The organism is Nocardia sp. NPDC047654, from assembly GCF_043205035.1.
Lineage (GTDB): Bacteria > Actinomycetota > Actinomycetes > Mycobacteriales > Mycobacteriaceae > Nocardia.
Genome location: NZ_JBIDDF010000013.1, coordinates 57,178 through 168,441 on the forward strand (window position 1 = coordinate 57,178; position 111,264 = coordinate 168,441).

110 protein-coding genes, 1 tRNA gene and 2 pseudogenes (2 of these 113 cut by a window edge) are annotated in these 111,264 nt (G+C 69.4%); 38 read left to right on the forward strand and 75 right to left on the reverse strand.

All coding sequences use genetic code 11. The features are described 5' to 3' along the window. From ACGF7Y_RS26800 to ACGF7Y_RS26815, 4 genes are all read right to left on the reverse strand, one after another. Nucleotides 1–5, reverse strand: partial view of a DUF742 domain-containing protein gene (locus ACGF7Y_RS26800; RefSeq protein ID WP_393238055.1) — the beginning only. 340 nt of this gene lie to the left of the window's left edge; 5 of the gene's 345 nt are visible here — the first part of the coding sequence; the start codon lies at nucleotides 3–5; the stop codon falls past the left edge of the window. After that, on the reverse strand, nucleotides 2–418 hold the full coding sequence (locus ACGF7Y_RS26805) for a roadblock/LC7 domain-containing protein (RefSeq protein ID WP_393238425.1): 417 nt from the start codon (nucleotides 416–418) through the stop codon (nucleotides 2–4). The genes ACGF7Y_RS26800 and ACGF7Y_RS26805 overlap by 4 nt, the downstream gene beginning before the upstream one ends. Nucleotides 419–426: 8 nt before the next feature. Beyond that, entirely contained in the window at nucleotides 427–2,793 is a 2,367-nt protein-coding gene (locus tag ACGF7Y_RS26810) for a nitrate- and nitrite sensing domain-containing protein (RefSeq protein ID WP_393238058.1), read from the reverse strand. Nucleotides 2,794–3,203: 410 nt separating this feature from the next. Then, entirely contained in the window at nucleotides 3,204–3,740 is a 537-nt protein-coding gene (locus tag ACGF7Y_RS26815; RefSeq protein WP_393238428.1) for an ATP/GTP-binding protein, read from the reverse strand. 320 nt (nucleotides 3,741–4,060) lie between these two features. Here ACGF7Y_RS26815 and ACGF7Y_RS26820 point away from each other — a divergent pair, with 320 nt between their 5' ends. After that, nucleotides 4,061–4,558, forward strand: coding sequence for a DUF3558 domain-containing protein (locus ACGF7Y_RS26820; protein WP_393238061.1), 498 nt, complete (start codon nucleotides 4,061–4,063; stop codon nucleotides 4,556–4,558). A 13-nt stretch (nucleotides 4,559–4,571) separates the two neighbouring features. Here the strand turns inward: ACGF7Y_RS26820 and ACGF7Y_RS26825 are convergent, their stop codons facing one another. The 6 genes from ACGF7Y_RS26825 to ACGF7Y_RS26850 form a co-directional block, all read right to left on the reverse strand. After that, on the reverse strand, nucleotides 4,572–5,591 hold the full coding sequence (locus ACGF7Y_RS26825; RefSeq protein WP_393238064.1) for a hypothetical protein: 1,020 nt from the start codon (nucleotides 5,589–5,591) through the stop codon (nucleotides 4,572–4,574). Between the two features lie 43 nt (nucleotides 5,592–5,634). Next, on the reverse strand, nucleotides 5,635–6,153 hold the full coding sequence (locus ACGF7Y_RS26830; RefSeq protein ID WP_393238067.1) for a hypothetical protein: 519 nt from the start codon (nucleotides 6,151–6,153) through the stop codon (nucleotides 5,635–5,637). A gap of 39 nt (nucleotides 6,154–6,192) precedes the next feature. After that, on the reverse strand, nucleotides 6,193–6,966 hold the full coding sequence (locus ACGF7Y_RS26835; RefSeq protein ID WP_393238070.1) for an alpha/beta hydrolase: 774 nt from the start codon (nucleotides 6,964–6,966) through the stop codon (nucleotides 6,193–6,195). Between the two features lie 212 nt (nucleotides 6,967–7,178). Beyond that, complete coding sequence (gene pheT, locus ACGF7Y_RS26840) at nucleotides 7,179–9,686, reverse strand: phenylalanine--tRNA ligase subunit beta (protein WP_393238073.1); 2,508 nt, start codon at nucleotides 9,684–9,686, stop codon at nucleotides 7,179–7,181. Nucleotides 9,687–9,719: 33 nt separating this feature from the next. Beyond that, nucleotides 9,720–10,781, reverse strand: coding sequence for a phenylalanine--tRNA ligase subunit alpha (pheS, locus tag ACGF7Y_RS26845; RefSeq protein ID WP_393238076.1), 1,062 nt, complete (start codon nucleotides 10,779–10,781; stop codon nucleotides 9,720–9,722). A 356-nt stretch (nucleotides 10,782–11,137) separates the two neighbouring features. Beyond that, nucleotides 11,138–12,565 carry an MFS transporter gene (locus ACGF7Y_RS26850; RefSeq protein ID WP_393238078.1) on the reverse strand — a complete coding sequence of 476 codons (1,428 nt, stop codon included), beginning with the start codon at nucleotides 12,563–12,565 and terminating at the stop codon, nucleotides 11,138–11,140. A 120-nt stretch (nucleotides 12,566–12,685) separates the two neighbouring features. Between ACGF7Y_RS26850 and ACGF7Y_RS26855 the strand changes: the two genes are divergently transcribed. Then, a complete protein-coding gene (locus ACGF7Y_RS26855) occupies nucleotides 12,686–13,240 on the forward strand; it encodes a TetR/AcrR family transcriptional regulator (protein WP_393238081.1) in 555 nt (184 codons plus the stop codon). A 291-nt stretch (nucleotides 13,241–13,531) separates the two neighbouring features. Here the strand turns inward: ACGF7Y_RS26855 and ACGF7Y_RS26860 are convergent, their stop codons facing one another. The 4 genes from ACGF7Y_RS26860 to infC form a co-directional block, all read right to left on the reverse strand. After that, nucleotides 13,532–14,323 carry a TrmH family RNA methyltransferase gene (locus tag ACGF7Y_RS26860; protein WP_393238084.1) on the reverse strand — a complete coding sequence of 264 codons (792 nt, stop codon included), beginning with the start codon at nucleotides 14,321–14,323 and terminating at the stop codon, nucleotides 13,532–13,534. A 46-nt stretch (nucleotides 14,324–14,369) separates the two neighbouring features. Next, on the reverse strand, nucleotides 14,370–14,750 hold the full coding sequence (gene rplT / locus ACGF7Y_RS26865; RefSeq protein WP_039797323.1) for a 50S ribosomal protein L20: 381 nt from the start codon (nucleotides 14,748–14,750) through the stop codon (nucleotides 14,370–14,372). A 110-nt stretch (nucleotides 14,751–14,860) separates the two neighbouring features. After that, a complete protein-coding gene (gene rpmI, locus ACGF7Y_RS26870) occupies nucleotides 14,861–15,055 on the reverse strand; it encodes a 50S ribosomal protein L35 (protein WP_039797322.1) in 195 nt (64 codons plus the stop codon). 58 nt (nucleotides 15,056–15,113) lie between these two features. Next, nucleotides 15,114–15,779 carry a translation initiation factor IF-3 gene (gene infC, locus ACGF7Y_RS26875; protein WP_083863358.1) on the reverse strand — a complete coding sequence of 222 codons (666 nt, stop codon included), beginning with the start codon at nucleotides 15,777–15,779 and terminating at the stop codon, nucleotides 15,114–15,116. 336 nt (nucleotides 15,780–16,115) lie between these two features. Between infC and ACGF7Y_RS26880 the strand changes: the two genes are divergently transcribed. The 3 genes from ACGF7Y_RS26880 (at nucleotide 16,116) to ACGF7Y_RS26890 (ending at nucleotide 17,938) form a co-directional block, all read left to right on the forward strand. Then, the gene (locus ACGF7Y_RS26880) at nucleotides 16,116–16,643 is read left to right on the forward strand and encodes a DinB family protein (RefSeq protein ID WP_393238089.1); all 528 of its coding nucleotides are present in this window, start codon (nucleotides 16,116–16,118) and stop codon (nucleotides 16,641–16,643) included. A gap of 4 nt (nucleotides 16,644–16,647) precedes the next feature. Then, the gene (locus ACGF7Y_RS26885; RefSeq protein WP_040866072.1) at nucleotides 16,648–16,989 is read left to right on the forward strand and encodes a DUF1844 domain-containing protein; all 342 of its coding nucleotides are present in this window, start codon (nucleotides 16,648–16,650) and stop codon (nucleotides 16,987–16,989) included. 238 nt (nucleotides 16,990–17,227) lie between these two features. Continuing rightward, a complete protein-coding gene (locus tag ACGF7Y_RS26890; RefSeq protein WP_393238091.1) occupies nucleotides 17,228–17,938 on the forward strand; it encodes an alpha/beta fold hydrolase in 711 nt (236 codons plus the stop codon). A gap of 55 nt (nucleotides 17,939–17,993) precedes the next feature. Here the strand turns inward: ACGF7Y_RS26890 and uvrA are convergent, their stop codons facing one another. Beyond that, nucleotides 17,994–20,945, reverse strand: coding sequence for an excinuclease ABC subunit UvrA (gene uvrA / locus ACGF7Y_RS26895; RefSeq protein ID WP_393238093.1), 2,952 nt, complete (start codon nucleotides 20,943–20,945; stop codon nucleotides 17,994–17,996). A gap of 482 nt (nucleotides 20,946–21,427) precedes the next feature. Here uvrA and ACGF7Y_RS26900 point away from each other — a divergent pair, with 482 nt between their 5' ends. Further along, nucleotides 21,428–23,017, forward strand: a complete 1,590-nt coding sequence (locus tag ACGF7Y_RS26900; protein ID WP_393238095.1) for a GAF domain-containing protein — start codon at nucleotides 21,428–21,430, stop codon at nucleotides 23,015–23,017. Nucleotides 23,018–23,020: 3 nt separating this feature from the next. On the opposite strand, the gene ACGF7Y_RS26905 is transcribed toward ACGF7Y_RS26900, so the two are convergent. Both ACGF7Y_RS26905 and ACGF7Y_RS26910 read right to left on the reverse strand, forming a co-directional pair. Next, nucleotides 23,021–23,731 (reverse strand): sigma 54 modulation/S30EA ribosomal C-terminal domain-containing protein, encoded by a 711-nt coding sequence (locus ACGF7Y_RS26905; protein WP_393238097.1) that lies wholly within the window; start codon nucleotides 23,729–23,731, stop codon nucleotides 23,021–23,023. Between the two features lie 252 nt (nucleotides 23,732–23,983). Beyond that, nucleotides 23,984–25,126: a beta-ketoacyl synthase N-terminal-like domain-containing protein gene (locus ACGF7Y_RS26910; RefSeq protein ID WP_393238099.1), complete on the reverse strand. Its 1,143-nt coding sequence runs from the start codon at nucleotides 25,124–25,126 to the stop codon at nucleotides 23,984–23,986. A 277-nt stretch (nucleotides 25,127–25,403) separates the two neighbouring features. Between ACGF7Y_RS26910 and ACGF7Y_RS26915 the strand changes: the two genes are divergently transcribed. The 3 genes and pseudogenes from ACGF7Y_RS26915 (at nucleotide 25,404) to ACGF7Y_RS26925 (ending at nucleotide 29,512) form a co-directional block, all read left to right on the forward strand. Beyond that, entirely contained in the window at nucleotides 25,404–26,753 is a 1,350-nt protein-coding gene (locus ACGF7Y_RS26915) for a diguanylate cyclase domain-containing protein (protein WP_393238102.1), read from the forward strand. A 5-nt stretch (nucleotides 26,754–26,758) separates the two neighbouring features. After that, nucleotides 26,759–27,043 (forward strand): annotated as a pseudogene (locus ACGF7Y_RS26920) (antibiotic biosynthesis monooxygenase family protein); the annotation flags it as partial. 171 nt (nucleotides 27,044–27,214) lie between these two features. Continuing rightward, the gene (locus ACGF7Y_RS26925; protein ID WP_393238104.1) at nucleotides 27,215–29,512 is read left to right on the forward strand and encodes a HelD family protein; all 2,298 of its coding nucleotides are present in this window, start codon (nucleotides 27,215–27,217) and stop codon (nucleotides 29,510–29,512) included. A gap of 85 nt (nucleotides 29,513–29,597) precedes the next feature. Here the strand turns inward: ACGF7Y_RS26925 and ACGF7Y_RS26930 are convergent, their stop codons facing one another. From ACGF7Y_RS26930 to ACGF7Y_RS26940, 3 genes are all read right to left on the reverse strand, one after another. Beyond that, nucleotides 29,598–30,050: a universal stress protein gene (locus ACGF7Y_RS26930; RefSeq protein ID WP_391471447.1), complete on the reverse strand. Its 453-nt coding sequence runs from the start codon at nucleotides 30,048–30,050 to the stop codon at nucleotides 29,598–29,600. Nucleotides 30,051–30,539: 489 nt separating this feature from the next. After that, the gene (locus ACGF7Y_RS26935; RefSeq protein WP_393238107.1) at nucleotides 30,540–30,953 is read right to left on the reverse strand and encodes a DoxX family protein; all 414 of its coding nucleotides are present in this window, start codon (nucleotides 30,951–30,953) and stop codon (nucleotides 30,540–30,542) included. A gap of 28 nt (nucleotides 30,954–30,981) precedes the next feature. Then, the gene (locus tag ACGF7Y_RS26940; protein ID WP_393238110.1) at nucleotides 30,982–31,881 is read right to left on the reverse strand and encodes a DUF6597 domain-containing transcriptional factor; all 900 of its coding nucleotides are present in this window, start codon (nucleotides 31,879–31,881) and stop codon (nucleotides 30,982–30,984) included. Nucleotides 31,882–31,933: 52 nt separating this feature from the next. Between ACGF7Y_RS26940 and ACGF7Y_RS26945 the strand changes: the two genes are divergently transcribed. Next, entirely contained in the window at nucleotides 31,934–32,404 is a 471-nt protein-coding gene (locus ACGF7Y_RS26945; RefSeq protein ID WP_040866102.1) for a VOC family protein, read from the forward strand. A gap of 65 nt (nucleotides 32,405–32,469) precedes the next feature. On the opposite strand, the gene uvrB is transcribed toward ACGF7Y_RS26945, so the two are convergent. Beyond that, nucleotides 32,470–34,659: an excinuclease ABC subunit UvrB gene (gene uvrB / locus ACGF7Y_RS26950; protein ID WP_393238112.1), complete on the reverse strand. Its 2,190-nt coding sequence runs from the start codon at nucleotides 34,657–34,659 to the stop codon at nucleotides 32,470–32,472. A gap of 501 nt (nucleotides 34,660–35,160) precedes the next feature. Between uvrB and ACGF7Y_RS26955 the strand changes: the two genes are divergently transcribed. Then, a complete protein-coding gene (locus ACGF7Y_RS26955) occupies nucleotides 35,161–35,811 on the forward strand; it encodes a DUF402 domain-containing protein (RefSeq protein WP_393238114.1) in 651 nt (216 codons plus the stop codon). A gap of 56 nt (nucleotides 35,812–35,867) precedes the next feature. Then, complete coding sequence (locus ACGF7Y_RS26960) at nucleotides 35,868–36,392, forward strand: DUF402 domain-containing protein (protein ID WP_393238116.1); 525 nt, start codon at nucleotides 35,868–35,870, stop codon at nucleotides 36,390–36,392. 44 nt (nucleotides 36,393–36,436) lie between these two features. Here ACGF7Y_RS26960 and coaE read toward each other — a convergent pair whose 3' ends face one another. Continuing rightward, on the reverse strand, nucleotides 36,437–37,648 hold the full coding sequence (gene coaE, locus ACGF7Y_RS26965) for a dephospho-CoA kinase (protein ID WP_393238119.1): 1,212 nt from the start codon (nucleotides 37,646–37,648) through the stop codon (nucleotides 36,437–36,439). 1,033 nt (nucleotides 37,649–38,681) lie between these two features. On the opposite strand from coaE, the gene ACGF7Y_RS26970 reads away from it, so the two are divergent. Next, entirely contained in the window at nucleotides 38,682–38,864 is a 183-nt protein-coding gene (locus ACGF7Y_RS26970; RefSeq protein WP_393238122.1) for a hypothetical protein, read from the forward strand. Beyond that, nucleotides 38,861–39,091: a hypothetical protein gene (locus ACGF7Y_RS26975; RefSeq protein ID WP_393238125.1), complete on the forward strand. Its 231-nt coding sequence runs from the start codon at nucleotides 38,861–38,863 to the stop codon at nucleotides 39,089–39,091. Before ACGF7Y_RS26970 ends, ACGF7Y_RS26975 begins: the two co-directional genes overlap by 4 nt. Before the next feature lie 106 nt (nucleotides 39,092–39,197). Here ACGF7Y_RS26975 and ACGF7Y_RS26980 read toward each other — a convergent pair whose 3' ends face one another. Next, complete coding sequence (locus ACGF7Y_RS26980) at nucleotides 39,198–39,563, reverse strand: hypothetical protein (RefSeq protein WP_393238128.1); 366 nt, start codon at nucleotides 39,561–39,563, stop codon at nucleotides 39,198–39,200. A 59-nt stretch (nucleotides 39,564–39,622) separates the two neighbouring features. On the opposite strand from ACGF7Y_RS26980, the gene ACGF7Y_RS26985 reads away from it, so the two are divergent. After that, entirely contained in the window at nucleotides 39,623–40,219 is a 597-nt protein-coding gene (locus tag ACGF7Y_RS26985; protein WP_393238130.1) for a TetR/AcrR family transcriptional regulator, read from the forward strand. A 65-nt stretch (nucleotides 40,220–40,284) separates the two neighbouring features. Here ACGF7Y_RS26985 and ACGF7Y_RS26990 read toward each other — a convergent pair whose 3' ends face one another. Then, complete coding sequence (locus tag ACGF7Y_RS26990) at nucleotides 40,285–40,986, reverse strand: TetR/AcrR family transcriptional regulator (RefSeq protein ID WP_393238132.1); 702 nt, start codon at nucleotides 40,984–40,986, stop codon at nucleotides 40,285–40,287. 85 nt (nucleotides 40,987–41,071) lie between these two features. On the opposite strand from ACGF7Y_RS26990, the gene ACGF7Y_RS26995 reads away from it, so the two are divergent. Further along, nucleotides 41,072–41,749 (forward strand): NAD(P)-dependent oxidoreductase, encoded by a 678-nt coding sequence (locus tag ACGF7Y_RS26995; RefSeq protein ID WP_393238135.1) that lies wholly within the window; start codon nucleotides 41,072–41,074, stop codon nucleotides 41,747–41,749. 112 nt (nucleotides 41,750–41,861) lie between these two features. Continuing rightward, nucleotides 41,862–42,401, forward strand: a complete 540-nt coding sequence (locus tag ACGF7Y_RS27000; protein WP_393238138.1) for a hypothetical protein — start codon at nucleotides 41,862–41,864, stop codon at nucleotides 42,399–42,401. Between the two features lie 69 nt (nucleotides 42,402–42,470). Here ACGF7Y_RS27000 and rpsA read toward each other — a convergent pair whose 3' ends face one another. Next, a complete protein-coding gene (gene rpsA / locus ACGF7Y_RS27005) occupies nucleotides 42,471–43,937 on the reverse strand; it encodes a 30S ribosomal protein S1 (protein ID WP_393238141.1) in 1,467 nt (488 codons plus the stop codon). Between the two features lie 240 nt (nucleotides 43,938–44,177). On the opposite strand from rpsA, the gene ACGF7Y_RS27010 reads away from it, so the two are divergent. After that, the gene (locus tag ACGF7Y_RS27010) at nucleotides 44,178–45,029 is read left to right on the forward strand and encodes a class I SAM-dependent methyltransferase (protein WP_063050503.1); all 852 of its coding nucleotides are present in this window, start codon (nucleotides 44,178–44,180) and stop codon (nucleotides 45,027–45,029) included. Here the strand turns inward: ACGF7Y_RS27010 and ACGF7Y_RS27015 are convergent. The 4 genes from ACGF7Y_RS27015 to ACGF7Y_RS27030 form a co-directional block, all read right to left on the reverse strand. Next, nucleotides 45,007–45,315 (reverse strand): hypothetical protein, encoded by a 309-nt coding sequence (locus tag ACGF7Y_RS27015; protein WP_393238144.1) that lies wholly within the window; start codon nucleotides 45,313–45,315, stop codon nucleotides 45,007–45,009. The genes ACGF7Y_RS27010 and ACGF7Y_RS27015 overlap by 23 nt on opposite strands. Nucleotides 45,316–45,467: 152 nt before the next feature. Continuing rightward, entirely contained in the window at nucleotides 45,468–45,626 is a 159-nt protein-coding gene (locus tag ACGF7Y_RS27020; RefSeq protein WP_168434213.1) for a toxin-antitoxin system HicB family antitoxin, read from the reverse strand. A gap of 12 nt (nucleotides 45,627–45,638) precedes the next feature. Continuing rightward, on the reverse strand, nucleotides 45,639–46,523 hold the full coding sequence (locus ACGF7Y_RS27025) for an SPFH domain-containing protein (RefSeq protein ID WP_393238148.1): 885 nt from the start codon (nucleotides 46,521–46,523) through the stop codon (nucleotides 45,639–45,641). A gap of 78 nt (nucleotides 46,524–46,601) precedes the next feature. Beyond that, nucleotides 46,602–47,963, reverse strand: a complete 1,362-nt coding sequence (locus ACGF7Y_RS27030) for an FAD-binding oxidoreductase (protein WP_393238150.1) — start codon at nucleotides 47,961–47,963, stop codon at nucleotides 46,602–46,604. A gap of 71 nt (nucleotides 47,964–48,034) precedes the next feature. Here ACGF7Y_RS27030 and ACGF7Y_RS27035 point away from each other — a divergent pair, with 71 nt between their 5' ends. Then, the gene (locus tag ACGF7Y_RS27035) at nucleotides 48,035–48,934 is read left to right on the forward strand and encodes a LysR family transcriptional regulator (protein WP_393238153.1); all 900 of its coding nucleotides are present in this window, start codon (nucleotides 48,035–48,037) and stop codon (nucleotides 48,932–48,934) included. A gap of 6 nt (nucleotides 48,935–48,940) precedes the next feature. Here the strand turns inward: ACGF7Y_RS27035 and ACGF7Y_RS27040 are convergent, their stop codons facing one another. From ACGF7Y_RS27040 to ACGF7Y_RS27055, 4 genes are all read right to left on the reverse strand, one after another. Continuing rightward, a complete protein-coding gene (locus tag ACGF7Y_RS27040) occupies nucleotides 48,941–49,693 on the reverse strand; it encodes an amino acid ABC transporter ATP-binding protein (RefSeq protein ID WP_393238432.1) in 753 nt (250 codons plus the stop codon). Between the two features lie 32 nt (nucleotides 49,694–49,725). Further along, the gene (locus ACGF7Y_RS27045; RefSeq protein WP_393238156.1) at nucleotides 49,726–50,685 is read right to left on the reverse strand and encodes an amino acid ABC transporter permease; all 960 of its coding nucleotides are present in this window, start codon (nucleotides 50,683–50,685) and stop codon (nucleotides 49,726–49,728) included. A gap of 3 nt (nucleotides 50,686–50,688) precedes the next feature. Then, a complete protein-coding gene (locus ACGF7Y_RS27050) occupies nucleotides 50,689–51,552 on the reverse strand; it encodes an ABC transporter substrate-binding protein (protein WP_393238435.1) in 864 nt (287 codons plus the stop codon). Nucleotides 51,553–51,844: 292 nt separating this feature from the next. Next, nucleotides 51,845–52,939 carry an isocitrate/isopropylmalate dehydrogenase family protein gene (locus ACGF7Y_RS27055; protein ID WP_393238159.1) on the reverse strand — a complete coding sequence of 365 codons (1,095 nt, stop codon included), beginning with the start codon at nucleotides 52,937–52,939 and terminating at the stop codon, nucleotides 51,845–51,847. A 78-nt stretch (nucleotides 52,940–53,017) separates the two neighbouring features. Here ACGF7Y_RS27055 and ACGF7Y_RS27060 point away from each other — a divergent pair, with 78 nt between their 5' ends. Together ACGF7Y_RS27060 and trxA are read left to right on the forward strand one after the other, a co-directional pair. Continuing rightward, on the forward strand, nucleotides 53,018–53,548 hold the full coding sequence (locus tag ACGF7Y_RS27060; RefSeq protein ID WP_393238162.1) for a 2'-5' RNA ligase family protein: 531 nt from the start codon (nucleotides 53,018–53,020) through the stop codon (nucleotides 53,546–53,548). A 47-nt stretch (nucleotides 53,549–53,595) separates the two neighbouring features. After that, on the forward strand, nucleotides 53,596–53,967 hold the full coding sequence (gene trxA / locus ACGF7Y_RS27065) for a thioredoxin (RefSeq protein WP_357041719.1): 372 nt from the start codon (nucleotides 53,596–53,598) through the stop codon (nucleotides 53,965–53,967). Between the two features lie 178 nt (nucleotides 53,968–54,145). Here the strand turns inward: trxA and ACGF7Y_RS27070 are convergent, their stop codons facing one another. Continuing rightward, nucleotides 54,146–54,583, reverse strand: a complete 438-nt coding sequence (locus tag ACGF7Y_RS27070) for a 2-keto-3-deoxygluconate kinase (RefSeq protein WP_393238165.1) — start codon at nucleotides 54,581–54,583, stop codon at nucleotides 54,146–54,148. 426 nt (nucleotides 54,584–55,009) lie between these two features. Here ACGF7Y_RS27070 and ACGF7Y_RS27075 point away from each other — a divergent pair, with 426 nt between their 5' ends. Then, nucleotides 55,010–55,324 carry a DUF6191 domain-containing protein gene (locus ACGF7Y_RS27075; RefSeq protein ID WP_393238168.1) on the forward strand — a complete coding sequence of 105 codons (315 nt, stop codon included), beginning with the start codon at nucleotides 55,010–55,012 and terminating at the stop codon, nucleotides 55,322–55,324. Between the two features lie 69 nt (nucleotides 55,325–55,393). On the opposite strand, the gene ACGF7Y_RS27080 is transcribed toward ACGF7Y_RS27075, so the two are convergent. Next, the gene (locus ACGF7Y_RS27080; RefSeq protein ID WP_393238171.1) at nucleotides 55,394–55,891 is read right to left on the reverse strand and encodes a beta-class carbonic anhydrase; all 498 of its coding nucleotides are present in this window, start codon (nucleotides 55,889–55,891) and stop codon (nucleotides 55,394–55,396) included. 196 nt (nucleotides 55,892–56,087) lie between these two features. Then, nucleotides 56,088–58,832 carry a DNA polymerase I gene (gene polA / locus ACGF7Y_RS27085; protein ID WP_393238174.1) on the reverse strand — a complete coding sequence of 915 codons (2,745 nt, stop codon included), beginning with the start codon at nucleotides 58,830–58,832 and terminating at the stop codon, nucleotides 56,088–56,090. A 352-nt stretch (nucleotides 58,833–59,184) separates the two neighbouring features. Here polA and ACGF7Y_RS27090 point away from each other — a divergent pair, with 352 nt between their 5' ends. Further along, nucleotides 59,185–60,420 (forward strand): FxsB family cyclophane-forming radical SAM/SPASM peptide maturase, encoded by a 1,236-nt coding sequence (locus ACGF7Y_RS27090; protein WP_393238177.1) that lies wholly within the window; start codon nucleotides 59,185–59,187, stop codon nucleotides 60,418–60,420. On the opposite strand, the gene ACGF7Y_RS27095 is transcribed toward ACGF7Y_RS27090, so the two are convergent. The 7 genes and pseudogenes from ACGF7Y_RS27095 to ACGF7Y_RS27125 form a co-directional block, all read right to left on the reverse strand. Further along, on the reverse strand, nucleotides 60,417–62,951 hold the full coding sequence (locus ACGF7Y_RS27095) for a tetratricopeptide repeat protein (RefSeq protein ID WP_393238180.1): 2,535 nt from the start codon (nucleotides 62,949–62,951) through the stop codon (nucleotides 60,417–60,419). The genes ACGF7Y_RS27090 and ACGF7Y_RS27095 overlap by 4 nt on opposite strands. 109 nt (nucleotides 62,952–63,060) lie before the next feature. Then, the gene (locus tag ACGF7Y_RS27100; RefSeq protein WP_393238438.1) at nucleotides 63,061–63,756 is read right to left on the reverse strand and encodes an ABC transporter ATP-binding protein; all 696 of its coding nucleotides are present in this window, start codon (nucleotides 63,754–63,756) and stop codon (nucleotides 63,061–63,063) included. A gap of 213 nt (nucleotides 63,757–63,969) precedes the next feature. Beyond that, a pseudogene (locus tag ACGF7Y_RS27105) lies at nucleotides 63,970–64,878 on the reverse strand (ABC transporter ATP-binding protein); the annotation flags it as partial. Further along, nucleotides 64,875–66,293, reverse strand: coding sequence for a branched-chain amino acid ABC transporter permease (locus ACGF7Y_RS27110; protein WP_393238183.1), 1,419 nt, complete (start codon nucleotides 66,291–66,293; stop codon nucleotides 64,875–64,877). The gene ACGF7Y_RS27110 and the pseudogene ACGF7Y_RS27105, both read right to left, overlap by 4 nt. After that, on the reverse strand, nucleotides 66,290–67,327 hold the full coding sequence (locus ACGF7Y_RS27115) for a branched-chain amino acid ABC transporter permease (RefSeq protein WP_393238186.1): 1,038 nt from the start codon (nucleotides 67,325–67,327) through the stop codon (nucleotides 66,290–66,292). Before ACGF7Y_RS27115 ends, ACGF7Y_RS27110 begins: the two co-directional genes overlap by 4 nt. A gap of 94 nt (nucleotides 67,328–67,421) precedes the next feature. Beyond that, entirely contained in the window at nucleotides 67,422–68,663 is a 1,242-nt protein-coding gene (locus tag ACGF7Y_RS27120) for a branched-chain amino acid ABC transporter substrate-binding protein (RefSeq protein WP_393238189.1), read from the reverse strand. Between the two features lie 184 nt (nucleotides 68,664–68,847). Continuing rightward, nucleotides 68,848–69,465, reverse strand: a complete 618-nt coding sequence (locus tag ACGF7Y_RS27125) for an ANTAR domain-containing response regulator (protein WP_040866041.1) — start codon at nucleotides 69,463–69,465, stop codon at nucleotides 68,848–68,850. Nucleotides 69,466–69,689: 224 nt separating this feature from the next. On the opposite strand from ACGF7Y_RS27125, the gene ACGF7Y_RS27130 reads away from it, so the two are divergent. From ACGF7Y_RS27130 to ACGF7Y_RS27145, 4 genes are all read left to right on the forward strand, one after another. Then, a tRNA-Leu gene (locus ACGF7Y_RS27130) sits at nucleotides 69,690–69,776 on the forward strand. Between the two features lie 859 nt (nucleotides 69,777–70,635). Next, a complete protein-coding gene (locus ACGF7Y_RS27135) occupies nucleotides 70,636–71,148 on the forward strand; it encodes a monooxygenase family protein (RefSeq protein ID WP_040866093.1) in 513 nt (170 codons plus the stop codon). 244 nt (nucleotides 71,149–71,392) lie between these two features. After that, complete coding sequence (locus ACGF7Y_RS27140) at nucleotides 71,393–72,013, forward strand: low molecular weight phosphatase family protein (protein WP_393238193.1); 621 nt, start codon at nucleotides 71,393–71,395, stop codon at nucleotides 72,011–72,013. A gap of 156 nt (nucleotides 72,014–72,169) precedes the next feature. Continuing rightward, complete coding sequence (locus tag ACGF7Y_RS27145) at nucleotides 72,170–72,595, forward strand: hypothetical protein (protein ID WP_393238196.1); 426 nt, start codon at nucleotides 72,170–72,172, stop codon at nucleotides 72,593–72,595. On the opposite strand, the gene ACGF7Y_RS27150 is transcribed toward ACGF7Y_RS27145, so the two are convergent. The 12 genes from ACGF7Y_RS27150 to ACGF7Y_RS27205 all read right to left on the reverse strand — a co-directional run bounded on the left by ACGF7Y_RS27150 (nucleotide 72,592) and on the right by ACGF7Y_RS27205 (nucleotide 84,308). Beyond that, a complete protein-coding gene (locus tag ACGF7Y_RS27150; RefSeq protein ID WP_393238441.1) occupies nucleotides 72,592–73,410 on the reverse strand; it encodes an acyl-CoA thioesterase in 819 nt (272 codons plus the stop codon). The two genes, ACGF7Y_RS27145 and ACGF7Y_RS27150, sit on opposite strands and share 4 nt — an antisense overlap. A gap of 95 nt (nucleotides 73,411–73,505) precedes the next feature. After that, nucleotides 73,506–74,924 (reverse strand): pyruvate kinase, encoded by a 1,419-nt coding sequence (gene pyk / locus ACGF7Y_RS27155; protein ID WP_174550072.1) that lies wholly within the window; start codon nucleotides 74,922–74,924, stop codon nucleotides 73,506–73,508. A gap of 103 nt (nucleotides 74,925–75,027) precedes the next feature. Beyond that, a complete protein-coding gene (locus ACGF7Y_RS27160; protein WP_040866037.1) occupies nucleotides 75,028–75,696 on the reverse strand; it encodes an amino acid ABC transporter permease in 669 nt (222 codons plus the stop codon). A 12-nt stretch (nucleotides 75,697–75,708) separates the two neighbouring features. Beyond that, the gene (locus tag ACGF7Y_RS27165) at nucleotides 75,709–76,461 is read right to left on the reverse strand and encodes an amino acid ABC transporter substrate-binding protein (RefSeq protein ID WP_040866036.1); all 753 of its coding nucleotides are present in this window, start codon (nucleotides 76,459–76,461) and stop codon (nucleotides 75,709–75,711) included. 179 nt (nucleotides 76,462–76,640) lie between these two features. Continuing rightward, nucleotides 76,641–77,174 (reverse strand): NINE protein, encoded by a 534-nt coding sequence (locus ACGF7Y_RS27170; protein ID WP_393238201.1) that lies wholly within the window; start codon nucleotides 77,172–77,174, stop codon nucleotides 76,641–76,643. A 251-nt stretch (nucleotides 77,175–77,425) separates the two neighbouring features. Further along, nucleotides 77,426–78,574 carry a prolipoprotein diacylglyceryl transferase gene (lgt, locus tag ACGF7Y_RS27175; RefSeq protein ID WP_393238204.1) on the reverse strand — a complete coding sequence of 383 codons (1,149 nt, stop codon included), beginning with the start codon at nucleotides 78,572–78,574 and terminating at the stop codon, nucleotides 77,426–77,428. Then, nucleotides 78,571–78,753 carry a hypothetical protein gene (locus tag ACGF7Y_RS27180; RefSeq protein WP_393238207.1) on the reverse strand — a complete coding sequence of 61 codons (183 nt, stop codon included), beginning with the start codon at nucleotides 78,751–78,753 and terminating at the stop codon, nucleotides 78,571–78,573. The genes lgt and ACGF7Y_RS27180 overlap by 4 nt, the downstream gene beginning before the upstream one ends. Before the next feature lie 104 nt (nucleotides 78,754–78,857). After that, nucleotides 78,858–79,658 carry a tryptophan synthase subunit alpha gene (gene trpA, locus ACGF7Y_RS27185; protein WP_393238209.1) on the reverse strand — a complete coding sequence of 267 codons (801 nt, stop codon included), beginning with the start codon at nucleotides 79,656–79,658 and terminating at the stop codon, nucleotides 78,858–78,860. Next, complete coding sequence (trpB, locus tag ACGF7Y_RS27190) at nucleotides 79,655–80,914, reverse strand: tryptophan synthase subunit beta (protein WP_393238212.1); 1,260 nt, start codon at nucleotides 80,912–80,914, stop codon at nucleotides 79,655–79,657. The genes trpA and trpB overlap by 4 nt, the downstream gene beginning before the upstream one ends. 5 nt (nucleotides 80,915–80,919) lie before the next feature. Then, nucleotides 80,920–81,738 (reverse strand): indole-3-glycerol phosphate synthase TrpC, encoded by an 819-nt coding sequence (gene trpC / locus ACGF7Y_RS27195; RefSeq protein WP_062970871.1) that lies wholly within the window; start codon nucleotides 81,736–81,738, stop codon nucleotides 80,920–80,922. A gap of 183 nt (nucleotides 81,739–81,921) precedes the next feature. After that, nucleotides 81,922–82,746 carry a TIGR02234 family membrane protein gene (locus ACGF7Y_RS27200; protein WP_393238216.1) on the reverse strand — a complete coding sequence of 275 codons (825 nt, stop codon included), beginning with the start codon at nucleotides 82,744–82,746 and terminating at the stop codon, nucleotides 81,922–81,924. Beyond that, on the reverse strand, nucleotides 82,743–84,308 hold the full coding sequence (locus ACGF7Y_RS27205; protein WP_393238219.1) for an anthranilate synthase component I: 1,566 nt from the start codon (nucleotides 84,306–84,308) through the stop codon (nucleotides 82,743–82,745). Before ACGF7Y_RS27205 ends, ACGF7Y_RS27200 begins: the two co-directional genes overlap by 4 nt. Before the next feature lie 188 nt (nucleotides 84,309–84,496). Here ACGF7Y_RS27205 and ACGF7Y_RS27210 point away from each other — a divergent pair, with 188 nt between their 5' ends. From ACGF7Y_RS27210 to ACGF7Y_RS27225, 4 genes are all read left to right on the forward strand, one after another. Further along, complete coding sequence (locus ACGF7Y_RS27210; RefSeq protein WP_393238222.1) at nucleotides 84,497–84,808, forward strand: hypothetical protein; 312 nt, start codon at nucleotides 84,497–84,499, stop codon at nucleotides 84,806–84,808. A gap of 151 nt (nucleotides 84,809–84,959) precedes the next feature. Beyond that, nucleotides 84,960–85,415, forward strand: coding sequence for a peroxiredoxin (locus ACGF7Y_RS27215; RefSeq protein WP_391471337.1), 456 nt, complete (start codon nucleotides 84,960–84,962; stop codon nucleotides 85,413–85,415). Nucleotides 85,416–85,477: 62 nt separating this feature from the next. Next, nucleotides 85,478–86,032 (forward strand): permease, encoded by a 555-nt coding sequence (locus ACGF7Y_RS27220; RefSeq protein ID WP_393238226.1) that lies wholly within the window; start codon nucleotides 85,478–85,480, stop codon nucleotides 86,030–86,032. Between the two features lie 144 nt (nucleotides 86,033–86,176). Further along, entirely contained in the window at nucleotides 86,177–86,692 is a 516-nt protein-coding gene (locus tag ACGF7Y_RS27225; protein ID WP_393238229.1) for a MarR family winged helix-turn-helix transcriptional regulator, read from the forward strand. Nucleotides 86,693–86,704: 12 nt separating this feature from the next. Here the strand turns inward: ACGF7Y_RS27225 and hisI are convergent, their stop codons facing one another. From hisI to ACGF7Y_RS27255, 6 genes are all read right to left on the reverse strand, one after another. Continuing rightward, on the reverse strand, nucleotides 86,705–87,052 hold the full coding sequence (gene hisI, locus ACGF7Y_RS27230) for a phosphoribosyl-AMP cyclohydrolase (protein WP_393238232.1): 348 nt from the start codon (nucleotides 87,050–87,052) through the stop codon (nucleotides 86,705–86,707). Between the two features lie 41 nt (nucleotides 87,053–87,093). Then, nucleotides 87,094–88,038 (reverse strand): TIGR03564 family F420-dependent LLM class oxidoreductase, encoded by a 945-nt coding sequence (locus ACGF7Y_RS27235; RefSeq protein ID WP_393238235.1) that lies wholly within the window; start codon nucleotides 88,036–88,038, stop codon nucleotides 87,094–87,096. Between the two features lie 59 nt (nucleotides 88,039–88,097). Then, entirely contained in the window at nucleotides 88,098–88,871 is a 774-nt protein-coding gene (hisF, locus tag ACGF7Y_RS27240; RefSeq protein WP_393238238.1) for an imidazole glycerol phosphate synthase subunit HisF, read from the reverse strand. Between the two features lie 4 nt (nucleotides 88,872–88,875). Continuing rightward, complete coding sequence (locus ACGF7Y_RS27245) at nucleotides 88,876–89,691, reverse strand: inositol monophosphatase family protein (RefSeq protein ID WP_393238240.1); 816 nt, start codon at nucleotides 89,689–89,691, stop codon at nucleotides 88,876–88,878. Further along, complete coding sequence (priA, locus tag ACGF7Y_RS27250) at nucleotides 89,688–90,419, reverse strand: bifunctional 1-(5-phosphoribosyl)-5-((5-phosphoribosylamino)methylideneamino)imidazole-4-carboxamide isomerase/phosphoribosylanthranilate isomerase PriA (RefSeq protein ID WP_062970890.1); 732 nt, start codon at nucleotides 90,417–90,419, stop codon at nucleotides 89,688–89,690. The genes ACGF7Y_RS27245 and priA overlap by 4 nt, the downstream gene beginning before the upstream one ends. A gap of 63 nt (nucleotides 90,420–90,482) precedes the next feature. Next, nucleotides 90,483–90,944 carry a MarR family winged helix-turn-helix transcriptional regulator gene (locus ACGF7Y_RS27255; RefSeq protein WP_393238242.1) on the reverse strand — a complete coding sequence of 154 codons (462 nt, stop codon included), beginning with the start codon at nucleotides 90,942–90,944 and terminating at the stop codon, nucleotides 90,483–90,485. A gap of 99 nt (nucleotides 90,945–91,043) precedes the next feature. Between ACGF7Y_RS27255 and ACGF7Y_RS27260 the strand changes: the two genes are divergently transcribed. Together ACGF7Y_RS27260 and ACGF7Y_RS27265 are read left to right on the forward strand one after the other, a co-directional pair. Beyond that, nucleotides 91,044–91,562: a nuclear transport factor 2 family protein gene (locus ACGF7Y_RS27260; RefSeq protein ID WP_393238245.1), complete on the forward strand. Its 519-nt coding sequence runs from the start codon at nucleotides 91,044–91,046 to the stop codon at nucleotides 91,560–91,562. A gap of 203 nt (nucleotides 91,563–91,765) precedes the next feature. Next, a complete protein-coding gene (locus tag ACGF7Y_RS27265) occupies nucleotides 91,766–92,227 on the forward strand; it encodes a hypothetical protein (protein ID WP_391471319.1) in 462 nt (153 codons plus the stop codon). Between the two features lie 42 nt (nucleotides 92,228–92,269). Here the strand turns inward: ACGF7Y_RS27265 and hisH are convergent, their stop codons facing one another. The 9 genes from hisH to ACGF7Y_RS27310 form a co-directional block, all read right to left on the reverse strand. Next, nucleotides 92,270–92,905, reverse strand: a complete 636-nt coding sequence (hisH, locus tag ACGF7Y_RS27270; protein ID WP_393238249.1) for an imidazole glycerol phosphate synthase subunit HisH — start codon at nucleotides 92,903–92,905, stop codon at nucleotides 92,270–92,272. After that, nucleotides 92,902–93,516 carry an imidazoleglycerol-phosphate dehydratase HisB gene (gene hisB, locus ACGF7Y_RS27275; RefSeq protein WP_357041629.1) on the reverse strand — a complete coding sequence of 205 codons (615 nt, stop codon included), beginning with the start codon at nucleotides 93,514–93,516 and terminating at the stop codon, nucleotides 92,902–92,904. The genes hisH and hisB overlap by 4 nt, the downstream gene beginning before the upstream one ends. Nucleotides 93,517–93,561: 45 nt before the next feature. Next, nucleotides 93,562–94,695: a histidinol-phosphate transaminase gene (locus tag ACGF7Y_RS27280; protein ID WP_393238252.1), complete on the reverse strand. Its 1,134-nt coding sequence runs from the start codon at nucleotides 94,693–94,695 to the stop codon at nucleotides 93,562–93,564. Then, a complete protein-coding gene (hisD, locus tag ACGF7Y_RS27285; protein ID WP_393238255.1) occupies nucleotides 94,692–96,029 on the reverse strand; it encodes a histidinol dehydrogenase in 1,338 nt (445 codons plus the stop codon). The genes ACGF7Y_RS27280 and hisD overlap by 4 nt, the downstream gene beginning before the upstream one ends. Nucleotides 96,030–96,281: 252 nt before the next feature. Further along, nucleotides 96,282–97,913, reverse strand: coding sequence for a protein kinase (locus tag ACGF7Y_RS27290; protein ID WP_393238258.1), 1,632 nt, complete (start codon nucleotides 97,911–97,913; stop codon nucleotides 96,282–96,284). A gap of 99 nt (nucleotides 97,914–98,012) precedes the next feature. Then, nucleotides 98,013–99,764: a penicillin-binding transpeptidase domain-containing protein gene (locus ACGF7Y_RS27295; RefSeq protein WP_393238260.1), complete on the reverse strand. Its 1,752-nt coding sequence runs from the start codon at nucleotides 99,762–99,764 to the stop codon at nucleotides 98,013–98,015. Between the two features lie 45 nt (nucleotides 99,765–99,809). Further along, entirely contained in the window at nucleotides 99,810–100,676 is an 867-nt protein-coding gene (locus ACGF7Y_RS27300; RefSeq protein ID WP_393238263.1) for an arylamine N-acetyltransferase, read from the reverse strand. Nucleotides 100,677–100,744: 68 nt separating this feature from the next. Further along, nucleotides 100,745–101,746, reverse strand: a complete 1,002-nt coding sequence (locus ACGF7Y_RS27305; protein WP_393238266.1) for an alpha/beta hydrolase family protein — start codon at nucleotides 101,744–101,746, stop codon at nucleotides 100,745–100,747. A gap of 12 nt (nucleotides 101,747–101,758) precedes the next feature. Further along, nucleotides 101,759–102,982: an MFS transporter gene (locus ACGF7Y_RS27310; RefSeq protein WP_393238269.1), complete on the reverse strand. Its 1,224-nt coding sequence runs from the start codon at nucleotides 102,980–102,982 to the stop codon at nucleotides 101,759–101,761. A gap of 104 nt (nucleotides 102,983–103,086) precedes the next feature. Between ACGF7Y_RS27310 and ACGF7Y_RS27315 the strand changes: the two genes are divergently transcribed. From ACGF7Y_RS27315 to ACGF7Y_RS27325, 3 genes are all read left to right on the forward strand, one after another. Next, nucleotides 103,087–103,425 (forward strand): ArsR/SmtB family transcription factor, encoded by a 339-nt coding sequence (locus tag ACGF7Y_RS27315; protein ID WP_393238272.1) that lies wholly within the window; start codon nucleotides 103,087–103,089, stop codon nucleotides 103,423–103,425. A 114-nt stretch (nucleotides 103,426–103,539) separates the two neighbouring features. Continuing rightward, the gene (locus tag ACGF7Y_RS27320; protein WP_393238275.1) at nucleotides 103,540–104,022 is read left to right on the forward strand and encodes a TerB family tellurite resistance protein; all 483 of its coding nucleotides are present in this window, start codon (nucleotides 103,540–103,542) and stop codon (nucleotides 104,020–104,022) included. Nucleotides 104,023–104,050: 28 nt separating this feature from the next. After that, nucleotides 104,051–105,229, forward strand: a complete 1,179-nt coding sequence (locus ACGF7Y_RS27325) for a winged helix DNA-binding domain-containing protein (RefSeq protein ID WP_393238278.1) — start codon at nucleotides 104,051–104,053, stop codon at nucleotides 105,227–105,229. A 164-nt stretch (nucleotides 105,230–105,393) separates the two neighbouring features. Here the strand turns inward: ACGF7Y_RS27325 and nadC are convergent, their stop codons facing one another. From nadC to nadA, 3 genes are all read right to left on the reverse strand, one after another. After that, entirely contained in the window at nucleotides 105,394–106,254 is an 861-nt protein-coding gene (gene nadC / locus ACGF7Y_RS27330) for a carboxylating nicotinate-nucleotide diphosphorylase (RefSeq protein ID WP_393238280.1), read from the reverse strand. 68 nt (nucleotides 106,255–106,322) lie between these two features. Further along, nucleotides 106,323–107,891 (reverse strand): L-aspartate oxidase, encoded by a 1,569-nt coding sequence (locus ACGF7Y_RS27335; protein WP_393238283.1) that lies wholly within the window; start codon nucleotides 107,889–107,891, stop codon nucleotides 106,323–106,325. A 121-nt stretch (nucleotides 107,892–108,012) separates the two neighbouring features. Beyond that, nucleotides 108,013–109,056, reverse strand: coding sequence for a quinolinate synthase NadA (nadA, locus tag ACGF7Y_RS27340; protein WP_062970919.1), 1,044 nt, complete (start codon nucleotides 109,054–109,056; stop codon nucleotides 108,013–108,015). A gap of 76 nt (nucleotides 109,057–109,132) precedes the next feature. Here nadA and ACGF7Y_RS27345 point away from each other — a divergent pair, with 76 nt between their 5' ends. Further along, entirely contained in the window at nucleotides 109,133–109,897 is a 765-nt protein-coding gene (locus tag ACGF7Y_RS27345; protein WP_393238287.1) for an NUDIX domain-containing protein, read from the forward strand. A 95-nt stretch (nucleotides 109,898–109,992) separates the two neighbouring features. Here the strand turns inward: ACGF7Y_RS27345 and ACGF7Y_RS27350 are convergent, their stop codons facing one another. Beyond that, on the reverse strand, nucleotides 109,993–110,169 hold the full coding sequence (locus ACGF7Y_RS27350) for a hypothetical protein (RefSeq protein WP_393238289.1): 177 nt from the start codon (nucleotides 110,167–110,169) through the stop codon (nucleotides 109,993–109,995). A 415-nt stretch (nucleotides 110,170–110,584) separates the two neighbouring features. On the opposite strand from ACGF7Y_RS27350, the gene ACGF7Y_RS27355 reads away from it, so the two are divergent. Continuing rightward, nucleotides 110,585–110,788: a cold-shock protein gene (locus ACGF7Y_RS27355; protein WP_040741190.1), complete on the forward strand. Its 204-nt coding sequence runs from the start codon at nucleotides 110,585–110,587 to the stop codon at nucleotides 110,786–110,788. Between the two features lie 30 nt (nucleotides 110,789–110,818). On the opposite strand, the gene ACGF7Y_RS27360 is transcribed toward ACGF7Y_RS27355, so the two are convergent. Then, nucleotides 110,819–111,264 carry the final stretch of an alkaline phosphatase D family protein gene (locus tag ACGF7Y_RS27360; RefSeq protein ID WP_393238292.1) on the reverse strand. Its footprint extends 1,174 nt past the window's final position, so the window shows 446 of its 1,620 coding nt (coding positions 1,175–1,620); its start codon lies off the right edge, out of view; its stop codon occupies nucleotides 110,819–110,821.

A 111,264-nucleotide genomic window follows, 5' to 3' on the forward strand; every position in this document is an offset into this window, starting at 1 on the left:
CTCATCGCCGCAGCGACTCACGCAGTTCGGCGATGAGCGCGGGATCCAGCAGCGCACCCGCGCGGTCGGCGAGCACCGCCATCTCGTAGCCGACCAGTCCGACGTCGCAGCCGCTGTCGGCGATCACGCCGAGACAGCTGCCGCCGCCCATGGCGGACACGAGCAGGAATCCGCGTTTCATCTCGATCATGATCAGCTTCAGGCCGTCGAAGGAATAACTGCGCGAAGCGCTTCTGGAGAGCCCGACCAGCCCGGACACCATGGCGGCGAGCCGGTCGGCGGAGGCACGGTCCAAGCCGTCGGACATGGCGATGAGCAGGCCGTCGGAGGAGACCGCGACCGCCTCTCGCACGCCGTCGGTGTCTCGGACGAAGTTGGCCAGCAACCAGTCGAACGTGTGCTGGTCGGCGCTCGATATGTGGGTGGTCACCGGATCTCCTCTGCCATGGTCACTGCGGGTGGGAATTCGTGGGCCGCGCGGGCGCGGTCGCGTTCGGCGGCGTGCCGCGCGGGCGCGCCACGCTGATGCCCTGACCGGAAGGCCGACAGCATGCCGCGGATCTGCTCTGGTGAGCGCTCGACCGCGGGGGTCGGCTCCGGCGGGGGAACCGTGCCCGGACGAACGCCGGTCGTGGCGGCGCGCGCCTTCTTGTTGCGTTTGACCAGACCGTTCGCGGTGTGCCGCACGGAAGGTTCGTCCGCGGCGGAGCGCGCCGCGGCGCGGTGTGATTCGGCAGCGCCTACGCCGGCCGCCGGCTCGGATCGTGCGGAAACGAACTGCGGGCGGGCCGAAGACCCCGCCTGAACCGCTCTGTGAACTTCCGCGGGCGGACGTGACATCGGTGAACTCGAATCGCTCTGCCCGGCAGAGCGGGGCGCGGGCGCACGCGGGTCACCCGGCTGTTGCGGCTCCGTCTCGAGCATCCCGGGCGGCAGCGTCAGGCGCGCGACGATGCCACTCACCGGCGAGGCGCTCAGTTCGACCGCGATGCCGAGCCGCTCGCCGAGCCTGCCGACCACGTAGTGGCCGAGATTGCGGGTCGGCGCGACGACGAAATCCTGCTCGCCGCGCAGTCGCGCGTTGGCCAGAGCCAAGTGGTCCGGGGGCATGCCGACACCGTGGTCGACCACCGCGAGCAGGTATCCGTTCGGTCCGGCACGGCCGTAGATCTCCACCTCGAGATCCGGCGGGGAGAACGCCAGCCCGTTCTCGATCAGCTCGGCGAGCATGTGTGCCAGCTCGCTCGCCGCGGCGCCCGCGACCAGGACATCGTCCATCCGGCGCAGCACCACCCTGCGGTAGTCGTCGACCTCGGACAAGCCGGCGCGGATCACGTCGCTGAGCGGAATCGGCTCTGCCCAGCTGCGCGGACTGGCCTCGCCGACCAGCACGAGCAGGCTCTCGGCGTTGCGACGCATCCTGGTGGCGAGATGGTCGAGGTCGAACAGATTCGACAGCGCCTTGGGATCGAGTTCTTCACGCTCGAATTCGCTGATCAGCCCGAGCTGGCGGCGCACGAGGTTCTGACTGCGCCGCGCCAGGCTGACCATCGACTCGGTGGTGTTGCGGCGCACCAGCGCCTGCTCGGACGCGAGGTCGAACGCGGTGGATTGCACCCGATTCAGCGCTCGGGCCACGGCGGCGATCTCCACGCCCGCGCCCGGCGGCGTCCGCACCGGGGCGGGCGGGTCCGGCGGCCTGGCGTCGTCGCCGGTGCGCCAGGCCGAGATCACATCGGGCAGCCGTCTGCTCGACACGTCGTCGGCGTCCGCGGCCAGCGTGGCCAGCGGCCGGACGATCGCGCGCATCGCGGCGACGACCAGCGCCACCTCCACCGCGATCGCCGCCAGCGCGGCGAGCACGAACGCGCCGAGAACCAGAGCGGCGTTGCGCCGCAGCGCCTCCGCCCGCTGCCGGACATCGTCGCCGACGGCCTGCTGCACACTGCGCTGCTCATCGATGACCGCGGTCATCCGGGCCCACCAGGTGATCGGATCGACCGATCGTGCCAGCGGTCCGGCGCCGGCGGCGATCGCGATGTTCTCCGACTCGGCGGCCGCGATCGCGTCCGCACCGTCCAGCACGGCGTCCAAGCGCGCCTGCTGGGCCGAGGTCGCGTCACGGGCGAACGCGGCCAGACCGGCCAGCTTGGCCGCCCGGATGTCGAGGAACTGCACGTATTCACCCGGCCCGAAGGCGTCCGCGGCGAAGACGCCGTTCAGGAAGCCGCGTTCGCGGGCGGTCTGCTCCTTCGCCTCACCCAGCGCGTGCAGGGCTTGCAGCCCGTGCCGGATCGCCGGATCGGCAGCCTGGTCGAGGCCGAGGGACAAGCGGTTCAGCCCATCGATGGCGTCGGTGTAGAACTGGAACGCCGCCTGCCGGGATGTGCGCCGCTCATCGATCCCCGAGCGGATCACGTCCAGGTCGGTGAGCGGCCGAGCGGCCGCCCGCACCCGCTCCGCGCCCGGCGGGCCGTCCGCCGCAACCTGCCGCAACGTGCGCAGGGCGCGGTCGACCGCGCCGCGCTGGTCGTCGACCGGCTGCCGCAAGCGCTGGTCACCACCGAGCAAGCCATTGGTCAGGCCGCGCTCGCGCTGCGTCTCGTGCACGAGATCCTGCACAGCCAGCGCCAGCGACACCGCGGCCACCGTGTTCCGGCTCTCGCGGTACGCGCCTATCTCGCGCGCGACCATCCCGCCCAGAAGGGCGAGCACCAGAACGAGCGAGACGACGAGAATACGAGCCAGCTGCCCGCGAATGGTCTGCGGGCGCACGATTCGCCCGCCCGGCACTCGGCGTTCACCGTCGGGAGCGCGGAGCGGGACAACCGTTGTCCCCCCGGAATTCTCCGGTCGTCCACGTGACCGCACCCTCTGCTCCTCCGATCAGCCGCCGCGCCTGCTCCACAGCGAGCACACGGAAATCAAGGGCAAACTGTCACAGGGCCACCGCGCCGTCAACGCGAAAATAGGACAAATCGGACAGTGTGCGGACTTCTAAACACACTGGCAACGAAGAGTTACGAGCACGACAAACCGACCTCCCGCGGGCACGCGAGCGGACGCGGGATCCGTTGCTCATACCCGCCTTCGTCCGCCGCGAAACCCTCGGGCTCGACTCCGATACAGCGGACGGACGCGCGGCGCAGTCATCGGCGGCGAGGCCCACGTTCCGGCCGGCGCCGAAGCGCCCGCGCCACGGCTCAACCCGCGCTTCTGGCGACGAGGTGATCGGCCCGGTGCGACAGCACCTGTTCGAGCAGTGCGACCAATACGTCTTTGACCGAATCACGCCGCCTGGCATCGCATTCCAGGACGGGGATCCAGTCCGCGAGTGCGAGCGCCGCACGCACCTCGCCGAGGTCGGCGTCGGCGTGGTTGACCGCGACGACGAAGGGCGTGCCGTGTTGCGCGCAATAGTCCAGCACGGCGTGGCAGTCGTGGACGCGGCCGGTGTCCACCACGATCACCGCGCCGAGCGCACCGTCGGCCAAGTCGTCCCACAACCAGTCGAGGTCATCCGCACCCGGGGCGCCGAACAGGTACAGCAGCAAGGAGCTGTCCAGGGTGATTCGCCCCACGTCGACGGGGACGGTGGTCGGCCTCCAGTCCGCCCCGCGCTCCGGGTCGTCCACAACGAGGATCGGCTCGGTCGTCTCCGCCCGGGTCACCAGCGGGCCGATTTCGGAAACGGCTCCGACGAAGGTCGTCTTCCCGACGCCGAGACCACCGCTCACCACGATCTTCACCGAGGACGGCAGGGTCGGCGTTCGCGTGTCGCAGTGCCAGGACAATGGCGCTGATCCTCTCGATGGCAACGGCGGCGCGCACATCACGTGTCGGGCGGCCCGGTCGCCGACGACGGCGGCCGGCCCCGATCGGGACTTCCAGCGCGGTACCGATTTCGGCGATGGAAGTGCGGCCGCCGGCACAGCCGCACGAGGACCTGGTACCCGTCTTCGCCCGCCGCGAAACCTCGCGGCGCGACTCTGATACAGTCCGGCGCGACACACCCGGAGGGCAAGAGGGCTGGATGGCGCACCGAATTACGTTGGTTCCCTTGGCATTAGCACTTGTGCTCGGAGCGGCTGCCTGCGGCGACGAGTCCGGCGGGGCACCGGCGACCACCACCCCGGCCGCGAGCACCGTCACCACGCTGTTCGACCCCTGCACCGGCATCCCCGACACCGCGCTGACGAGCGCGGGCCTCGATCCGGCGAGCAAGCAGGTCGGCGTCGGCGGGGTGAAGCAGCCCGGCTGGGAGATCTGCGGTTGGAAGGGCGCCGACTTCACCCTCGGGGTGTTCTCCAACGGCATGTCCGTGGCCGAGTTCGAGCGCAAACCGGGCAATGTCGACTTCCAGGACGTCACGATCGGCGGGCGCTCCGGACGCCAGTTCCGCGTCGACGACGCCGCCAAGGATCAGATGTGCGACGTGCTCTTCCCCGCCCGCCAAGGCCTGCTGCAACTGACGCTGGTCAACAAGACCGCGGACCAGAATCCCTGCGACCGCCTCGCGACCGTCGGCGAAGCGATCGTCCCCGCCCTGCCCAGATGAACAGCCTTCGGCCTCACCCCGCGAGGATGTCGAGCACCCGGTCGGAGGCGTAGAAGGGCGCGAGGCGTTCGCGGATCAATCCGGCCAGAACGCCTTCCCGCTTCGCGCTCTCGATGACCGCCGGTCCGTACCGCAGGATCTCCGCGGCGATATCGTCACCGGTGAGACCGAGTTCGGGCAGCATGGCCGCCAGGGTGTAATCGCCGTACTTGGTGAAGAACACCTCCACGCACTCGTCCAGCAGCAGGCCGAAGTACTCCTTCTCGCGCGTGGTGACGGCGATTTCGTAGCACAGCAGCACCAGTTCGTTGAGGTCCTTGCGGCTGAGGTATTCGCGCAGACCGCTGACCGGTTCGTCGGCGTGCAGATCCCAGAACTCCATCGCGGCGGCGTGCACCGGCGCGTCGCGCAGCATCTCGCGGATGGCGTTGTTGGTGCGCTTGAGCGCGAACAACGCGCCCTTGCCCGCAAGGTCGCCGACGAACGTGCCGTCGGCGGCCTTCTTGGCGCGATTGGCCGCGGACTGGCCCAGCGACATCAGCGAGGAGACGCCCGGGATCTTCTCCGCGCGCTCGCGGTTGGCCTGCATGAAGTCGTTGATCAGCTTGTCCACGAATTTCGACGCGACGGTGGCCACCAGCGGGCTCTCGGTGAGCCGGTCCAGGATGCGCTCCTGCGCCTGGTGCATGCCGAAGATCTTCTCCAGCAGCGCCTCGACCGGCTCGCGCTCGACCACCTCGCCGAGGGTGTAGTCGTTGTTGGTCGCGATGTGGTCGTAGATGGAGTCGGCGAACACACCGACCATGTCGGCGAACACCGGACTGCCGCCGATCAGCTCGACGATGGTGCGGACGGTCTGCTTGGCCTGCTCGACCTCGACGACGTCCCGGAAGACGATCGTGTCGGCGACTCCGAGGACCGCCTCGGTGTCGCGCGCGATCACCTCCGCGAAGCGCTCGCCGGTGACCTCGGCGAGCAGGAATTCCACCTGGGCGTCCAGTAGCCGTTCGGCGATCTCACGCGGCTCGCTCATCGAATTCCACCCATCACTCTTCATCCGGCGCGCCCGGCCCGGTTCACGTCTGGTGCGGCTCGGCGTCGTTGCCGTGCAACGATTCCCGGATCCGGTCCAGTCGCTCACGCGCGGCCTTCTCGCGTGCCTGCCATTGTTCGTCCGCGCCGCGGCCCGCTGGAGTCTGCCGGTCGAGTTCGCCCATCCCCTGCGCGGTGCCGTAGCGCTGCTCGACCTTATCGCGAACTGACTCGAAAGTAGGAACACCGGCGACCGAATATCCGCCGCTCGGGGCGGTGCCGGGCATACCCGGCGGCGGTACCGGTACCGCCGGTACCGCGGAACCGCCGCCTACCTGGCCGGATACCTCCGACCCCTGCCCTGGGAGCGCGGTGCCGCCGGCCGGGGTGGTAGGAGTCACATCCCCGGCGGTACCGGTATCCCCCGTCTCCACAAGCCCCAGCAACGCGGCGTGGACCGCCGCGAACCCGGGACGGCCCGCTGTGGCGACCAGCAGGACACCTGCCAATTCCGCGTCGGACAGCCCGCCCAACCGGCTCGCGATATCGCTGTTGTCACTCATACCGCCAGGCTACGCAGCCACGACCGCGCCGCACGTGGTTCACGACCGGACGAGTGCGCCCGCCCAGTCGCGCACGAGGTCGTACCAGGCCGAGCCGCCGACGACGATCAGATCGTTGTGCCCGGCCCCGGGAAACACGACGAGCCGTTTCGGCTCCAGCGCGGCGGCGTAGAGACGGTGCGCGTGCCGCAGCGGCAGTAGCTCGTCCTGGTCGCCGTGCATGATCAGCACCGGAGCGCGCAGCGTGCGAATGCGGCGTTCGTTCGGATAGGCGTTCGGCACCAGGGGCGCGGGCAGGAACGGATACACCGAACGAGCCGCGTCGCGCAGACCGCTGAAGGTGGACATCAGCATGACCCCCGCGGGCGGATGGTGCTGCGCCAGCTCGAGCACGACGCCGCCGCCGAGGGACTTGCCCAGGTACAGCACACGATTCGGATCGACACCCGGTTGCGCGAGCAGCGCCCGGTGCGCGGCGTGCGCGTCCAGGTAGGTGCCGTGCTCGGTCGGTTTGCCGGTGCTGCGCCCGTACCCGCGGTAATCGAAGGCCAGCACGTCGAAACCGGCCTCGGTGAGCAATGCGTAGATCGGCACCCGGTCGCCGAGGTTGCCCGCGTTGCCGTGCGCGAAGAGGATGTGCCCGACCGAGTTCCGTGCGGGCATCCACCACGCGTGCACGATCTCCCCGTCCGAGGTGGGCAGGGCCAGCTCGGCGTACTCCATGCCGAGCAGCGCCGGGGTCTGCAGCACCGTCCGCTCCGGCAGGTAGGTCAGCGCGTTGAGGATCGGACGGGCCGGGTGTCGCATGCCCATGTTCTTACTCCTGGAAGTTCGAGGCCGCGTCAGGCGGGTGGCGCGGCTCCGTGTTCGACGCGCACGCGCCGACCGCCACCGCGCCCACCGGAGGAGAAGCATCCGCGAACGTCACCGTTCGCCGTCCGGGAACGGCTGATCGAGTGACCCGAGAACGACGAGACCGTGCACCCACACCCGGCGCACGGTCTCGGTCGTCGTGACAGTCTCGGTCAGCCGCGCAGCACCGCGCCGACGGATTCGGCCGCCGCCGCGACCGCCGCGTCGCGCGCCGCGCTGGCCTCGTCCTCGGTGAGGGTCCGGTCGGCGGCCCGGAAACGCAGGGCATAGGTGAGCGACTTGCGTCCCTCGCCCGCCTGCGCGCCTTCGTACACGTCGAACAGCGCGATGTCCTCCAGCAGCTCCCCGCCGCCGGTGCGCAGCGCGGCCTGCACGGTGGCCGCCGGAATCGTCTTCTCGACGCTCACCGAGACGTCCTGCAGCACCGCGGGGAACGGCGACACCGTGGGAACCGGCCGCGCTTCCCGCAGCGGCAACGCGTCGAGGTCGAGTTCGACGGCACACGTGCGCGGCGGCAGACCCGAACGTTCCAGCACGGCGGGGTGCAGTTCACCCGCGTAGCCGACGACCGTTCCGTCGACCACCAGCTCGGCGCAGCGACCGGGATGCCAGGGCAGCTGGGCCGCCGCCCTGCGCTCGATGGTCACACCGGCAGCGTCGGCGACGGCGTCGGCCAGTGCGAACGCGTCGGCGGCCTCGACGGCACGACCCGGACCCCACGGCCCGCGCGGCTCGCGGCGGCCGGTCAGGACGGCGGCCACGTGCACCGGCTGCTCGGGCAGCGAGTCGAGCAGCTCGGCGATCTCGGCGTCGGTGGGGCGCCGGTCCACCGGCAGCGGGTCGACCGCCCTGATGTTCGCCCCGGGCCGCACGACCTGCGCGATGCCATAGATCGCCAGATCACGCGCACCCCGCGAGATGTTGCGGACGGCCACTTCGAGCAGGCCGGGCAGCAGGGTGGTGGCCAGTTCGGCGCGCTCCACGTCGAGTGGATTGAGCACCCTGGTGGTGGCGCGGCGCGGGTCGTCGGCATCCAGGCCCCAGGTGTCGAACACCCCGGCGGCCAGGAACACCGGCGGCAGAACCTCCACGGCGCCGGCGAACGCCAGTGCGCGGCTGACGGCGCGGCGGCGGCGCTGGGTCGACGTGAGTCCCCGCCCGGCCGGTGCGGTGGGCAGCACGGACGGGATCTGCTCGAGGCCTTCCAGCCGCAGCACCTCTTCCACCAGGTCGGCGGGCTGGGCCAGGTCGGGCCGCCAGCTGGGCGGCGTCACCACCAGCTGGCCGTGCCCGGCCTCGCTGACGGCGACCTCCACGGTGCAGCCGATCTGGGCCAAGCGGCGCGCGGAGGTTCCGGTCGGGTACGTGACGCCCGCGACGCGGTCGGCCAGGTCGATGTCCATCCGAATGGGCTCGGGCGCGGGGATCGGGGCCCGGAAATCCGTCAGCACGGGTTCGACGGTGCCACCCGCGATTTCGGCCAGCAGGGTGGCCGCGCGGTCCAGCGCGGCGACGTTGATCTCCGGATCGACGACCCGCTCGTACCGCTTGCCCGCCTCGGACACCAGCTTGTGCCTGCGCGCGGTCCGGTAGACCAGCAACGGGTTCCAGGTGGCCGCCTCGAGCAGGATGTCGGTGCTCTGCGCGCCGACCTCGGTGCTCGCGCCGCCCATCACGCCCGCCAGCGAGACGACACCCGAATCGTCGGCGATCACCACGTCCTCGGCGTCGAGCGTGCGCTCCACCTCGTCCAAGGTGCGCAGCGTCTCGCCCTTGTTCGCGGTGCGGACCACCAAACCGCCCGACACCTTGGCCGCGTCGAAGGCGTGCAGCGGCTGCCCCAGCTCCAGCATCACGTAGTTGGTGACGTCCACCGCGGGCGAGATCGGGCGCACGCCCGACAGCAGCAGCCTGCGCTGCAACCACCAGGGGCTGACCGCCTTCGGGTCGATGCCGGTGACCCGGCGGGCCGCGAAACGGGTGCACCGGGAGTCCGGCTCGACCCGGATCGACCAGGCTTCCTGCTCGTGGTCGGGCAGGGTACGCACCGCCGGGTCGGCGTATTCGAGATCGAAGCCGCAGGCCAGTTCGCGCGCCAGGCCGCGCACCGAGAAGCAGTAGCCGCGGTCGGGGGTGATGTTCAGTTCGATGACGGTGTCGTCCAAACCGAGCAGCGCGTTGGCGTCGGTGCCCGGCTCGGCGGTGCCCGGTTCCAGCACCAGGATGCCGGAATGGTCCTTGCCGATACCGAGTTCGGCGACCGAGCAGATCATTCCGTTGGAGACGTGGCCGTAGGTCTTGCGCGAGGTGATCCGGAAGCCGCCGGGCAGCACGCCGCCGGGCAGCACCGCGACGACCAGGTCACCGACCTCGAAATTCCGCGCGCCGCAGATGATCTCCTGCAGGTCTGGCTTGCCGATGTCCACCTTGCAGAAGCGGATCGGCTTCTTGAACTCGGTCAGCTCGGTGATCTCGGCGACCCGGCCGACCACCAGCGGCGGGTCGCCGTCCTCCGGGCCGGCGACCCGCTGGAGCTTGTCGACCTCTTCGACTTCCAGTCCGACCCGGACGAATCCCGCGTCGAGCTCCTCCGGCGTCACCGACCACTCCGGGTTGGTGCGCTGGATGATGTCGGTCAGCCAGGACTGCGCTACTCGCACTTGACGTTTCGCTCTCTCGATCGAAGGGTGAGGTCAGGACCGGATACCGAAGGGCAGCGTGAAACGCACGTCGCCCTCGACGATGTCGCGCATGTCCGGGATGCCGTTGCGGAACTGCAGCGTCCGCTCCAGGCCCATGCCGAACGCGAACCCGCTGTACACCTCGGGATCGATCCCGCTGGCGATCAGCACCTTCGGGTTCACCATGCCGCAGCCGCCCCACTCGACCCAGCCCGCGCCGCCCTTCTTGTCCGGGAACCACACGTCGACCTCGGCCGAGGGCTCGGTGAACGGGAAGTAGTTCGGGCGCATGCGAGTGCGGGTCTCCGGGCCGAACAGTGCCCTGGCGAACGCGTCCAGCGTGCCGCGCAGATGCGCCATGGTCAGGCCCTTGTCCACCGCCAGGCCCTCGACCTGCGAGAACACCGGAGTGTGCGTGGCATCGAGCTCATCGGTGCGGAAGGTGCGGCCCGGGCAGACCACATAGATCGGCAGGTCGCGTTCCAGCATCGAGCGCACCTGCACCGGAGAAGTGTGCGTGCGCAGCACCTGCCGCGAGCCCTCCGGCGCGATGTGGAAGGTGTCCTGCATGGTGCGGGCCGGATGGTCGGGCAGGAAGTTCAGCGCGTCGAAGTTGAAGTGCTCGGTCTCCACCTCGGGACCTTCGGCGACCTCCCAGCCCATCGCGACGAACACATCGGCGATCTGCTCGGAGATGACGGTGATCGGGTGCCGGGCGCCCACGGCCGTGCGGCTCGCGGGCAGCGTCACGTCGATGGCCTCGGCGACCAGCACGGCGGCGTCGCGCTCGGCCAGCAAGGTGACGCGGCGCGCCTCGAACGCCTCCGACACCCGGGACCTGGCGACGTTGACCCGCTTGCCCGCGTCGGCTTTCTCCGACTTGGGCAGGCTGCCCAGCGCGCGCTGCGCCAGGGCCAGCGGCGCCTTTCCGCCGAGGTGCTCGGTTTTCGCGACCGCGAGCGCATCCAGGTCGGCGGCAGCGGCGAACGCCTTCTCGGCGGCCGCCGCTGCCGCGGCCAGTGCCTCCTCGGTCAGCGCCGCGTTCTGCTCGCCTGCGTCGATGTCGTCGGCCACGATGCTCCGTCTCTCCCCTGGGGATCGGTTCACGGGCACGGCTGCCGCCTGCCCGCATTGCTGCTGGTCGCAATCGTATTCGATGCGCTATGGCGGATTCACCCGGATTACCCGCGACGCCGCGCGAGCCGTGTGGTAGCCACGCGGGCCGTGCACCCGCCCGCGCCGAGCAGGCCGGGCATGAGCGGGAACCGCTCGGCACTCGGGTCCGGAACGGCGTGGACCATCACCACCTCCGGACGGAGGCCGAGCAGGAAGGGATGAGGGGGAGTTCCGGCAGCCGCCGCGGAACGCCCGGCCGAGGAGAGAACTCCGTCGACCGGGCGTCCAGCGATCGGTGCGCGACGGTTCGGCGGTCAGCGCGCGACGGCGATGCGGGCGGGCAGCAACCGCGACACCACCGCGCCGACCGCGACGATCGCGGCGCCGACCCACACCGCAGGCACCAATCCGTCGACGTAGCTCTGCGGATCCTGGTAGGAGCCCTGCGCGGCGAAGACCGACGCCAGCACCGCGACACCCATGGCCACCCCGACTTCCCGCAGGGTGTTGTTGGTTCCCGACGCTATCGCGCGGTCCTCCTCCGCCGCCGCGGCCATCACCACGGTGGCGCTGGGCGCGAAGGTCAGGCCCATGCCGATGCCGCCGAGCAGGAACGGACCGACGAACGACAGGTAACTCGCGTCGACGGAGGTGACCACCGCCATCCAGGCCAGCGCGACCGCCAGCAACGCCTGCCCGGTGGTGAGCAGCGCCCTGGCGCCGACCCGGTCGACGATCAAACCCGCCAGCGGAGCGACGACCATGGGCGCCATCGTCCACGGCATGGTGCGGATACCCGACTGCAACGGCCCATAGCCCTGCACGACCTGGAAGTACTGGGCCAGCAGGAAGATCGAGCCGAACACGCCCATGGAGAAGGTGAAGCCGGTCGCATTGCTCACCCGGAAGGCGCGGGAGCGGAACAACCGCAGCGGCAGCATCGGCTCCGGCGTACGCAGCTCCCAGGCGATCAGGCAGCCGAGCAGCACAAAGCCGCCGACCAGCGCGGACAGCACGCCGGGAGACGTCCAGCCATCATCGGCGCCGTGGATCACCCCCCACACCACCGCGAGCACGCCGCCCGCCGACAGCAGCAGGCCCAGCAGGTCGACCCGCCTGCTGCCGCCGTGCGACTCCCCCAGCACCCGCAGCGCGAACGGCAGCACCACCAGGCCGATCGGCACGTTCACCCAGAAGATCCACTGCCAGCTCAGCCCCTCGACGACCGCGCCGCCGATGAGCGGACCCAGTGCCACGCCGAGGCCCGCGATCCCGCCCCAGATGCCGATGGCGGCGCTGCGCATCTTCTCCGGCACCGCCGCCGACAACAGTGTCAGCGACAGTGGCATCACCGCCGCCGCGCCGAAGCCCTGTACCGCCCGCGCCGCGATGAGCATGCCCGGTCCGGTCGCCAGCGCGCAGATCGCTGAGGCCACCGTGAACACCGCGATGCCGAGCAGGAAGATCCGGCGTCTACCGAGCCGGTCACCGAGGGCGGACGCGGTGAGCAGCAGCGAGGCGAACGACAGCGTGTAGGCGTTCACGAACCATTGCAGGTCGGCCAGCGAGGCGCCGAGTTCGGTGCGGATCACCGGCAGCGCGTTCGTCACGACCAGGTTGTCCAGCGTGACCATGAACATCGGGATACCGACCGCGGCCAGTACGGCGGCGAGCCTGCGACCACCGATCGTGGCCGCGGGCGCGGCGACGCGCGCCGCGGCGGGTGGAAGGGTCTCGGTCATGTCCAGTCCTTGTTGTAATCGACTGATAACTAATGCGGAGAACGTTATGCATCGACTGATAACATGTCAAGACCGAGCCCAGACCAGCGAACACGGAGCACGATGGCGACCAGGACCAGGATGACGGCAAGCGAACGGGGCGAACAGGTGCTGCGCGCGGCGATCCGCGCGTTCGCCGAATCCGGTTACGCCGCCACCCGGACCGACGAGATCGCCCGGCGCGCGGGCGTGTCACAGCCGTATGTGATCCGGCTGTTCGGCACCAAACAGAACCTGTTCCGCGCCGCCCTGCACCGCGTGTGCGACCGGATCGAGGAGGTCTTCCGCGCCGCGCGCGCGGAGGCGGCGCCCGGCGCTGACCCCGAAGCGGCTTTGGCGGCACTCGGCGGCGGCTATTCGGTCTTCCTCGCCGAACGCGAGCTGCTCCAGCTACTGCTGCACGGGTTCGCGGCCAGCAGCGAGCCGGAGATCGGCAACCAGGTCAGGACCCGATTCGGGGAGATCTACCAGTTGCTCCGGGAACTGACGGGAGCATCGGAAACGGAGGCTCGGCGCTTCCTCGCCACCGGAATGCTGCTCACCGTTATGAGCGCGATGCGAGTCGCCGGTCCGGACGCGGTGCCCGCGGCATGGGCGACGGAGATCCTGAAAGATCTGAGCATCAACGGCGATTGACGACCTGAAGTCGCCTTCACACGCGGCACGATGCAATCGCACCTCGCCATCACCGAAGCGACCTCACGCCCCCACCAAAACCGTGGTGGTCGGATCACAACACGCGCAACCACACCGCGCCCACCACGGATTTCGAGCGACGCGAGACCGAGCATGCGCCGTTCGCGGCCCGGCTCGCGTCCGAGTGGCCGCCGCGTACGCGACGAAGGAGCAAGCGGCGGTCACTCGGACGCGAGCCATGAAGGGGCCGCGAACACCCAGCGCCGCAGGCGCTGGAAACCAACACAGAGATCAAGCACCGTAGCGAACGCGGGAGTTCGCGTACAGGCAGATCGCGGCGGCCGTCGCCAGGTTCAGGCTCTCGGCGCGGCCACGAATGGGAATGCGGATGCGATGGTCGGCTCGGCGCGCCACGGCCGGGTCCAAGCCGTGCGCCTCGTTGCCGAACAGCCAGGCCACCGGCCCGGTGAACAGTGCGTCGGCGTCATCGAGGCCGACTTCACCGTTCGCCGCCGTCGCCAGGATCGTGATACCCGCCGCGGCGATCGCGTCCAGCGTCTCGGCCACATCGCGGTGCCGCGCGATCGGCACGTGGAAGATGCTGCCCGCGCTGGCCCGCACGCACTTGCCGTTGTGCGGGTCGACCGTGTCACCCGCCAGCACCACGCCATCGGCGCCGACCGCGTCGGCGACCCGCACTAGCGTGCCGGCGTTCCCGGGCTCGGCCATCTCGACCGGGACGGCCAGCATGCGCGGTCGCGCGTCCAAGATCCGGGCCAAGGGCACGTCGAGCAGGTCACAGACCGCCACCAGCCCCGGCGCGGTCACGGTTTCCCCGAGATGCTGTGCCGCTCGATCGCTGACCAGCGTGGTGCGGACCCCCGCCGCGGCCGCCCCCGCGATCAGCGCGTGATCTCGTTCGGCGGCTGCCGCCGAAAAGAACAACTCGTGGACGCGCGCGGTCTCCAGCGCCGCGGCGACGGCATTGGGGCCTTCGGCGAGGAATCGGCCCGTTTTGCGACGCTGCGCGCCACGCTGCAGCTTGACAGCGGAAACGACCCGCGGATTGCGCTCGCTGAGCACTTCCGCGGGTCGTTCCGAAAGTTGTCCGTGTGCCAACGGATGCGGCTCAGGCGGCCGGCGCGTTGACGTCCTGCGGCAGGGCGGCCTTGGCGACGGCGACGAGACCGGCGAACGCCTCGGCGTCCGACACCGCCAGCTCGGCGAGGATCTTGCGGTCCACCTCGACACCGGCGGCCTTCAGGCCCTGGATGAAGCGGTTGTAGGTGATGTCGTTGATCCGCGCGGCGGCGTTGATGCGCGCGATCCACAGCTTGCGGAAGTCGCCCTTGCGCGCCCGGCGGTCCCGGTACGCGTAGGTGAGCGAGTGCAGCTGCTGTTCCTTGGCCTTGCGGTACAGCCGCGAGCGCTGGCCGCGGTAACCCTTGGAGGCCTCGAGGATGGAACGGCGCTTCTTCTGAGCGTTGACGGCCCTTTTGACGCGTGCCACTGGTCAGTCCTGTTCGATCTGGGGGCGCGGGGCAGCGCCCGGAAATGGGTCGGTGGGTGGCGACGGAGCTGGTCCGGTCGCGGTGTGCCTATCGGTCTGCGCGGGCGCGATCAGAGACCGAGCAGCTTCTTCACGCGACGGACGTCGGCGGAGGCGACAACTTCCACGCCGTCCAGACGACGAGTCCGGCGGCTGGGCTTGTGCTCGAACAGGTGGCGACGGTTCGCCTGCTGGCGCAGCAGCTTGCCTTTACCGGACACCTTGAATCGCTTCGAGGCGCCGCTGTGGGTCTTCATCTTCGGCATGGATTCCTCTATCTGTCGTCCCGGCGGTCGGGGCGGACCGCCGGTGTTCTGATCGGTGTTACTGCGGGCCGGCGGTCTCGGCCTGCTCCGCAGCGGGCTGACCGGCCGGGGCGGCGCTGGGCGCCGGGCGCGGGGCCGACTCCTGCTGCGCCTTCACCCGGGTCTTCGCACCCTTGTGGGGGGCGAGGACCATGGTCATGTTGCGACCGTCCTGCTTGGCCGAGGTTTCCACGAAACCGAGCTCGGCGACGTCGGACGCCAGGCGCTGCAGCAGCCGGAAGCCGAGTTCGGGACGGGACTGCTCGCGTCCCCGGAACATGATCGTCACCTTGACCTTGGACCCGGCCTCGAGGAAGCGAACGACGTTGCGCTTCTTGGTCTCGTAGTCGTGGTCGTCGATCTTCGGACGGAGCTTCTGCTCCTTGATCACCGTCTGCTGCTGGTTCTTCCGAGACTCGCGCGCCTTCTGCGCCGTCTCGTACTTGAACTTGCCGTAATCCATGATCTTGCAGACCGGCGGACGGGCATCCGGTGCCACCTCGACCAGATCGAGGTCGGCTTCGAGGGCGACGCGTAGTGCATCTTCAACACGCACGATCCCAACCTGCTCGCCGCCCGGTCCGATGAGCCGGACCTCGGGAACACGGATGCGATCGTTGATGCGGGTCTCAGTGCTGATGGGGCCTCCTAGGTCAAGCGGTGTCGTCGGACGACCGCGCGCAATAACTGCAACCCCTGTTCAACACGAAGGCCCCGGTGCGGTATTCCGCGACGGGGCCCGATGTCGACCGATCGCCGGCCACGAGTGAACTCGGGCCGACCCTCGCGTCCCAGTTCTCCACGAGAACCTCGGCACGAGAAACCCGCCCTCGCGGGGCGGGCGACCGGACCGTTGGCCGTACGATAATTCGTCGGCAACGGTGGGAGTCGGGCTCCACTTATCAGCCCCGAGGCAAGCCCGGGGCGGTCGTCAGCGGAAAGTCTAACATTCCGTTCCGCTATCGCCGAATCGGGCCGAAATCAGCTTGCCCGGCCGTGTCCCGCGTGCCACGCTCCCCCGGTGCTCACAACACGCCGCGACCTGCTGCGATGGCAGTTCGACCTGACCTGGTCACTCGCCGGGATCCACCTCGACGCTCTCACGCCGGAGGACTTCCTCTGGGAACCCGCCGACCTCAGCTGGACGGTCCGCCCCGATGCCGACGGCGTATGGCGGCCGGATTGGGCCGACACCGAACCCGACCCCGTGCCCGTCCCCACGATCGGCTGGCTCACCTGGCACATCGGCTGGTGGTGGGGCGCCGCCATCGATCATGCCGAAGGCGCCACCCCGCCCGCGCGGGAGGACGTGCACTGGCCCGGTGACGGCGCCGCCGCCATCGCCTGCCTGCGCGATCTGCACAGCGAGTGGAAGCGCGTGCTCGACGGGCTCGCCGAGACCGATCTGGACCGCCCTTCCGCCTATCCGTGGCCCGCCGAGGCCGGGTTGACCGTCGCGCACCTGGCGGGCTGGGTGAACGCGGAGCTGATGAAGAACGTCACGGAGATCGGCCACCTCCGGATGCTGCGCGCGGCGTCGCTAGCCTGAAGGCATGACTGACGAGCTCGACGCCTCCGTACGCGAACTGGCCGACATCCCCGCGGTCGAGGTGATCAGCCGCGCCGCGGTGATGCTGATGAGCTCGGCGGCGGAGAAGCTCGGGCTGGCCGACGAGGACCCGGACGCCAGCCCGCGCCGCGACCTGGACGAGGCGCGCCGCCTGATCACCGCGCTGGCGGGACTCGTCACGGCGTCGGTGGAGTACCTGGGCCCGCACGCCGGACCGATTCGCGAAGGGTTGCAGTCGCTGCAACGCGCCTTCCGGGAGTCCTCCGCGCATCCCGACGAGCCGGGCAAGGGCCCTGGCGAGAAGTACACCGGCCCGGTCTACTGACCGGCCCGGCCACGGGACACCAGGACGTCGCGCACCCAGCGGCTCGATCCCGGCGCTGAGCGAGGACGCCCGGTGTCGCGCTGCGCCGAGCCGCCGACCGGGGGCGGCATAAGGCGAGGATGTACCCGTCGGGCCCCGGCCCGACGGAATTCCGAAGCGCGGCGGAAATTGTGGGCGAATCACGCACTGAGACAACGATGTTTAGGAAATTTCCCAACAGGTAGGGCACAGTGAGCCCATGGCTACTCGGATTCTGCTCGCTCCCGGATTCTGGCTCGGTGCATGGGCGTGGGACGAGGTCGCACCCGATCTGCGGCAGCGTGGCAACGAGGTAACGGCGCTCACGCTCCCCGGCCTGGACGCGGCTGATCCCGATCGATTGTCGGCCACCCTGGAATCCCAAGCGCAAGCCATCATCGACGCGGTGCCCGCGGACGAGACCGTCGTGCTCGTCGCGCACTCCGGCGGCGCGGCGCCCGCCTATCTCGCCATCGACCGGGCGCCCGCCCTGTTCCGCCGGGCGATCTACGTCGACAGCGCGCCGCTGCCCAACGGCTTCGTCATCAACTCCGCCCTGGACATCGCCGCGCGCGAGTGGGCGCTGCCGGAATGGCCCGAACTGGAGGCGGGAGGCAGCAGCTTGGCGGGCCTGGACGAAGCCGCCCTGGCCCGCTTCCGCGAACGCGCCGTGCCGGAGCCCACGTCCGTCGCGGCCGCGCCGCTGCGATTGAGCGATTCGGCCGCGCGGCTGGCGGTGGCGACCACCGTGATCTGCAGCAGCATGACCGCCGATCTGGTCGAGAAGCTGCGGGACAACGGGGAAGCCCCCCTCTTCGCCGAGCTGGCGCGCATCGATGCCGAGTACGTCGACCTGCCCACGGGACACTGGCCCATGTGGTCGAAGCCGAAGGAACTCGCCGCACTGATCCACACCATCGCCAACCGCTGAGGCGAAAAGCGGCGCGGCCCCGGAGCATCGGGGCCGCGCCGCATCGGACGACGGGTCAGCCGACCGCCGCGGTCTTCTTCACCGCGCGCTTGGTGGCCTTCGCAGCTGTCTTCTTCGCCGGAGCCTTCTTCGCGGCGGTCTGCGGCGCGGGCGGCTGGTCCAGCACCTCTTTGAGGAACTGGCCGGTGTAGCTGTGCGCGACGGCCGCGACGTCTTCCGGCGTGCCCTCCGCCACCACGGTGCCGCCGCCGGAGCCGCCCTCGGGGCCCATGTCGATCACCCAGTCGGAGGTCTTGATGACGTCCAGGTTGTGTTCGATGACGATCACCGTGTTGCCCTTGTCCACCAAGCCGTTGATGACGTTGAGCAGCTTGCGGATGTCCTCGAAGTGCAGGCCCGTGGTCGGCTCGTCGAGGATGTACACGGTGCGGCCGGTGGACCGCTTCTGCAACTCGGCGGCGAGCTTCACCCGCTGGGCCTCGCCACCGGAGAGGGTGGGAGCGCTCTGCCCGAGGCGCACATAGCCGAGTCCGACGTCCACCAGGGTCTTGAGGTAGCGGTGGATCGAGGTCACCGGTTCGAAGAACTCGGCGGCCTCCTCGATGGACATGTCCAGCACCTCGGCGATGGTCTTGCCCTTGTAGTGCACCTCGAGGGTTTCCCGGTTGTACCGGGCCCCGTGGCAGACCTCGCAGGGAACGTAGACGTCCGGCAGGAAGTTCATCTCGATCTTCAGCGTGCCGTCGCCGGAGCAGGCCTCGCAGCGACCGCCCTTGACGTTGAACGAGAACCGGCCCGGCTGGTATCCCCGCACCTTCGCCTCGGTGGTGGCCGCGAACAACGTGCGGATCTTGTCGAAGACGCCGGTGTAGGTGGCGGGGTTGGACCGCGGCGTGCGGCCGATCGGCGACTGGTCCACCTGCACCAGTTTGTCGAGGTGGTCGAGGCCGTTGACCCGGGTGTGCCTGCCGGGCACCTGCCGCGCGCCGTTGAGCCGGTTCGCCAGCACCGTCGCCAGGATGTCGTTCACCAACGTCGACTTGCCCGATCCGGAGACGCCCGTCACCGAGGTGAGCACGCCGAGCGGGAAGGCGACGTCGATGCCCTGGAGATTGTGCTCGCTCGCCCCGACGACGGTCAGCTGGCGCTTCTTGCCGACCGGACGGCGCACCAGCGGCACCTCGATCCGCTCCCGGCCCGACAGATACGCCCCGGTCAGCGAGTTCGGGTCGGTGAGCAGTTCTTCGTAGGGCCCGCTGTGCACCACCGTGCCGCCGTGCTCGCCGGCGAACGGACCGATGTCGACCACCCAGTCCGAGGCGCGGATGGTGTCCTCGTCGTGCTCGACAACGATCAGCGTGTTGCCGAGATTGCGCAGGCGCGTGAGGGTTTCGATGAGCCTGCGATTGTCCCGCTGATGCAGGCCGATGGACGGCTCGTCGAGCACGTACAGCACGCCGACCAGACCGGAGCCGATCTGGGTGGCGAGCCGGATGCGCTGCGCCTCACCGCCGGAGAGCGTGGCGGCCGCGCGGGACAGCGTGAGGTACTCCAGGCCCACATCGAGCAGGAAGCCCAGCCGCGCCTGCACCTCCTTGAGCACCTGCCCGGCGATGGCCGCCTCGCGCTCCCCCAGGGTGAGCGAATTCAGGAACGCCGAGCACTCGCCGATGGACAGATCGCTGACGTCGGCGATGGACTTCTTGTCGCCGTTCGCGGCGATGGTGACGGCGAGTATCTCCGGGCGCAGCCGGGCGCCGTTGCACACCGGGCACGGGATGTCGCGCATGTACCCGTCGTAGTGCTCTTTCATCTGCTCGGACTCGGTGCTCTCCAGGCGCCGCTGCAGGAACGGCATCACACCCTCGAAGTCCGCGTAGTACGAGCGCTTGCGGCCGTAACGGTTGGTGTAGGACACATGCACCTGGTCGGCGCTGCCCTCCAGCACCGCTTTGCGCGCCTTGGGCGGCAGGTCCTGCCACGGGGTGTCCATGGAGAAGCCGATGGCGTCGGCGAGACCGGACAGCAGCCTGGTGAAGTACTCGGCGGTCTGGCCGCGCGACCACGGCGCGATGGCGCCGTCGTTGAGGCTCAGCGCCGGGTCGGGCACCACCAGTTCCGGGTCGACCTCCTTGCGGATGCCGAGGCCGGTGCAGTCCGGGCAGGCGCCGTAGGGCGAGTTGAACGAGAACGAGCGCGGCTCCAGGTCCTCGATGTCCAGCGGGTGACCGTTCGGGCAGGCGAGGCGCTCGGAGAAGCGGCGCTCCCGATCGTGCGCGTGCTCGTCGCGATCGACGAAGTCGAGCACCACGATGCCGTCGGCGAGCCGCAGCGCGGTCTCGATCGAATCGGTGAGGCGCTGCTTGGAACCCGGCTTCACCGCCAGCCGGTCGACCACGACCTCGACGTCGTGCTTCTCCTGCTTCTTCAGCTTCGGCGGGTCGGTGAGCGGATAGACCACGCCGTCGACCCGCACGCGGGAGTAGCCCTGGGAGTTCAGCTGGTCGAACAGATCGACGAACTCGCCCTTGCGGGTGCGCACCACCGGGGCGAGCACCTGGAAGCGGATGCCCTCCTCCATGGCCAGCACCTGGTCGACGATCTGCTGCGGCGTCTGCTTGGCGATCAGCTCGCCGCACACGGGGCAGTGCGGCGTGCCCGCCCGCGCGTAGAGCAACCGCAGATAGTCGTAGACCTCGGTGATGGTGCCCACGGTGGAGCGCGGGTTCCGGTTGGTCGACTTCTGGTCGATGGACACCGCGGGTGACAGGCCTTCGATGAAGTCGACGTCGGGTTTGTCCATCTGCCCCAGGAACTGCCGCGCGTACGCCGACAGCGACTCGACGTAGCGGCGCTGCCCTTCGGCGAAGATCGTGTCGAAGGCCAGGCTGGACTTGCCGGAGCCGGACAGACCGGTGAACACGATGAGGCTGTCGCGGGGCAGGTCGAGATCGACACCCTTCAGGTTGTGTTCCCGAGCTCCGCGCACAGTGAGGCGTTCCGCCACAGGTCGTCCCTTCTCCTTCGTGTTCGGCGTCCAGACATACCCCCGGCCGCCATGCTAGGCATGGGCACCGACAAGTTTCGCGGACCGCCCGTCACCTCGACGAATAGCGGGAAACCCGGCGACCGGACATTACGGATCGGGCCGGGGAAACAGGCCAGGACGCCTCCGTAGCATCGCCCTCCCGGCACCACTGGTCAACAGCGCGACCGCACTCGGCATTCCCCTCGACGCGGCCGTCACGCTGCCGCCCGCACCCGAGGCAGCAGCCGGGACCTGGGAGGCGAGTGATCGACAGCGCAGCGGCGCGCGGCCGCCCGGGTGCTCGACGTCACCCCGCGGGTGTGTGACGAGCCACATCACGACCCGGGAACCCACGCTGGTCGAGACCGCGCCGATGTCTCCGGCCGCGCCGACTCCTCCGGGCCGTCGCTCGGCGCAACTCCGCAGCGCACGCACGGACCGCCGATTAGACTGAGCGCGCTGTGCGCCCCCCACCGGCCTCCCCCGACTCCTTCATGACGGAACTCACCCCTCATCTCTCGTCAACGGTGCTCGACACTCTGCGCGCCCTCGTGCGGACCGCCACCCGTCTGGTCGACGCCCGCTACGGGGCGCTCGGCGTACGCGGACACGGCGATCGGCTGGTCGAATTCATCTTCCAGGGCGTCGACGACCTGACGCCGGCCCACATCGGCCGGTCTCCGCGAGGGCAGGGCGTACTCGGCCTGCTGCTGGCGCACCCGCGACCGATCCGGCTGGACGACCTGTCGGAACACGCTGCCTCCGTGGGCTTTCCGCCCGGCCATCCGCCGATGGGCAGCTTCCTCGGCGTCCCCGTGCGGGTCGGCGAGGAGATCTTCGGCAATCTGTACCTCACCGAGAAGGCGGGTGGGCAACCCTTCACCGACGACGACGAGGCCGTCGTGCTGGCGCTGGCCGCCGCGGCGGGCATCGCGATCGAGAACGCCAGGCTGTACGAATCCGCGCGGACCAGACAGGCGTGGATCGAGGCGACCCGCGACATCGCGACCGAATTCCTCGCGGGCACGGCGCCGGATCTGGTGCTCGCGCAGGTGGTCGCCCGCGCCCGCGCGCTGACCGGTTCGCAGCAGGCGCTGCTTGCCGTGGTGGCGCCCGCGACGCCGCCCGACGAAGCCACCGAACTCGTGGTGGCGCAATGGTTCGGCCCCGGACCGGGCCCGGAGCGGGTGCGCATCGCGGGCACCGTCACCGGCACGGCATTCACGCAGCGCGCGCCGGTACAGGTGCCGGAGGCCGCCGCGGCGGATCTCGGCGCCGCGGTGGGCCCGGCGGGGCCCGCGCTGGTGCTGCCGTTGCAGACCGCGGATCTCGCGCTCGGCGTGCTGATCATCGCGCGGCCGCCCGGGGCTCCCCCCTACCCCGGCGAATTGATCGAACTGACCGCCGCGTTCACCGACCAGGCGGCCCTGGCCATGCAACTGGCCGAGACCCAGCGCAGGATGCGCGAACTCGACGTGCTCGCCGACCGCGACCGCATCGCGCGCGACCTGCACGACCACGTCGTCCAACGGTTGTTCGCGGTCGGGCTCGGGTTACGGGCGACCGCGGCACGCACGCAGGATCCCGAAGTCCGGCAACGGCTTTCGGCCGAGATGGACGGTTTGCAGGAGGTCGTGCAGGAGATCCGCACGTCGATCTTCGACCTGCACGGCGGCGACCCGCTGCGGCGGCGACTGGAGGACGCGATCCGCCAGCAGACCGCCGACGGCGCCTTCCGGACCAGTGTGCGATTCGCCGGGCCGCTGTCGGTGGTGGGCGACGCACTGGCCGACCACGCGGAAGCCGTGGTGCGCGAATCGATCAGCAACGCGGTGCGCCATTCCGGCGGCAACCGGCTCGCCGTCGAGATCACCGTCGGCGACGAGTTGACCGTGCTCGTCGAGGACAACGGCGCGGGCATGCCCGCGGAGGTCACACCGAGCGGGCTGGCCAACCTCGCGCAGCGGGCGAGCATGTCCGACGGTCGCTGCACGGTCGGGCGGACCGAGAGCGGCGGCACCAGGGTGCACTGGTCCGCGCCGCTGGTCTAGCGATCAGACGGGCGCGACGAGCGCCAGATCGCCGTCGTGGCGCCGGTACAACAGCCCGCCCCGGCCGCTGTCCGGGTCGGTACAGAACAGGAACGGCAGTCCGCCGCGGCACAACGCCGTCGCAGCCTCGGCCGGAGGCAGGCATGCGGCGGGCTCCGCGTCCACGACGATCGGCGGGGTGCGCCGGACCAGCTCCGGCGACCGGGTCGGTGGATACGTCGCCCGCTGGCGGATGAGCCGCACGCCCGGCGCCGCCCAGTGCACCACCGCGTCCTCGCCGGTCTCGGCGTCGGTGAACAGGTGGGCCTCGTAATCCATGGCGTCCAGCACCGCGACCGCTTCGGCGGGCGTGCAGGTGGACAGGGCACACCGTTTGCGGCGAACGATCGGACGCGGTTCCCCGGCGCGGGACAGCGTCGGCCGTGCCGGATCGGGCCAGGTCCGCGTTTCCCGCGCGGCCAGCCGGGCCAACCGGCGGTCGAGCCGCTCGGCGGCGAAGGTCACCGCGAACCCGCGCGGCCCGGTGACCTGGACCCGGGTCACGACGTCCCGGTGGCGGACGTCGACCTGCACCACCGTCAGGGCCTCCGGGCCGGGCAGCGCGCCGAGGCGCACCCGGGCGGGAGCGTCGAGATGGTGTCTGCGCAGCACCCGGGAGACGGCTCGCACCGCCCGCGTGACGTCCAAGGCGGCCACCTCCCCTCGCGTGGTCACCGTGACTTCCGGCCCCACGGCCGTCGTCCACTGATCCGATACGCACCGCAGCCCCGATGAGACCATCTGCATTGCCCCGCTCTCCGGATCGATCCGTCCCGCCCCTATGCCAGCACCGCGTGCGGTGCCGCGAACAGGGCCGAAAGTCCCCATCGGCGAAAAGTGCTGGCACACGGCCGAATCCCGCTCGCCGGGCCGGGCGGGGCGATCGCCCGCGCGGCGGATCGCGGTCGGCGACCGCGCCGACCACGGTCAGGCGGCGCCGAGCACTACGACGGAGTTGTTGCCGCCCATGCCGAGGGAGAGCTTCAGGGTGACGCCGCCCTCGAACGGCGCCGGGCCGTCCAGCAACCGTGGATGCGCGGGCGCGACGATCGGGGCCGCGGGCACGATGCCGCGCTCGTAGCCGAGCGCGGCCGCCGCCACCTCGACGGCGGCCGCCGCGCTCTGACAGTGGCCCACCAGCGGCTTCAGCGCGTAGATGTGCGGAGGGCCTGCGAACAGGTGCTCGATCAGATGATGCTCGGCCACATCGCACTGCCTGGTTCCGGTGCCGTGCGCGTTGAAATAACGCACGTCCGTGGCGGCGATTTCCGCATCGGTGAGCGCGCGGTGAGCGCAGTCGAGGATCTGCTCGTGCGTCGGGTCGACCGAGACCACGTGATAGGCGTCGTTGGACATCGCGCCGCCGAGGACCGCGGCGTAGGGCCGGTCCGCCGAACGGGTCAGCACGAACGCCACCGACGCCTCCCCCATGCTGAACCCGCGGCTGCCCTGCTGGAAGGGGCGGCACGCGTCCAGCGGTTCGGCGTCGGTGACCGCGGCGCCGAGCCGGACGAAGCTCTCCACCATGTCCGGGGTGGCGGACAGGTCGGTCGCCACGAAAAGCACGTCGTCGGCCATGCCCGCGTCCAGCCAGAGCTTCGCGGTGATCAGCGCGACGTTGGCGGAACTGCACGCGGCGGACACGTTCATGGCCGGACCGTGGAAGCCGAACTCCTGCATCAGCATCGAGACCGGGGTGGACGGCAACAGCCGCAGGTAGTCCCTCGACCGGCGGTTGCCCCCGTCGACGAGGTAGAAGTCACGCCAGTCCGCCACGTCGCCGAGCACGATGGCGTGCAGCAGACCGACCGTGCGGCCGGGCCGCCAGCCCCGCTCGCGGGCGTCGGCGACGGCCTCCCGCGCCGCCTCGTGCACGGCCCGGCCGTAACGGCTCGTGCTCAGCTCGGGATCGCCGCCGTCGGGCACCAGCGAAACCCAGGCGTCCTCGTCCCGGCCGGGCCCGTAGCCGGGCAGCAGGGCGGCGGCCGACTTGCCGCTGAGCAACCCGTTCCACAGTCGTTCACGGCCCCACCCGTAGCCGGTGATCGCGCCGATCCCGGCGATGGTCATAGGATCTCGATGCCTCGGCGGAGTTGGGAACCGCGCGGCGGTGTTCGGGTCGGCACCCGGCATGTCTCGCTCCTTCGCCGGCTGCCCGGGGACGCTCGAGCGGTTCGCCCCTTCTCGACTCGGCAACCGGTATCTGCCATGATCGCCGGACCCCGGCCGAGAACGTGCCAGTACTGTGATCGAAGCAATACCGTGGACGATGTGATCTTGTACACGTCGATACCAGAATGATCCCGTGTTCCAATGGCCATAATCGGGTCGATGATCGGGGGTTCGAGTGGGTGACGACAAGCTGGCCGCCGCGGTCGACGCCGCCGAACAGCTGGCCGCGCGCTACCGCTCCCTGGTCGAACACACCCCGGACGGAATCTGTGTGCACGAGCGCGGCCGGGTCGTCTACGTCAACCCGGCGACCGTCCGCCTGCTCGCCGCGGAGAACGCCGAGGAGATCGTCGGCCGCCCGCTCACCGACTTCGTCCACCCCGCGTCCGTCCCCTCGATGCTAGACCGCATCAGCACCCTCACCACCGCGGGCGCGGCCTCGATCCCCACCGAGATGACGCTGATGCGGGTGGACGGCGGCACCGTCCCCGTGGAGACGGTGTCGGTGCTGACCGCCTGGCACGACCGCCTCGCCTACCAGGTGGTGATCCACGACCTCACCGCTCAGCGCCACGCCGAGGCCGCGCAGCGCAGAGCCGAGCACTACTTCACCACGGTCGTCTCCCAGTTGGAGGAGGGCGTCGTGGTGATCGATCCGGAGGGCCGCATCGAATCGATGAACCCGGCGGCCAAACGCATCTTCGGCACCGAGGGACCCGACCGCCAGGTGATCGGGCGCACCATCCAGTCGCTGCCGCTGGTGCTGCTGGACGCGAACGCCCAGCTGCTGCCGCCGGGCCGCCATCCCGTGGCGCGCACGCTCGCCACGGGCGAGACCATCACCGGCTACGTCTTCGGCGTCGACCGGGTGGACGGTCAGCGCCGCTGGCTGTCGGGCAGCAGCCGCCTGCTCAACCCCGGCGACCCGCGCTCCTCGGCCGTGTCCTCCTTCGCCGATATCACCGAATTCCGTGCCAGCAGGCGGCAATTGGAGTATCAGGCCACGCACGACTCGCTCACCGGGCTGGCCAACCGCTCGCTGATCCTTTCCCAGCTGGCCGCCGCGCTGGCCAGCACCGACGAACTGCTGCCGGTGTCCACCGTGCTGTTCATCGACCTGGACGGGTTCAAGGCGATCAACGACACCCTCGGGCACGCCATCGGCGACACGGTGCTGCAGATCGTCGCCCAGCGGTTGCAGCGCGCGCTGCGCGGCGACGACATCGTCGGCAGGCTCGGCGGTGACGAGTTCCTGGTGCTGCTGTCCGGCCGCACCCGCCGCGTCGACATCGAAGCGCTGGTGAGCAGATTGCGTTCCACCATGGCCGAGCCGATCATCGCGCGCGGGCACCGGATCGAGGTGAACGCCTCGATCGGCGTCACCGAACTCGAGGTGGGCGATCGGCGCAGCCCGGAAGCCGTGCTGCACGACGCGGACCTGGCGATGTACCGCGCGAAGCCGCCGGGGCGACGCGAAGGCACCGTCACCAAGGGCCGCAGGCCGAACAGCACCCACGCCTCCTGACGCGCATGATCATCGAACACGCCCTGCTGCCGGTTCGCCCCGAGCGTGCGGCCGATTTCGAGGCCGCTTTCGCCGCGGCGCGGCCGATCATCGCGAGCATGCCCGGCTTCCGGTCGCTGTCGCTGTCGCGCGGTGTGGAGTCGCCGGGCAGCTACCTGCTCCGGGTGGAATGGGACGGGCTCGACGATCACGTCGTCGGATTCCGCGGCTCGCCGGAATATCAGCGCTGGAAGGACCTGCTACACCACTTCTACGACCCGTTCCCGGTGGTCGAGCATTTCACACCGGTACCGCTCACCCCGGACGACGACCCGGGCCCCGCTTCGCGGCCAGGGCACTCACCTGCGGTTACGGCGAGCCCGCAGCCGCCCCGGTAGACTCGACAACTCTGCTTTCCGCGCGTTCACCTGCCCGGCCGGGGTAGCGTGCGCGCGCCTGTTCGCGGTGACAAGGAGTTCAGTTTGCCCGACCTCACTCAGGACCGTGCCGCTCACGACGGCACCCCCGAGCGGACCCGCGAGACCGACCGGGAACAGGCGTACCTGTCGGTGCTGTACGAGCGGCTGGACGAGATGCGCGACTACGCGCGCAACCGGTTGCGCACGGTGCTGCTGGAGACCGGGGGCACCCCGCAGGCGCGCAGCGAACGAGAGTCCTTCAGCCAGCTCTACACCGAGGACCTGGCGAAATACGATGCCGCCGAGCACGGCCTGTGTTTCGGCCGCATCGACCTCGACGGAGAGCAGGAGGAGTACCGCTACATCGGCAGGCTCGGCATCCTCGACGAGAAGGACGACTACGAGAGCCTGCTGCTGGACTGGCGCGCTCCGCTGGCGCGTCCGTTCTACCTGGCCACCACCGCGGCGCCGGACGGTGTGACCCGGCGCAGGCACATCCGCTCGCGCAATCGCAAGGTCACCGCGATCAACGACGAGTACCTCGATCTGGAGGCCGCGCGCAGGGCCGGCGTCACCGACGCCGACGGCGGTGTCGGCAGTGAGAGCGCGCTGCTGTCCGCGCTCAACGCCGCACGCACCGGTCACATGAACGACATCGTCGAGACCATCCAGCACGAGCAGGACGCGATCATCCGCTCCGAGCACAAGAGCGTGCTCGTCGTGCAGGGCGGGCCGGGCACCGGCAAGACCGCCGTCGCGCTGCATCGCGCGGCGTATCTGCTCTACACCTACCGTCAGCAGCTGGCCAAGAGCGGCGTGCTGATCATCGGGCCGAACGCCACCTTCCTGGACTACATCGGGCAGGTGCTGCCGTCGCTCGGCGAGACCGGCGTGCTGCTGTCCACCGTCGGCGATCTGTACCCGGGCGTGCGCGCGGCCCGCGAGGACTCACTGCGCGCCGGCGAGATCAAGGGCTCGCTGACCATCCTGGAGGTGCTCAAGCAGGCGGTGCGCGACCGTCAGGAAGTGCCCGCCGAACCCGTCCGGCTCAGCTTCGACGGCTATCCGGTCACGCTGGATCGCAAGATCGCCACCAAGGCCCGCGGCCGCGCCCGGTCCTCGCGCCGCCCGCACAACCTGGCCCGGCCGATCTTCGCCGCCTCGGTGATCGACGCGCTGACCGATCAACTGGCCGAGACCATGGGCTCCGATCTCTCCGGCGGCCCCAGCCTGCTCAGCTCGGCCGACCTCACCGAGATCCGCGACGAGATGCGGGCCGATCCGCAGATCCAGGCCGCCATCGCGAAACTCTGGCCGATCCTGTCCCCGCAGGACGTGCTGGCCGACCTGCTCGCCGACCCGAAGCGGCTGGACCGGGCCGCGAGCTCGCTGGATCCGGCCGACCGCGCCGAACTGTCGCGACCGGACGACGGGCGGTTCAGCGCCGCGGACGCGCCGCTGCTGGACGAGCTGGCCGAGCTGCTGGGCGTGGACGACACCGAGGAACGCGAGCGCGCCCGTCGCCGCTGGCGCGCCCGGATCGCCGAGGCGCAGGACGCCCTCGACATCCTCACCGGCTCCGCCCCGCAGGATCTCGAGGACGATCTCGATCCCGAGATCCTCATGGCCTACGACCTGATCGACGCGAGCCAGTTGGCCGAACGGCAGGACACCCGTTCCCGCCAGACGACCGCGGAGCGCGCCGCGGGCGATCGCACCTGGACCTACGGTCACGTGATCGTGGACGAGGCGCAGGAGCTGTCGGAGATGGCGTGGCGCATGGTGATGCGGCGCATCCCGAACCGGTGGGTCACCGTGGTCGGGGACGTCGCCCAGACCGGCGACCCGGCGGGCGCGTCCTCGTGGCAGCGGATGCTGGAGCCCTACGTCGCGTCCCGGTGGAAGTTGACCGAGCTCACCGTCAACTACCGCACCCCCGCGGAGATCATGGACGTCGCGGCCGACGTCCTTGCCGCCATCGATCCGGACGCGACCGCGCCGCGTTCGGTCCGCGAGACCGGCGTCGCGCCGCGTGCGTACCGGGTCGCGCCCGACGAGGTGCACGCGGAGGTGGCCCGGCTGGTTGCCACCGAGACGGGGCCGGGCACCACGGCGGTGATCGCGCCGCAGGCGCTGGTGGCGGAGTTGGCCGATCTCGCGGGCGAGTCGGTGCGGGTACTGACCGTGCACGAGGTGAAGGGCTTGGAGTTCGACGCGGTCTACCTGGTGGAACCGCAGGACATCCTCGGCGAATCGCCCCGCGGGCTCAACGATCTGTACGTCGCGCTGACGCGCGCCACCCAGCGGCTCGGCGTGGTGCACGGTGCGGACCTGCCCGGCGTGCTCGCCCGGCTGCGCTGATCGGCGCCCGGACCTCGGAACGAGAAAGGCTCCGCGCCACATCGCGATTCGCGATGGACACGGAGCCTTTCGATCGTCGCGAGACTCAGCGCACGGTGTGCACGATCAGCACGTCGGAGCGGGACTTGCGCGCCACGTCGGAGGGCACCGAGCCGAGCAGCCGCCCGGCCAGGGTGTTCAGGCCTCGGTTACCGACGACCAACAGGTCGGCGTCGACCTCCTTCATCAGCGCGAGCAGCGATTCCACCGGCTCGCCGACGATCGCGCGCTCGACGATGTCGGCCGCACCCGCCGCGATCGCCTTATCGCGGGCGACGCGCAGGATCTCGTTGGTCGGCGCGGAACCGCGTACCTGGTAGGCCTCTTCCTTCAGCACATCGGCCGCGGCCGCGACATCGCGGTCGTCGGTCGGGTAGTACGCGCAGGCGATGACCAGGGTCGCGCCGGACACACCGGCCAGGGCCCCTGCCTTCTCGACGGCGACATACGACGAGTCCGAGCCATCGGTACCGACGACAATGGTCCGGTAGGCGGTCATTCTCTCCTCCAACTATGCGGTGGGTCAGGTGCCGCGCACGGGTTCGTCTCGGTACGACCGGGACGCCGGCGCGGCGACTGGGCTCGACCATAGCGGCAAACCGGGCGGAAATATCAGAAATCGCAAGACATCACACTCGGGGTGTTCGGCCATTCCCGCCGCGGATTCGCCAGGGAATGCCGGAAGGGCCTGAGCAACCAGGGCAGACTCAATTCCGGGGAACTAAACCTGTGAGGTGCCACAACCGCGTCGAACCGTTTTGCGGCCCTGGGATATTCATCACAGAGCCAGGTCCGTCACATGAAGACCAGCCTGTCCGGCACATGAATCACGCGTCGGGAACAGGCCGATGGGAACCGGACTACCGTGCCGCCAGGGCCCACTGCCGATAGTTTGCCCAGAATATGCCAAGAATCGCTCCTATGCGGTCCATGGCTTCCTCTTCCTGCGCTGAAAACGATGCGCAATATTAGCGCGCAGGGAGCGGGACTAGAGGTCGAAAAGGGGGCCGGTGATGGTCAATCCGAGGTCGTCGACGTGTGCGAAGAACGCGAACAACATCAGGGCGGCGCCCGCCAGAGCCACGTCCTTGCTGAACTGGATCAGCTCGGTCTGCTTGGTCTCCTCGTCGGTCTCCTGCCAGAACCGGTGCATCACGACGGCGGTGGGCAGCAGCGCGAGAACGAGCAGCAGTGCACCGAGGTCGGCCCAGACACCCAGCAGCACGCTCAGGCCGCCGAGGGCGAACAGCAGGCCCGAGCCGAGCACGGCGGCCTTCGCCATCGGAACTCCCTTGCTCTGGGCGTACCCGGCCATCGCCTCGGTCCGGGCGAAGTGCCCGAGGGCGGAAGTCAGGAACAGCACCGCGAACAACACTCGTCCGATCAACACCACGACGTCCATGTCCGGCTCCTCGTCGGCAGTCCGGCAACTAATCCCGCGTCCGTACGACCTTTGCGGTGACCTCGTTGCGGAAGCGTAGCGAATTCTTGGCGTATTCGAGGGGGGCCATACCCACTTCCGTGGTGAACTCACGCGAGAAGTGCGCCTGGTCGAAATAACCGAGTTCCGCGGCCAACGCCGCGAGATCTCCGGTACGGCCCTTCGCCAGCAGATCGGCGCCGTCCTGCAACCGGTAGCGCCGCAGCACCCATTTCGGACCCACACCGACGTACCGGCGGAACATGCGCTGCAATGTACGGGCGGGCACATCGAATCGCTCGGCGATCTGATCGACCCTGGTCAGCTCCTGGTCGGTGGCCATGGCGTCGACGATGCGCAGCACTAAGTGATACGTAGGGTCCGCCACGACGGGATGATCCGCGAGGTAGTTCTCGACGACAAGGCGGCGCCGCTCGGCGGTCGGCGCGTCGAACACCTGCTCGGTCAGGCTCGCGGCGTCGGGCAGCACGTCGCCGATGGGCACGGCGCGGTCGCGGAACGAGCCGACGTCGAGGCCGGTGAACGCGCCGAACCCGCCCGCGCGGAAACGGATCCCGAACGTCTCTCCCTGCCCGCTGAGTTCACGAATGAATTTCGTGGTGACCACGCCATTGACGAATCCGCCGGTGCGCGTCTCGGATCGCTCGAAGGTGAGGTTCACGCTCGGGTAGGACAGCACCTCGGCTCGGTACGGCGGCCTGCCGCGCAGATCCCACTGCACCGCCCAGTACCACTCGATGTAGCGGTCCACCGTCGGGCTCGGCGGCAAGCGGAGCAGGGAGCGATGCTTCGCCTGCTCATCCGGGTGCAGGATTCCCTTGGTGTCGGTGGGCGCGGCGGGGTTGCGGGCCTGCGGCGGCTCGGCGGCGGATTCGGCACTAGGCGGCACGGTGTCGCTTTCTTACAAGACCCACCGGCCGCGACCGGCGAAAGTGGTGGGCATGACGAACACAGTGAATCCCATCGCCGACGGCTACCACTCGATCACCTGTTTTCTCGCGGTCGGCGATGGCAACAAAGCGATCGATTTCTACACCGCCGTCTTCGAGGCCGAGGTGATCACTCGCAACGACCTGCCCGATGGTCAGCCGGCGCACGCGGAACTGAAGATCGGCGATTCGACCCTGCAGATGGGGATGCCCATTCCCGACAACGGCGTCTTGGCGCCGAACGGCGAGTGGGTGCACACCTCGATCGTGCACTACTGCCCGGACGTCGACGCGGTCGTGCGGCGCGCCGTCGAACACGGCGCCCGCAGCGTCGAGGAGCCGCAGACCTTTGTCACCGGCGATCGGTTCGCCGTGGTCATCGATCCCTTCGGCCACCGCTGGGCGGTGCTCACCAAGGTCGAGGACGTCTCGCGCGAAGAGGCCGAGCGCCGGGTGAACGAATGGATGGCCACCCAGTCCTGACGGCTCGGCCGCCTCCGCGGTTGTCCGGCGAACGGCCCGCGGAGGCAGCGCCGCTGCGATCCGGGTCAACTCAATCCGGCGGCGTCCATGCCGCGCAGTTCCTTCTTCAGATCCGCGATCTCGTCGCGCAGACGTCCGGCGAGCTCGAACTGCAACTCTCGCGCGGCATTCATCATCTGTGCCGTCAGTTCTTTGACGAGATCGGCGAGTTCGGCGCGCGGCATCGACTTGACGTCGCGGCCCTCGTACACGCCCGCGCTCACCGCTCGTCCGGGCTCGCCTTGCGCACGCCTGCCGCGGCTGGCATTGCGGCCGGAGCCGCCGACCTCCACCTCGGTCTCGTCGGCCTCGCGGTACACCTGGTCGAGGATGTCGGCGATCTTCTTGCGCAGCGGCTGCGGATCGATGCCCATCTCCTCGTTGTAGGCGATCTGCTTCGCGCGGCGGCGCTCGGTCTCGTCGATGGCGAACTGCATGGAGTCGGTGATCTTGTCCGCGTACATGTGCACTTCGCCGGAAACGTTGCGCGCCGCGCGGCCGATCGTCTGGATCAGCGCGGTGGTGCTGCGCAGGAATCCTTCCTTGTCGGCGTCGAGAATCGCCACCAGCGACACCTCGGGCAGGTCCAGGCCCTCGCGCAGCAGGTTGATGCCCACGAGCACGTCGTATTCGCCGAGTCGCAGCTGCCGCAGCAGCTCGACCCGGCGCAAGGTGTCGATCTCGGAGTGCAGGTAGCGCACCCGGACCCCCAGCCCGAGCAGGTAATCGGTGAGATCCTCGGCCATCTTCTTCGTGAGCGTGGTGACCAGGACGCGCTCGTCGCGCTCGGTGCGTTGCCTGATCTCGTGGATCAGATCGTCGATCTGGCCCTTCGTCGGCTTCACCACGACCTTGGGGTCGACCAAGCCGGTCGGCCGGATGACCTGCTCGACCACCTCACCGCCGGTCTGCCCGAGCTCGTAGGGGCCGGGGGTGGCCGACAGGTAGACCGTCTGCCCGATCCGATCGGCGAACTCCTCCCAGGTCAGCGGCCGGTTGTCCACCGCGGACGGCAGCCGGAAGCCGTATTCCACCAGATTGCGCTTGCGCGACATGTCGCCTTCGTACATACCGCCGATCTGCGGAACGGTGTTGTGCGACTCGTCGATGACGAGCAGGAAGTCCTCCGGGAAGTAGTCCAGCAGCGTCGCGGGCGCCGAACCGGCCGGGCGGCCGTCGATGTGACGCGAGTAGTTCTCGATGCCGGAGCAGAACCCGACCTGACGGATCATCTCCAGGTCGTACTGGGTGCGCATGCGCAGCCGCTGCGCCTCGAGCAATTTGCCCTGGCGTTCCAGCTCGGCGAGCCGATCCTCGAGTTCGGCCTCGATGTCGCGCACCGCGCGCTCCATCCGATCCGGCCCGGCCACGTAGTGGGTGGCGGGGAAGATCCGCAGCATGTCCACCTGGCGGACCACGTCACCGGTGAGCGGGTGCAGGTAGTACAGCGCTTCTATCTCGTCACCGAAGAACTCGATGCGGACGGCCAGCTCCTCGTAGGACGGGATGATCTCCACGGTGTCGCCGCGCACCCGGAACGAGCCGCGGGTGAACGCCATGTCGTTGCGGGTGTACTGCACGTCGACCAGCAGCCGCAGCAGCGCGTCCCGGTCGATCTCGGTGCCGACCTGCAGCTGGACCGAGCGATCGAGATACGACTGCGGCGTGCCGAGGCCGTAGATGCACGACACCGAGGCGACCACCACCACATCGCGCCGGGACAGCAGGCTGGAGGTCGCCGAATGGCGCAGCCGCTCGACATCGTCGTTGATCGAGCTGTCCTTCTCGATGTAGGTGTCGGTCTGCGCGATGTACGCCTCGGGTTGGTAGTAGTCGTAGTAGGAGACGAAGTACTCGACGGCGTTGTGCGGCAGCATCTCGCGCAGTTCGTTGGCCAGCTGGGCGGCGAGCGTCTTGTTCGGCGCCATCACCAGCGCAGGCCGCTGCAACCGCTCGATCAGCCAGGCTGTGGTGGCCGACTTTCCGGTACCGGTGGCGCCGAGCAGCACCACGTCGCGCTCCCCCGCTTTGATCCTGCGCTCCAATTCGGCGATCGCGGCGGGCTGGTCTCCCGCAGGCTGGTGCTCGCTGACCACCTCGAACCGGCCGCCGACGCGCTCGATCTCGCCGACGGGGCGGAACTCCGAGTGCGCGAGCGGCTGCTCGGCCGCCCTGTCCTCGAAGCCCTCCGCCGGAATCTCGGTTGCGAATGCCATGCTCACCAGCGTAGGCCCACCCACCGACAGCTTTCCCGGGGTGCCGGGCGGGCCCGATTCCGGCGACTTCAGGGGACCGAACCCATCATGTGAAGCCGGTCACACTCGGAGTGGAAGGCAATCTACCGGCCGCCGGGCGCGAGGGCCGGGGATGAGTCCGCGTCTGCCTGGAAACCGTGGCGCCACCCCGAAACGAAGCGATACGCGACTGCGCGGCGTGGGTACATCGATTTCGAGTCCTACCAACCATTTTCGACGAAACGCCGCGGGGATACCCCCGATCACTCACGGTGACAGAGGGTTACCGGAAGCAGACGCCCGGCCGCCGGCGCGCCGGCGGCCTCACAGCCGCGCCGAGGCCGCTCGGCGCGTTCGGTTACATGTCCGAAATGTCCGTTGTCACAATAAGTTTCGTGTTCGAGGACAGCTTATCTCGAACCGCGCGGCGGCCCCCCGCCAGGTGTAACCTGATCTGGTTGTTCGGACGTGAGGACAAGAGCCATGAGCGGTCTGATTCCATTGCTCGTCGCCGTGCCGGCCATGACCGGCCTCGCCGGGTACGTCGCCAGAGACATCCGCGCGGTGGTTCCCTCCGTCGGCGGTGCCGCCGCGGCCGCCCCACCGGGGCCACTCGCCGCGGCCACCCCGCCGCCGCACCGGCCCAGGGTGGAATTCTTCAATCTGGCCGAACTCACCAATACCGACGCCAAGGGCTTCGTCCGCCCCGTCGAGCGTTTCCACGTCGAGCCGTGGGGCCTGTACATGGCGCGTCCGGTCGCCGGACCGGATTCGCACTACCTCGAATCCTGGTTGCTGCCGGGACTCTCGTTGCGCGCGACGCTGACGCGGACCAACCCGGCACACCATCGCGAACGCGTCTACCGCCTCGACATCGGGGAGTTCACCCGAGTCGGCCCGAAGCGCTGGAAGGCCGTCGACCACTACCTCGACATCGCCGTGCGCCCGCGCCACACCGCGGAACTCCTCGGGGTCGACGAGCTGCTGGCCGCGCATGCCGCCGGGCTGGTCGACACGGCACAGGCGCACCGAGCGTTCGAGCGGGCCACGGCGGTGCTGGACGGGCTGGCCGCGCACGATCATTGCGTGGAGGAGTGGCTGGCCACCCACGGCATCACGCTCACCTGGATGTAGCCCGCCGATCACTCCATCGACTCGACGGGTCGAGAGCGACGGTAGATTCTTGATGCATGACGCAGGCACCTATCGTCGACGTGCACCGCCCGAAGGTCGAGTACTTCAACATCGCGGATCTGACGAACACGGATCCGAAAGGGTTCGTGCGCCCGGTCGAGAAGTACCGCGTCGAGCCGTGGGGCCTGTACATGGCGCGCACGTCGGACCATCCGCAGTTCCATTACATCGAGTCCTGGCTGCTACCGAAGCTGCATCTGCGCGCGACGGTCTTCCACTACCTCCCGGCGCATCGGCGCGACCAGGACTACTACCTCGACGTCGGTGATTTCACGGCGGTCGCCCCGAAGAAGTGGAAGGCCGTCGATCACTATCTCGATATCATCGTGCGCTCCTCGCGCGAGACCCAGCTGCTCGACGTCGACGAGCTGATCGCCGCGCACGCGGCCGGGCTGATCACCCTCGCCGACGCCGAGGCCGCCGTGCAGCACGCGACCGCCGCCATCGACGGCATCGCCGCCAACGGCCACACCTTCGAGGGCTGGCTGGAGACCATGGACATCACCTTGACCTGGCTCTAGCCCCCTGCGGGCCGCTGCCCGCCGGTTCGGACGCTCGTCGGGGCCTAGGGCGCCGACGTGTCCCGCCAAGCAAGAGCCCTGGCATAGGCGGCGTCGAACCACGGTTCCTTGACGCCGAGGTAGGCGGCGGTCGCCTCGGCGCCCGTCAGCCCCGCCGCCTCGGCTTCGCCCTCGCGCTTGACTGCGAGGTACTCCGCGCGCGCCTCGTCGTCCGCGCGCAGCCAATCCCGCAGCAGCAGCGCGTACTGCTGCCCGGGTGATCCCTCGGCGCGCACGTGCACGTTGGCCAACCGCCCCGGGTCGGCGTTCTGGTGGAAACGTTTGGTCCACAGCGCGGTTTCGACGCCCGCGGGGTCCTGCGGTGTCGGCTTGGGATTGTCCTGGGTGGTCTCCGGCCGCACCGGGAATCCGGCCGCACCGAGGGCTTCGCGCAGGCCGTCGGCGGCGGCCAGATCAGCGACCGTGATCTGTAGATCGATCACGTCCTTGGCGGGCAACCCCGGTACCGAGGTGGACCCGATGTGGTCGATGCGCGACGCGGCGCTGCCGCAGGCCACCCACAGCCGGGCGATCAGCCGCTGCGCCTGCGCGGGCCAGGCCGGATCGGCAGGCACGAGCCGGATGCCGTCGCGGCGGGCGGGTGTCCCGGCACGCAGGTTCCGTTCGAACGGCACCAAACGCTCGGCCCACAGCCTGCGCACTTCGCCCTCGACCTTCCCGGGCGCGCCACTGTTGTCCAGCAACACATCGGCAACGGCTCGGCGCTGTTCGTCGGTGGCCTGCGCCGAGATACGCGCCCGCGCATCGGATTCGGCGACGCCACGGAATTCCACGAGGCGGCGAATACGTGTTTCGGCGTCGACGTCGACGATGAGCACGAGATTCATCAGCGGCGCGAGGCCGTTTTCCACCAGAAGCGGAATATCCTGCACCACAATGGCGTCCGCGGGCGCGGCCCCGATCAATTCCGCGGTGCGCTTTCCCACGAGCGGGTGGGTGATCGAATTCAGTTTCGCGCGCGCCGCGTCGTCACCGAAGGCCTTGGCCGCCAGGGCAGGCCGGTCGAGGCTGCCGTCCGCGGCGAGAATGTCGGCGCCGAACGCCTCGACCAGAGCGGCCAGCCCCTCGGTGCCCGGTTCGACCACCTCCCGGGCGATCAGGTCGGAGTCGATGACCACCGCGCCCAGGTCGGCGAGTGCCCGAGCCACCGTCGACTTCCCCGCGCCCATGCCTCCGGTGAGGCCGATTCGTAACATTCGACCAGTCTCGCATCCGGCCCGCGCGCGGCCATCCGCCGCCCCGATCGGGTACCGACCCGCGGGAACGGAGGATCCGGTCGATTACCCGATGGGCTCGCGCATTCCACCACCGGTGACGCCATTTGCCCGATCCGTGACTGCGCCGAGACCGATTCGCAACAATTCCGGATGTTTAGGGTTCGCCCGCGGCGACTTTCCGACACGCCGAGGCAATTACTCGGGCAAAATACTCTGCCCCGCAGTTTCGTTCCGCTAATCTTCGCCGTGGCGATCCAGGCCGACACCAGCGAAGCAAAGGAACACCATTGGGCACCAGAATCAACCAGACGGGTCGCCACCGCCTGGGCATGGCGGGGCGAGTGCACTGCATTCACATCCCTGCTGTCGCGGCGGCGCTCGCCGAGCACCGCCGCTCTTGGTTCACCGCGTTCATCAGTCCCGCGCGGCACAGTTTCGCTGCCATGCGGAACCGTCCGGCCGCACCCGCGGTCCGGTGGGTACCTGCTACCGCAAGCTGAACCCGAGTTCGAAGTGGCCCAGCCTCTCGCCAAGGCTGGGCCACTGTTTTGCGTTGCCCGGAGCACGGTCGGGAACGGAGCACGGTCGGGAATTGAAGCAGAGCACCGTTCGTCGGCCTTCGAAATATCACCGAAAAATCCATGACCGAGCGATGAGCACGCGGGGTACCGCCACGGCGGCCGGACTACGCGGGAACTCGATTCCATTTCGGACGGCAATCGCCGCGGCGAGATAGTTCCCGCACCCCCAGGACGATTTTCTCGCTAATCGCGGTACCGCGCGAAAGACCGCGAAACAGCGGCATCCCCGTTCGCCATTTCGATGTGCCATGTTTCGCATACCGTATACGAGCACGAGCTGCCGAGTCGTCGGGAAGCCCGGCATACACCGATGACGGCAAATTTCTGGACACGTCCACCGATCTGAGCTCATTTCCTCACCACTCGGCGGCCGGACGCCGGGACTCTTCTCCTCCAGTGACCGCCCAGCGGCGCTGGTACCGACCACCGCCATGGTCGCCCGCGGCCTCGGCATCCTCGCGCTGTCGCGCCTGTCACCGATCGATGGATACCTGGAGCTACTGCCAGGCATGCCGGCGGCCGGATTCGGCATGGGCTTGGCGTTCGTATCGATCACCATCGCCGCTGTCGGCGAACCCACGAGGACATCACCGGTCTGGCCTCCGGACTGGTGACCACCACCCAACAACTCGGCGGCGCTTTCGGACTGGGGTTGCTCAGCACCCTCGCGATCCACCGGAGTACCGCGTCGCCGGCGTCGGGGACGCCCGTCGAGGCCGCCCTCACTCAGGGTTTCCGGCTCGCGTTCGAAGCCGGCTCGGCGATTCTCGCCCTGGCGGCGCTGCTCGTCGGAGTCGGCATCACAGCCGGAGCCGGTAGCGCCCCGGCGCCGACTCGGTGACTCCGCGCCCTCGAGGCGCCGAATGTTCGCCCGAGGGCGGAAAGACCGACGACGAGGCATCCACGGGAAGCCTCGTCGAAGGTGCGCCACCGGTGCGAATCTCGGATCACGCCACCGTCGAGTGCAGCTGACGAGGAGGATTCGGCAGACCCAAGGCGGTGTTGAGCCGGTAGGCCCCGCCCAGGCCGTGGAAGATCGCCATGCTCAGACCGCCCAGGCCGATCCCCACAGCACCGGCCCACGGATGACTCGACAGGTCGGCCCAGGACGCGATCATCGCCGTCAGCAGCAGCCCGAGGAATCCGGCCACGGCGTTGCGGACCGGCGCGTTACCCGTCACGTTCGGGAACTCCTCCCCCATCATGCCTTTCACGAAGTGCGGAACGGCGTTCACCCCGAGGATCCCGGCGACCAGCGACAGGGCGACGGTGGACCACATCGGAACCACCTCACTTTCCAGTTCAGTCAACATTTGTAGACCGAAACCTACCCGCCGCGCGACTATCGAGTCAACAGACGTAGACTGAATTCATGGATTCGAGCCCCACGCGCGCTCAGCAACGCCGGAACACCGAGAACCGGATCCTGGCGGCAGCGGGCCGGCTGTTCGCGGAGGCCGGATACGACCGGACGACCATCCGTGCCGTCGCGATGGAGGCGGACACCGATCCCAGCCTGGTGATGCGCTATTTCGGGTCCAAGGAGAATCTGTTCGCGCGCGTCGCGGTCTTCGCCGACGACCACCCGATCACCGGTACGCCGGAGCAGGTGGCCGAACTCCTGCTCGACGCGCTCGCCATCAAACTCGCCGACCGGCCGGTCAACACCCTGGCGGCGATCCGTTCGATGCTCACCGTCCCGGAGGCCGCCGACGAGGTGCGCGCGGCCATGACCGCACGCCAGCGCGAAGCGGCGGGGCAGCTCGCCGACGACGAGGCGGACCTGCGCGCCGGTTTGCTCGGAGCCCTGACCATCGGTGTGGTGATCGGCCGCCACCTGCTCGAACTCGACGGGCTGCGCGACGCGCCGCCGCAACGGATCATCGCTTTGCTGCGGAACGCTTTTCACGACATCGCACATGGCCCCGTCGAGCCGGAGTCGCTCGCGACGGCACCGCAGGTCCGCTAGGTCACCGGCGCTCTTGGAGAGCCGCTTCGGAGGCTCCGCGGACCCGCCTGCACCCTCGGGTTCACTTAAAGCCCGAGCGAGCGGACCAGGTCGCGCATTTCGGCGCGGAAAAGCTTTGCCGGGTCCTGGGATTGCGGACGTAGATGGCCGTACACCTCGAGCGCGATCGGTCCGTGCATCCGGCCCCACATACGCAGCGCGAGGGCGAGTGCATCGGGAGGCAACTCCGGAAAGCCGGCGCGAACATGCGCGGCCAGATCCGGGTCGAAGTCCGACCACGCGCAGTCGTCGGCGGCCTGTGTCACCGCGGCGTGGGGCCACGCGGCCGCCGCGAGACCGACCAGGCCGGTGCAGGCCCGCAATTCCGCCGCGGCGGCGGGTCCGCCCGGCGGCGGCCGATAGCCGGCGACCGGATCCCCGTAGATGAGCCGGAATTCGGCGGGCCGCTGCACCGCCCACGCGCGCACGGCCTCGGCCCAAGCCATGATGCGCCCGGCCGGATCCTCCACCGCCACGGCATCGCGCGCCGCTTCGAGCCGGTCGACCAGGGCGGTGTAGACGTCCGAGATGAGAGTGGAGATCAGGTCGTCGCGGGTGGCGAAGTAGCCGTAGATCGCGCCCGCCGTCATGCCCATCTCACGGGCGATGGCGCGCAACGAGATCGCGTCCGGCCCGCCCTCGGCGAGCAGCCGCATGGCGATCGTCTCGATGTCCTCCAGCGTCTGGGCGCGCAGGCGCTCCCGGCGACTTCTCACGATCTCGGCCACGGTTGACACCCTACAGCGTTCGGCTACTATCTGCCGTATCCAAACTGAACGGCGTGTAGTAAATGAACAATGTTGAGGAGTCTTCATGGATATCGGGGTTTTCGGGGCTACCGGCGTCATCGGTTCCCGCGTCGTCACCGAAGCAGTGCGGCGGGGGCATCGGGTCACCGCCTTCACGCGCGACGCGGCGCGCTTCCCGGCCCGCCGCGGGGAGGAGACGTGGGCGGTGGCCGATTGGCTGGACGCAGGCAGCATCGCGGACGCCATCGCCGGCCTCGACGTAGTTGTGAGCGCGGTGAACGCCGGGCGCGGCATCGCCGACACCATTACCTCGGCCGACAACTTCGTGGTGGGCGCGCGGGCGATGGTCGCCGCGCTGGACCGGCAGCCCCGCGTCCGGCTGATCGCCGTGGGCGGGGCGGGCAGCTTGGAGGTCACGCCGGGCACGCAATTGCTGGACACCGGTGCGCAATTCACTCGCACCCTCACCGAAGTCCTCGACGTGCCCGCGGAGTACGCCCAGGTGGTACGCGCGCTACGCGACGCCTTGAACATCTACCGGCTGTCCAACCGCAAGTGGACCTACCTGAGCCCCTCCTCGGGGCGGATCAATCCCGGCGAGCGCACCGGCCGCTTCCGGATCGGCGGTGATCAGCTCTTGGTCGGAGGCCCGGACATCTCCGCCGAAGACGTGGCCGTCGCGATCCTCGACGAAGCCGAGCTGCCGCGTTTCGTGCAGCGCCGCTTCACCGTCGGCTACTGAGCGGACGGACCGTACGCCGTTTCTGTCGGACCCCTACGGCACAATAGACAGTGTCGGACGTCGATCTGGTTGCCACGCAATGTAATCCGCAACCCGAGAGATAGGGGCACCCATGCCCGACGTCCAAGCTTCGACGCCCGACCCACGCGCCTTGGACCACGAGGAACTCGTGGCCTTCGCGGCCGAGATCGAGCGGCACCGGTCTCTGCTGCGCCACGCCGCGGAGGATTATCGGTGGCGCGTGGCCCAGCGGATCGAGCACTTGGACCCGTCGGACCAAGAGCCGTTCCTGCGGCAGGCGGAGCAATTCGTCGAGTCGCTGATGATCGACCCGATCCGGCACAGCACGCTGGATCTGGATGCCTACCGAGCCATCCGCGACGGCGTACCCGTGCGATTCGACGCCGAACGCCGGGCCTACGTATTGCGTCGTCCGGAGGGGGATCCGCTGGTGATCCGCCCCGGATTGCCGGAGCATCGGCTGGGCGTCATCGCCCGGCTGGCCTCACTCGGTTTGCGGCTGGAGCAAATTCAGGTCGTCGCGCTCACCACAGCGCAGATGGTCGCGCCACAGGAGGCGGCGCGGCGGCCCGCCCACGCGCCACAGGTCAAACGCGGCACCACGAAACCCTCGCGCCGCGAAAACGTCTGAAGACGCAGCGGAAACGACTGTGCCCCAACCGGATTCCGGTTGGGGCACAGTCGTTCGGACTATTGCCTATCAGGCGTTGCCGGACAGCTTCTCACGCAGAGCCGCCAGCTGGGCGTCGCTCGCCAGCGAACCGCCGGCGGACTCGGCCTGGTTGGCGGAAGACTGCGAACCGCTCTCGGAGGAGTAGTTCGACGCGCCGCTGCCGTTCGCGGCCTCGGCCGCGGCGTCGGCCGCCATCTTCTCCATCTGCGCGGTGTGCATCTTGTGGCGACGCTCCGCCTCGGCGTAGCGGCCTTCCCACTCTTCGCGCTGCTTGTCGAAGCCCTCGAGCCACTCGTTGGTGTCGGGATCGAAGCCCTCGGGGAAGATGTAGTTGCCCTGCTCGTCGTAGCTGTCGGCCATGCCGTACTTCGACGGGTCGAACTCGGCGTGGTAGTCCTCGTTGGCCTGCTTGAGGCTCAGCGAGATCCGGCGACGCTCCAGGTCGATGTCGATGACCTTGACCATCGCGTCGTCGCCGACGGCCACGACCTGGTCCGGCACCTCGACGTGGCGCTCGGCCAGCTCGGAGATGTGCACCAGGCCCTCGATGCCCTCCTCGACGCGGACGAACGCGCCGAACGGAACGAGCTTGGTGACCTTGCCCGGCACGATCTGGCCGATCGCGTGGGTGCGGGCGAACTGACGCCACGGGTCTTCCTGGGTCGCCTTGAGCGACAGCGAGACGCGCTCGCGGTCCAGATCGACGTCGAGCACCTCGACGGTGACCTCGTTGCCGACCTCGACGACCTCGGACGGGTGGTCGATGTGCTTCCAGGACAGCTCGGAGACGTGCACCAGACCGTCCACGCCGCCCAGGTCGACGAAGGCGCCGAAGTTGACGATCGAGGAGACCACACCCTTGCGGACCTGGCCCTTCTGCAGCTGGTGCAGGAACTCGCTGCGGACCTCGGACTGGGTCTGCTCCAGCCAGGCGCGGCGGGACAGCACGACGTTGTTGCGGTTCTTGTCCAGCTCGATGATCTTGGCCTCGATCTCCTTGCCGACGTACGGCTGGAGATCGCGGACCCGGCGCATCTCGACCAGCGACGCGGGCAGGAAGCCGCGCAGGCCGATGTCGAGGATCAGGCCGCCCTTGACGACCTCGATGACGGTGCCCTTGACGGCCTCGTCCTTCTCCTTGAGCTCCTCGATGGTGCCCCACGCACGCTCGTACTGCGCCCGCTTCTTCGACAGGATCAGGCGGCCTTCCTTGTCCTCCTTCGTGAGAACAAGGGCCTCGACCTCATCACCCACGGAAACGACCTCATTGGGGTCGACGTCGTGCTTGATGGAGAGTTCGCGAGAGGGGATGACGCCTTCGGTCTTGTAACCGATGTCGAGCAGGACCTCGTCGCGATCGACCTTGACGATGGTTCCTTCGACGATGTCGCCGTCGTTGAAGTACTTGATCGTGGCGTCGATGGCGGCGAGGAAATCCTCGGCGGAGCCGATGTCGTTGACGGCTACCTGCGGCGAGGTGACGGTGGTGGGCATATGTCGGTTTGCTCCGGACGGATTGTGGTCGGTTGCGGACATTGGAACTTTCGGTACGCTGCGATCTCACCGCGAGGTGTGAAGACGGACACTTAGGAACGTACCGCACGCGACGCGCGTGAAACTCAGCACGGGTTGAACTTCGGTACGGTTGTACGGAAGACACTCGCGCGTTCAGCGTACGCGACCTCGGTCCGGGCGGGCAAACCGTCGGGTCGCCACGCCGATAGTCTGATCGGCGTGTCGGAAGATCGCCATGCGCAAGCAAACGCACTGCTCGGAACCACGGGCATCGCGCGGACCCGGATCGGATCGGCGGCCAGCAAGCTGGCCAGCCGGCGGTGGTGGGACGCCGACGCCGCCCAATACCACGAGACGCACGCGGAGTTCCTCGGCGTGGACTCCCCCGGCGGCGAGTTCGTGTGGTGCCCGGAGGGCCTGCACGAGGGCGATATGCGATTCCTCGGCGACGTCACCGGCAAGCTGGTGCTGGAGATCGGCTGCGGCTCGGCCCCGTGCGCTCGCTGGCTGGCCGGGCAGGGCGCGCGGCCGGTCGGGCTCGACCTGTCGCGGGGCATGCTGGAGCGGGGCCTGGCGGTGATGGCACGCGGCGGACCTCGCGTGCCGCTGGTGCAGGCGGACGCCGAGGCTCTTCCGTTCGCGGACGCGTCGTTCGATCTGGCCTGCTCGGCGTTCGGCGCCGTGCCGTTCGTCGCCGACTCCGCGCTGGTGATGCGGGAGGTCGGGCGGGTGCTGCGGCCGGGCGGGCGCTGGGTCTTCTCGGTGAACCACCCGATGCGCTGGATCTTCCCGGACGATCCCGGTCCGGCGGGCCTGACCGCCACCATCCCGTACTTCGACCGCACCCCTTACGTGGAGGTCGACGGCGACGACGTGCCCACCTACGTCGAGCACCACCGGACGATCGGCGACCGGGTCCGGGAGATCGTCGCGGCGGGACTGGTGGTGGAGGACATCGTCGAGCCGGAATGGCCGGAATGGCTCGATCGGGAATGGGGACAGTGGAGCCCGCTGCGCGGCGAGCTGTTCCCCGGTACGGCGATCTTCGTCACGAGGAAGCCCGGACGGTGAGGCGGCGGTCGTCGACCAGCTCGAGGATGGAGACCTCGTGGCTGACCAGCAGCATCTGCGTCCTCGGCAGGTCGATGAGCTGGTGCAAACCGTCCCGGAAGGCCTCGGCCTCCGCCGCGGTGTCGAAGTCGAGTTCGACGATCACCCGGTTGGGGTTGTGCGTGAATCGCGCCACGCGGCAGTTGCGGGCTCCCGCCTCCGCGAAGTACTGCTCGAGACCGTCGAACGCCGGCTTCCACGTGTCGTAGTCGCGCACGGTGTCGTCGATGTGCACAATCGTGGTCATCATTGCCCCTTTCGGAGAGTGCCCCTTTCGGTGATTGCCGCCCCTTTCGGTGATTGCCCCTTTCGGTGCGGACAGCAGGACAGTCGCTGACACCTAGCCAGTCTTCGCGCCATGGGGCCGGGGCACCATCTCTGATCGGTATCGAGGTCGTGTCACTGCGACTTCGGTTTGCGCCCGGCCTGCTCCAGCGCCAGACGCAGCGCGTACTCGATCTGGGCGTTGATACTGCGCAGGTCGTCGGCCGCCCACTTCGCGATGGCGTCGTGAACGGCCGGGTCCAGGCGTAGCAGCAGTTTCTTGCGCTCAGCCATGGGCCGTCCGCCTCACGAGTACAGCGAACCGGCGTTGACGACGGGCTGGGTGGCGCGATCACCGCACAGCACGACGAGCAGGTTCGACACCATCGCCGCCTTGCGTTCCTCGTCCAGTTCCACCACGCCCTGCTGGGCGAGCCGCTCCAGCGCCAAGCCGACCATACCGACGGCGCCCTCGACGATCCGGGTCCGCGCGGCGACCACCTGGGCGGCCTGCTGGCGGACCAGCATGGCCTGGGCGATCTCGGGCGCGTAGGCGAGGTGGGTGATCCGCGCCTCCAGGACTTCGATACCCGCCATCTCGGTGCGGTCACGCAGTTCGACGGTCAGCTCCTCGGCCACTTCGGCGCCGTCGCGCAGGCTGGTGCGGTCCGCTTCGTGCGCGTCGTAGGGATGTGTCGTGGCGAGGTGCCGGACGGCGGCTTCGGACTGGGTCTCGACGTACTCCTCGTAGTCGTCGACGGCGAAGGCGGCCTTGAAGCTGTCCACCACCCGGTAGACGACCACCGCGGCGATCTCCACCGGGTTGCCGTCGGCGTCGTTGACCTTGAGCTTCTGGGTCTCGAAGTTCCGCACGCGCAGCGAGATGCTCTTGCGATCGGTCAGCGGGAGTACCGAGAAGAAACCCGGCTCGCTCACCGAGCCGATGTAGCGGCCGAAGAATTGCACCACTTTGGCCTCGTTCGGGTTCACCACGGTCAAGCCGGTCGCCGCCAGCAGCAAGACGACGACCACGACGATCGCCGCCACCGCGCCGACCACGGCGACGGCGTTGTCGTGCCGGGCGCCCACGACGAAGCCGAGCACCGCGGCGCCGCCGAACAAGAGGGTGAGCAGGAACCACCCCAGCAGCACCAGGAAACCGTTGACGTGGAACGCGGGTCGAAACTGCATGACATCCTCCGAATATCAAAGTGATATCACGAAGATAGCATGACGCCGCCGCGCCAGACCAGGCGCGGCGGCGGGACATCACCCGGCGTGCGGCCGGATGTTGCGGTTGAAGCGGAACAGGTTGCGCGGATCGTGCCGGGCCTTGAGCGCGGCCAGCCGGGCGTAGGTGTCGGGCCGATAACCCGCGCGGGTCTGCGCCTCGTCCGCGTCGGCGCCCGCGCCGTAGAGGAAATTGAGGCTGTGGCCCAGCGTCCACGGCGTCAGCGCCGCACGGATGCCGGCTCGGGCCGCGGCGCCATCCGGGCCGGTGATGATCCGCACGATGTAGGCGGCTTCGCGATGGTCCACCGCGATTCCGGCGTCGCTCGCACGAGCCAGCGCGCCACCGAGATGACGGACGTCGACAACCGCTCCGGCGCCGGATTCCGGCCCCGCGACCTCGACCAACGCCGCGGCCGTCTCCTCGGTGAACTCGCCGAGCAGTGCGTTCGTGGCGGCGTAGGCATGCGGGTGGTCGGGGTCGCTGTGAATGGTGTGCGACTCGGTGTACGGCATCGCGCGCAGGTCGTCCTTCAGTCGTTCCCCGACCGCCCGCAGCGGTGCGACCAGACGTTCACCTTCCTCGGCGAGACCGCTGTAGGCGATGCGGATCGAGGCGACGTACCGCCCGCGCATCGGTGCGGGTACCTGCGGGATGTCCGGGAAGGCGAGCATGCTCACCGTCGAGGTCAGTTCTTCCGGCACGGTCGCGGTCCAGCGCCGCCACGCCTCCAGCGCCCGCTCGACCAGCGGCGTGTCGAACACGAGCTGTCCGCCGTACACCGTCGTGACCGGGACCAGCCCGACCTCCAGCGCCGTCACCACGCCGAAGTTGCCTCCGCTGCCGAGGACAGCGCCGAACAGCTCGTCGTCCGGTGTCAGCCTGCGCACCCGGCCGTCGGCGGTGACCAGCTCGATCGTCCGCACGTGCTCGGCGGCGTACCCGAACTGCCGCGCGAGCAGCCCGACTCCCCCGCCGAGCAGGTAGCCCACCACACCGACCGACGGCGACGAACCGTTCAACGGCGCGAGCCCGTGCTCGGCCGCGGCCTCGACCAGCGCGCCCGCACGCACCCCCGCGCCGACATGCGCGGTCCGGCGGGCCGGATCGATCCGGATGCCGGTCATCCGCCGCGTGCTGATCAGCACGCCGCCGTCCGTGGCGACGGACAGGCCGTGGCCGGTGGCCTGCACGGCGATCGGCAGCTCGCGGCGCGCGGCGTACTCCACGGCGGCGCGCACATCCTCGGCGTGCACGGCGCCGACGATCACCTCCGGCCGGTGTGTGTAGGCGGTCTGGAAGCCGGCGATCTCCGCGTCATAACCCTCGTCGCCCGGACGGAAGACCGGACCGGTGAAGATGTCGGCGTTTTCCTTGGCTTCTGCGGCGTTGTTTCCCATGACTTCGACCCTGCTGCACGAGCGGGAAGAAGTAAAACAGATAGTTCTTCTTATTCCTATAATGGTTGCTTATGGAATTGCGGCAGCTGCGCTACTTCGTCACGGTCGCCCAGGAGGCGAGCTTCACTCGCGCGGCGGCTCGGCTGCACTTGGCCCAGCCCGGGCTCAGCGCGCAGATCCGGCAATTGGAGCGCGAACTCGGCCACCCGTTGCTGGACCGTGGCGGGCGCACGGTGACTCCGACCGAGGTCGGCGCGGCCGTCCTCGCGCACGCGCGGGCGGCGCTGGCCGCCGCCGAGCGGATCACGCACACGGTGGACGAGTTCACCGGCTTGCTGCGCGGTCAGGTGCGGGTCGGGCTGATCTCCGGGGCGGCGGTCGAGGAATTCGACGTCGCCGCCGTGCTCGCCGATTTCCACCACGACCACCCGCAGATCGGTATCAGCCTGACCGAGGACACCTCCGAGCGGATGCTCGCCGCGCTCGGCCGCGGTGAGCTGGATATGGCCCTGGTCGGGATGACCGGCGCCGAACTCGATCCGGCCATCGGCATCGAAGTGGTGCTGGAGACGGCGGTGGTGGCCGCGGTGGCGGCGGCGGATCCCGGCTACGGCGACGAGGTCGCGCTCACCGCGCTGCGGGATCACCCGCTGATCTGCCTCACGCCGGGCACCGGCATTCGCGGCGTCTTCGAGCGAGCCTGCGCGGCGGCCGGATTCGAGCCGGGCATCGCCTACGAGGCGGCGGCGCCCGCCCTGCTGCTGCGCCTCGCCGCACGCGGTCTCGGCGTCGCCGTCGTCCCCGCACTCACCGCCGAGGAGGCCGCGGCTTTCGGGGTGCGGACCGTCCGCATCGTCGAGCCGGAACTGCGCGGGCGCCTGGCGCTGGCCTGGCGCACCGACCGTCCCGCGAGCCCGGCGGCCAAAGTGCTGCTCGGGCAACTGCGCATCGCCCTGCGCGCCGACGCGTGAGCCGGCTCAGAGCAGGCGCGAGAGGAACGCCTTGGTGCGCTCGTGCCGCGGATCGGCCAGTAGCTCCCTGGGCACTCCCGCTTCCACGACCACCCCGCCGTCCATGAAGACCAGCTGATCGGCGACCTCGCGGGCGAAGCCCATCTCGTGGGTCACCACGACCATCGTCATGCCCGAGCGGGCGAGTTCCCGCATGACCGTGAGGACCTCCCCGACCAGCTCCGGATCCAGCGCGGAGGTCGGCTCGTCGAACAGCATGAGCTTGGGGTCCATGGCCAGCGCACGGGCGATCGCCACGCGCTGCTGCTGACCGCCGGACAGCTGCGCCGGGTAGGCGTTCGCCTTGTCCGCCAGGCCGACCCGGTCCAGCAGTTCCCGCGCCCTGGTCACCGCGTCCGCCTTGCGCAGCTTCTTCACCTGGGTGGGCGCCTCGATGACGTTCTCCAGCGCGGTCCGGTGCGGGAACAGGTTGAAGTGCTGGAACACCATGCCGATCTCGCGGCGCTGCTTGGCCGCGTCGCGCGGGTGCATCTCGTAGAGCTTGCCGTTCTTCTCCCGGTAGCCCACGATCTCGCCGTCGACGTAGAGCCGGCCCGCGTTCACTTGTTCCAGGTGATTGATGCAGCGCAGGAAGGTGGACTTGCCCGAGCCGGACGGCCCGATCAAGCACAGCACCTCGCCGCGGCCCACCTCGAGGGACACGCCCTTGAGCACCTGCAGCGCGCCGAAGTTCTTGCAGACCCGATCCGCGACGATCATCGGAGCAGCGGTGGCCTTCTCGACATTCACGCTCATTTCGCCTTCTCCACCTGCTGAGCGTCGGCGAGTTCCTGCAGCTGCTTGCCGGTCAGCCTGCGGGAGACGCCGCGCGAGTAGTAGCGCTCCAAGTAGTACTGCCCGACCATGAGCACACTCGTGATGGCCAAGTACCAGGTGGCGGCGACCAGCAGCAGCGGGATGGGCTGGAAGTTCACGCCGTAGATGTCGCGCGCCCGGCCGAACAGATCGGTGCTCAGCGGGATGCCGGTGACCAGCGAGGTGGTCTTCAGCATGCCGATGAGCTCGTTGCCGGTCGGCGGGATGATCACGCGCATGGCCTGCGGCAGCACCGTGCGGCGCATGGTCTGGCCCCACGACATGCCGAGGGCGAACGACGCCTCCCGCTGCCCCTCACCGACCGAATTGATTCCGGCCCGGACGATTTCGGCCATGTAGGCGGCTTCGTTGAGACCGAGGCCGAGCACCGCGAAGGCGAACGCGGCCTGCAGGTGCTGCACGTCGAACTCGAAGAACTGCGGCCCGAACGGAACGCCCAGGTGGATCTGCCGGTACAACGAGGGGACCAACCCCCAGAACACCAGCTGCACGAACACCGGGGTGCCGCGGAAGATCCAGAGATACACCCACGCCGTGCTCCGCAACACCGGATTCGGTGACAGCCGCATGACGGCGAGTGTGGTCCCGAGCGCGACCGCCATCGCCATCGCGCACACGGTCAGTTCCAGCGTCACGATGGCGCCCGCGGTGATCCGGGTGTCGAACAGGTATTTCCCGTAGGTATCCCAGCGATAGGCCGGGTTCGTCGCGGCGCCGTAGACGAACAGCGCCACCAAGACGAGGATGACCGCCGCCGCTATCCAGCGTCCCGGCCTGCGCAGCGGAACCGCTTTGATCGGCTCCGGCTCCCGCGCCTGATCCGCTCCGCCGGGCCCGGGATCGCCGGGCGCCGGCCGAGTGTCGTCGTCCGCCATCGATCAGCTCACAGCGCCGTTGACGACGGACTTGGTGATGGCGCCTTCCTGGACGCCCCAGTTCTTCGTGATCTCGAGGTACTTGCCGGTGTCGATCAGGTGCTGAACCGCTTTCTGCAGCACGGCGGCCAGCGGCGCGCCCTTGGGCACCGCCCAGCCGTAGGGCGCGGAGTCGAACACCGGGCCCGCGTTCTCGATCTTGCCGTCGCTCTGCTTGATCGCGTACGCCGTCACCGGGGAGTCGGCCGACATGGCGTCGACCTGGCCGAGCACCAGCGCGTTGGTCGCGGCGCTCTGCTCGTCGAACGGCTTGATGTCGATGCCGGGTTTGCCCTCGGCGACGCACTTGGCGCTCTTGGCGGGCACCTCCTCGGTGTGTTCCACCGTGGTGGCCTGCACGGCGACCTTCTTGCCGCAGGCGTTCTCCGGGTCGACCGGCTTGCCCTTCTGCTGGGCCCACTGGACGCCAGCGTTGAAGTAGGTGGTGAAGTCGACCTGCTGCTCGCGTTCCTTGGAGTCGGTGATCGACGACATGCCCACGTCGTAGGTACCGGCCTGGATCGAGGGGATGATCTTCTCGAAGGCCGACTCGACGTATTCGGCCTCGACGCCGAGCACGGAGGCCACGGCGTCCATCAGATCCACGTCGAAGCCGACGATCCGGCCGCTCGCGTCCTTGTACTCGTTCGGCTGATAAGGGATGTTCACGCCGACGGCGAGCTTGCCGGACTGCTTGATCTTGTCGGGGAGTTGCGCGGCGATCTCGTCGACTTTATCCACCTGCACCTTGGCCGCCGAGGGTCCGGTGTCCTCGGTGTTCGTAGTACAGCCCGTCAGCACCAACGCACCCGCGGCGAGCGCACCCATGGTGGCTCGCAGGGCGCGCCTGCCGAGAAACGAACGATCAGACACAACAGCCCTCCACATTTCGGCTCCACGAAACCCGGGCGTCACCACCCGTTTGGCAATCTAAGCGAACAGGGCGCTCCGCGCTGGACAGTAATGCAACAGCAACACGACCGGGCCCGCCGTTCGATGCCGGTTCACCGGCGGGACACCCTACCCTCCCGGTCGCTGACCTGCGAACTCAGGACCGGGCGCGGGCCGTGCGGCGCTCCGGGCGAGCGAACGCCGACGGCTTACGGATGACCGGCTGCCGCTACCGGCGGTGCACCCTGGCGCACACCTGCTCGGTGAACTCACTGGTGGAGGCGAGCCCCCCGAGGTCGGCGGTGGCGATGCCCGCCTCGAAGGTCGCGGCCACGGCCCGCTCGATGCGCTCACCCGCGCGCGCCAAGGTCACCTCGGCGTCCCTGGTCGCCAGCCAGCGCAACAGCATCGCCGACGACAACTGCAACGCCGCCGGGTTCGCCCGGTTGTGCCCGGCCAGCGACGGCGCAGCGCCGTGCACCGCCTGGGCCATCGCCGTGGTGGCCGAACAGTTCAGCGACGCCGCCAGCCCGAGCGATCCGCTCAATTCCCCGGCCAGGTCGGACAGGATGTCACCGAACAGGTTCTCGGTGACCAGTACGTCGTAGTCGGCGGCGGCTCGAACCAGGTGCGCGGCCGCCGCGTCGACGTGTTCGTCGTCCACCTCGATCCCCGGATACGCCCGGCCGACCTCGTGGCAGACGTCGCGGAACAGCCCCATCGTCAACGGCAGGACATTGGCCTTGTGCACGATGGTCACCCGCTTGCGCCGTGTCGCGGCCAGCCGGAACGCCTCGTGCGCGATCCGCTCGCAGGCCGCACGGGTCACCAGCCCCACCGACATCGCGACGTCCGGCGTCGGCCGGAACTCCCCCGACCCGGCGAACATGTTGCGGTCGGCGTAGAACCCTTCGCTGTTCTCCCGGACGATCACCAGGTCGATGTCCGGCGCCGCGGCGTGCACACCGGCGAAGGCCCGCGCGGGACGGATGTTGGCGTAGAGGCCGAAATGCTTGCGGATCAGGCCGCCGGGCGCGACGCGATGTTCGGCCGGATAGGACGCGTTGTCGTGCGGGCCGAGAATCCACGCGTCCACCCCGGCCAGCTCCTCGAGCGTCTGCTCGGGCAGCGGGGTGCCGAACTCGGCGATGGCGCGGTGCCCCATGAGCAGCGGCACCCATTCGACCGGCGGGGCTCCCGCGGCGGCCAGCGCCTCGTCGACCACCTGCCCGGCCGCTCGCACCACCTCGGGGCCGATACCGTCGCCATCGATCAGGCCGAGCCGCAGCGCCCGGTTCCGGCGGAGTTGGTTCGCGTCGTTCACCGCAACATCCTCCCGCCCACCCGCCCGGCTGCCCGAAGCGGCCCGCGGACACGCCGATCGCGGTTACCTTCGGAGACCATGGTGCAGTCGGTCGAACTACTCCTCGACGAGGCCGCCGACACCGAGATCCGCAGGCAGTGGCAACTGCTCGCGGAGGCCGGTGTGCGGAGCCTCGCCGCGCGCACCGACGAGTCCAATCGTCCGCACATCACCGCCGCGGTGGCAAAGCAGATCTGGCCGCGCATCGAGCAGGCGCTCGACGAGCAGATCTTCGCGCCGATCCCGGTACGGCTCGGTGGTGTGGTGGTCTTCGGTGCGCGCCGCTGCATCCTGGTGCGGTTGGTGGTTCCGACCGAGGCACTGCTCACCCTGCACCGCCGAATCTTCCACACGATCTCCCCGTGCCCCGGCGTGCCTGCCAACGTGCAACCGGACGGGTGGACCCCACACATCACCCTGGCCAGGCGGGTGCCGCCGCACCAACTCGGCGAGGCGATCCATGCCGTCGCCAGGGACCGGGATTTTCCGGCGACCGTGCTGGGTATCCGTCGATGGGACGGGGATCAGCGGCGCGAGTGGCCGGTCGGCCGGATCCGCCGTGGAAGATAACCGGAGCAGCCCGCGTTGTAGCAGGCACACCGAAACGAGAGGACGTCATGGCCACCCAGACGCTGACCCAGCAGAACTTCGACGAGGTAGTCACCGGAAACGACGTGGTACTCGTCGATTTCTGGGCCGATTGGTGCGGTCCGTGCAAGAGTTTCGCACCGACTTTCGAGGCCTCCTCCGACAAGCACCCCGACGTGGTGCACGGAAAGGTCGACACCGAATCCGAGCAGGGCCTCGCGGCGGCCGCGAACATCCGCTCCATTCCGACGATCATGGCTTTCCGGGAGGGCGTGCTGGTGTTCGCGCAGCCCGGCGCGCTGCCGCCCGCGGCGCTCGAGGATCTGGTGAGCCAGGTCAAGGCGCTGGACATGGACGAGGTGCGCAAGCAGATCGCCGAGCAGCAGCAGGCCGCGGAGTAGCAGACCTACGGTGGACCACGCGGCGCGACAGGTATTGCGCCGCACCGGTGTCGATTCGGGCCCGGGTACAGACACGCGAAAGCGGCAGTCCGTATCCGGGCCCGCTCCACGTCTGGTGCCGGTCAGCGTCCCGACCGCGGGGCGACGTGCTGCCGCCCCGCGGTCGGGACGCCGGATCTCAGGACACGCCGAGCAGGTTGACGCCCGCGATCATGGCGCGGACCGTCGACTCGGCGCTGTCGTCCGCGATCGCCGCGCCCCAGCCGCGCCTGCCGTTGCATTCGCACTGCACGAACGTGGCGGTGCCCTCCGCGGTGCGCCGCTGGTGGAATTGCAGGATCTCGACGGGATAGCCCTCCTCGTAGAGGGCCGAGGTCATCGCCGCGACGGGGCTGCCGGTGGCGATGACGGTCCGCAGATGGCCTGCGAACTCCAGCGTGGCGGTGAACTCCGCGGTCCTGGCGCCCGCGGGAGACCATTCGCCGAGGCGGATCGGACCGCCGTGCGCACAGTAGCGGCTGTGGAACTCCGCCGAGGTCAGCCCGGCCGCTTCGGCACGTAGGGCCTTGGGAGCGGCGGCGTGGAACAGGTCTGTATCAAGAGTCAGGATGGTCATTGAAAGTAGGTCTTCCCGGAGAATGTCGTGGCTCAGTTGACAGAGGGGACCAGCACTAACAAGTGGAAAAGCCCGCAGCGAGGGGGCCGGCCCGGATCAGACCCCGCTACGGCGGGCTACTACGAGAACTCGGGGACGCGGCGCCACCGTCGCGGTGAGCGGAAGTAGCTCGGCGCGAACCTCGGACTCGGAGGCGGTAGCCTGCGCAGCCACGGAGGACCCGATGAGCGACGCCGAAAGCAGAGCGCTGTCGCGGTCTGCGACGGTGAGCGCTGCACTGCGGCGGTCGGCGGGATTCGGCACGGCATCGAGAATAGGGACATCGCGGCGCAATAGCAACCACATCCGATGCCCGATTTGTCTACTGACGAGTACCATCCCTGCAGTTCAGGACGTTGCGGCCGGTACGAGGGTAGCGTCGGTGACATGGGTCTCCTGATGGCCATGACCATTCCGGGTCTGGCGGTGCTGCTCATCCTCCTGGCCTTCGCCGAAGTGGCCTGGAACAGGCTCACCGGCAGCCGAGCGCTGCCCTGGACCCGCACGCGGTCGGGTCGCCCCGTGGCGGCCGCGGGCTTCGAGGAGGTCACGGCAGTCTTCCAGGGCGGCAAACACCACGAGTTCGAGCAGCGCCTGACGACGCTGATGCACCGGGAGGACCCCTCCGACGGCGCGCCGCCGCGCGACGAGGTGGACCTCACGGCAGGTTCGGCGCGCCTCGTGCCGCACCAGCTCTCGTGAAACACGCCACAACACAGTGAGATCCGGAGATTCTCACCCGGATCTCACTGCGGTAGTGAGGAATTCGCCTTACTGACGGCGAAGGACCTCGTTCAGTTTGCCGGTGGCCACGTCGAACACGAAACCGCGGATCGAGTCCTTGTGCGGCACGAACGGGCTGGCGACGATGCGCGCGATCGATTGGCGCACATCGGTTTCCAGGTCGGAGAACGACTCCGCCGACCAGTCCGGCTTGATGCCGGTCTCCTCCTGGATGCTCGCCTTGAAGTCGTCGTCGGTGAAGGTGAGCATGCCGCAATCGGTGTGGTGGATCAGGATGATCTCCCTGGTCCCGAGCAGTCGCTGACTGATCGCCAGCGAGCGGATCTCGTCGGAGGTGATCACGCCGCCCGCGTTGCGGATGACGTGCGCCTCGCCCTCGGCCAGGCCGAGGGCGCCGTAGACGTTCAGCCGCGCGTCCATGCACGCGACCACGGCCACGCCCTTCGAGGGCGGTAGCGGCAGCGGGCCTCGGAAGGTGCTCGCGTAGGCCGCGTTGTTCTCCAGGTACTCATCGGTGACAGTCATGGGCCATCCCCTGCGCTCGGTATGCGTGAATCCCTCGGTACGACCAGCCCCACGGTAGGTGGCCGCGCGGCACGGGACATCCGTCCCGTTCACCGTGATTCGTTTACTTGCACGCGGCGGCCCGATGGTAGCTCTCCGGATGCCGGATGCCGGGCCCCTGCGGTCGGGCCCGGCATGTCCTCCTGCGCTGCGCCGGTCAGTGCGCGGCGGAGTCCCAGCTGTGGCCGACGCCGACCGATACCTCCAGCGGCACGGAAAGGGCGATGGCGGCGGACATCTGCTCGCGTGCCAGCGCCTCGAGCGTCTCTCGTTCCCCGTCGGCGACCTCGAACAGCAGTTCGTCGTGGATCTGCAACAGCATCCTGGAGCGCAGCCCCGCCTCGCGCATCGCCCGGTGCACGTTGATCATCGCCACCTTGATGATGTCGGCCGCGGTGCCCTGGATCGGGGCGTTGAGCGCCATCCGCTCGGCCGATTCCCGGCGCTGCCGGTTGCTGGAGTCCAGATCGGGCAGGTAGCGGCGGCGGCCGAACAGCGTCTCGGTGTAGCCGACCTTGCGCGCCTGCTCCACCACCTCGTAGAGGTAGTCACGGATGCGGCCGAAGCGGGCGAAGTAGACCTCCATCTGCTCCTTCGCCTCGGTGGTGCTGATCTTCAGCTGCGCGGACAGGCCGTAGGAACTCAACCCGTAGGCCAGGCCGTAGGACATCGCCTTGATCCGGCGGCGCAGTTCCGGGCTCACTTCGGAGATCGGGATGTCGAACGCTTTGGATGCCACGAAGGTGTGCAGGTCCTCACCGGAATTGAACGCCTCGATCAGTCCCTCGTCCCCGGACAGGTGCGCCATGATCCGCATCTCGATCTGGCTGTAGTCGGCGGTCATCAGCGACTGATAGCCGGAGCCGACCACGAAGGTGTCGCGGATCTGCCTGCCGGTGTCGGTGCGGATCGGGATGTTCTGCAGGTTCGGTTCCGTCGAGGACAGCCGCCCGGTGGCCGCGATCGTCTGGTTGAACGTGGTGTGGATGCGGCCGTCGTCGGCGACGCATTTGAGCAGGCCGTCGACGGTGACCTTGAGGCGGGTGGCGTCGCGGTGCGTGAGCAGATGCTCCAGGAACGGGTGCTGGGTCTTCTCGTACAGCGACTCCAGCGCGTCCGCGTCGGTGGTGTAGCCGGTCTTGGTGCGCTTGGTCTTCGGCATGTCCAGCTCGTCGAACAGCACCACCTGCAACTGCTTGGGCGAGCCGAGGTTGATCTGCTTGCCGATCACCTCGTAGGCCGCCTCGGCCGCCTCGGCCACCCGGTCGGCGAATTGCCGCTGCAGCGTCGCGAGCTGGTCGGTGTCCACCGCGATGCCCGCCTCTTCCAAGGTGGACAGCACACCCAGCAGCGGCAGTTCCATCTCCGCCAACAGCGGGGTGGCCTCGATCTGGGCCAGCTCCCCGTCGAGCGCGTCGGCCAGGTCCGCGACGGCACGCGCGCGCAGCATCTGCGCCCGCGCCAGCTCGGCGTCGACGGCGTCCTCTTCGTCGAGCAGCGACAGCTGCGCGGTCTCGCCGGTCTCGGCGCGCAACTCCCGGTGCAGGTAGCGCAGCGACAGGTCGTCGAGGTTGAACGTGCGCTGGCCCGGGCGGACCAGATACGCCGCCAGCGCGGTATCACTGGCCAGCCCGCCGAGGGTCCAGCCGCGGCCGCGCAGCGCGTGCACGGCGGCCTTGGCCTCGTGCAGCGCCTTCGGCGTCGCCGGGTCGGCGAGCCAGGCGCCCAGCGCGGCCTCGTCCTCGGGGGTGAGCACGGTGACGTCGATGTAACCGCTCTCGCCGTCGCCCGCCGCGATGGCCAGCGCGCGGACGTCGCCACCGGCCGGGGAGCCCGTGCCGAGAATCGAGACACCGTGGCGCACACCGGATTTCGCGTGCTCGGCGAGCCAGTCCGCGACCGCGCCGATCTCCAGCGCGCCGCCGCTGATCTCGAAGCCCGCCTCCGCCTCCGGCTCCGGCGGCGCCAGCGTCTCGAACAGCCGGTCGCGCAGCACGCGGAATTCGAGGTCGTCGAACAGCTGATGGATCTTCTCGCGGTCCCACGGCCCCTGCGCCAGCTGGTCGGGGGTGTAGGGCAACGGCACGTCCCGCATCAGCTCGGTGAGCTGCCGGTTGAGCACCACACTGCTCAGGTTCGCCCGCAGCGCGTCACCGACCTTGCCCTTCACCTGATCGACCTTCTCGACCAAGGTGTTCAGGTCGCCGTACTCGCGGATCCACTTGGCGGCGGTCTTCTCCCCCACGCCCGGGATACCGGGCAGGTTGTCGCTCGGGTCGCCGCGCAACGCCGCGTAATCGGGGTACTGGTTGGGCGTGAGGCCGTATTTCGCCATCACCTCGTCCGGGGTGAACCGGGTCAGGTCGGAGACGCCCTTGCGCGGGTACAGCACCGTGACGTTCTCGTTCACCAACTGGATGGAGTCCCGGTCGCCGGTGACGATCAACACACGGAAACCAGCGGCCGTCGCCTGTGTGGTGAGCGTGGCGATGAGGTCGTCGGCCTCGAAGCCCTCGATCGCCATCACCGGGATGCCCAAGGCACCCAGCACGTCCTTGGTGAGTTCCACCTGGCCGCGGAACTCGTCCGGGGTGGCGCTGCGATTGGCCTTGTACTCCGGGTACGCCTCGGCGCGGAAGGTCTGGCGCGAGACGTCGAACGCCGCGGCCACGTGCGTAGGCTTCTCGTCGCGCAGCAGGTTGATCAGCATCGCGGTGAAGCCGTAGACCGCGTTCGTGGTCTGGCCGGTGACCGTCTTGAAGTTCTCCGCAGGTAGCGCGAAGAACGCGCGATAGGCGATCGAATGCCCGTCCAGCAACAGCAACGTCGGCCGGTCTCCCGAGCCGGGATCGCCGGAGCCGGACGCGGGGGCAGGACGCGGAGCGGTCGTGGGTGAACTCACGCCCCAGAGTCTAGGGACCGGCACCGACAGGGCGATACGCCGACACCCGGCTGACCGACGGCCGGCGGCGCGGCGATCCCACCCGCGGCCCGATCGGTACGTGGACCGCTCATTCACCCCTCGCCGTGCGGGTTGAAATGCGATGATAGAGACAGATTTCCATAAGGAGCCGCCATGAAATCGCCCGCCGAGTTTCCCCCGGTTTCCGCTCCGGCGTCCGCGCTCGACCTGGCCTTGGAGCGATTGCACGCTCCGCGAGCCGAGGACTCCGCGGCTTACGCCCACAGTTCGAACGGACGCGCGGTCACCGTCGTCCGCGCTCCACGACAAGACCGATAATCCGGATACATAGATGTCGGCGGATCTGCCGGGGCCGGGTTTCTCCTCGGCTCCGTCGCGGCCGACCGGAGGATCCCGTCCGTTACGTGAGTTCATTCTCAAGGTTCAGTCCCGGTGCAATCTGGACTGCGACTACTGCTACGTCTATCACTTGGCGGATCAGTCGTGGCGCGACCAACCGCGCGGTATGGCACCGGAAATCGTCGCCGCCATCGGCGACCGCATCGCCGAACACGCCCGGACACACGATCTGGACAGTGTGACGGTCCGGCTACACGGTGGAGAACCTCTGCTCGCAGGCCCTGACTACCTTGTGCGGATCGTCGATGAGCTGCGCCACCGAGTGGCGCCCACCCGTGTCGTGGCTTCGGTTCAGACCAACGGCGTGCGGCTGGACGCGGTGGCCGCCGACCGTCTGATCGCAGCCGATATCGGCATCGGGATCAGCCTGGACGGAGACCGGAAGGCCAACGACCTCCACCGGCGTTTCCGTAACGGCAGGTCCAGCTACGACACGGTGGTGGCGGCGATCGAGCTCATGCGCGAGCCGGACCGGAGCGCGTATTTCAGCGGCGTCCTCTGCACCATCCAGCTCGAGGCCGATCCGCTCGACGTCTGGCGGGCTCTGCGGGATAGGAATCTGCCGGCGGTCGATTTTCTGCTCCCGCACGGCACATGGGAGAACCCGCCCCCAGGCCTGGTTCCCGGCGACGGTCGTACTCCGTACGCCGACTGGCTGATACCCATCTTCGACGAGTGGTTCGACGCGGCCGAATGTCCCTGCGGCGTGCGTATGTTCGAGGATTTGGTGCATCTGGTGCTCGGTGGCACCGAAAGCTACGAATCGTTCGGGCTGGATCCGGTGGCGCTCGTGGTCATCGAGACCGATGGTTCATACGAGCAGGTGGACAGCATGAAAGCCGTGCACGACGGCGCGGCGGCCACCGGCCTGCATGTCCTGCGGCACGCACTCGACGACGTGCTGCGATTACCGTCCTTCGTAGCCAGGCAGCAGGGAATCGACGCGCTGTCGCCCATCTGTCACTCCTGCGCACACCACCGGATCTGCGGTGGCGGCCTCTACCCCCATCGGTATCGGCCGGAGAACGGGTTCGGCAATCCGTCCGTCTATTGCGTCGACCTGTACGCCTTGATCACTCATATAGAGCAGCGGGTTGCCGACGGCTTGGCGCGGCGCGGGACCTCACTCGCCGCAGTCCGCGCCACCCGCAGGAGGCAGCAGCCCTAGCTCCCGTGCCCATCCTCCGAATCGACCCCCAGGTCGCGCAGGCGCGCGCGCACCTCGTCGGCGCGGGGTGAACCCGATTCCACGTAAACGGCCAATGCCTGGAGCAGCGCGCTCTGCGCGCCGACCTGGTCGCCGAGCGACCGCCGGGTCTCCCCCAGGGCGTAGAGGGTTTCCGCCTCCCCGAAACGGTCGCCGCTCATCCGCCGTACCGCCAGCGCCTCTTCGTAAGTATCCGCGGCCTCCCCGTACCGGAGCATGGCCTGCAGGGTGGTACCCAGGTCGTGCAGTACGTTGCCCTCGGTGTGCGAGTCGATGCCATGACAGGCCGCGAGGGCATCCCGGTAGAGCAGTTCCGCCGCCGGGTAGTCCCCATGATCGAAGCGCGCACCGGCGAGGACATCTCGCAGCACGATCGCTTCGTTGCGCCGATCGCCGATCGCGCGCCAGATCGCGAGGGCCTGTTCGCCCAGCTCGCTGGCATAGTCGGGGCGGTCGAGCTCGCGCGCGGCCTCCCCGAGGTTCCCCAGCGCCATGCCCTCGCCGATCCGGTCGCCGATCTGCCGGTTGATACGCAGCGACTGCTCGTACGCCGACCGCGCCTCCTCGATGCGGCCGACCTCCACCAACGCGCCACCCAAACTGGTCAGGCACCACTGCTCGGCGAAGGCGTCGCCCGCCTCCCGCGCCGCGGTCACGGCGAGTTCACTGGTCGCCAGCCAATCGTCGTGGTGACGCCGGATCTTGTAAAAAGTCACCGCGGCCAGCGCCAGCCGCCATGCGACGTCCGGCATACCGTCCGTACCGGCGGCCCGTATCGCCGCGATCAGGTTGGCTCTCTCGCTATCACACCACTTCAGCGCATTGTCGTAGTCGCCGAACTCGGTGGTCGGAGTGCCGGGGCCGGGCGGCTCGAGCGGCACATGCCGACGCAACGGCGCCAGCAATCGGTCGGCGGCGTCCACGGTATGCGCGTACCAGTCGAGTTCCCGAGCCAGCGCAGCGTGACGCTCTCCGTCGGGCTCGTCTTCCGCAGCTCGCTCTGCCGCGTACTCCCGCAGCAGGTCCAGCAATCGGTAACGATTGCGGGACAGGCGCTCCAGCACACTGAATGCCACGAGGGAGTCCAGGGTTCGGCGGGCTCGATCCGCCGGAGCACCCAGCAGCGCCGCCGCAGCCGTGGTGCTGAATTCATCGCCCGGATGCAAACCGAGAAGCCGGAATGCGCGGCGGAGATCATGGGGCAGATTCCGGTAAGACCAGGAGAACACCATCCGTACCTCCGATGTCGGATCACCGTCCACACCGGCCAGTGCGTCCAGCCGGTTCCGTTCGTTCGACAGCTCGGCCGCGAGCTCACCCAAGGTCATGCCGGACACGGCGGCATGCTCCGCAGCGAGCTTCAGCGTCAGCGGCAGATGCCCGCACATCCGTGCGATCTTCTCCGCCGCGGCGCTGTCCTCCGAGCCGGTCGCGGTCCTCAGCAACGTCTCGGCGTGGGCCTGCATCAGTGGCCGTAACACCAGCCTGCTCGCATCGTCCCGTACCACCAGCCCGGACAACGGACTTCGTGACGTGATCACGGTCGCGCAGCAGGGCGGCGGCAGCAGCGGCCGCACTTGTTCCGGAGTCAAGGCATTGTCGATGACCACCAGCACGCGCCGCCCATCGAGCAGCGCGCGGTAGCGCTGCGCCAGCCGTTCCACGTCCAGCTCCGGGTCCCCCTGCGCGGTGTCGTCGAGGGTCCGCACGAAACGATCCAGGGCCTCGTAGGCCGTCGATGCCGGCATCGCGCTGTACCCGTGCAGATCCAGATACAGTTGCCCGTCCGGGAAGTCCGCGCGCAGCGCGTGCGCCACCCGGATGGCCAGCGTCGACTTGCCGACACCGGGCGGACCGCTGATGATGCCGATCGAGCGCGCGCACGTTCCGTCACCGCGCAGCAGCGCGGTCAGCCAGGCGCTGTCCTCGGCGCGATCGGTGAAACCCGATGCGGCGGCCGGTAATTGACGTGGGCGAGGTCTCGAAGCCGGCGCCGCGACAGGGCCGCGCATCGCGTCGTCGAGCATCAGCTGGGCGATCGCATGCGTCAGCGCCGCGTCCAGCTCGCCCGGGTCGGCGACGCGGGCGATCGTCAGCCCGGAGTCGAGCAGCCGAGCGTGGAACGCGAGCTGGCGGGCGTCGGCCGGCCGGGGTGATTCGTCCGCGACCAAGAACACCAGTCTGCGTTTGCCCGCCGCTGTGGCGGTGTCGAACTCGAGTTCGGTGTAAGAGCGTGACGGATCATCGGGCACCGGCGAGCCGTAGTTGCTCCCGATGATCCCGACGTACAGATCGGCGAGACCGACCAGCTCCGCGCACACCTGCGCAGGTGGCCGGCCATCGGCGGCGAAGTACTTCATGTCCACCGGCGCATGCCGGAACCTTTTCACCGCTTCCTCGGCCGAGGTGATCCAGGAACGTCCACTCGTCTCGGACCGGAGATCACGAGTGTGACTCAAGAACACCCGCCACGGCCGTCCGACCGCTGTCACCTGTCAACGGTAACCCGCGGCACGCGGTCATCGCCCGGAAAAGCTTCAGCGGACCAAAGCGGCCTGTGCTCCCGGGCATCGGGAGCACAGGCCGCGCTGGTGAAGACGCCTATCCCACGCCCAGATACGCCGATTTCACCGCGGGATCGGTGAGCAGTTCCGCACCGCGGCCGGTTTTGGTGACCTCACCGGTCTCCATGATGTAGGCGCGGTCGCTGCGGGCCAGCGCCTGCTGGGCGTTCTGCTCCACCAGCAGCACCGTGGTGCCCTGCTGGTTGATCTCGCTGATGATCCGGAAGATCTGCTGGATCACCATGGGCGCCAGGCCCATCGACGGCTCGTCGAGCAGCAGCAGCCGCGGCCGTGCCATCAGCGCGCGGGCGATGGCGAGCATCTGCTGCTCACCACCGGAGAGCGTGCCGCCCACCTGCTTACGCCGCTCGAGCAGCCGGGGAAACAGTTCGAACACCCACTCCAGCGTCCGGTCGTACTCGGTCTTCTGCTTGAAAACCCTTCCATAGCAACCCATGTCGAGGTTCTCCTGCACCGTCATACCGGGGAACACGCCCCGGCCCTCCGGCGCCTGGATCAGCCCGTGCGTCACCCGCTCGTGCGCCTTCATCCGGGTGATGTCGCGGCCCTCGAACATGATCCGGCCGCGGGTCAGCGGCAGCAGCCCGGACATCGCGCGCATCGACGTCGTCTTGCCCGCGCCGTTGGCGCCGAGCAGGGTGACCAGCTCGCCCTCGGCGACGGTCAGCGAGATCCCGTGCAGCGCCTGGATCCTGCCGTAGTTGACGACCATGTCCTCGACTTCGAGCAGCGGGGCTCCCCCTCCGGCGCCCGCGGGCTCGCGCGTCGCCTCGTGCACCGGCTCGGTGACCGCCGTCTTGCCGAGCGGCACCGCTGCGGGCTCCGGATCCGACGGCGACACGTCTTCGCCGTCTTCCGTTGCGGAAGACCCGGATTCGCTCACCTCGGTATCCGGCACGCCGAGATACGCGGCAATCACAGCGGGGTTGTCCCGGATGTCCCCGGGCAGCCCGTCGGCGATCTTGCGGCCGAACTCGAGCACCACGATCCGGTCGGTCACGCCCATGACCAGCCGCATGTCGTGCTCGATCAGCAGCACGGTGAACCCGTCGTCGCGAATCTTGCGGATCAGATCCATGAGCGCGGACTTCTCACTCGGATTGAACCCGGCCGCGGGCTCGTCCAGGCACAGCAGTTTCGGCTCGGTGGCCAGCGCGCGGGCGATTTCCAGGCGACGCTGGTCGCCGTAGGACAGATTGCGCGCCTTCTCCACCGCGCGCGGGGCGATGCCGACGAACTCCAGCAGCGCCATGCCGCGCTCGATGGCGTCGCGTTCCTCACGCCGATGCCGCGGCGTGCGGAACACCGCGCCGGGCACCGAGGTCCGGTGCCGTGCGTCGGTGCCGACCACGACGTTCTCCAAGGCGGTCATCTCGCCGAAGAGCCGCACGTTCTGGAACGTGCGCGCGATGCCGAGGCGGGTGATCGCGTTGCGCTTGGTCTTGGTCAGGGGCTTGCCGTCGAAGTACACCAGCCCGGAGGCGGGCTGGTAGACACCGGTGATCGCGTTGAAGCAGGTGGTCTTGCCCGCGCCGTTGGGCCCGATGAGACCGAGGATCTCGCCGCGGCGGATCTCGAAACTCACCTGGTCCAGGGCGGTGAGACCGCCGAACCGCACCGTCAGGCCCTCGGTGCGCAGCAGCGGCTCGCCCACCGCGGTCTCGATATCGCGATGCGGCGCGACGACTTCCGCGACGGTCTCGGCGTCGGCGAGGTCCGGGATCACCTGGGTGACGTCGACCGTGCCCGCCGACTCCGGCTGCGGTTCGGCCACGTAGCCCGCGGCCATGTCCTCGTTGTCGAACAGCGCGTCGCCCGCGCCCGGCCCGGTCATCGTCCCGCTCCGATCGGCTCGGCGGCGACCGGTCTGCGCACGGCCAGATACACCTGCCTGCCGTAGGTGAGCAGCTTCTGGCGCACCGGGAACAGACCCTGCGGACGCAAGATCATCATCACCACCAACGCGATACCGAAATACAGATATTTGAGGTCGCCCAGTGACTGCGCGCCGCCCTTGCGGAACAGCAGCACGCTGCCGAGCAACAGCAGCGCCAGCACGCCGGTCACCACCATGCCGGTGATCACGCCGCGCCGTGGCCAGACGCTCAGCCTGTCGGCCCACAACCGCCAGGCGACGATCAGCGCGACGAACACCGCGACATCGATCGCCAGCAGGACATAACCGGTCGACTCGTTGCTGACCAGGTTCACCGACTGCAGCCGCGCGGGCAGGTAGGCGATGACGAACGCGCCGAAGATCACCCCGAGTTTGTTGCCCTGCCCACCGATGACCACCGCGCACAGGAACAGCATCGAGTTGATGATGTTGAAGCCGGTGGGGTTGATGAACTGCACCTGCCCGGCGTAGATCGCGCCGGACATGCCGCCCACCGCGGCGCCGATCATGAAGGCCCACAGCTTGAATTTGAACGTCGGCACGCCCATGATCTCGGCCGCGTCCTCGTCCTCGCGGATGGCCACCCAGGCGCGGCCGACCCGGCTGCGCTCCAAGTTGCCGACCACCAGCAGCACCACGACGACCAGCGCCATGCCGAACCAATACCAGTAGGTGCCGTAGCTGGCGCGGTCGAGGAGGTTGACGCTGTCGGGGTCGCCGCTGTTGCCGCCGGAGAACACGCCCTCCGGTTTGCTCGCGGATTCGCCCACGTGCGGGTAGGCCACACCCGACAGGCCGAGGCTGCCGTTGGTGATCTCGGTGAGGTTCTCGGCGAGCAGGCGGACGATCTCACCGAAGCCGAGAGTCACGATCGCCAGATAGTCGCCGCGCAGTCGCAGCGTCGGCGAACCGAGGATCAGGCCCGATACCGCGGTCACCGCCACCGCGATCGGCAGGCAGGCCAGCCATGCCCACTTCGGATCGAGCCAGCCGCCGTCGGTTTGGTTCCACGGGCTGTTGGGGCTGGTGAGCAGGCCGACGGTGTAGGCGCCGACGGCGTAGAAACCGACGTAGCCCAGGTCGAGCAAACCCGCCTGCCCGACCACCACATTGAGGCCGATGGCCAGCAGCGCGTACATCGCGACCTGCGCCATCACCAGGCCGAAGTTGTAGGAGGGGGTGTTCAGCAGCGGCGGCGGGAACAGCGGCAGCAGCGCGAGCAGCAGCAGGATCGGGACGCCGACGCCCCACTGCGCGGGCCTGCTCAGGCCGTCCCACCAGGTGCGGATCGCATCGCCGAGGCCGCGGCGCGCGGTGTCCGGCGCGGACGCCGTCTTGGTCGTGTCGGTCATGCGCGCGCCCTTCCGAGACTCTCGCCGAGGATGCCGGTCGGGCGAACCATCAGTACCAGGACCAGCACCACGAACGCGACCACGTCGCGCCACTCGGTGCCGAAGAGGATCTGGCCGTATTGCTCCACCACACCGAGCAGCAGGCCGCCGAGCAGCGCACCGCGCAGATTGCCGATACCGCCGAGCACCGCGGCGCTGAACGCCTTGATGCCGAGGACGAACCCGCCGGAGTAGATGATCCCGTTCGGGATCTTCAGCGTGAACAGCATCGCGGCCGCGCCCGCGAGCACGCCGCCGATGAGGAAGGTCAGCATGATCACCCGTTCGCGCGAGACGCCCATCAGCGTCGCGGTGTCCGGGTCCTGGGCCACGGCCCGGATGCCGCGGCCGAACTTCGTTCGGTTGATCAGCACCTCGGTGGCGATCGCCAGCACCACCGCCGCCGCGACGATCAGCAGCATGATGTTGGTGACGTCCGCACCGCCGAAACTGAACTGAATGGTCGGCTCGACCAGCCGGATCGGCTGCTGAGCGTTGGTGCCACCGAGATCGGGGCGCAGCTTCGGCAACACGAAGTGCACCAGCTCCTGCAGCACGAACGACATGCCGATCGCCGTGATGAGAAAGGCCAGCGGTTTCGCGCCCCGTCTGCGCAGGGGCCGGTAGGCCACCCGCTCCAATCCGACGGCCGCGCCGCCGGATACCAGCATGCCCACGATCATCGCCAAGCCCAGATAGACGACGGTGAGCACCACACCCTGGGTGTAGACGTCCGGACTCGCGACGAATCCGAAGATCATCAAGCCGATCAATTGCCCGAACAACCCGAGCATGAAAATTTCCGAATGGGCGAAATTGATCAGCCGCAATACGCCGTAGACCAAGGTGTAGCCCACGGCGACCAACGCATAGATGGCGCCGTATGTCACGCCGTCGACGGTCAGTCGCCAGAAACTGTCGACCAACCCCTCGTAGTTGAAGTCGATCGAACCGGCAGCGAGTTGAATCCCACCGGCCGATAGCGTTTGTTTCATTGATTTCTGCCCCTCATCCTTTCGCCCACCGAACAACGGCACGTACGGGGATTCGGATGAACCCCCGTACGTGCCGTTCGCCCGGGATCCGGGACTACTTGACCTCGTACACCCAGATCAGCGCGTTCGTCAGCTCGCCGTTCGGGTTCCACTTGTACTGACGCGCGAGGCCGGCACCGTCGTACGTCCGTACATAGTCGAGCAGGTCCGGGCGGGTGACCTTACCGCCGTCGATGCCCTTGGCCAGGATCGTGGTCAGGTCGTACGCCTCGACGGAGTAGACACCGGGCGCCTGGCCGTTGAGCGCCTCGTAGTCCGCGGCGAACTTCTCCGGGGCGGGACCGCACGGGCACGACAGCTTCGCGCCCTTGGCGGCGCTGCCCGCCTGGGCGACGAACTGCGGGTCGTTGGTGCCGTCTGCGGAGACGAAGACCGCCTTCACCCCACCGGACTTCAACTGCTGGGCCAGCGGCGCGCCCTCGGAGTAGTAGCCGGAGTAGAAGATGGCGTCGGGATTCGCGGCCGCCACCTTGGTGACCGTCGCGGAGAAGTCCTTGTCGCCCTTCTTGATGCTGGCGGCGCACGCCGGGTCGGCGGCGGCGCCGAGGCCCTCGGTGATCGACTTCGCCAGGCCGGTGCCGTAGTCGGTGTTGTCCTGGATGACGCAGACCTTCTTGTAGCCCGCGCCGTTGACCAGGTACTTCGCCACAGAGGGACCTTGCACGTCGTCGTTGGCGAGACCGCGGAAGAAGGTGGTCCAACCATTCTGGGTCAGCGTGGCGTTGGTCGCCGACGAGGTGACCGACACCAGGCCCGCATCGCTGAGGATCTTGCCGGTCGCCTTCGTCTCGCCGGAGAAGGCGGGACCGACCAGCCCGATGATCGAGCGGTCGTTGACGATCTGCGGGATCACCTGGGTGGCCTTCTGCGGGTCACCCTCGGTGTCGAACTGCTTCAGCTCGATCTTGCAGCCCGGATTGGCCTTGTTGTGCTTGTCCAGGGCGAGCTTGACACCGTTGACGATGTTGATGCCGAGCGCGGCGTCGGGGCCGGTCAGCGCACCCGCCATCGCGATGGCCGTACCGGGCGCGCAGGTCGCCTTGCCGTCGCCCGCGGGATCGGCCGCCGCGGCCGCGTCCGCCTTCGGCACTTCCTTGCCCTGCTGGTCGACCTGGAGAAGCGGCTGGATGGACAGGCCGCCCGCGCCGTTGGTGCCCGAGGAATCCGAACCGCTGCTGGTGGATTTGTCGCTACAACCGGTCAGCACCAGCGCGGCGGCGGCGCCGACGGCCAGAACAGCTCGCGTCGAGCGACTGCGCCATGTCGAACTAAGCACGTTTCACCTCATCTAAGTTCTGTGCTCCCCCGGGGTCACCGAGGAGGCCGAGACATCAGCCCGGTCAGAACATAGCGTCGGTACGTTAGTTCCGCATCACATTCGGATCATGCGCGCGACATCGTTTCGAATTCTTCTTCACCGCGACGTTTCGACTACGTAAATTCTCCCGCCACGCGCACGGTCACTTCGGCGTCAGGTTCTCCAAGACGACCTCCGCGACCGCCTTCATCGTGGTGCGGCGGTCCATTGCGGTGCGCTGAATCCACTTGAACGCCTGCGGCTCCGAAAGGCCCTGCGTCTGCATCAGAACACCCTTGGCACGCTCGACCAGCTTGCGCGTCTCCAGCCGCTCGGCGAGATTCGCGACCTCGCTCTCCAGCGCGGTGATCTCGTGGAACCGGCTGGCCGCCAATTCGATGGCGGGAACCAGATCCGATTTCGTGAACGGCTTCACCAGATAGGCCATCGCGCCGGCGTCACGCGCCCGCTCCACCAGATCGCGCTGACTGAACGCGGTCAGGATGACCACCGGGGCAACGCGTTTGGACGCGATCTCGGCCGCCGCGTCGATGCCGTCGCGGCGCGGCATCTTCACATCCATGATGACCAGATCCGGCCGGTGCTCCACCGCGAGATCCACCGCCTGCTGGCCGTCACCCGCCTCGCCGACCACCTGATAGCCCTCTTCGGTCAGCATCTCGACCAGATCCATGCGAATGAGCGCCTCGTCTTCGGCGACGACGACCCGCTTCGCCCCGGCGTCCCGCTTGGTGCCGGTGCCCCCAGCTGCTGTGCTCATAGGTAGACCCCTCTGGTTCCGATGCCCTGTCCCGACCCAACCGAAAGAAAGCCGCGCTCGCACCGGGCGACCATCGGCCATCCATCGGGCTGTCGAGTGATGTAAAGAGTACCTTTCACTTCGACATAGAACGCATATACCCTGCGCAAACCGTGCCCTCGCGCCGCGGAGGACAACCCATTCGCGCTCACGCCACCCGACCCGCTATAGTTGCCACCCGGTGCGCCGAGTTGGCGGAACTGGCAGACGCGACGGTCTCAAAAACCGTTGTCCGAAAGGACGTGTGGGTTCGAGTCCCACACTCGGCACCATGGTGGAGCGCAGGCTCCGCGCTGCGCCTCGCGCAGAGCGATCACCTCACCGATCCCGGCGTCGGCGCCGGTGGCCGGAGCCCACCCGGCGGAAGTGCATGGCGTCCGCGAGCGTCGGCTCGCACCGCTCCCGGCGCATCGAGGGCAGGCCGATTCCTCACTCCGAGAAATGGGAGCCGTTCCGGCCCGATAGGCGCCCGCGCGACCTTTTGCGGAACACAACTCGACAACACACGACTGCCCTTCCGCACGCTTCGAGACTTCGGCCGGCGACATCCGCGGCGCAGTGCCAACGGCAGCGATTCCCCTGATCTCTCGAAAAAGCGGAGTCGAAAATATCCACAGCGTTGGAATCACTCCTGCAAGCGCAATCGATGCACCAGCCGCAGATGGTTTACAAGCGCAACAAGGTCGGTGAGATGTGGTTGATCGGCAGCATCGAAACGGCGGGCGGAAGAATGCCGCGAGGCCTTTACTACATCGCATTCGCCTGGACGATATCGTTTTCGCGCTAGGCGTTCTCGCTGCCGGATTTCCGCCATACGTAGATGTTCCGGGCACCTTGCTCGGCGTTCTCATCATCGGAGTTGCCACCGGTCTGGTCCCGGCCTTCTTCTCGAGGCGGGCGGCGGGCGGCGGGCGGCGGGCGGCGGGCGGCGGGCGGCGGGGGCGGCCGGGCGCCGAGCGCTCGCGGGGTTCGGTTGGAGCGCGGCTCCATCGCTCGCGTGTCGGCGGTGGCAACCGTCGAGAACGCGGCGGCGCGGTCACGGGTAACCGGAGTTCCGTCTCGATCGAACCGATACGGTTGGTAGATCGTTGTCCATGTGGCGGCGTCGACGGCCGGGCGGTGAGGTATGCGATGCGAGTGAACAGGACCACTGTGGATCTGTCCGGGTATCCGGATCTGGTGGTCATCTACATCGGCATGCGGGTGCGGCGGCCGAGGGGGATGCTGCGGCTGCTCGGGCTGGGGCCCAAACTCTATCGCTCGCACAAAGATCGGCCGGACGGGTTGTTGCTGCACGAAGACGTCGTGTGGGCGCTGTTCCCGCCGCACTGGGGCGCGCGGCAGTACTGGCGCGATCTGGACAGTCTCGAAGCGTGGACCCGGACGGCGCCCCATCGGGACTGGTGGCAGAAGTTCCTGCGCGACTCCGGGGGCACCGGGTTCTGGCACGAGGCCTACTTCGCCCGCGGCGGCATCGACGCGATGTACGACGACATGGACCCGGCGACGGGACTGGCGCGGTTCGCGCCCGTCGTCGCCTCACGTGGTCACCGGTTCTCCACCCGCGGCCGAGTCGAGGGCAGTCCGTCCGAGGTCGAACCGGTCGTGCCCGAATCCATCTACTACAGCGGCGAATCCGAGTAGTCTGCGCGGGCTGTCATATCACAGGGAAATCACAAAGCAGCGTTTGAGCGCGTGAGCCCCGGGGGACCGCCATGAATAGAATCGCACCGCACCGCTCTTGGGAGTGACGCACGTCGCAGGCCGGGGCCGAAAACGGCGCGCTTCGTGTACGGCGCGCTACGGGCAGATGAATATGTTGTTCCCATATGTGGGACCAACGACTTGGGACCGTCTGGTAGCTTCCCTGCCGTTTATCGTGTTCTGTATGCACGTCCTGTTCGTCTGCAACGGCAATGTTTGCCGGTCGGTGATCGCCGAGCGGCTCACTCGCGCCCTCGCGGTCGAACACGATCTCCCCTATCTCACCGCCGAAAGCGCCGGCACCCGTGCCTTGGTCGGATTTCCGGTCGAGCCGCTCGCCGCGCAGACCATCACCGGGCTCGGCGCGGACGCGAGCAACTTCCGGGCCCGTCGACTGAAGCCGGAGATGATCGATAAGGCCGACCTGGTCCTCACGATGACCGAACAGATTCGCGAGCACGCGATCGACTTGGCCTTCGGCGCGGGCGCGCGCACCTTCACGCTGCTGGAGGCCCACCGCATCGCGCACGTCACCGGCGCGCGTACGGTCGCCGAATTGCACCGCGCGCGCAACGATCTGTCGCTGGTCGGCCGGGAGAACATCGCCGACCCGGTGGGGCTGTCCGCCCAGGCTTTCTGCGACGTCGGCGATCGCATCGCGGAGGCGCTCGTGCCGCTGCTGCTGGCGCTCGCCCCGCACGAGCAGCCGCGCTGGCCCCACGACGAGCGCCGGGGACTGGTGATCCGCCCGGGCGGCGCGCCTGCGCCACTGGCGACCTTCCTCGCCGCCCAGCGCACCGGGTGACCGCCGCGGCGACGACCGCACCGGGCAACGCACCCGGATACACCGCGTATCAACCTGTTACCACGCGGCTGTGTCCTTTTCCGTCCCCGACGCATTAAACTCCCGCCGGACACCATTCTCCGCCGTTGCTGCGTCGACACAGGACAGGAATCAGACATGCCGAAACGCATTTCGGATGTTTCGCTCCATGTTTATGTGACACCGGAAATGCTCGAACGCGTCGTCGACACCGTGCGCGAGGTGGTCGACGACCACCTCGCCGACCGTGACGTATTCGCCTGGCGCTTCACCTTGCCGGTCGACGCCGACGACCCGGCCCACCTGGCGCTCGAGAACGGCTGCCGCGCGGATCCGCCCGGCGGAATTCCCGGCAACCGCGGCACCTACGAAATCGCGCTCAGTCTGGTCGGCGCACCGGATCAGCTGACCGACGCCCACATGGCCGCATTGGAACATGAACTGCTGCACGCCGTCTCGGGGCTGGCGCGAACCGAGCCGGGAGGCGGGATCCCGGTCTCGATCCGCGCATCGCAACGCACCGACGTCGATCTGGACATCGATCGCGACCGCGAACTGCTCTAGTCCTGACGCCGCGGCGGGAAGTGGCGGATAAGCCCCTCTTGCACCGTGGTGGCCAGCAGATCGCCGCTGCGGGAGTAGAAGCGGCCGGTCGCCAGGCCACGGGAGCCCGCGGCTACCGGTGACTCGGTGCAGTACAGCGCCCACTCGTCGAAACGGAAGGGGCGGTGGAACCAGATCGAGTGGTTGACCGTGGCCGCGACGATGCGGTCCAGACCCCACGACAGCCCGTGGGTGGTGATGATCGAGTCCAGCACCGTGGTGTCGGACGAATAGCCCAGCGTCGCCACATGGATCAGCGGGTCGTCGGGCAACCTGCCGTCCGCGCGCATCCACACGCGGTTGTGGTTGAGCCGCTCCCCGGTGCCCTTGAGAATCCAGGCCGGATCGTTGGTGTAGCGCATGTCGATCGGATGCGGCGCCTTGACGAACATCTCCAGCTTGTCCTCCAAGCCTTCGAAGCTCTCCTCCACCCGCGGCAACGTCTCCGGATCCGGTACGTCCGGCTGGGCGTGCGCGTGCTCGAGCCCCGTGCCCCAATCCTGGAACGCGGCGAGCATCACGAACAGCTCCTGGCCGTCCTGGCTGGCGGTCACCGTGCGGTTGGCGAACGCGCGACCGTCGCGATGCCGGTCCACCCGGTACTCGATCGGCTTCTTCACATCGCCGCCGCGCACGAAATGCGCGTTGACGGCGTGCACCGGACGGTCACCGACCGTCCGGCCCGCCGCGATGATGGCCTGCGAGACGAGCTGACCGCCGAAGGTCCGGCTCCACACCTTCTCCGGGTGCTGGCCGACGAACACGTCCTCGTCCATCTGCTCCAGATCGAGCAGGCCAAGCAGCACATCCAGGTCGGAGCGCGGCGCGTGTGGATCCGCGATGTCGACGGGGCTGCTCAGGGAAGCACTCACTAGTGGTCCTCCTCACCGATTCGGTGAACGTGGATCAGGTTGGTGGAACCGACGGTACCGGGCGGCGACCCGGCGACGATGACCACCAGGTCACCCTTCTGGTATCGGTCCATCGACAGAAGTGCTACATCCACCTGGTGGATCATGGCGTCGGTGCTGTCGACCGTGGGCACGATGAAGGTCTCGGTGCCCCAGGTCAGCGCCAGCTGACTGCGCACCTCCGGCAGCGGCGTGAACGCCAGCAGCGGCAGCGGAGTGTGCAGCCGGGCCAGGCGGCGCACGGTGTCGCCCGACTGGGTGAACGCGACCAGCGCCTTGGCGTTGAGCCGCTCGCCGATGTCACGGGCGGCGTAGGAGATCACACCGCGCTTGGTGCGCGGCACGTGGGTCAGCGGCGGCACCCTGGTCGATTCGGTCTCCACCGCGTGCACGATGCGCGCCATCGTGCGCACCGTCTCGATCGGGTACTTGCCCACCGAGGTCTCGCCCGACAGCATCACCGCGTCGGCGCCGTCGAGCACCGCGTTCGCCACGTCCGAGGCCTCGGCGCGGGTGGGGCGGGAGTTCTCGATCATCGATTCCAGCATCTGCGTCGCGACGATGACCGGCTTGGCGTTCTCCCGGGCCATCTGGATGGCGCGCTTCTGCACGATCGGCACCTGCTCGAGGGGCAGTTCGACACCGAGGTCGCCGCGCGCGACCATCACCGCGTCGAAGGCCAGCACCACGGCCTCCAGGTTGTCGATCGCCTCCGGCTTCTCCAGCTTGCCGATCACCGGCACCCGGCGGCCCACCCGGTCCATCACGTCGTGCACCAGCTCGACGTCGGACGGGGAGCGCACGAACGACAGCGCGATGAAGTCCACCCCGAGCTTCAGCGCGAATTCCAGGTCCTCGATGTCCTTCTCCGACAGCGCGGGCACCGACACGTCCATGCCCGGCAGCGAGACGCCCTTGTTGTTGGAGACCGGGCCGCCCTCGGTGACCCGGCAGACCACGTCGTTACCGTCGACGCGAGTGACGATGAGGCCCACCTTGCCGTCGTCGACCAGCAGACGGTCGCCGGCCTTGGCGTCCTGCGCCAGCTCCTTGTAGGTGGTGGACACGCGGTCGTGGGTCCCGTCGACGTCGTCGACGGTGATGCGGACCTCTTCGCCCGTCGCCCAGACGGTTCTGCCTTCCAGGAAGCGCCCCAGGCGGATCTTGGGACCCTGCAGGTCGGCGAGAATGCCGACCGCCCGACCGAGGTGGTCGGCTGCCTGACGCACCTTCTTGTAGTTCTCGGCATGGTCGCTGTGCTCGCCGTGGCTGAAGTTCAGCCGAGCCACGTCCATGCCACTCTCGACGAGTTCGCGGATACGGTCCTCGGTGGCAGTGGCCGGGCCGAGCGTGCACACAATCTTCGTCCGTCGCATCACGAGTAGAGCCTAGTCCCGCTCGGTGGGCAGGTCCCGCCGTGGCCACGGTGAAACCTTGGTGAAAAATATGAACGACAGCCACGCGGCAGGTACAAACAGATACTCATCGGGCGACATGACGGGCCAACCTCGTTTCCAGCCGGGTCTGCCCGAACCCGAGGATCAGGCAGATCACCCAGTAGTACAGCGCCGCGACCCCGTAGAGCGCGAAGAAATCGAACGTCGGCGCGGCGGCGAGCTGGGCGACGCGCAGCAGCTCGGTCACCAGGATGGTCGAGGCCAGCGAGGTGTCCTTCACCAGGGAGATCAGCGTATTCGACAGCGGCGGTACGGCGATGCGCGCGGCCTGCGGCAGGATGATCTGCCGCAGCATCAAGGGATACGACATGCCGAGCGCCTGCGCCGCCTCCCACTGCCCCGCCGCGACGCTCAGGATGGCGGCCCGCACCACTTCGGCCGCGTAGCCGCCGACGTTGAGACTGAACGCGATCACCGCGGCGGGAAACGGATCGATCACGATGCCGAACTGCGGCAGCGCGTAGAACACGATGAACAACTGCACCAGCAGCGGTGTGCCGCGAATGATCGAGATGTAGCAGCGGGCCGCCGCCGACAGCGGCCACACCGGCGACATCCTGGCCAGCGCGACGAACAGCGCGAGCGCCAAGCCGATGGCGAAGCTGATCGCGGTGAGCGGCAGGGTCTTGGTGAGGGTGGCCTGCAGCATCGGCCACAGGTTGTGCCAGATGAGGTTCCGGGTGGCGGCGTCCATGAACGATGTCGGCTACCGGCTGACGTCGGTGCCGAAATACTTCTCGGAGATCTTCGCCAGCGTGCCGTCGGCGCGCAGCTGGTTCAGCGCGTTGTCCACGTCGGTGATCAGCGCGTCGCCCTTGCGCGCGGCGAACGCCTGCTTGCTCACCGATCCGGTCCGGGCGGCGATCTTCACGCTGGTGTCACCGGTCTTCGCGGTGTACTCCGCGACGGCCAGGTTGTCGTTGACGGTGGCGTCCACGCGGCCGTTCTTCAGCAGCTGGATGGCCTGCACGAAGCCCTCCACGGCCTCGACCTTCGCGCCCGCGTCGGTGGCGACCTTGCTCCAGTTGCTGGTGGCCGACTGCGCGCAGGTCTTCCCGGCGAGGTCGGCAAGCCCGGTGACGGCGTTGTTGTCGGCGCGGGTGACGATCACGCCCGCCGAGGTGGTGTAGGGCGCCGACAGCGCGTATTTCGCCGTGCGCTCGTCGTTCACGGTCACCTGATTCGCCACCAGATCGAAGCGCTTGGACTCCAGGCCGGCGAAGATGGCGTCCCACGGCGTCTGCACGAATTCGACCTTCTTGCCGAGTTTGTCGCCGACCGCCTGGATCACCTCGACGTCGTAGCCGGTGAGCTTGCCGTCGGAGCCCTGGTAGCTGAACGGGGTGTAGGTGCCCTCGGTACCGACCTTCAGCACGTTCGGGTCGCTCCCGCCGCACGCGGTCAGTCCGGTGGCGGCGAGGACGGCGAGCACGGCGGCGGCGAACAACTTACGGCGCACGGAATCCCTCTCTACGGTGCGTGGAGTTCCACACACGGCACGCGAATCCGGTCATGCTACGCCCGGACCGCCGCGAGCGACAGTATCGCGATCATGGTGCGCGGAAGAGTTGCGCAGCGCTGTCACCCGCGTCGACCGGGAGGCGGGCACCCCGCTCCCGCCTGCCGGTTCCGCCGAGATCAGTCGCGCAGCGGGCGGCCGTCGCTGTCCGGCACCTTGCCGGTGAGCATCAGGACGCCGTCGACGATGCCCCAGATCCAGCCGACGGTGAAACAGGTGAGGATGCCGACGACCAGCTGAGCTACGCCCAGGCCGGTGTACCCGAGGTAGAAGCGGCCGACGCCGAAACTGCCCAGGAAGATCTGCAGGAGTCCCGCGACGAGCTTCTGCTTGTCGGACAGCGGTACACCGAAAGGGTCACGGCCCCAGGGTGCCTCCGGGTCGTTGGGGTTGTAGCCCTGCGGCCCGACCGGGTAGGGGGCGGCCGGGTAGCCCCCCGGCTGTTGACCGTAGGGATCGACGGGCCGGCCGTACTGGGGCTGACCGTAGGGGTCCGACGGCGCGCTGTACTGCGGCTGGCCGTAGGGGTCCGACGGGGCGCTGTACTGCGGCTGGTTCTGCGCGTCCAGCCGCTTGGTCAGATCGGGACCGGTGCCGGGCGGGCCGTACTGCGGGCCACCGGTTTCCGGATTCTGCTGGTAAGGGTCGGTCACTGAGGTCCTCCTCGGTCGTGCGGGCACCCTCTGGTCGGCCCCCGGTCCTGCTGAATCGCCGAACTGCCGTTTCGCGACGATCACGAGCCATTGTCACGGGGATCGACCTGATTGTCGTCCCGGTGGCATTCGGCTCCGCGCACAGTTATCGCGGCGGATCGCCCGAACGTTGCCGCCGCGGCGATTCTGTGCCGACGGTGCTGGGTCGAGTCGAGAACCGTGCCCTTCGGCGTCCCGGCCGTACCGGGCGATCAGTTCTTGTCGGAGGCCGACTTTCCCGAATCGGCCTTCTCCGAGGCGGTCCGGGAAGACTCGTCGGTCTCGCCCGCCTGCTGCCCGCCCGGCTCCGCCGAGCCGGACTCGGCCTCGGACACCGCGCTCTCGGACGTCGGCGCATCGATGCCGGTCGTGGATTCGCCGGTCCGCGCGGACTTTCCGGGCGCCGCCCCGGCGGCGCGCAGGGCGCGGATCTGCCACGGCCACGGCCGCGGGCTCGCGCCGGGTTGCAGCTGCTCGGGCGTTTCGCGGCCCTTCGTCGCGAACACGAAGTAGGCGATCGCGGCAAGGAATACGACGGCGGAGGTGAACGAGTTGATCCGGATACCCGCGATCTTCGTCGCCTCGTCGGCGCGCATCAGCTCGATGAAGAACCGGCCGAAGCAGTAGCCGGCGACGTACAGCGCGAACAGGCGGCCGTGCCCGATCCGGAAACGCTTGTCCACGTACACCAGCAGCACGACGACGAGCACGTTCCACAGCAGTTCGTACAGGAAGGTGGGATGCACGATCTTGTCGACCACGCCGGTGGAGGCGCCGTTCATCATGTCGAGCCTGCCGTCGTCGCCCACCCGCCGGTAGATCTCCAGGCCCCAGGGCAGGTCGGTCTCGCGGCCGTACAGTTCCTGGTTGAAATAGTTGCCGAGCCTGCCGATGGCCTGGGCGAGCAGGATCGGCGGGGCGACCGCGTCGCCCAGGGCGGGCAACGGGATCCGGTACACCCGGCAGCCGATCCACGCCCCGATGCCGCCGAGCAGCACCGCGCCCCAGATGCCGAGCCCGCCTTGGTAGATCTTCAGCGCGTCGACCGGATTCCCGTCCGCGCCGAAGTACTTCTGCCAGTCGGTGGCCACGTGGTAGAGCCTGCCGCCGACCAGACCGAACGGCACCGCGAACATCGCGACGTCCAGGATCGCGCCGGGCTGCCCGCCGCGTGCGCGCCAGCGCCGTTCGCCCCACCAGATCGCGACGACGATGCCGAGGATGATGCACAGGGCGTAGGCCCGCAGCGGGAACGGCCCGAGCTGCCACACGCCCCGCGCGGGGCTGGGGATGTAGGCCAGCAGGGCGCCGCTGACGCCGCCGTCGGCCAGGACACTGTCTGCGAGGACTCGTAACGTCACGGGGTCACCGTAGCGGAGAAGCCCGGCCGCCACGCCACCACCGCACCGCCCTTGTCGTGGTGCGGCGCGCCATCGCGAAGCCCCGCCCACCGGTAGCGCCGCGAGATCCCCGTGGTTGCGGCGAGCGCGGCCGAGCGCACTCCCGTGACTTGCGCGTCCTTCGACGGGAATCGCGCCATCCGTCGCACCGGCTTGTCCGCGTCCGGTTCGCCGGACGGGATCGCCGGTCTCGTGTCACAGCGGCGGGGCCGGGCCGATTTCGCCGCCCGGCCGAACCGCCCTCCTAGGACGCCACGGTGGCCGAGCGCACGCCTTCGGCGAGTTCCGCCGTCAGTGCCCGGACGGCATCGAGACCCTGGCCCGCCGCGCTCACCAGCGCCGAGCCGACGATCACGCCATCGGCGAAGGACGCGATCTCGGCGGCCTGCTCGCCCGAGCGGACGCCGAGCCCGACGCCGATCGGGATGTCGGAGTGCGTCCGGATCCGCGCGCACAGGGCGGGCGCGGCCGAGGACACCACGTCCCGGGCTCCGGTGACACCCATGGTCGATGCCGCGTAGACGAAGCCGCGGCTGGCCTCGAGCGTTTTCACCAGGCGCTCCTCGGTGGACGACGGCGCGACCAGGAAGATGCGGTCCAGGTTGTGCGTGGACGAGGCGACGAACCAGTCGTCGGCCTCCTCCGGAATCAGGTTCGGAGTGATGATGCCCGCGCCGCCAGCGGCGGCCAGATCCCGCGCGAAGCGATCCACGCCGTACTTGAGCACGGGGTTCCAGTAGCTCATCACGACGGCCTTGCCGCCCGCGCCGGTGATCGCCTCGACCACCGTGAACACGTCGCGCACCCGCACGCCGCCGCGCAGTGCCTGCTCGGCGGCGGCCTGGATGGTCGGGCCGTCCATCACCGGATCGGAGTAGGCGACGCCGACCTCGATGATGTCGCATCCGGCGTCGACCATGGTGCGCACGACCTCGATCGAACCGGCCAGATCGGGGTAGCCGGCGGGCAGGTAGCCGATCAGCGCCGCGCGGCCTTCGGCGCGGCAGGCGGCGAAGGTGTTCGCCAAGCGGGACTGCTGGCTCACCGGCCCTCCTCCTTCGGCTCGTCGTCGAACAGCCCGAACCACCGCGCTGCCGTGTCCATGTCTTTGTCACCGCGGCCCGAGAGGTTCACCAGGATGACCGCGCCGGGGCCGAGTTCCTTGCCCAGTTGCAGCGCGCCGGCCACCGCGTGTGCCGACTCGATCGCGGGGATGATGCCCTCGGTGCGGCTGAGCAGCAGCAGCGCGTCCATCGCCTCGGTGTCGGTGATCGGCCGGTACTCGGCGCGGCCCACGTCCTTGAGGTAGGCGTGCTCCGGGCCGACACCCGGATAGTCCAGGCCCGCCGAGATCGAATGCGACTCGATGGTCTGGCCGTCCTCGTCCTGCAGCAGGTACGAGTAGGCGCCCTGGAACGCTCCTGGCGTGCCGCCGGTGAAGGTGGCCGCGTGCCTGCCGGTGTCGACGCCGTCACCGGCCGCTTCGTAGCCGATCAGCCGGACGTCGGCGTCGTCGAGGAACGCGTGGAAGATGCCGATGGCATTGGATCCGCCGCCGACGCAGGCGACGACCGCGTCGGGCAGCCCGCCGGTGGCGGCCTGCACCTGGGCGCGAGCCTCCATGCCGATGATGCGCTGGAAATCGCGCACCAGCATCGGGAACGGGTGCGGGCCCGCGGCGGTGCCGAAACAGTAGTAGGTGTCGTCGGCGTTGGTCACCCAGTCGCGCAGCGCCTCGTTGATGGCGTCCTTGAGGGTCTGCGAACCGGAGGTCACCGAGATCACCTCGGCGCCGAGCAGGCGCATGCGCGCCACGTTCAGCGCCTGGCGGGCGGTGTCGACCGCGCCCATGTAGACGACGCAGTCCAGGCCGAGCAGCGCGCAGGCGGTCGCCGTGGCGACGCCGTGCTGGCCCGCGCCGGTCTCCGCGATCACCCTGTTCTTGCCCATCCGCTTGGCGAGCAGCGCCTGGCCGAGCACGTTGTTGATCTTGTGCGAGCCGGTGTGGTTCAGGTCTTCGCGCTTGAGCAGGATGCGCGCGCCGCCCGCGTGCTCCGCCAGCCGCGTGCACTCGAACACCGGCGACGGGCGCCCGGTGTAGTCACGCTGCAACCGGTCCAGCTCGTTGAGGAAGGACTCGTCGATCCGGGACTTCTCGTATTCGGCGGTCACCTCCTCGATGACGGCCATCAGGGCCTCGGGGACGTGCCTGCCGCCGTAGACGCCGAAGTGCCCGCCCACATCGGGCTCGTGGCCGCTGCGCTGGGCGACGCCGTCACTGGCCTGTGGTACCGCTGCCACGCCGGTCACCGGCCCCGCCGTGCCGGCTTCGGGCAGGACGGGTGGGTGCCCGCGGTCACCAGTTCCGAGACCGCCGCGCGGGGGTCGCCACTGGTCACCAAGCCCTCGCCGACGAGAACGGCGTCCGCGCCCGCGCCCGCGTAGGCCAGCAGGTCGGCGGTGCCGCGGATGCCGGATTCGGCGATCCGGATGACCTCGGTGGGCAGTCCGGGCGCGATCCGCGCGAACACGTCGCGGTCGACCTCGAGCGTCTTGAGGTTGCGGGCGTTCACACCGATCACCGACGCGCCCGCCTCCAGCGCGCGGTCGGCCTCCTCCTCGGTGTGCACCTCGACCAGCGCGGTCATGCCGAGCGACTCGGTGCGGTCGATCAGGGAGGACAGCACGTCCTGCTCCAGTGCCGCGACGATCAGCAGGATGACGTCCGCGCCGTGCGCGCGCGCCTCGTGGATCTGGTAGGGGCCGACGACGAAGTCCTTGCGCAGGATCGGGATGTTCACCGTGGCGCGGACCGCGTCCAGGTCGTCGAGCGACCCGTTGAAGCGGCGGCCCTCGGTGAGCACGCTGATGATCCGCGCGCCGCCGTCCTCGTAGGACTTGGCCAGGCTCGCCGGGTCCGGGATGTCCGCCAGCTCGCCCTTGGACGGACTTGCCCGCTTGACCTCGGCGATCACGCCGATGCCGTCCTCGAGCAGCGCCGCGCGGGCGTCCAGCGGCGCGGGCGCGGCCGCGGCGGCCGCCTTGACCGCCTGGAAGTCGAGAAGGGCTTCCCGAGCGGCCACATCCGCGCGGACCCCGTCGAGAATCGAGTCGAGTACCGTCATCTGGCTCGAATCCTTTCTGGGGAGACGGACTTGCTACCTGAGAATCCCCCCAGGCGCTGTCTCACCGATGCTGACAAAGAATAAATGGACCTACCGGGCGCTGATGCGCCGGGGCTCGGGTTCAACCATGCGGAAGGGCTCCGCGCAAGGTGGTACCCGCCACACCCGCCGTGCGGGAACAGCTCAGCGGCCACGTCGGTCCGCCTCACCGTGCTCCGGGTCCTCCGGACCCGACGGCCCGGCAGCGGGCTCGTCGGTCGGGTCGGTCCCGGCATCCAGCGCGTCCCACAGCACGCGCTCGGACAGCTGGGGCGAGGACACATCGTCCGGTGATTGCGCGCGCCGCTGCGCGACCTCCGCGGTGGCGGCGGCGCGCCGGAAGACCGGGTTGTCGTACTTGCCGGACATCCGTGCCGCCTCGGCGGGCATCCGGGCCAGCAGCGCGCCCGCGCCGAACGCCGCGAGCGCGCCGAGCAGCGCGAGCACGGCCGGGAACGCCGACGTGGTCGCCGTCTCCACCTGGGCGCGGGCCGGGAGCTCGGCGAGTGTCGCGGCCCGCTCGGCGATCTTGCCGGAATCGGTCAGCAGCGCGAACGCGGGCACCGCGGCCACCGCCGCGACCAACGCGATCAGCACGCCGACCACGCGGCGCAACCAGCCCCTGGTGGCCAGCACGGCCGCGATCGACGCGAGCAGCACCAGCGCCAGCGGCGTGAGCGCGCCGAACCACACCCCGCCGCCGAGATGATCGGTGCGGGGCTGGGTGAGGCCGTCGGAGGAGCTGACGGTCACCCAGGTCATCCGGGACGACGCCCACAGCGCGGCGGCGGCGACGGCGAGCAGCGCGACCGGGGCCACGGGGTATCTCCGGCGCGACTCGCTTCCCGTGTCCGGCGGCTCGGTGCGTGCGGCGGAATCCGATGCGGCTGGACCGGCTTCCGGCCCGCCGGTATCCGGGGCGGACTCCCGCGCCGGGCCGGGTTCGTCTTCGGGACGGGCAGCTGTCATAGCGATCCGCCGTCCGCCGCATCCGGCTCCGGCTCCGTGCCGTAGGCCCGCACCGTTCCGGCCGCCGCGACCGCCTTCAGCACCGCCATCGCCTTGTTGCGCGACTCCACGTCCTCGTATTCCGGATTCGAGTCCGCCACCACGCCCGCGCCCGCCTGCACGTAGGCCGTGCCGTCCTTCAGCAGCGCGGTGCGGATGGCGATGGCGGTATCGGCGTCACCGGCGAAGTCCAGGTACCCGACGACGCCGCCGTAGACGCCGCGCCGGGTCGGTTCGAGTTCCTCGATCAGTTCCATCGCGCGCACCTTGGGCGCGCCGGACAGGGTGCCCGCCGGGAAGCACGCCCGCACCGCGTCCAGCGCGATCCGGCCGGGCGCCAACCGGCCCGACACCGTGGACACCAGGTGCATGACATGGCTGTAGCGCTCGATGTGCCGGTACTCGGTGACCCGCACCGTGCCCGGCTCGCACACCCGGCCCAGGTCGTTGCGGCCGAGGTCGACGAGCATGAGGTGCTCGGCGTTCTCCTTCTCGTCGGCGAGCAGGCCCTTCTCCAGCAGCAGGTCCTCCTCCTCGGTGCTGCCCCGCCAGCGGGTGCCCGCGATCGGATGGGTCGTCGCCACACCGTCTTTCACGGTGACCAGCGATTCCGGACTGGAGCCGACAATGGAGAACGCGGTGCCGCCCTGGCCGTCCGGGATGTGCAGCAGATACATGTACGGGCTGGGATTGGACGCGCGCAGCATCCGGTACAGGTCGATCGGCGACCCGTCGTAGTCCATCTCGAAACGCTGGGAAAGCACCACCTGGAACGCCTCACCCGCCTCGATCTCCTTGACCAGGCGGCGCACGCCCGCGCCGAACTCCTCGGTGGTGCGCCTGCGCCGGTACCGCGGCTCGGGCTGGTCGAAGACCGACACGGTGGATTCGGCCGGCGCGCCGAGCGCGGCGGTCATCCGGTCCAGCCGGGCCACCGCGTCGTCGTAGGCCTCGTCGACGCGCTCGGCGGTGCCGTTCCAGTTGACCGCGTTGGCGATCAGCGTGATGGCGCCCTCGTGGTGGTCGAACGCGGCCAGGTCGGTGGCGAGCAGCAGGACCATCTCCGGCAGCCGCAAGTCGTCCAGCGCCAGACTGGGCAGCCGCTCCATCCGGCGCACCGCGTCGTAGCCGAGGTACCCGACCATGCCGCCGGTCAGCGGCGGCAGTCCGGGCAAGCGCTCGGTGCGCAGCAGTTCCAGCGTCTCGCGCAGCGCGACCAGCGGATCACCGCCGGAGGGCGCGTCGGCCGGGACGCTGCCCAGCCAGGCCGCCTCGCCGTCCACCACGGTCAGCGCCGACGGGCTCCCCGCGCCGATGAACGACCAGCGCGACCACGACCGGCCGTTCTCCGCGGACTCGAACAAGAAGGTGCCCGCCCGGTCGGCCGCGAGTTTGCGGTAGGCCGACAGCGGAGTCTCGGAGTCCGCCAAGACCTTTCGGGTCACCGGGACCACCCGGTGCTCCGCGGCCAGTTGATGGAACTGTTCGCGGGTCGTGGTGGTGGGAGTGGACGCGCCTGGCATGCACTCATCATCCCAGGCCGGGCCGATCGACCGGTGAGCGGTGCCGGTGACACGGGGCCGTACGCGACAAACGCGACAAATCAGGTCGACCGTCCGGTTCTCACGCGGCCGCCGGACGTGTGGCGGCGCTCACTACACTCGCGGCGTTCCACGTCGCATGCGGTATCCATCTCGAGAGGAGACAACTGATGTACCCCTCGCAATCGGTAGCGCCCGAGGGTCCTCGGCACATCCCGAACCACAGCGTCCCGCGCCCGCACGCCCCGCGCCCAGGGGCCACCGGCCATCCGGATCGCCCCCAGGGTGCTCCGAGCAACGCGCTCGCGTCCTTCGTCACCTACGTCAAAGCACTGGAGTCCCTGGACAAGAATCGTTTTCCCGACGAATACGCCGTCCACAGCCACCGCATCAAAGAGCTTCGGCCGTTCCTGCGAGCCCACGGCATCCTCGATGTGATGGCGATCAAGAACCCTGAGGTGGCAGCGCTCATCGGCGCGTAGCCGCCACACCCTCGGCTCGTGCCCGGCCACCGGCGCGGCGATCGGAGCGCGGGCGGCGCCTCGACGGGCACGAGCAACGGAGGGTGGTTTCCCCGACCGCCGCCGGAGCGGGATACCCGATTCGACCAAGCGCCCGGTAGGCTTTCCGACTATGCAGCAAGGACAGCTCGCCCCCGCTTTCGAGCTTCCCGATCAATCCGGCACTCCCCGCTCGCTCGACGCGCTGCTGGCGGACGGCCCCCTGGTCCTCTTCTTCTATCCCGCCGCCAATACGCCCGTGTGCACGGCCGAGGCCTGTCATTTCCGTGACCTCGCCGCCGAATTCGCCGCACTCGGCGCCACCTGCGTCGGCATCAGCACCGACAACGTGGACACCCAGGCGGGATTCGCCGACAAGCAGCGCCTCGGTTATCCGTTGCTCTCCGACGCCGACGGCGCCGTCGCCGCGAAGTTCGGCGTGAAGCGCGGACTGCTCGGCAAACTCGCGCCGGTGAAGCGGCAAACGTTCGTCATCGACACAGACCGCACCATTCGCAAGATCATCACCGGCGAGTTGCGCGCCGCGGTGCACGCCGACGAAGCTCTGAACTACCTGCGCACCAGGTAGACCGCGCGGCGCGCCGGGCCGCGCAGCCACTGCCGGGCCACGGTGCGGCCTAGGCTGGATCCATGACTTCGACCGAGGTCCAGCCCGGCGAGGGCAAACCCACCGCAGCGGTCTGGCGCACCCGGATCATCGGCGGTGCCGTGCTGCTGGCCGTCCTCGTCGTTCTCTACTTCATCCTGTCCGCGTTCATCCCGCGCTGGTGGGCGCAGCGGGTGGGATCGATGGTGCACGGTAGTTTCGCCAAGGGCATCGGCTGGGGCCTGTTCTTCGGCGGGATCTGCACCATCGTCACCCTTTTCCTGCTGCTGTTCGCCGTGATGGTGTGGCGGCGCAAGGCCGGCAAGTTTCTCGCCGGTGCGGCCGGGGTCGTCGCCATCCTGTTCGCGCTGCCCAACCTGATGACGCTGACCATCGTGCTCGGCAACAGCAGTGCCGCCCACGCGGGCGAACGGATCCTGGATGTCGACGCGCCCGCCTTCCGTGGCGCCGCGCTCACCGGCGCCGTCGTCGCGGCACTGCTGCTCCTGCTCGCGGTAGCGCTGTTACTGCTGCGCCGGTGGCGGCGCACGCACCCGCGCCGATCCAAGGCCGGGGAGACGCCGTCGAGCGGCGTGTGAGTGAACTCACGTCATGCAGCATCTTTATGACGGTCGAGCGAAGTCGTGGCAAACTCGTTGTCGCGGGTGACTGTGCACAAGCTTCTCGACAATCACTAGGACAACGAACAAAACCACGTCACTTGGCTTGAAAGAAGGCACACAGTGACGAAGTGGCTCGACCCGGTCGAACAACGCGCTTGGCGTGCGATCGTGGCGCTGATGACGCGACTGCCAGGAGCTCTGGACACCCAGCTCCAGCGCGAGTCCGGCGTGACGCATTTCGAGTACTGGGTACTGACCCTGTTGTCGGAGGAACCGGGCCACCGACTGCAGATGAGTGAGCTTGCCCACAAGGCAAATGCATCGCTATCGCGCTTGTCACACGTGGTTTCCAAACTGGAGCGGATGGGCTGGGCACAGCGCTCGGCGACCGCGGGACGGCGTGGCGTGCACGCCGTGCTCACCGACGACGGGTACCTGAAGGTCGTAGAGGCCGCGCCCGGATATCTGGCGGCCGTGCGGCACCTGGTTTTCGACGGCTTGGACGACGCGCAGAAGGTCCAGGTCGCCGATCTGGGCGAACTGCTGGCCGAGCGGCTCGTCGACGCGCTCGCCCAACTCGACCAGCTCGGCGGACTCACCCCGGCGACGGACGACCAACGCCCGACCGGAGGCTAGCCCGGCGCCTGCTCAGGATCGCGGGGCCAGGAGCACATCCGAGTCGAAGCAGGTGTGCGTGCCGGTGTGGCAGGCCGCCCCCTCTTGATCGACGACCAGCAGGATCGTGTCGCCGTCACAGTCGAGCCGCACTTCGTGCACGTACTGGGTGTGGCCGGAAGTCTCCCCTTTGACCCAGTACTGCTGACGGGAGCGCGAATAGTAGGTCGCCTTACGGGTTTCCAGCGTGCGCGCCAGCGCCTCGTCGTCCATCCACGCGACCATCAGCACGTCACCGGTGGCGCGTTCCTGCGCGACGGCCGAGACCAGCCCGGCGTCGTTGCGCTTGAGGCGGGCGGCGATAGCGGGATCGAGACTCATGGCACCGTTATAACAGGGGCGCCGTGGCGCGGAGTACCCGGTCAGCGCACCCGGGAGCGCTGGAGTTCGCCGAGCACCTCCCAGGTGCGCCGCTGGTCCTGCGGGGTGGTCAGATCGGTCTGCGAGAAGACCACCTCCGTCGCGCCCGCCGCGAAGTACTCCGCGACACGGGCCGCGATCAACTCCTCGTCACCGATCACCACGAGTTCCGCCGCCCGCGCCGCCCCGGACAGCTCGATCACCCGGGCATAGGACGGGATGTCGTCGTAGAACGCCGTCTGGACGGCGGCCGCCGCGCGCGCGGTGTCGAGGTCGGCGGTGACCACGCCGGGGACCAGCACGGTGACCCGCGGCGCGGGCCGGCCCGCCCGCTCGGCGGCGGCGGCGAGCGGCGCGACGATGTGCTCGGCCAGCGCCTCGGGGCCGACCAGGAAAGGCAGGGTGCCGTCGGCCAGCTCACCCGTGACGCGCAGCGCCTGCGGCCCCATGGCGGCCACCAGGAGCGGCACGGGTGGCCGCGCCCCGGCTACCGCGGCGGTCAGCGGGGCGGCGGCGGTGAGCGTCTCGCCGTGGAAATCCACCGTGCCGGTGTGCAGCACGGTGCGCAGCGCGGTGAGGAACTCGCGCAGCCGAGTGATCGGACGGTCGAAGGATCCGCCGAACACCGGGCCCGCGAAGGACTCGGCGCCGAGTCCGAGTCCGAGGGTGAACCGGCCGCCGGTGGCCGCCTGCGCGGTCTGCGCCTGCCCGGAGATCAGCAGCGGATGACGCGCCGTGATCGGCACCGCGGAGGTGCCGACCGCGAGTCCGGGCACGGCGCGGCCGACGATCCCGGCCAGCGCGATGGCGTCATGGGTGAACGTCTGGCCGAACCACAGCGACGACAAACCGGCGGCGGCCGCCGTCGCACCCAGTGACACCGCCGCGTCCACGGCATTGCCGGTGGCGTCGAGGGCGAACGGGGACAGCGCGATTCCGATGCTCATGCCCGATGCAACCGTGCTGCCGCGAGGCGCCTTCCGCCTCGGCGGATTTCCGCCAACTACTACCGGATGACGATCTTCTCCGCCCGCATCGAATCCTTGACCTGGCCGATGGTGAGTTCGCCGAAGTGGAACACGCTGGCCGCGAGCACGGCGTCGGCCCCCGCGTGCACGGCCGGGGCGAAGTGCTCGACCGCGCCCGCGCCCCCGCTGGCGATCACCGGGACCGTCACGGCCTCCCGCACGGCGCGGATCATCGGCAGGTCGAAACCGGCCTTGGTCCCGTCGGCGTCCATGGAGTTGAGCAGGATCTCGCCGACGCCGAGTTCGGCGCCGCGCACCGCCCATTCGACGGCGTCGATGCCGGTGCCGCGTTTGCCGCCGTGTGTGGTGACCTCCCAGCCGGAGGGCGTGTCCGGCTGCCCGGCCGGCACGGTGCGCGCGTCCACCGACAGCACGATGCACTGGGAGCCGAAGCGCTCGGACATCTCGCGCAGCACCTCCGGCCGCGCGATCGCGGCGGTGTTCACCGAGACCTTGTCCGCGCCCGCGCGCAGCAGGCGGTCCACGTCCTCGACCGTGCGCACCCCGCCCCCGACGGTGAGCGGGATGAAGATCTGCTCGGCGGTGCGGGTCACCACGTCGATCATCGTGCCGCGATCACCGGTGGAGGCGGTCACGTCGAGGAAGGTCAGCTCGTCGGCGCCCTGCGCGTCGTAGAGGGCGGCCAGTTCGACGGGATCGCCCGCGTCGCGCAGGTTCTCGAAGTTGACGCCCTTGACCACCCGTCCCGCGTCGACGTCCAGACACGGGATCACCCGTACGGCCAACGTCATTGCCTCACCCTTCCTCCGCGGCCGCCGGATCGGCGACCGTGCAGATCATGTCGAGCAGTTCCTCGTGCACGCCGGGCGCGGCCGCGAGCACGGAGCCGGAGGTGATGGTCCACGGCCTGCCCACCAGGTCGGTGACCACGCCGCCCGCCGCGCGCACCAAGGCGACGCCCGCCGCGTTGTCCCAGGGATGGTGTCCGAACACGATCGCGCCGCCGAGCACGCCGGAGGCGGTGAACGCCAGATCGATGCCGGTCGAGCCGTGCATGCGCACCCGGGAGGACAGCCTGCTCAGCGGTCCGAGCAGGTCGAAGCGGAATTGTCCCGGGATGCGGCCGTGCGCGTCCACATTGAACGCGCCGAAACCGATCATGGCCTCGGCGAGCTTCCCGCGCGGCAGCGGCGGCAGCGGCTGCCCGTCCAGCAGCACGGGGCCACCGACCATGGCGGCGTAGCGGCGGCCGAGCAGCGGCAGCCAGGTCAGTCCCAGCACCGGTTCCCCGTCGCGGACCAGCGCGAGCAGCATGCCCGAGAGCGGATGCCCGGAGGAGTAGTTGAACGTGCCGTCGATCGGGTCGAGCACCCACGCGGTGCCGGAGGTGAGTTGCGGTCCGCCGAACTCCTCGCCGTGCACCTCGATTCCGGTGCGGCGCAGCAACTCGGCGGAGACGGTGCGCTCCAGCTCCAAATCCAGTTCCGTGGCGAAATCGTTGCGGCCCTTCTCGACCGCGCTCGGCGCGCCGATACCCTCGACGAACCGCGAACGCACCGAATCCAGGACCTCGCTCGCCGCCGCGAGCAGGTTCGACAGTTCCTGGGTCATCTCACCGCGGCCAGCGCCTCGGGCAGGGTGAACCGGCCCGCGTAGAGCGCCTTGCCGACGATCGACCCCTCGACGCCGTCGGGCACGAGTTCGGCGATCGCGACCAGGTCCGCGATGGTGGACACGCCGCCGGAGGCGATGACGGGTGCGTCGGTGGCCGCGCAGACCTCGCGCAGCAGGTCCAGGTTCGGGCCGGTGAGCGTGCCGTCCTTGGTCACGTCGGTCACCACGTAACGCGAGCAGCCGTCGCGCTCCAGGCGCTCGAGCACCTCCCACAGATCGCCGCCGTCGCTGACCCAGCCGCGCCCGCGCAGCCGGTACTCGCCGTCGATGATGCGCACATCCAGGCCGACCGCGATGCGCTCGCCGTGCCGGGCGATGGCCTTCGCGCACCAGACCGGGTCCTCCAGCGCGGCGGTGCCGAGATTCACCCGGGCGCAGCCGGTGGACAAGGCCGCCTCGAGGCTCTCGTCGTCGCGGATGCCGCCGGACAGTTCCACCTTGACGTCGAGCTCACCGACCACGCCCGCCAGCAGTTCCCGATTCGAGCCGCGCCCGAACGCCGCGTCCAGGTCGACCAGATGCACCCATTCCGCGCCGGCTTCCTGCCAGGCCAGCGCCGCCTCGCGAGGCGAGCCGTAGCTGGTTTCGCTGCCGGCCTCTCCTTGCACGAGGCGCACAGCCTCTCCGTTGGCGACATCGACGGCGGGTAGCAGCACAAGACTCACGAGAGCAGCCTAGTGGTTACCCGGCCGCGTCCGAGTGCAGGGCCTGGGCGGATGGGACCTCGATCACCGCGGCGAGCCGCCCGCGTGCGCGTCCAGGATGCGGGTCAGCAGCGTGACCAGGGTCTGCCGATCGCGCTCGGAGAAGCCCGCGAGCAATTCGTCCTGGGCGACCTTCAGGCGCTCGTCGAGATCGTCGAGGTGGCGCGCGCCCGCCGCGGTGAGCGTGACGATGTTGCGGCGGCGGTCGGCGGCATCGGGGTTGCGCTCGACCAGCCCGCGCGCGGCGAGATCGTTCACCGCCGCGACCACGTCACTGCGGTCGATACGGGTGCGCCTGCCCAGCTCCGCCTGGCTGGCCGGACCGAACTCACCGAGCGTGGCCAGCAGCGCGTAATGGTGCCGACGGGAGCCGGTGGGCTCCAGCGCCCGCTCGGTCGCCCGATTCGCCACCAGCGCGACCTGATTGACCAGCCTGGTGGGCAGGACGCGGAGCCGCCCCGCGGCGTCTTCGTGCGCGATGTCCATGCGGCCACTCTAACAAGACTTGTTGGCACCACCCACGATCTGTTACGTTGGAGTAACCAACGTTGGACACGTCAACGTTCTGTCCGGAAGGCGACTTCGATGCGCAAGATTCGCTCGGCCCTCCCCCTGCTCGTTCTCCCGCTGGCCGCCCTGACCGCCGCCTGCGCCTCCGCCGCCGCGACTCCCACACCGGAGGTGCGCGAGATGCTGGACCGCGGGCAGATCACCGCCCTGGTCGACCGGCTCGGCCGCGCTTTGGACGAGGGCCGCTTCGAGGAACTGCGGGCGATCTACACCCTGGACGCGACCGCGAAGACGCCCGGCGGCACCGCCGAGGGACGCGACGCGCTGATCGCCCAGGCGAGCCGCAACCACGGCGAGGACAAACGCATCCAGCACGTGATCGGCAACGTGCTGATCGATCTGCGCGGCGACGCGGCCGACGTGCGGGCCAACTTGATCGCCACTTTCGCACCCGCCTCCTCCGACGGGACGATTCCGCGGCCGCAGTACACCCTCGGCGAGGTCTACCGTTTCGACGCGGTCCGCACCGAGGAGGGCTGGCGGCTGTCCCGGGTGCAGACCACCCCGATCTGGTCCACCGGCACGCGTCCTTGATCGGCGCGGCGAGCACGCGTGCGGTGACAGGCGAGGGCGAGCGGATCCGCAGCGAGTTCCGGGGACGGGTCGGCGTCTACCGGATCCACCAGCCCGGTCATCGGCAGGAGTCGGCACAGCCGCGGCACGGGCGGCGCGGAAGGTAACGTCTCCGCTCGGCGATCATCCCCGGTCGCCGCTTCCCTTTCGCACCGAGGAAGTGCATGTCACGATCTGAAATCGCTGCCGCCCTGTCGCTTTCGGCAGCAGCCTGCTTCGCGGCCTTCGTCGCCGCACCCGCCGCCAACGCCGCCCCGCCCGAGGAGGCGCGCCTGGCGGGATGCGAATTCGGCTCCGCCGCGGCGACCTACGACTACGCGCGGTTCGGCGAACACGCCCGCCGGATGCTCGACCTCAGCACCGGAGAGTTCCGCGCCGAGTTCGAGAACTTCCGCGCCAACATCCAATCCAGTGCCGAGGCCGCGCACATCCGCGCCGAGGCCAACTCGGCCGACTGCCGCATCGTCTCCGGCGACGACAACCGGGCCGAGGTGGACGTCGACGTGGTACGGACGGTGACCAGCGATGAGACCGACGGTCTGCCGCAGACCAGCCGCATGGCGATGACCGTGACGGTGGACAACGTCGACGGACGCTGGCTGGTCAGCAAGGTCCGCAAGCACTGACCGCGGCGGCGGTCCCGCGCGCCCCGGTGCGCGGGATCCGCCCTACAGCGAGTTCACCCAGTTGCGCAGCAGGTGGGCGCCCGCGTCCCCGGATTTCTCCGGGTGGAACTGGGTCGCCGACAGCGCGCCGTTCTCCACCGCCGCCAGGAACGGCACCCCGTGCTCGGCCCAGGTCAGCTTGGGCGCGGCGAAGTGCTCGCTGGGCGGCAGGTCCCAGGTCTGCGCGGCGTAGGAGTGCACGAAGTAGAAGCGCGTCTGCGCGTCGAGGCCCGCGAACAGCACGCTGTCGGTCGGGGCGGAGACGGTGTTCCACCCCATGTGCGGCAGCACCGGCGCCGACAGCCGTTCGACCGTGCCCGGCCATTCGGCGCACCCGTCGCTCTGCTCGCCGAATTCCACACCCCGCTCGAACAGGATCTGCATGCCGACGCAGATGCCCAGTACCGGGCGCCCGCCGGCCAGCCGCTGACCGATCAGGCGTTCGCCCCGCACCGCACGCAGTCCCGCCATGCACGCGGCGAACGCTCCGACGCCCGGCACGACCAGTCCGTCGGCGGCGAGCACGGCCTGCGGGTCCGCGGTCACATCGACGCGAGCGCCCGCCCTGGTCAGCGCCCGCTCGGCGGAGTGCAGGTTGCCCGAACCGTAGTCGAGCAGGGCCACCGTTTTCGCGCTCACAGCGTTCCCTTCGTCGAGGGGACCCCGCTCACCCGCGGGTCGAGTTCCACCGCGGCGCGCAGCGCACGCGCCACCGCCTTGAATTCGGCCTCGGTGACGTGGTGCTGATCGCGGCCGTAGAGCACCCGCACGTGCAGCGCGATGCGCGCGTTCAACGCGATCGACTCGAAGACGTGGCGGTTGAGCACGGTGGAGTACGGCGCGCCGGGACCGGACCCGGGAATCACCGTGTGCACCAAGTGCTCCGGCTCTCCGGTGTGCACGCAGTAGGGGCGGCCGGACACGTCGACGGCGGCGTGCGCCAGCGTCTCGTCCATCGGGATGTAGGCATCGCCGAACCGGCGGATCCCCGTCTTGTCGCCCAGCGCCTTGCCGAGCGCCTGACCGAACACGATCGCGGTGTCCTCGACCGTGTGGTGCGCCTCGATCTCGGTGTCGCCCTCCGCCCGCACGGTCAGGTCGAAGCTCGCGTGCGCGCCGAGCGCGGTCAGCATGTGGTCGTAGAACGGGACGCCGGTGGCGATCTCGGTCTTGCCGGTGCCGTCCAGATCCAGCTCGACGACGATGCCGGATTCCTTGGTGACCCGCTCCACCCGGGCGGTCCTACTCATGCTCACGTCCAATCGAGTTGTCGCCGATAGCTTCTCGGCGCTGGTTCATCGCGGTGCGAGGTCGCTGCCTGCCAGCAGCCCGCTGACCCGCAGCAGTTCGTCGTTCTCGGCGGCGAGGCCGATCGTGGTGCGCAGATAGCCGGGAAGGCCGACGTCGCGGATCAGCACGCCGTGGTCGAGGTAACGCTGCCAGCTGCGCGCGGCGTCGGCGAAGCGGCCGAACAGCAGGAAGTTGGCGTCGCTGGGGATCACGTCGTATCCGAGCTCGCGCAATGCCGCCGCCACCCGGTCGCGCTGGGCGGCCAGTTCGGCGACGCTGCCGAGCGTCTCGTCGGCATGCCGCAGGGCCGCGCGCGCGGCGGCCTGGGTGACCACCGACAGGTGGTAGGGCAACCGCACCAGCAGCATCGCGTCGATCACCGCGGGCGCGGCGACCAGATAGCCCAGGCGTCCACCGGCGAAGGCGAACGCCTTGCTCATCGTCCTGGTCACCACGAGCTTCGCGGGGAACCGGTCGATCAGCCCGATGGCGCTCGGCTGCGCGGAGAACTCGCCGTAGGCCTCGTCGACCACCACGATGCCGGGGGCGGCCGCGAGGACGCGCGCCAGGTCCTCTTGCGGGATGCTGTGCCCGGTCGGGTTGTTCGGGCTGGTCACGAACACCACGTCGGGTGTGCGCTCGGCGATCGCGGCCAGAGCGTGATCGATGTCGAGGGAGAAGTCGGCGTTGCGCTCGGCTTCGATCCACTCGGTGTCGATGCCTTCGGAGATGATCGGGTGCATCGAGTACGAGGGCACGAACCCCAGCGCGCGGCGGCCCGGTCCGCCGAAGGCCTGCAACAGCTGCTGCAGGATCTCGTTGGAGCCGTTGGCGGCCCAGACGTTGCCGGTGTCCACCGCGATACCGGTCTGCGTGGTCAGATACCGCGCCAGGTCGGTGCGCAGCGCGACGGCGTCGCGGTCCGGGTAGCGGTGCAGGTCCGCGGCGGCCGCGCGGATCGACTCGGCGACGTCGTCGATCAGCGCCCGGCTGGGCGGATGCGGGTTCTCGTTCGTGTTCAACTGCACGGGGACCGTCAACTGCGGTGCGCCGTAGGGCTTCTTGCCCCGCAGGTTCTCCCGCAGCGGCAGGTCGTCCAGGGTCAGGTCCGCGCCGGGCGCGCTCGCCGCGCGCGTCACGAGAGGGCCTCGAAACGCGCCTGCACGGCCTGGCCGTGCGCGGGCAGGTCCTCGGCGTTCGCCAGCGCCACCACGTGGCCCGCGACATCCTTCAGCGCCGCTTCGGTGTACTCCACGACGTGGATCCCGCGCAGGAAGGTCTGCACGCTCAGCCCGGAGGAGTGCCGCGCGCAGCCCGCGGTGGGCAGCACGTGGTTGGAGCCCGCGCAGTAGTCGCCCAGGCTGACCGGCGCGTACGCGCCGACGAACACCGCTCCGGCGCTGCGCACCCGGGCCGCGACCGCGGCCGCGTCGGCGGTCTGGATCTCCAGGTGCTCGGCGGCGTAGGCGTTCACCACGCGCAGGCCCTGCTCGATGTCGTCGACCAGGACGGTGCCGGACTGCTTGCCGCGCAGCGCCTCGCCCACCCGGTGGGCGTGCTTGACCATGGTCAGCTGCGTGGTCAGCGCCGCGTCCACCGCGTCGGCCAACTGCTCGCTGTCGGTGACCAGCACGCTGGCGGCGAGCACGTCGTGCTCGGCCTGGCTGATCAGGTCGGCGGCGACGTGCACCGGGTCGGCGGTCGCGTCGGCGAGGACGGCGATCTCGGTGGGGCCCGCCTCGGCGTCGATGCCGACCAGGCCGCGGCACAGCCGCTTGGCCGCGGTGACGTAGATGTTGCCCGGCCCGGTGATCAGGTCCACCGGCTCCAGCTGCGCGCCGTCGGTGTCGACGCCGCCGTAGGACAGCAGCGCCACGCCCTGGGCTCCGCCGACCGCCCATACCTCCTCGACGCCGAGCAGCTGCGCGGCCGCCAGGATGGTGGGGTGCGGCAGCCCGCCGAACCGCGCCTGCGGCGGTGAGGCCACCACCAGCGAGCCGACGCCCGCGGTCTGCGCGGGCACCACGTTCATCACGACGCTGGACGGATAGACGGCGTTACCGCCCGGCACGTACAGGCCGACCCGCTCGACGGGCACCCAGCGCTCGGTGACGGTGCCGCCCGGCACCACCTCGGTGGTCTTGTCCGTCCGCCGCTGATCGGCGTGTACCTTGCGCGCCCTGGCGATGGACTCCTCCAGCGCCGCGCGGACCGCCGGGTCCAGCCGCTCCAGCGCGGCTTCCAGCTCGGCCGCGGGCACCCGCACCGTCGCCGGGATCACCCCGTCGAAGCGCTCGCTGAACTCCAGCGCCGCCGACACGCCCTGATCACGGATCGCCTCGACCACCGGACGCACCTGATGCAGCACCGAGTCCACGTCGACTCCCCCGCGCGGCAGCGCGGCGCGCAGCTCGGCGACGGAGGGAGTACGACCGCGCAGATCGACGCGGGCGAGCTCGATGCGGGATGTCATGTGGTGTCGGTCCTTGTCTCCAGCTGAATCCGCAACAGGAAAGTTGCCGCTACCAGCCTAATGGGCCGACGCGAGCCGTTATCGCCGCGGTCCGGGCGGCCGGGTCGCGAGGCAGCGGTGTGCGCAGGTCGGCGGTCGGTAGGTGCCGTCGGTGCGCCGAACTGTGGCGTTGCTCTCCTCCGGCCGAAGGCCTCGCGCCCGGTGCCACCGCGACGGCGGTCGCGTCGTCGCTTCCGAACCAGGACGCCCGCGTCAACGAGTGTCGCTGTCGATCTGCACAGACCCGCTGCCGGGGTTGATCACCCGGAGCGTGACCGACTTGTTCTGGCCCCCGTAGGTCACGCTGGCCACGTTGACGTCCACCGAACCGTCCGCATTGGTACCGGCACCCCCACCGGCCGTGTCGATGGTGTTGAAGCCGGTGACCCGGTTCTGTGTCCAGTAGTCCTCGAAGGCTTGCTGGCTCCCGTAGACCTGCTGGGCAGCCGGGGTCAGCTGCTTCCAGGCAGCGGAGAGACTCAGGTAGGTGAGGTTGTTGTAGAAGTTCACCACCAGATCGATGGACTGCCGCGAGTCTGCCTTGCCGACGCTCTTCGTCTCCCCCACGGGGACGGCGGCCGAGGTCGTGTTGCCGCCGGGGCGTGTGGAGGCGACCACCGACGAGGTACCGCCCTGCGCAGCGTTGGTGTTCGAGCCCGACGAGCTCAGCGTGTTCACCAGGATGGCTCCGGCCACCACGACCGCGCCGATCAGCGCACCGATCAGCACCGCGCGCCGTTTCCCTCCCGAGCCCTGCCTCGGTGTCGGGCGCGGCTGCGCCATGGTGCGGGGATGGGCCGCGGTGTCCGGGTGGACGGGCGGCGGGGGCGTGGGACGGGGACGCGGCTGGCGCTCGGTCGGCGTGTAGGGCGCGGAGGCCATCGCCGAGGGCCGCAGCGCGCGGGTCGCCGATTCCGGCTCGCCCGCCCTCGGCCGGGTGAAGGCTTCGCTGGCAGGCACGAACCCGGCGGCCACCGGCGCGGGGCCCGCGTCGGCGAACGCGGCGAGGTGGTCGCGCGCGGCCCGCATGCTCGGGCGCTCGCGTGGCTCGGGGCTGAGCAGGTCGAGCAGGAAATCCGTGGCGGGTCCGGCGTTGCGCGGTTCGCTCAGCTGACCGTTGGCGGCGGCGTAGAGCACCGCGAGCGGGTTGGAGCCCGCGCCGTAGGGTGGTTCGCCCTCGAGCGCGTGGAACAGCGTGGCGCCCAGCGCGAACACATCGGAGGCGGGGCTCGGATCGGAGCCGCGGGCGACCTCCGGCGCGAGGTAGGCGGCGGTGCCGCAGATCAATCCGGTCTCGGTGAGCGTGACGTCGCCGGTCGCGCGGGAGATGCCGAAGTCGGTGATCTTCACCGTGCCGTGATCGTCGAGCAGGATGTTGCCCGGTTTCACGTCGCGGTGCACGATGCCCGCCTGGTGCGCGGCGATCAGCGCCGAGGCGACCTGTTCGCCGATCCGCGCGACCTGGGTCAGCGGCAACGTGCCCTGAGCGCCGATCACCGCCGCCAGGCTCTTGGACTTCAGGTACTCCATCACCAGGCAGGGATCGCCCTCGTGCTCGGTGATGTCGAACACCACGATCGCGTTCGGATGCTGGAAGCGGGCGGCGTTGCGGGCCTCCCGGATGGCGCGCTGGCGCACCACGACGCGCTCGGCCTCGGGCAGGCTCGGCTGGATGTGGATCTGCTTGACGGCCACGGAGCGCTGAAGGCGTTCGTCGACGGCACGCCAGACCACGCCCGTGCCGCCGCTACCAATCCGCTCGACCAGGCGGTAATGCTCCGCGATCAACTGACCGGTATCGATGGCGCCTACTCCGAACCTTCTCGAAATCGTGACATCCCGCATATTGATTACTCACGCGGTCCGGGGATGAGTGTAGCGGGCGCTGGAACACTCGCACGCGTCAGCCGGACCTTTCCACGGCCCCCGATCGCCCGGAGCGGACTATCCGCGAGCACGCAGCATCCGGCCCGCGGCGTCCACCGCGGGCGCCGAACTGCTCGCGTCGCTGATGAACACGGCAAATGCCAGGTCGCCGTCGATGCCGACGAACCAGCCGTGCGCGTGGGTGTCATCGATGTACTCCGCGGTGCCGGTCTTGCCGAGCAGCCCGGGGAGGTCGCGCAATTGCGTCGCGGTGCCGTCTGTGATCGTCTCGCGCATCATGGCTTTCAGCTGGTCGTCGACCTGCGGCGGCAGCGCGTCCGCCGTCCGGTCGGGGGTGCCGGGCTTGCCCGCGACGAGGGTGGGCGCGGGCACGGCGCCGCGGGCGATGGACGCGGCGAGCAAGGCCATGCCGAACGGTGACGCTGTCACCTGCCCTTGACCGATCGCCGATTCCACCCGCAGCGCGGAGGTCTCCGCCCCGGGAACTTTTCCGGTGACCGTGGTCAGGCCCGGTGTGACGTAGTCGATGCCGAGTCCGAGCTGTGCGGCGGCTTTCGTCAGGGCATCGGCGGGCAACTGGGCGCCGAGCGCGCCCATCGTGGTGTTGCAGGACCGGGCGAACGCGGTGTGCAGCGGGACCGACCCGAGATCGAAGTTGTTGTCGTTGGGGATGCGGCGGCCCTCGATGTTCGCCGTACCGGGGCAGGGCAGCACGGTGTCGGGTGTCACCGCGCCCGCCTGCAGCGCCGCGGAGACGGTGACCGTCTTGAACGTCGATCCCGGCGGGTAGAGCCCGGTGAGCGCGATCGGGCCCTGCGCGTCGGCGGCGGCGTTCTGCGCGATCGCGACGACCGCACCGGTCGAGGGCCGCAGGGCGACGATGGCGGCGGGCTGGGCGACCGGGGCCAGCGCCGCCTCGGCCGCGCGCTGCAGGCCGGGATCGAGCGTGGTCGCGATGTCGGCGGTGGGCCTCGGGTCCGTCCCGGCGACGCGCTGTGTGCCCTGCGGGGTCTGGGCGCGCACCGCCCACCCGGCGTTCGCGTCGGCGGACTCCTGCCACAACTCGGCCAGTCCGGACAGCGTCGGGGCGGCCAGCGCCTTGTCGGTCGTCAGCAGCCGGGTCTGCGGCGCGAGGGTGACGCCCGGCAGCGCGGTCAGGCGCTCCTGGATCGGGGCGAGGTCCGTCTCGCGCAGGGTGATCGCGGTGATCGGCTTGCCTTGCGCCGCGGCCAGTTCCGTTTGCAGCGACTGCGCGCTGAGGCCGGGCGAGAGCGGGCCGAGCAGCTCCGCGACCGCGGCGAGGTCGGTGCCGGGGGCCAGATTCACCAGCGTGACGATCTGCTCGGTCATCAGTTCGCCGCCCGCGGCATCGAGGATGCGCGCCGGTTCCGGGTAGACCCTGCTGTAGCTCAACGGCCCACCGGCCAGGCCCGGGGCGACCGTGGCGGGATCCCACTTCACCCGCCACCCCCTCCCGTCGTCGTGCGCGGTGCCGTTGGTGGTGTAGGTCCACTCGGACTTGCCGTCCCCGCCCAGTTTCCAGGTGGCGGCCAGCGTGAAACTCTCGTCGTCGACCGAGCGGACCTCGTAGCGCACGTCCTTGCCGAGCCCCTCGTAGAGCGCGCCGAGGGTGTCGGAGGCCAGGGCCGGGTTGTCGGTGAGCGCGGCCGCCGCGGCGACGTCGTCCTGGTTCAGCGCCTCGGCGAACTGCCCGGCCACGGTATCGGGTTGATCCGGTCCGGACGAGCAGGCGGCGAGCACGAGCACCGGTGCGGCGAACAGGACGAGGGACTTCCGGTTGGTACGCACGCCGACGACCCTATCGGGTCGGGCGCGATGCCGGGCGGGGCGCGATCAGTCGCGCGACCACCTGGCCTCCGCCAGCGCGGCGGCGTCGTCGTCGGTGAGGTCGATGTCGAACACCTCGGCGAGGATCTTGGGGAGTTCGGCGGGTTCCAGTTCCCGCGTGTCGCTCGTGCCGTCGGGATACTCGGTGACGAACGTGGTGCCGTCCAGCACGTGGTGCGCGTCGGGGTGGAAGCGCTGCACATACGGCCGGGTGGTGAACGGGGAACGCGGTGAGGTCGACACGAAGTGGTTGCCGACGGCGTAGTCGATGCGGTACTGCGGATTCAACGTGAAGCTGTGCCGGTCGATCCATCCGTCGCGGCCGTATTGGTGCAGCACCCACAGCTCGGAATCCAGCTCACCACGCGTGCGCTCCAGCCGGAACTTCCACTCCCCCGCCGCGAATTCGCCGGTCTCCGAGGACAATTCGAACGGCGCGAGCGGTCCGGCGCCGAAGCCCACGTCGCACAGCCAGACCCGGTCGTCGTCGGTGGTCGTCACGCGCAGCAACGCGTGGGTGGCGGGCCGCAACCCGGCGCCCGCGCCCATGCTCACCCGGCCGCTCAGCCCGGTGACGCCGAAACCGAGTCGTTCCAGCGCGGCCGCGAACAGACCGACGTTCTCGTAGCAGTAGCCGCCGCGGCGGCGGCGCACGATCTTGTCCTGCAAGGTCGCCAGGTCGAGGGGAATCGACCGGCCCAGGATGATCTCCAGGTTCTCGAACGGGATGGCGGTGGTGTGCGCGCGCACCAGGTCGTGCAGCGTCCGGACGGTAGCGGCGCGCTCGCCGTCGAAACCGATCCGGGCCAGGTAGGCGTCCAGATCGAGATCCGCTCCGTTCCAGTGGTAGGCCGGGTCGGTCGGCTTGCTCATCACGTCCTCGCTTCGTCGTTCGGTCTTCTCGATCAACCGCGCGGGGCGACGATCGTGTTCCCGGCTCCTCACGCCGCGCACTTCGCGCCCACGGGTGCGGGCGGGGCGGTGACGACGCCGTGCGCGACGTCGACGAGGTAGTCGCGGTCCGGGCCGTCGACCGGTTCCGTGCCGAGCAGCAGGCGCTCGACGACGCAGCCGCCTTCGAAGAAGGCCGGGCCGACGCTGTGGTCGCCCGGCGCCACCCGCCCGTTCAGGTCGCGCCCGGTGACGACGGTGTACATGGAGGTGGGCTTGCCCGCGGCGGCCAGCCCCGCGCGCATCTCGACACTCGTGGCGTAGGGCACCACGTCGTCGGCGGTGCCATGGACGAGAAACGCGCGCCGTACATCCATCCGGGCCGCCAGCAGGGCGGGTGAGCGTTCGGCGTAGGCGAGCGGGCAAGCGGCCGGCGGGCAGCCACCCGCGTCGCGCTCGATCTGCGCGGGCAGTGCCGGGTCCACGGCCACCGCACCCAGCCACATCGTGAAATCGTCCGCGGGGCCGTAGTTGTCGACCCAGTAGTCGAACATCCCGCGCGGACCGTGCGCCGCCGCGAGACCGCTGGTGATGCCGCCCTGACTCCAGCCCCACAGCACCGTGCGGGTGATCGAGCCGTGGACCTGGCGGTACCACGCGGTCGCGGCGACGACATCGCGCCGGCCCGCCCACAGATTCCACTCTCCGGTGCGCCACCGGCTGTCGGCGGAGCGTAGATCCATCGACAGGATCGGAGTCGCGGTGCGCCGCGCGATCGACTCGAGGTAACCGGCGAAATCCGCCGACGACCCGTCGTGCCCGTGCACCGCGACCACGAGCGCCTCCGCGGTCACGTCCCCCTCGGCGCACCGGTAGGGCTCGTACACCCGCCCGGTCGCCTCCTCACCGTCCACGGTCAGCGAGACCGGACGCGCCGTCACACCCGTCGCGCAAGCCGGATCCGCCGAGACACGCGGCGCGGCAGCGATTGTCGTCACGAGCACGCCGGCCAGCGCGCAGCACAGAAGCAGTACCGGATAGGCCCGTCGCATCCTCGGATGATGTCACGCGGTCAGCGGCGTCACCTCCCGGCGCAGGCGCGTCAGGACGAGCAGTCCGCCCCCGGCGGCGGCGAGACCCACCACCGCGCCGAAAACGGCCACCCCGGCGCTCAACCCGTGGACATCGGCGAGGAACCCGGCGGTCAGCGGCAGCACCGCGGCGGGAAGATAGCCACCGACGTTCTGGGCGGCGTTCGCCTCGGCCAGCCGCCCGCCCGGCACGCTCGCACTGATCGCCGTCAGGCCCCCGAACTGGCCGAGCCCTTGACCGGCCCCGGCGAGCACCGCGGACGTCACGAACCACGCGAGCGAGGTCGCGGCGAGCGACAGCACCAGCGCGACCATGCTCGTCACGGTCGCGACCGCACCGCCGAGCAGGACGGCGCGCACGCCGAACCGCCGCGCGGCGAACTGAACTCCGGTCGCGGCGAGGAACATCGTGAACGCCACCACACCGGCGAGCACCCGGTCGGCGACGCCGAGCAGATGCGTCAGCACCGATGGTCCCAGCGACAGGACGAACGACGTCGCGGTGATCCCCGGTCCGAACACCGCGATCCCGAGCAGTACAGCGGTCCGGCCCTCCCGCGCGACCGAAGGGATCCGGATCCACGGCCCGCGTCCGCCGGAACCCGCAGGCAACGGCAGCCGGGCCGTCACCGCGAAAGCCGTTGCCAGCACGGCGATCTCGACCAGGAAGACCGTCACCGTGGGACCGGGCAGCGTTTCGGACAGGATGCCCGCCAGCAATGGCCCGCTCCCGGCCCCGAGCACCATCGCCGTGGAGGCCGCCAACGCGGCGACGCGCCTGCGGTCGGGCCCGCCCACGTCCGTGACCGCCGCCATGCCCGCCGAGACGGCCGCGCCGACCGCCACACCGGTGAGCAGCCGTGCCAGCGCCAGCAACACGACCGACTGCGCGACCGCGAACAGCGCGCAGGCCGCCATCGCGGCCGCCACCGCGGGCAACAGGACGGGCTTGCGCCCCACCCGGTCCGACACCACGCCCGCGACCAGCAGCGCTCCCAGCAATCCGACGATGTAGCAGGCGAACACCGCGGTGAGCGTCGCGGAGGAGAACCCGATCGTCCGCTGCCACACCACATACAACGGCGTCGGCGCGTTCGACAGCACGAACACCGCGCACACCGGCCATGCCGCGAGCCACACCGAAGAGCCGTCTGACCGGCGCACTTGTGAGTGGGGCTCCGCCACCGTCGATCCCATCAACACTCCTTGTTTCGAATTTTCTCGTACTGGTACGACAATAACCGAACTTATAACCTAGTACGATAGAAGTCGTACAAAGCACCCGAAAGCGAGGAGACGCGATGCCAGCGGCCACCGAGGACACCGCCGTACTGCCCGAGCCGGATCACGCCGATCTGCGGCTCGACCACGTCCTGGCCGCATTGAGCGACCCACTGCGCCTGGCCATGGTCCGCAAGCTCTTGCTGGACTCTCCCGACGACGACCGGCCCTGCTCCTGGTTCGGCATCGATCGGCCCAAATCCACGCTGACGCATCATTTCCGGGTGCTGCGCGAGGCGGGCGTCACCCGGCAGCGACGCTACGGACTGGAGCGCCGCAGCCAGGTGCGCGTCGCCGATCTCGAAGCGCGCTTCCCCGGCTTGCTCGACCTGGTCCGCGCCTGGGAACCCGAGGGCTGATTCCGATTTTTGGGGGCAGGACCCGGCAGCGCGGCCCTGTTACGGTCCGGGTATTCATTCCGAGTCCGGATGGCACGGGTCCGCGCGTTCGGACGTCTTCTCATGGAGTCCGCCATGACCTTCGCACCCCGCCGTATCCCCGACGCGACCCTGATCAGCACGGCCGAGACCGCCGCGACGTGGCGAGCGCAATTGCTGGCCGACCGGAACCGGCTGCGCGGCGGGACTTTCCGTGACGCCGCGGTCGCCCTGTGCGCGCTGGTCGCCGTGGCCGACGGGGCGACCGCGGCGACCGGCCGCGCCACTGTCGCCGAGCGGGTCACGGCCGATCCGGTTCTGCGCAATTTCCCGGTCGACGACTTGCGCGCCCTGTTCGAGGACAACTGCAATCGGCTGACGAACGATCCGATCCGCGGCTGCGCGCACGTGCTGCGGCAGATCGCCAAAGCGGGCGGCAAGCCGGCCGAGGCGGACGCGGTGATCCGCACCGGCATCCTGATCGGCAGCGACGCCGGCGCCTGCGGCCCGGAAGCGACCGAGGCCGTTCGCGACGCCTGCCGGGCGCTGCGCCTGGCCCCGGAGCGCTTCGGCCTCTGAGCCACGGCGCGGACGTTACGATTCGCCTATGCGTTCGATTGATGCCGCGCAGCGGCGCGCTCGGCTGGCGGTGCGGCACCGGTTGGCGATGCCGGAGCGCACCGGGCAGGTCGCGGAGATCGCCCGCTCGATGGTCGCGCTGCACGCGACCGATCCGGCGACCGTGTACCTCTCCGTCGCGGCCCGTGCCGACGGGCTCACACCCTCCGACGTCGAACAGGCGCTCTACGAGGATCGTTCGCTGCTGCGAATGCTCGCCATGCGGCGCACCATGTTCGTCGTTCCGGTGGAATCGGTTCCGATTCTCCAGGCTTCGTGCGCGGACGCCCTGGCGCACAAGCAGCGGCGCACCTACGGCAAGTACCTGACGCAGGCGGGCATCGGGGACGGCGATACGGCCGGCTGGTGGGCCGAGGCCGAAGCCGAGACGCACAAAGCGTTGCTGGCCCGCGGCGCGGCGACCGGCGCGCAGCTGAGCAAGGACGTCCCGCGGTTGCGCACCCAGGTGAACACCGCACCGGACAAGGCGTATTCGAAGCCGACGAACATCACCACCTGGGTACTGGTGACGCTCGGCTGCGAGGGCCGCATCGTGCGCGGCAGGCCGAACGGCGGCTGGACCAGCAGCCAGTACACCTGGGCGCCGATCGAATCGTGGCTGCCGGACGGCGTTCCCGCTCTTCCGGCCGCCGAGGCCAGGGTGGAACTGGTCCGTCGCTGGTTGCGCGCCTTCGGTCCCGCGCCGGTATCCGACGTCAAGTGGTGGACCGGGTGGACGCTCGGCGAGGTGCGCGCGGCACTGGGCGTCCTGGATCTGGTCGAGGTCGACCTGGACGGCGTGACCGGCGTGCTCCTGGCCGACGACGTGGAGCCGGTCGCCGCGCCGGAGCCGTGGGCGGCGCTGCTGCCCGCCCTCGATCCGACCCCGATGGGCTGGCAGGCGCGGGAGTGGTACCTCGGCCCGCACGCACCGCGGGTGTTCGATCGCAATGGCAACATCGGACCTACGGTCTGGTGGGACGGACGCGTCGTCGGCGGCTGGGCGCAGCGCAAGGACGGCGAGATCGTCTACCGCCTGCTCGAAGACGTCGGCGCGGACGCCGAAACGCTGATCGCCGCGCAAGCGCAACACGTCGCCGGCTGGTTCGGCGAGGTCCGCGCCATCCCACGGTTCCGGACACCGCTGGAACGCGAGCTCACCGCCTGAGCGAACGGCACCGGATAGCTTGGAGGGCTCCGAGGCAGCCGTCTATCTGGAGCCGTACATGGATCTGGAACCGGAGTCGCTGTTCGTCGCCGAGTCCACGTCGACAGGTTCGCGAACCCGCCCTCCGCTGCTCGATCGATACCGACCCGGACCGGTCCCGGCACCTACATGTCCAGCCCCAGGTCGAGCACTCGGACGGAGTGGGTGAGCGCGCCGACCGCGAGGTAGTCGACGCCGGTGCGGGCGTAGTCGGCGGCGACGTCCAGGCTCAGGCCGCCGGAGGACTCCAGTTTCGTCTGCGGGGACGCGGTATTGCGGCGCTGGACGGCCGCCTGGGTCTGCCAGAGCGGGAAGTTGTCCAGCAGCACGAGTTCCACGTTCTCGGCGAGCACGGCGTCGAGTTGTTCGAGGCTGTCGACCTCGACCTCGCAGGCGATGTCGGGGGCGGCGGCGCGGACCGCGCGCAGCGCCTCGACCACCGAACCGGCGGCGACCACGTGGTTGTCCTTGATCAGCGCGGCGTCGCCGAGACCCATGCGGTGGTTGACACCGCCGCCGACCCGCACGGCGTACTTCTGCAGCCCGCGCAGTCCGGGCAGCGTTTTGCGGCTGTCGCGGATGCGGCAGCGGGTGCCGGCCACGGCGTCCACCCAGGCGGCCGTCGCCGTCGCGATGCCGGACAGATGACACACCAGGTTGAGCATGGTGCGCTCGGCGGTGAGCAGCTTGCGCGTCGGCGCGATCACCGTCAGCACGGGCTGTCCCGGCGACACCCGGGTGCCGTCGGCGACGCGATCGCTGATCTCGTACTCGCCCGCGCCGATCACCTCGTCGAGTACCAGCACACCGGCGTCGAGCCCGGCCACGGTCCCCGGTTCGCGTGACACCACCGACGCCTTGATCACCGCGTCCGCGGGCACGGTGGCCATGGTCGTGACGTCCGGGCCGTAGCGCAGGTCCTCGTCCAGCGCGGCGCGGATGAGGCGCAGCACCTCGTCGCGGTCCAGGGCGGCATCCAGAGCCATCGAAGTGTTCCTCTCTCGCCGAGCGGGGCGGTGGACAGCTCGCGGCATGTCCGGCTCGGCGCGTGTGGTCAGGGAAGTGATGCGTGCTCGGGCACGCCGTCGCCGTTCAGCCGGATCGGGAGGCTGTGGCGGAGTTCGGCCACGGGGTCCGGGTGATCCGACCGGGTGTGACAGCCGCGGCTCTCGGTGCGGGCGAGCGCGGCCAGCAGCAGGGTGCGTGCCGCGAGGGTGAGCGCCGCGTCCTCTATTCCGGCGATCGGGTGTGCGGCGGCGGTGTGCGGGTCGCGGCGGACGGCCACGTCGTCGAGCCGCTTGAGCGCTTCGGCGAGGCCTGCGCGGTCGCGGACCACCGAGGCGTGCGTGGTCATCAGGCCCTGCACCACCGCACGGTCGGCGAATTCGGCGGTGGGAGTGGAGATCTCGCTCACCCCAGCCCGCTCACCGAGCCGCTCGGCCGCGGCGGCCCCGGCGCGCTCGCCGACCACCAGTCCCTCCAGCAAGCTGTTGGACGCCAACCGGTTCGCCCCGTGCAAACCGGTGCGCGCGACCTCACCGGCCGCGTACAGGCCGGGAACTCCGGTACGGCCGTGGGTATCGGTGACGACTCCCCCGCACTGGTAGTGCGCGGCGGGCGCGACCGGGATGAGGTCCGTGCGCGGATCGATGCCCGTCGCCAGGCACGAGGCGGTGATCGTCGGAAATCGTTGCGCGAAACCGTCGATCGAGCGCGCGTCGAGGTAGACGTGCTCGGTGCCGAGCGCTCGCATGCGCGCGGCGATGGCACGGGAGACGACATCGCGGGGAGCCAGGTCGCCGCGCGGATGCACCCCCGCGGTCACCGAATTGCCTTCGGTGTCGACCAGTGCCGCGCCCTCGCCCCGCACCGCTTCGCTGATCAGCGGCCTGCGTCCCAGGCCGCCCGGGGTGTAGAGCACGGTCGGGTGGAACTGCACGAACTCCAGATCGGCGACGGCGGCACCGGCCCACAGCCCGAGCGCGATGCCGTCCGCGGTGGCTCCCGGCGGATTGGTGCTCAGCGCGTACAACTGACCGAGGCCGCCGGTGGCCAGCAGCACGGCGGGCGCGTGGACTACGCCGAAGCCCTTCTCCGACACCGCGACCACACCTCGCACACCGTTCGGCCCGGTGACGATCTCACCGACCGCCGCGCCGAACAGCACCGGCAGGCCGGCCTCGTTCAGCGCCCGCTGCACCTCCGCGCCGGTGGCGTCGCCGCCCGCATGGATGATCCGGCGGGTGCTGTGGCCCCCCTCGCGGGTCCGCGAGATCTGGCCGTCGCGGCCGAGGTCGAACACCGCGCCCAGGTCGGTCAGCGCGGCCACCGCGGCCTGCCCGCCCTCGACGATGGAACGCACGGCGTCCACCTCGCACAATCCGGCGCCCGCCTCCACGGTGTCGTGCACGTGCGATTCGACCGAGTCACCGTGCGGCGCCACGACGGCGATGCCGCCTTGGGCGTACTGGGTGGACGTATCGGTCGGGCCACCCTTACTGAGCGTGAGCACCCGCAGCCCACGCAGCGAGGCGGTGCGCGCCGCGGTCAGTCCCGCGACGCCGCCGCCGATCACGACCAGATCGGCCTCGGCCTCCCAGTCGATCGAAACCCGGGTTGTCATCGGCCCGCGCCTCTCTGTCTCCCGATCCGCGAACGTTCCCCCGCGCGGACACGGTGGTCAGCGCCCTGGCCACCGTGTTCCGCCGGAGAACGACCCACCGCCCTGAGGGCAGCGGTCGGACTCATTCACCGCCGCCGGGATTGCCGATCGCGATCATCCGCTGCACCGAATTGCGTCCCAGCGCGGCGGTTTCGGGATCGACGTGCACCTCGTCACGGCCTTCGACCAGGCAGCGCAGCAACGCCGCCGGGGTGATCATCTTCATGTACTTGCACGACGCCCGGTCGTTCACGGCCTGGAAGTCGATACCGGGAGCGGCCTTGCGCAGCTGGTGCAGCATGCCGACCTCGGTGGCCACCAGCACCTGACTCGACTTCGCCGCCTTGGCCGCGTCGATCATGCCTCCGGTGGACAGGATGTGCACCCGATCGGCCGGGAACGCGCCCTCGCCCGCCAGGTACAGCGCCGAGGTGGCGCATCCGCATTCGGGGTGCACGAACAGTTCCGCGTCCGGATGGGTGCGCGCCTGCTCGGTCAGCTCGTCGCCGTTGATGCCCGCGTGCACGTGGCACTCACCGGCCCAGATGTGCATGTTCGCGCGGCCGGTGACCCGCTTGACGTGCGCGCCGAGGAACTGGTCCGGCAGGAACAGCACCTCGCGGTCCGGGTCGATCGAGGCGACCACGTCCACCGCGTTGGACGAGGTGCAGCAGATGTCGGTGAGCGCCTTCACCTCGGCCGTGGTGTTGACGTAGGACACGACCATCGCGTTCGGGTGCTCGGCCTTCCACGCGCGCAGTTCGTCGGCCGTGATGGAATCGGCGAGCGAACATCCGGCGCGCTGGTCCGGGATGAGCACGGTCTTGGCCGGGCTGAGAATCTTGGCGGTCTCGGCCATGAAGTGCACGCCGCAGAACACGATGGTGTCCTCGGGCGCCTCGGCCGCGATCCGTGACAGCGCCAGCGAATCGCCGACGTGGTCGGCCACGTCCTGGATCTCCGGCAGCTGGTAGTTGTGCGCCAGGATCGTCGCGTTGCGCTCTCGAGCCAATCGCTTGACTTCCTGCGCCCACTCCGGCGTTGCCTCGACACCCGCGAACCCGGAGGGCCCGTCGAACACCTGCCCCATCAGCGGGGGCGCCAGTTTCGCACCCGTCGTCGCCATGGATGGCTCCCTTCCTCGTGCGGTCGGCCGCGCGCCGATTCGCACCAAACCAGGTTTTCGACTTACAATCGAAAACGTGGCCCATAGTAGCACCATCCACGAATCGCTCACCGCGGTGTTCCAGGTTCGCCGCTTCCCCAGCGGCATCACCGCAGGTCACAGCCCCGTGGACCGCGCGGAGAGCATGCTGCGGCGTTGCCCGCCCGATCAGCGGACCGAACTCGCGGTGTTGCTGTGGGAACGGGCGCTCGATCCGCAGAAGGGCACCTGGTCGCTGCCCGGCGGCCGCCTGCGCGACGACGAGGATCTCGACACCTCCGCCCGCCGCCAACTCGCCGAGAAGGTCGACGTGCGCGAGCTGAGCCATCTGGAACAGCTCTCGGTGTTCAGCGCCCCCGACCGGGTGCCGAGCCCGCGCCGCATCGCCTCGGCCTACCTCGGCCTCGTTCCGCTGACCGCCGACCCCCACCTGCCCTCGGACACCGCCTGGCACCCGGTCTCGGCGCTGCCGGACATGTCCTTCGACCACCGCACGGTGGTCGATCACGCCCGCACCCGCCTCGCGGCGAAACTGTCCTACACCAACATCGCCTTCGCCCTCGCGCCGGACCGATTCACGATGTCGACCTTGCGTGAGATCTACTGCGCGGCCCTCGGATACGATGTCGACACGACAAACCTCCAACGAGTCCTCTCCCGCCGCGGGGTGATCACCCCCACCGGAGCCACCGCGGCCCCCGGCCGCGCGGGCGGACGCCCCGCCGCGGTCTACCGCTTCACCGACTCGGGCTTGCGCGTCACCGACGAATTCGCGGCACTGCGCCCACCCGGCCCCTCCTGATCAACGGCGGCCGCCGTGACGGGCGCTTTCCACGCTCGCACACCTTTCGTGAACGACCCTGTCGTACTGCCGGCATATGCGGAAAGGGGCTCGGGTCAATGGTCGGTGGCCGCTTTCCGGTGCTTGTCCTGGCGGCGATACTGCCGCTTACTCCGCACCGGGCGCGCGGCGTTGCTGCGGCGCAAGGCATCCCGCCGTCGCCAAGCCGCTAGATCCGCGCGCTCCTTCGCGGCAGGCGGCGTCTCGGCCACCGCTTCCTGTGCTCGATTCATCGCCCGCCTCCTCTCGACATCCGGGCGCCCACCCTATCCGCGCTATCGTCCTCACCTCCATTCATTTCTCCGCGGAACAGGTCCACCACGGCGACTCCCCGACCACGGCCCGGATACGCCGACCAGGCGGAGGCCTCGCTCGCGATTTCCGGCGCCGTCTGTGCGCCGTGGCCCCAGCATCACGGCTCGGGACAGCCGATTCGGCCGGAACCGCTGGAGCGAGCGCGTCGGCCGCCCCCAAGGCCGGATCCGGCGCGTCACGCGACGGGACCGGCGAGTGCCGCTTGTGTCGGTTAGCTCACAAACCGAGGTCCGCGGTGTCGCGCGGTGCCGATTCGTGGCAGTGTTGACCTCTGAGACCGGGCTATCGAAGTGATTCGCTCGGCTCACCTACAGAAAAGAATGAAGTAAAGCAATGGCTCAAGGCAGTGTGAAGTGGTTTAACAGCGAAAAAGGCTTCGGCTTCATCGCGCAGGACGGCGGCGGCGCCGACGTCTTCGTTCATTACTCCGCCGTGTCCGGCTCGGGATTCAAGTCCCTTGAAGAGGGACAGCGCGTGGAGTTCGAGATCGGCCAAGGACAGAAGGGCCCGCAGGCTCAGGACGTCCGCGCGATCTGATCGACGTAGCTAGGTAAGAGCCCCGCGCCTCTAGAGGTGCGGGGCTTTTGCGCGCGGTGGCGCGAGTTCCAGTTCGGCCACCTTGACCAGCCCCTCCTCCGATCGTGCGGTCTCCAGCGTGAACCGTGCGGAGCGGCCACGGACGACGAGGGAGGCGATCGAGTTCCCGAAATGCGGGCCGCTGATCTTCTGCCATCGGACCGGATCGGGTGATATTCCACGCCGATCCGCGAGCCACCGCAGCGCCGACGCGATCGGCGCCGCCCACGACAGCGCGAACGCCGGATGGAACATCTCGGGCGGTTCGTTGTGCACCGGCGAGCACACCAGTTGCAGCACTTGCGATTTCGTCGGCCGCGCGTACGTGGCGCGTGCGACGTAGCTGTGGTGCACGTCCCCGGACAGCACGCAGATCGTGCCCGGCGCGCCCGGCGCGTCGCCCAGCCGATGGATCAGCCGGGCCAACCGTTCGAAAG

Excerpts from the sequence above, each read along its gene's own strand:
- ACGF7Y_RS27000 (WP_393238138.1), top strand. The coding sequence starts at position 41,862 with ATGCCCGACGTCCAAGCTTCGACGCCCGACCCACGCGCCTTGGACCAC.
- ACGF7Y_RS27035 (WP_393238153.1), top strand. The coding sequence starts at position 48,035 with ATGGAATTGCGGCAGCTGCGCTACTTCGTCACGGTCGCCCAGGAGGCG.
- ACGF7Y_RS26960 (WP_393238116.1), top strand. The coding sequence starts at position 35,868 with ATGACGCAGGCACCTATCGTCGACGTGCACCGCCCGAAGGTCGAGTAC.
- ACGF7Y_RS27200 (WP_393238216.1), bottom strand. The coding sequence starts at position 82,746 with ATGACAGCTGCCCGTCCCGAAGACGAACCCGGCCCGGCGCGGGAGTCC.
- ACGF7Y_RS26995 (WP_393238135.1), top strand. The coding sequence starts at position 41,072 with ATGGATATCGGGGTTTTCGGGGCTACCGGCGTCATCGGTTCCCGCGTC.
- ACGF7Y_RS27255 (WP_393238242.1), bottom strand. The coding sequence starts at position 90,944 with ATGGACATCGCGCACGAAGACGCCGCGGGGCGGCTCCGCGTCCTGCCC.
- ACGF7Y_RS27045 (WP_393238156.1), bottom strand. The coding sequence starts at position 50,685 with ATGGCGGACGACGACACTCGGCCGGCGCCCGGCGATCCCGGGCCCGGC.
- ACGF7Y_RS27210 (WP_393238222.1), top strand. The coding sequence starts at position 84,497 with ATGTACCCCTCGCAATCGGTAGCGCCCGAGGGTCCTCGGCACATCCCG.
- ACGF7Y_RS26985 (WP_393238130.1), top strand. The coding sequence starts at position 39,623 with ATGGATTCGAGCCCCACGCGCGCTCAGCAACGCCGGAACACCGAGAAC.
- nadA (WP_062970919.1), bottom strand. The coding sequence starts at position 109,056 with ATGGCGACGACGGGTGCGAAACTGGCGCCCCCGCTGATGGGGCAGGTG.
- ACGF7Y_RS27100 (WP_393238438.1), bottom strand. The coding sequence starts at position 63,756 with ATGGTCGTCAACTACGGCAGGATCCAGGCGCTGCACGGGATCTCGCTG.
- ACGF7Y_RS26850 (WP_393238078.1), bottom strand. The coding sequence starts at position 12,565 with ATGACCGAGACCCTTCCACCCGCCGCGGCGCGCGTCGCCGCGCCCGCG.
- ACGF7Y_RS27070 (WP_393238165.1), bottom strand. The coding sequence starts at position 54,583 with ATGACCATCCTGACTCTTGATACAGACCTGTTCCACGCCGCCGCTCCC.
- ACGF7Y_RS27355 (WP_040741190.1), top strand. The coding sequence starts at position 110,585 with ATGGCTCAAGGCAGTGTGAAGTGGTTTAACAGCGAAAAAGGCTTCGGC.
- ACGF7Y_RS27305 (WP_393238266.1), bottom strand. The coding sequence starts at position 101,746 with ATGCGACGGGCCTATCCGGTACTGCTTCTGTGCTGCGCGCTGGCCGGC.
- hisB (WP_357041629.1), bottom strand. The coding sequence starts at position 93,516 with ATGAGTAGGACCGCCCGGGTGGAGCGGGTCACCAAGGAATCCGGCATC.
- ACGF7Y_RS26945 (WP_040866102.1), top strand. The coding sequence starts at position 31,934 with ATGACGAACACAGTGAATCCCATCGCCGACGGCTACCACTCGATCACC.
- rpmI (WP_039797322.1), bottom strand. The coding sequence starts at position 15,055 with ATGCCGAAGATGAAGACCCACAGCGGCGCCTCGAAGCGATTCAAGGTG.
- ACGF7Y_RS27140 (WP_393238193.1), top strand. The coding sequence starts at position 71,393 with ATGCACGTCCTGTTCGTCTGCAACGGCAATGTTTGCCGGTCGGTGATC.
- hisI (WP_393238232.1), bottom strand. The coding sequence starts at position 87,052 with ATGAGTCTCGATCCCGCTATCGCCGCCCGCCTCAAGCGCAACGACGCC.
- ACGF7Y_RS26955 (WP_393238114.1), top strand. The coding sequence starts at position 35,161 with ATGAGCGGTCTGATTCCATTGCTCGTCGCCGTGCCGGCCATGACCGGC.
- trxA (WP_357041719.1), top strand. The coding sequence starts at position 53,596 with ATGGCCACCCAGACGCTGACCCAGCAGAACTTCGACGAGGTAGTCACC.
- ACGF7Y_RS27260 (WP_393238245.1), top strand. The coding sequence starts at position 91,044 with ATGCGCAAGATTCGCTCGGCCCTCCCCCTGCTCGTTCTCCCGCTGGCC.
- ACGF7Y_RS27050 (WP_393238435.1), bottom strand. The coding sequence starts at position 51,552 with ATGGGTGCGCTCGCCGCGGGTGCGTTGGTGCTGACGGGCTGTACTACG.
- ACGF7Y_RS26885 (WP_040866072.1), top strand. The coding sequence starts at position 16,648 with ATGACTGACGAGCTCGACGCCTCCGTACGCGAACTGGCCGACATCCCC.
- ACGF7Y_RS26935 (WP_393238107.1), bottom strand. The coding sequence starts at position 30,953 with ATGGACGTCGTGGTGTTGATCGGACGAGTGTTGTTCGCGGTGCTGTTC.
- ACGF7Y_RS27015 (WP_393238144.1), bottom strand. The coding sequence starts at position 45,315 with ATGACCACGATTGTGCACATCGACGACACCGTGCGCGACTACGACACG.
- ACGF7Y_RS27245 (WP_393238240.1), bottom strand. The coding sequence starts at position 89,691 with ATGACCCAGGAACTGTCGAACCTGCTCGCGGCGGCGAGCGAGGTCCTG.
- ACGF7Y_RS27125 (WP_040866041.1), bottom strand. The coding sequence starts at position 69,465 with ATGAGCACAGCAGCTGGGGGCACCGGCACCAAGCGGGACGCCGGGGCG.
- ACGF7Y_RS27315 (WP_393238272.1), top strand. The coding sequence starts at position 103,087 with ATGCCAGCGGCCACCGAGGACACCGCCGTACTGCCCGAGCCGGATCAC.
- nadC (WP_393238280.1), bottom strand. The coding sequence starts at position 106,254 with ATGGCTCTGGATGCCGCCCTGGACCGCGACGAGGTGCTGCGCCTCATC.
- ACGF7Y_RS27180 (WP_393238207.1), bottom strand. The coding sequence starts at position 78,753 with ATGGCGCGATTCCCGTCGAAGGACGCGCAAGTCACGGGAGTGCGCTCG.
- ACGF7Y_RS27205 (WP_393238219.1), bottom strand. The coding sequence starts at position 84,308 with ATGCCAGGCGCGTCCACTCCCACCACCACGACCCGCGAACAGTTCCAT.
- ACGF7Y_RS26855 (WP_393238081.1), top strand. The coding sequence starts at position 12,686 with ATGACGGCAAGCGAACGGGGCGAACAGGTGCTGCGCGCGGCGATCCGC.
- ACGF7Y_RS27215 (WP_391471337.1), top strand. The coding sequence starts at position 84,960 with ATGCAGCAAGGACAGCTCGCCCCCGCTTTCGAGCTTCCCGATCAATCC.
- ACGF7Y_RS27040 (WP_393238432.1), bottom strand. The coding sequence starts at position 49,693 with ATGATCGTCGCGGATCGGGTCTGCAAGAACTTCGGCGCGCTGCAGGTG.
- ACGF7Y_RS27290 (WP_393238258.1), bottom strand. The coding sequence starts at position 97,913 with ATGCGGGATGTCACGATTTCGAGAAGGTTCGGAGTAGGCGCCATCGAT.
- uvrB (WP_393238112.1), bottom strand. The coding sequence starts at position 34,659 with ATGGCATTCGCAACCGAGATTCCGGCGGAGGGCTTCGAGGACAGGGCG.
- ACGF7Y_RS27110 (WP_393238183.1), bottom strand. The coding sequence starts at position 66,293 with ATGACCGACACGACCAAGACGGCGTCCGCGCCGGACACCGCGCGCCGC.
- ACGF7Y_RS26930 (WP_391471447.1), bottom strand. The coding sequence starts at position 30,050 with ATGACCGCCTACCGGACCATTGTCGTCGGTACCGATGGCTCGGACTCG.
- ACGF7Y_RS27160 (WP_040866037.1), bottom strand. The coding sequence starts at position 75,696 with ATGGACGCCGCCACCCGGAACCTCATCTGGCACAACCTGTGGCCGATG.
- ACGF7Y_RS26980 (WP_393238128.1), bottom strand. The coding sequence starts at position 39,563 with ATGTTGACTGAACTGGAAAGTGAGGTGGTTCCGATGTGGTCCACCGTC.
- ACGF7Y_RS27220 (WP_393238226.1), top strand. The coding sequence starts at position 85,478 with ATGACTTCGACCGAGGTCCAGCCCGGCGAGGGCAAACCCACCGCAGCG.
- ACGF7Y_RS27135 (WP_040866093.1), top strand. The coding sequence starts at position 70,636 with ATGCGAGTGAACAGGACCACTGTGGATCTGTCCGGGTATCCGGATCTG.
- ACGF7Y_RS27115 (WP_393238186.1), bottom strand. The coding sequence starts at position 67,327 with ATGAAACAAACGCTATCGGCCGGTGGGATTCAACTCGCTGCCGGTTCG.
- ACGF7Y_RS26970 (WP_393238122.1), top strand. The coding sequence starts at position 38,682 with ATGGTCGCCCGCGGCCTCGGCATCCTCGCGCTGTCGCGCCTGTCACCG.
- ACGF7Y_RS27335 (WP_393238283.1), bottom strand. The coding sequence starts at position 107,891 with ATGACAACCCGGGTTTCGATCGACTGGGAGGCCGAGGCCGATCTGGTC.
- ACGF7Y_RS26825 (WP_393238064.1), bottom strand. The coding sequence starts at position 5,591 with ATGAGCGAGCCGCGTGAGATCGCCGAACGGCTACTGGACGCCCAGGTG.
- trpC (WP_062970871.1), bottom strand. The coding sequence starts at position 81,738 with ATGACGGTACTCGACTCGATTCTCGACGGGGTCCGCGCGGATGTGGCC.
- ACGF7Y_RS27145 (WP_393238196.1), top strand. The coding sequence starts at position 72,170 with ATGCCGAAACGCATTTCGGATGTTTCGCTCCATGTTTATGTGACACCG.
- ACGF7Y_RS26890 (WP_393238091.1), top strand. The coding sequence starts at position 17,228 with ATGGCTACTCGGATTCTGCTCGCTCCCGGATTCTGGCTCGGTGCATGG.
- ACGF7Y_RS26910 (WP_393238099.1), bottom strand. The coding sequence starts at position 25,126 with ATGACCATCGCCGGGATCGGCGCGATCACCGGCTACGGGTGGGGCCGT.
- ACGF7Y_RS26835 (WP_393238070.1), bottom strand. The coding sequence starts at position 6,966 with ATGGGCATGCGACACCCGGCCCGTCCGATCCTCAACGCGCTGACCTAC.
- ACGF7Y_RS27310 (WP_393238269.1), bottom strand. The coding sequence starts at position 102,982 with ATGGGATCGACGGTGGCGGAGCCCCACTCACAAGTGCGCCGGTCAGAC.
- rpsA (WP_393238141.1), bottom strand. The coding sequence starts at position 43,937 with ATGCCCACCACCGTCACCTCGCCGCAGGTAGCCGTCAACGACATCGGC.
- ACGF7Y_RS27090 (WP_393238177.1), top strand. The coding sequence starts at position 59,185 with ATGTCGGCGGATCTGCCGGGGCCGGGTTTCTCCTCGGCTCCGTCGCGG.
- ACGF7Y_RS27075 (WP_393238168.1), top strand. The coding sequence starts at position 55,010 with ATGGGTCTCCTGATGGCCATGACCATTCCGGGTCTGGCGGTGCTGCTC.
- ACGF7Y_RS27060 (WP_393238162.1), top strand. The coding sequence starts at position 53,018 with ATGGTGCAGTCGGTCGAACTACTCCTCGACGAGGCCGCCGACACCGAG.
- ACGF7Y_RS27030 (WP_393238150.1), bottom strand. The coding sequence starts at position 47,963 with ATGGGAAACAACGCCGCAGAAGCCAAGGAAAACGCCGACATCTTCACC.
- hisD (WP_393238255.1), bottom strand. The coding sequence starts at position 96,029 with ATGACATCCCGCATCGAGCTCGCCCGCGTCGATCTGCGCGGTCGTACT.
- hisF (WP_393238238.1), bottom strand. The coding sequence starts at position 88,871 with ATGACGTTGGCCGTACGGGTGATCCCGTGTCTGGACGTCGACGCGGGA.
- coaE (WP_393238119.1), bottom strand. The coding sequence starts at position 37,648 with ATGTTACGAATCGGCCTCACCGGAGGCATGGGCGCGGGGAAGTCGACG.
- ACGF7Y_RS27265 (WP_391471319.1), top strand. The coding sequence starts at position 91,766 with ATGTCACGATCTGAAATCGCTGCCGCCCTGTCGCTTTCGGCAGCAGCC.
- ACGF7Y_RS27020 (WP_168434213.1), bottom strand. The coding sequence starts at position 45,626 with ATGGCTGAGCGCAAGAAACTGCTGCTACGCCTGGACCCGGCCGTTCAC.
- ACGF7Y_RS27080 (WP_393238171.1), bottom strand. The coding sequence starts at position 55,891 with ATGACTGTCACCGATGAGTACCTGGAGAACAACGCGGCCTACGCGAGC.
- ACGF7Y_RS27320 (WP_393238275.1), top strand. The coding sequence starts at position 103,540 with ATGACCTTCGCACCCCGCCGTATCCCCGACGCGACCCTGATCAGCACG.
- ACGF7Y_RS27325 (WP_393238278.1), top strand. The coding sequence starts at position 104,051 with ATGCGTTCGATTGATGCCGCGCAGCGGCGCGCTCGGCTGGCGGTGCGG.
- ACGF7Y_RS26830 (WP_393238067.1), bottom strand. The coding sequence starts at position 6,153 with ATGAGTGACAACAGCGATATCGCGAGCCGGTTGGGCGGGCTGTCCGAC.
- ACGF7Y_RS27235 (WP_393238235.1), bottom strand. The coding sequence starts at position 88,038 with ATGAGCATCGGAATCGCGCTGTCCCCGTTCGCCCTCGACGCCACCGGC.
- ACGF7Y_RS27150 (WP_393238441.1), bottom strand. The coding sequence starts at position 73,410 with ATGGACGAGGACGTGTTCGTCGGCCAGCACCCGGAGAAGGTGTGGAGC.
- ACGF7Y_RS27350 (WP_393238289.1), bottom strand. The coding sequence starts at position 110,169 with ATGAATCGAGCACAGGAAGCGGTGGCCGAGACGCCGCCTGCCGCGAAG.
- ACGF7Y_RS27025 (WP_393238148.1), bottom strand. The coding sequence starts at position 46,523 with ATGCAGTTTCGACCCGCGTTCCACGTCAACGGTTTCCTGGTGCTGCTG.
- ACGF7Y_RS27300 (WP_393238263.1), bottom strand. The coding sequence starts at position 100,676 with ATGAGCAAGCCGACCGACCCGGCCTACCACTGGAACGGAGCGGATCTC.